Source organism: Levilactobacillus parabrevis (assembly GCF_044051715.1).
Classification (GTDB): domain Bacteria; phylum Bacillota; class Bacilli; order Lactobacillales; family Lactobacillaceae; genus Levilactobacillus; species Levilactobacillus parabrevis.
This window is the reverse complement of sequence record NZ_CP168688.1, coordinates 922,062-1,037,404: the sequence shown is the minus strand read 5'-3', so window position 1 is coordinate 1,037,404 and position 115,343 is coordinate 922,062. Positions and strand designations below refer to the sequence as shown.

The 115,343-nt window shown below is 48.0% G+C and carries 111 protein-coding genes, 8 tRNA genes and 1 riboswitch (2 of these 120 cut by a window edge); of the genes, 18 read left to right on the top strand and 101 right to left on the bottom strand.

Going from position 1 to position 115,343, the window contains the following annotated elements:
• The 3 genes from gntK to ACEPSU_RS04955 form a co-directional block, all read left to right on the top strand.
• Positions 1-189, top strand: the 3' end of a protein-coding gene (gene gntK / locus ACEPSU_RS04965) for a gluconokinase (protein ID WP_020090367.1). Its footprint begins 1,362 nt before the window's first position; only the last 189 of its 1,551 coding nucleotides appear in the window; its start codon lies beyond the left edge, outside the window; the stop codon is at positions 187-189.
• Between the two features lie 166 nt (positions 190-355).
• On the top strand, positions 356-1,714 hold the full coding sequence (locus ACEPSU_RS04960; RefSeq protein ID WP_260340258.1) for a gluconate:H+ symporter: 1,359 nt from the start codon (positions 356-358) through the stop codon (positions 1,712-1,714).
• Positions 1,715-2,161: 447 nt separating this feature from the next.
• The gene (locus ACEPSU_RS04955) at positions 2,162-3,532 is read left to right on the top strand and encodes an APC family permease (RefSeq protein ID WP_395322983.1); all 1,371 of its coding nucleotides are present in this window, start codon (positions 2,162-2,164) and stop codon (positions 3,530-3,532) included.
• A 428-nt stretch (positions 3,533-3,960) separates the two neighbouring features.
• Here ACEPSU_RS04955 and fucP read toward each other — a convergent pair whose 3' ends face one another.
• The 19 genes from fucP to ACEPSU_RS04860 all read right to left on the bottom strand — a co-directional run bounded on the left by fucP (position 3,961) and on the right by ACEPSU_RS04860 (position 28,657).
• Positions 3,961-5,322, bottom strand: coding sequence for an L-fucose:H+ symporter permease (gene fucP, locus ACEPSU_RS04950; protein WP_020089556.1), 1,362 nt, complete (start codon positions 5,320-5,322; stop codon positions 3,961-3,963).
• A gap of 65 nt (positions 5,323-5,387) precedes the next feature.
• On the bottom strand, positions 5,388-5,783 hold the full coding sequence (rbsD, locus tag ACEPSU_RS04945; protein ID WP_020089555.1) for a D-ribose pyranase: 396 nt from the start codon (positions 5,781-5,783) through the stop codon (positions 5,388-5,390).
• A gap of 363 nt (positions 5,784-6,146) precedes the next feature.
• A complete protein-coding gene (locus ACEPSU_RS04940; protein ID WP_395322982.1) occupies positions 6,147-7,679 on the bottom strand; it encodes a gamma-glutamylcysteine synthetase in 1,533 nt (510 codons plus the stop codon).
• A 683-nt stretch (positions 7,680-8,362) separates the two neighbouring features.
• Positions 8,363-9,661 (bottom strand): pyrimidine-nucleoside phosphorylase, encoded by a 1,299-nt coding sequence (locus tag ACEPSU_RS04935; RefSeq protein WP_020089553.1) that lies wholly within the window; start codon positions 9,659-9,661, stop codon positions 8,363-8,365.
• Positions 9,662-9,702: 41 nt separating this feature from the next.
• Positions 9,703-10,659, bottom strand: a complete 957-nt coding sequence (locus tag ACEPSU_RS04930; RefSeq protein WP_395322981.1) for a sugar-binding transcriptional regulator — start codon at positions 10,657-10,659, stop codon at positions 9,703-9,705.
• Positions 10,660-10,754: 95 nt separating this feature from the next.
• On the bottom strand, positions 10,755-11,462 hold the full coding sequence (gene deoD / locus ACEPSU_RS04925) for a purine-nucleoside phosphorylase (RefSeq protein ID WP_020089551.1): 708 nt from the start codon (positions 11,460-11,462) through the stop codon (positions 10,755-10,757).
• 23 nt (positions 11,463-11,485) lie between these two features.
• A complete protein-coding gene (locus tag ACEPSU_RS04920; RefSeq protein WP_395322980.1) occupies positions 11,486-12,673 on the bottom strand; it encodes a phosphopentomutase in 1,188 nt (395 codons plus the stop codon).
• Between the two features lie 29 nt (positions 12,674-12,702).
• On the bottom strand, positions 12,703-13,392 hold the full coding sequence (gene deoC / locus ACEPSU_RS04915) for a deoxyribose-phosphate aldolase (RefSeq protein ID WP_020089549.1): 690 nt from the start codon (positions 13,390-13,392) through the stop codon (positions 12,703-12,705).
• A gap of 349 nt (positions 13,393-13,741) precedes the next feature.
• Positions 13,742-15,109 carry a 23S rRNA (uracil(1939)-C(5))-methyltransferase RlmD gene (gene rlmD, locus ACEPSU_RS04910; protein ID WP_395361615.1) on the bottom strand — a complete coding sequence of 456 codons (1,368 nt, stop codon included), beginning with the start codon at positions 15,107-15,109 and terminating at the stop codon, positions 13,742-13,744.
• A 63-nt stretch (positions 15,110-15,172) separates the two neighbouring features.
• A complete protein-coding gene (locus ACEPSU_RS04905; protein WP_395322979.1) occupies positions 15,173-16,186 on the bottom strand; it encodes a diacylglycerol kinase in 1,014 nt (337 codons plus the stop codon).
• 17 nt (positions 16,187-16,203) lie between these two features.
• A complete protein-coding gene (gatB, locus tag ACEPSU_RS04900) occupies positions 16,204-17,625 on the bottom strand; it encodes an Asp-tRNA(Asn)/Glu-tRNA(Gln) amidotransferase subunit GatB (RefSeq protein WP_020089546.1) in 1,422 nt (473 codons plus the stop codon).
• Positions 17,625-19,094, bottom strand: coding sequence for an Asp-tRNA(Asn)/Glu-tRNA(Gln) amidotransferase subunit GatA (gene gatA / locus ACEPSU_RS04895; RefSeq protein WP_020089545.1), 1,470 nt, complete (start codon positions 19,092-19,094; stop codon positions 17,625-17,627). The genes gatB and gatA overlap by 1 nt, the downstream gene beginning before the upstream one ends.
• 3 nt (positions 19,095-19,097) lie before the next feature.
• On the bottom strand, positions 19,098-19,406 hold the full coding sequence (gene gatC / locus ACEPSU_RS04890) for an Asp-tRNA(Asn)/Glu-tRNA(Gln) amidotransferase subunit GatC (RefSeq protein ID WP_020089544.1): 309 nt from the start codon (positions 19,404-19,406) through the stop codon (positions 19,098-19,100).
• Positions 19,407-19,842: 436 nt separating this feature from the next.
• Positions 19,843-21,015: a CamS family sex pheromone protein gene (locus ACEPSU_RS04885; protein WP_260340224.1), complete on the bottom strand. Its 1,173-nt coding sequence runs from the start codon at positions 21,013-21,015 to the stop codon at positions 19,843-19,845.
• Positions 21,015-23,048, bottom strand: a complete 2,034-nt coding sequence (gene ligA, locus ACEPSU_RS04880; protein ID WP_395322978.1) for an NAD-dependent DNA ligase LigA — start codon at positions 23,046-23,048, stop codon at positions 21,015-21,017. The genes ACEPSU_RS04885 and ligA overlap by 1 nt, the downstream gene beginning before the upstream one ends.
• A gap of 23 nt (positions 23,049-23,071) precedes the next feature.
• The gene (gene pcrA / locus ACEPSU_RS04875; protein WP_395323142.1) at positions 23,072-25,297 is read right to left on the bottom strand and encodes a DNA helicase PcrA; all 2,226 of its coding nucleotides are present in this window, start codon (positions 25,295-25,297) and stop codon (positions 23,072-23,074) included.
• Positions 25,298-25,744: 447 nt separating this feature from the next.
• On the bottom strand, positions 25,745-26,917 hold the full coding sequence (locus ACEPSU_RS04870) for an ATP-grasp domain-containing protein (protein WP_395322977.1): 1,173 nt from the start codon (positions 26,915-26,917) through the stop codon (positions 25,745-25,747).
• A 108-nt stretch (positions 26,918-27,025) separates the two neighbouring features.
• On the bottom strand, positions 27,026-27,601 hold the full coding sequence (locus ACEPSU_RS04865; protein ID WP_395322976.1) for a xanthine phosphoribosyltransferase: 576 nt from the start codon (positions 27,599-27,601) through the stop codon (positions 27,026-27,028).
• A 147-nt stretch (positions 27,602-27,748) separates the two neighbouring features.
• Positions 27,749-28,657 (bottom strand): 1,4-dihydroxy-2-naphthoate polyprenyltransferase, encoded by a 909-nt coding sequence (locus ACEPSU_RS04860; protein WP_395322975.1) that lies wholly within the window; start codon positions 28,655-28,657, stop codon positions 27,749-27,751.
• Between the two features lie 105 nt (positions 28,658-28,762).
• Here ACEPSU_RS04860 and ACEPSU_RS04855 point away from each other — a divergent pair, with 105 nt between their 5' ends.
• Positions 28,763-29,740 (top strand): polyprenyl synthetase family protein, encoded by a 978-nt coding sequence (locus ACEPSU_RS04855; protein WP_395322974.1) that lies wholly within the window; start codon positions 28,763-28,765, stop codon positions 29,738-29,740.
• A 629-nt stretch (positions 29,741-30,369) separates the two neighbouring features.
• Here the strand turns inward: ACEPSU_RS04855 and cydC are convergent.
• The 4 genes from cydC to ACEPSU_RS04835 all read right to left on the bottom strand — a co-directional run bounded on the left by cydC (position 30,370) and on the right by ACEPSU_RS04835 (position 36,471).
• The gene (gene cydC / locus ACEPSU_RS04850; protein WP_020089535.1) at positions 30,370-32,106 is read right to left on the bottom strand and encodes a thiol reductant ABC exporter subunit CydC; all 1,737 of its coding nucleotides are present in this window, start codon (positions 32,104-32,106) and stop codon (positions 30,370-30,372) included.
• Entirely contained in the window at positions 32,103-33,839 is a 1,737-nt protein-coding gene (cydD, locus tag ACEPSU_RS04845; RefSeq protein ID WP_395322973.1) for a thiol reductant ABC exporter subunit CydD, read from the bottom strand. Before cydD ends, cydC begins: the two co-directional genes overlap by 4 nt.
• A 174-nt stretch (positions 33,840-34,013) precedes the next feature.
• Positions 34,014-35,024, bottom strand: a complete 1,011-nt coding sequence (gene cydB / locus ACEPSU_RS04840; protein WP_125701367.1) for a cytochrome d ubiquinol oxidase subunit II — start codon at positions 35,022-35,024, stop codon at positions 34,014-34,016.
• A complete protein-coding gene (locus ACEPSU_RS04835; protein ID WP_395322972.1) occupies positions 35,017-36,471 on the bottom strand; it encodes a cytochrome ubiquinol oxidase subunit I in 1,455 nt (484 codons plus the stop codon). The genes cydB and ACEPSU_RS04835 overlap by 8 nt, the downstream gene beginning before the upstream one ends.
• Positions 36,472-36,758: 287 nt before the next feature.
• On the opposite strand from ACEPSU_RS04835, the gene ACEPSU_RS04830 reads away from it, so the two are divergent.
• On the top strand, positions 36,759-37,706 hold the full coding sequence (locus ACEPSU_RS04830) for an NAD(P)-dependent oxidoreductase (RefSeq protein ID WP_395323577.1): 948 nt from the start codon (positions 36,759-36,761) through the stop codon (positions 37,704-37,706).
• Positions 37,707-37,833: 127 nt separating this feature from the next.
• Here the strand turns inward: ACEPSU_RS04830 and ACEPSU_RS04825 are convergent, their stop codons facing one another.
• Complete coding sequence (locus ACEPSU_RS04825; protein ID WP_395322970.1) at positions 37,834-39,081, bottom strand: FRG domain-containing protein; 1,248 nt, start codon at positions 39,079-39,081, stop codon at positions 37,834-37,836.
• A gap of 348 nt (positions 39,082-39,429) precedes the next feature.
• Between ACEPSU_RS04825 and ACEPSU_RS04820 the strand changes: the two genes are divergently transcribed.
• The 3 genes from ACEPSU_RS04820 to ACEPSU_RS04810 are packed head-to-tail and all read left to right on the top strand — an operon-like array spanning position 39,430 to position 41,870.
• Positions 39,430-40,341 carry a tyrosine-type recombinase/integrase gene (locus ACEPSU_RS04820; RefSeq protein WP_395322969.1) on the top strand — a complete coding sequence of 304 codons (912 nt, stop codon included), beginning with the start codon at positions 39,430-39,432 and terminating at the stop codon, positions 40,339-40,341.
• Positions 40,342-40,380: 39 nt separating this feature from the next.
• A complete protein-coding gene (locus ACEPSU_RS04815; RefSeq protein ID WP_395322968.1) occupies positions 40,381-40,836 on the top strand; it encodes a hypothetical protein in 456 nt (151 codons plus the stop codon).
• Positions 40,785-41,870, top strand: a complete 1,086-nt coding sequence (locus ACEPSU_RS04810; RefSeq protein WP_395323141.1) for an SIR2 family protein — start codon at positions 40,785-40,787, stop codon at positions 41,868-41,870. The genes ACEPSU_RS04815 and ACEPSU_RS04810 overlap by 52 nt, the downstream gene beginning before the upstream one ends.
• On the opposite strand, the gene ACEPSU_RS04805 is transcribed toward ACEPSU_RS04810, so the two are convergent.
• The gene (locus tag ACEPSU_RS04805; RefSeq protein ID WP_395322967.1) at positions 41,850-42,593 is read right to left on the bottom strand and encodes a toll/interleukin-1 receptor domain-containing protein; all 744 of its coding nucleotides are present in this window, start codon (positions 42,591-42,593) and stop codon (positions 41,850-41,852) included. The two genes, ACEPSU_RS04810 and ACEPSU_RS04805, sit on opposite strands and share 21 nt — an antisense overlap.
• A 312-nt stretch (positions 42,594-42,905) precedes the next feature.
• Between ACEPSU_RS04805 and ACEPSU_RS04800 the strand changes: the two genes are divergently transcribed.
• Positions 42,906-43,436 carry a helix-turn-helix domain-containing protein gene (locus ACEPSU_RS04800; protein WP_260338565.1) on the top strand — a complete coding sequence of 177 codons (531 nt, stop codon included), beginning with the start codon at positions 42,906-42,908 and terminating at the stop codon, positions 43,434-43,436.
• A complete protein-coding gene (locus ACEPSU_RS04795; RefSeq protein WP_260338566.1) occupies positions 43,436-44,317 on the top strand; it encodes an IS3 family transposase in 882 nt (293 codons plus the stop codon). The genes ACEPSU_RS04800 and ACEPSU_RS04795 overlap by 1 nt, the downstream gene beginning before the upstream one ends.
• Positions 44,318-44,384: 67 nt before the next feature.
• Here ACEPSU_RS04795 and ACEPSU_RS04790 read toward each other — a convergent pair whose 3' ends face one another.
• Both ACEPSU_RS04790 and ACEPSU_RS04785 read right to left on the bottom strand, forming a co-directional pair.
• Positions 44,385-45,449 (bottom strand): LCP family protein, encoded by a 1,065-nt coding sequence (locus tag ACEPSU_RS04790; protein WP_395323140.1) that lies wholly within the window; start codon positions 45,447-45,449, stop codon positions 44,385-44,387.
• Positions 45,450-45,651: 202 nt separating this feature from the next.
• A complete protein-coding gene (locus ACEPSU_RS04785) occupies positions 45,652-47,070 on the bottom strand; it encodes an amino acid permease (RefSeq protein WP_395323575.1) in 1,419 nt (472 codons plus the stop codon).
• 965 nt (positions 47,071-48,035) lie between these two features.
• Between ACEPSU_RS04785 and asnA the strand changes: the two genes are divergently transcribed.
• Positions 48,036-49,043, top strand: a complete 1,008-nt coding sequence (gene asnA, locus ACEPSU_RS04780) for an aspartate--ammonia ligase (protein ID WP_020089528.1) — start codon at positions 48,036-48,038, stop codon at positions 49,041-49,043.
• A gap of 87 nt (positions 49,044-49,130) precedes the next feature.
• On the opposite strand, the gene ACEPSU_RS04775 is transcribed toward asnA, so the two are convergent.
• The 44 genes from ACEPSU_RS04775 to rpsL all read right to left on the bottom strand — a co-directional run bounded on the left by ACEPSU_RS04775 (position 49,131) and on the right by rpsL (position 77,358).
• Positions 49,131-49,610: a type II toxin-antitoxin system antitoxin SocA domain-containing protein gene (locus ACEPSU_RS04775; protein ID WP_395322966.1), complete on the bottom strand. Its 480-nt coding sequence runs from the start codon at positions 49,608-49,610 to the stop codon at positions 49,131-49,133.
• Positions 49,611-49,782: 172 nt separating this feature from the next.
• Complete coding sequence (locus ACEPSU_RS04770; RefSeq protein WP_395322965.1) at positions 49,783-50,241, bottom strand: Panacea domain-containing protein; 459 nt, start codon at positions 50,239-50,241, stop codon at positions 49,783-49,785.
• Positions 50,242-50,387: 146 nt separating this feature from the next.
• Positions 50,388-50,903, bottom strand: coding sequence for a Panacea domain-containing protein (locus tag ACEPSU_RS04765; RefSeq protein WP_020089525.1), 516 nt, complete (start codon positions 50,901-50,903; stop codon positions 50,388-50,390).
• 253 nt (positions 50,904-51,156) lie between these two features.
• Positions 51,157-51,819 (bottom strand): TrkA family potassium uptake protein, encoded by a 663-nt coding sequence (locus ACEPSU_RS04760; protein WP_020090115.1) that lies wholly within the window; start codon positions 51,817-51,819, stop codon positions 51,157-51,159.
• Positions 51,820-51,831: 12 nt separating this feature from the next.
• Positions 51,832-53,193, bottom strand: coding sequence for a TrkH family potassium uptake protein (locus ACEPSU_RS04755; RefSeq protein WP_027826029.1), 1,362 nt, complete (start codon positions 53,191-53,193; stop codon positions 51,832-51,834).
• Positions 53,194-53,447: 254 nt separating this feature from the next.
• Positions 53,448-53,840, bottom strand: a complete 393-nt coding sequence (gene rpsI / locus ACEPSU_RS04750) for a 30S ribosomal protein S9 (RefSeq protein WP_020090117.1) — start codon at positions 53,838-53,840, stop codon at positions 53,448-53,450.
• 13 nt (positions 53,841-53,853) lie between these two features.
• Complete coding sequence (gene rplM, locus ACEPSU_RS04745; RefSeq protein WP_020090118.1) at positions 53,854-54,297, bottom strand: 50S ribosomal protein L13; 444 nt, start codon at positions 54,295-54,297, stop codon at positions 53,854-53,856.
• Between the two features lie 140 nt (positions 54,298-54,437).
• Entirely contained in the window at positions 54,438-55,235 is a 798-nt protein-coding gene (gene truA, locus ACEPSU_RS04740; RefSeq protein WP_395323573.1) for a tRNA pseudouridine(38-40) synthase TruA, read from the bottom strand.
• Between the two features lie 8 nt (positions 55,236-55,243).
• Entirely contained in the window at positions 55,244-56,044 is an 801-nt protein-coding gene (locus tag ACEPSU_RS04735; protein WP_395322963.1) for an energy-coupling factor transporter transmembrane component T family protein, read from the bottom strand.
• The gene (locus ACEPSU_RS04730; RefSeq protein ID WP_395322962.1) at positions 56,037-56,909 is read right to left on the bottom strand and encodes an energy-coupling factor ABC transporter ATP-binding protein; all 873 of its coding nucleotides are present in this window, start codon (positions 56,907-56,909) and stop codon (positions 56,037-56,039) included. The genes ACEPSU_RS04735 and ACEPSU_RS04730 overlap by 8 nt, the downstream gene beginning before the upstream one ends.
• On the bottom strand, positions 56,885-57,724 hold the full coding sequence (locus ACEPSU_RS04725; protein WP_395322961.1) for an energy-coupling factor ABC transporter ATP-binding protein: 840 nt from the start codon (positions 57,722-57,724) through the stop codon (positions 56,885-56,887). Before ACEPSU_RS04725 ends, ACEPSU_RS04730 begins: the two co-directional genes overlap by 25 nt.
• A gap of 356 nt (positions 57,725-58,080) precedes the next feature.
• Positions 58,081-58,464, bottom strand: coding sequence for a 50S ribosomal protein L17 (gene rplQ, locus ACEPSU_RS04720; protein WP_020090123.1), 384 nt, complete (start codon positions 58,462-58,464; stop codon positions 58,081-58,083).
• A 30-nt stretch (positions 58,465-58,494) separates the two neighbouring features.
• Positions 58,495-59,445: a DNA-directed RNA polymerase subunit alpha gene (locus ACEPSU_RS04715; protein WP_395322960.1), complete on the bottom strand. Its 951-nt coding sequence runs from the start codon at positions 59,443-59,445 to the stop codon at positions 58,495-58,497.
• Positions 59,446-59,532: 87 nt separating this feature from the next.
• Positions 59,533-59,922, bottom strand: coding sequence for a 30S ribosomal protein S11 (rpsK, locus tag ACEPSU_RS04710; protein ID WP_020090125.1), 390 nt, complete (start codon positions 59,920-59,922; stop codon positions 59,533-59,535).
• A gap of 17 nt (positions 59,923-59,939) precedes the next feature.
• Positions 59,940-60,305, bottom strand: a complete 366-nt coding sequence (rpsM, locus tag ACEPSU_RS04705) for a 30S ribosomal protein S13 (protein WP_020090126.1) — start codon at positions 60,303-60,305, stop codon at positions 59,940-59,942.
• 26 nt (positions 60,306-60,331) lie between these two features.
• Positions 60,332-60,451 (bottom strand): 50S ribosomal protein L36, encoded by a 120-nt coding sequence (rpmJ, locus tag ACEPSU_RS04700; protein WP_011668476.1) that lies wholly within the window; start codon positions 60,449-60,451, stop codon positions 60,332-60,334.
• 29 nt (positions 60,452-60,480) lie between these two features.
• Positions 60,481-60,699 (bottom strand): translation initiation factor IF-1, encoded by a 219-nt coding sequence (gene infA, locus ACEPSU_RS04695; protein ID WP_011668477.1) that lies wholly within the window; start codon positions 60,697-60,699, stop codon positions 60,481-60,483.
• Positions 60,700-60,862: 163 nt separating this feature from the next.
• Positions 60,863-61,513 carry an adenylate kinase gene (locus tag ACEPSU_RS04690; RefSeq protein ID WP_027826030.1) on the bottom strand — a complete coding sequence of 217 codons (651 nt, stop codon included), beginning with the start codon at positions 61,511-61,513 and terminating at the stop codon, positions 60,863-60,865.
• 93 nt (positions 61,514-61,606) lie between these two features.
• Positions 61,607-62,938: a preprotein translocase subunit SecY gene (gene secY / locus ACEPSU_RS04685; RefSeq protein ID WP_020090128.1), complete on the bottom strand. Its 1,332-nt coding sequence runs from the start codon at positions 62,936-62,938 to the stop codon at positions 61,607-61,609.
• On the bottom strand, positions 62,938-63,372 hold the full coding sequence (gene rplO, locus ACEPSU_RS04680) for a 50S ribosomal protein L15 (protein WP_020090129.1): 435 nt from the start codon (positions 63,370-63,372) through the stop codon (positions 62,938-62,940). Before rplO ends, secY begins: the two co-directional genes overlap by 1 nt.
• A 35-nt stretch (positions 63,373-63,407) precedes the next feature.
• Entirely contained in the window at positions 63,408-63,590 is a 183-nt protein-coding gene (gene rpmD / locus ACEPSU_RS04675; RefSeq protein ID WP_020090130.1) for a 50S ribosomal protein L30, read from the bottom strand.
• A 14-nt stretch (positions 63,591-63,604) separates the two neighbouring features.
• Entirely contained in the window at positions 63,605-64,108 is a 504-nt protein-coding gene (rpsE, locus tag ACEPSU_RS04670; RefSeq protein WP_020090131.1) for a 30S ribosomal protein S5, read from the bottom strand.
• Between the two features lie 22 nt (positions 64,109-64,130).
• A complete protein-coding gene (gene rplR, locus ACEPSU_RS04665) occupies positions 64,131-64,496 on the bottom strand; it encodes a 50S ribosomal protein L18 (RefSeq protein WP_027826031.1) in 366 nt (121 codons plus the stop codon).
• 38 nt (positions 64,497-64,534) lie between these two features.
• Positions 64,535-65,071, bottom strand: coding sequence for a 50S ribosomal protein L6 (gene rplF, locus ACEPSU_RS04660; protein WP_020090133.1), 537 nt, complete (start codon positions 65,069-65,071; stop codon positions 64,535-64,537).
• Positions 65,072-65,101: 30 nt separating this feature from the next.
• Positions 65,102-65,500 (bottom strand): 30S ribosomal protein S8, encoded by a 399-nt coding sequence (rpsH, locus tag ACEPSU_RS04655; protein ID WP_020090134.1) that lies wholly within the window; start codon positions 65,498-65,500, stop codon positions 65,102-65,104.
• Between the two features lie 33 nt (positions 65,501-65,533).
• Complete coding sequence (locus tag ACEPSU_RS04650) at positions 65,534-65,719, bottom strand: type Z 30S ribosomal protein S14 (RefSeq protein ID WP_081624603.1); 186 nt, start codon at positions 65,717-65,719, stop codon at positions 65,534-65,536.
• A gap of 19 nt (positions 65,720-65,738) precedes the next feature.
• Positions 65,739-66,281 (bottom strand): 50S ribosomal protein L5, encoded by a 543-nt coding sequence (gene rplE, locus ACEPSU_RS04645; RefSeq protein WP_020090135.1) that lies wholly within the window; start codon positions 66,279-66,281, stop codon positions 65,739-65,741.
• Between the two features lie 25 nt (positions 66,282-66,306).
• A complete protein-coding gene (rplX, locus tag ACEPSU_RS04640) occupies positions 66,307-66,618 on the bottom strand; it encodes a 50S ribosomal protein L24 (RefSeq protein ID WP_020090136.1) in 312 nt (103 codons plus the stop codon).
• Positions 66,619-66,654: 36 nt separating this feature from the next.
• Positions 66,655-67,023: a 50S ribosomal protein L14 gene (gene rplN, locus ACEPSU_RS04635; protein WP_020090137.1), complete on the bottom strand. Its 369-nt coding sequence runs from the start codon at positions 67,021-67,023 to the stop codon at positions 66,655-66,657.
• 50 nt (positions 67,024-67,073) lie between these two features.
• Entirely contained in the window at positions 67,074-67,340 is a 267-nt protein-coding gene (gene rpsQ / locus ACEPSU_RS04630) for a 30S ribosomal protein S17 (RefSeq protein WP_020090138.1), read from the bottom strand.
• A gap of 28 nt (positions 67,341-67,368) precedes the next feature.
• The gene (rpmC, locus tag ACEPSU_RS04625; RefSeq protein WP_020090139.1) at positions 67,369-67,563 is read right to left on the bottom strand and encodes a 50S ribosomal protein L29; all 195 of its coding nucleotides are present in this window, start codon (positions 67,561-67,563) and stop codon (positions 67,369-67,371) included.
• The gene (rplP, locus tag ACEPSU_RS04620) at positions 67,553-67,987 is read right to left on the bottom strand and encodes a 50S ribosomal protein L16 (protein ID WP_020090140.1); all 435 of its coding nucleotides are present in this window, start codon (positions 67,985-67,987) and stop codon (positions 67,553-67,555) included. Before rplP ends, rpmC begins: the two co-directional genes overlap by 11 nt.
• A 1-nt stretch (position 67,988) precedes the next feature.
• Complete coding sequence (rpsC, locus tag ACEPSU_RS04615; protein WP_020090141.1) at positions 67,989-68,648, bottom strand: 30S ribosomal protein S3; 660 nt, start codon at positions 68,646-68,648, stop codon at positions 67,989-67,991.
• A gap of 3 nt (positions 68,649-68,651) precedes the next feature.
• Positions 68,652-69,008, bottom strand: coding sequence for a 50S ribosomal protein L22 (rplV, locus tag ACEPSU_RS04610; protein ID WP_020090142.1), 357 nt, complete (start codon positions 69,006-69,008; stop codon positions 68,652-68,654).
• A gap of 16 nt (positions 69,009-69,024) precedes the next feature.
• Positions 69,025-69,300: a 30S ribosomal protein S19 gene (gene rpsS / locus ACEPSU_RS04605; protein WP_020090143.1), complete on the bottom strand. Its 276-nt coding sequence runs from the start codon at positions 69,298-69,300 to the stop codon at positions 69,025-69,027.
• A gap of 78 nt (positions 69,301-69,378) precedes the next feature.
• Positions 69,379-70,227 (bottom strand): 50S ribosomal protein L2, encoded by an 849-nt coding sequence (gene rplB, locus ACEPSU_RS04600; protein ID WP_020090144.1) that lies wholly within the window; start codon positions 70,225-70,227, stop codon positions 69,379-69,381.
• 26 nt (positions 70,228-70,253) lie between these two features.
• Positions 70,254-70,541 carry a 50S ribosomal protein L23 gene (rplW, locus tag ACEPSU_RS04595; protein ID WP_020090145.1) on the bottom strand — a complete coding sequence of 96 codons (288 nt, stop codon included), beginning with the start codon at positions 70,539-70,541 and terminating at the stop codon, positions 70,254-70,256.
• Positions 70,541-71,164, bottom strand: a complete 624-nt coding sequence (rplD, locus tag ACEPSU_RS04590) for a 50S ribosomal protein L4 (RefSeq protein ID WP_020090146.1) — start codon at positions 71,162-71,164, stop codon at positions 70,541-70,543. The genes rplW and rplD overlap by 1 nt, the downstream gene beginning before the upstream one ends.
• 21 nt (positions 71,165-71,185) lie before the next feature.
• A complete protein-coding gene (rplC, locus tag ACEPSU_RS04585) occupies positions 71,186-71,836 on the bottom strand; it encodes a 50S ribosomal protein L3 (protein WP_020090147.1) in 651 nt (216 codons plus the stop codon).
• A gap of 38 nt (positions 71,837-71,874) precedes the next feature.
• Positions 71,875-72,183, bottom strand: a complete 309-nt coding sequence (gene rpsJ / locus ACEPSU_RS04580) for a 30S ribosomal protein S10 (RefSeq protein ID WP_003638059.1) — start codon at positions 72,181-72,183, stop codon at positions 71,875-71,877.
• Between the two features lie 397 nt (positions 72,184-72,580).
• On the bottom strand, positions 72,581-73,909 hold the full coding sequence (locus ACEPSU_RS04575) for an MATE family efflux transporter (RefSeq protein ID WP_395322958.1): 1,329 nt from the start codon (positions 73,907-73,909) through the stop codon (positions 72,581-72,583).
• Between the two features lie 202 nt (positions 73,910-74,111).
• Complete coding sequence (gene fusA, locus ACEPSU_RS04570; protein WP_020090149.1) at positions 74,112-76,211, bottom strand: elongation factor G; 2,100 nt, start codon at positions 76,209-76,211, stop codon at positions 74,112-74,114.
• Positions 76,212-76,401: 190 nt separating this feature from the next.
• Positions 76,402-76,872, bottom strand: a complete 471-nt coding sequence (gene rpsG / locus ACEPSU_RS04565; RefSeq protein ID WP_020090150.1) for a 30S ribosomal protein S7 — start codon at positions 76,870-76,872, stop codon at positions 76,402-76,404.
• 72 nt (positions 76,873-76,944) lie between these two features.
• Positions 76,945-77,358, bottom strand: coding sequence for a 30S ribosomal protein S12 (gene rpsL / locus ACEPSU_RS04560; RefSeq protein ID WP_020090151.1), 414 nt, complete (start codon positions 77,356-77,358; stop codon positions 76,945-76,947).
• 264 nt (positions 77,359-77,622) lie between these two features.
• On the opposite strand from rpsL, the gene ACEPSU_RS04555 reads away from it, so the two are divergent.
• A complete protein-coding gene (locus ACEPSU_RS04555) occupies positions 77,623-78,282 on the top strand; it encodes a prepilin peptidase (protein ID WP_395322957.1) in 660 nt (219 codons plus the stop codon).
• A 177-nt stretch (positions 78,283-78,459) separates the two neighbouring features.
• Positions 78,460-78,684 (top strand): hypothetical protein, encoded by a 225-nt coding sequence (locus tag ACEPSU_RS04550; RefSeq protein ID WP_395322956.1) that lies wholly within the window; start codon positions 78,460-78,462, stop codon positions 78,682-78,684.
• A 407-nt stretch (positions 78,685-79,091) separates the two neighbouring features.
• Here the strand turns inward: ACEPSU_RS04550 and rpoC are convergent, their stop codons facing one another.
• The 17 genes from rpoC to ACEPSU_RS04465 all read right to left on the bottom strand — a co-directional run bounded on the left by rpoC (position 79,092) and on the right by ACEPSU_RS04465 (position 98,422).
• The gene (gene rpoC, locus ACEPSU_RS04545; protein WP_020089832.1) at positions 79,092-82,739 is read right to left on the bottom strand and encodes a DNA-directed RNA polymerase subunit beta'; all 3,648 of its coding nucleotides are present in this window, start codon (positions 82,737-82,739) and stop codon (positions 79,092-79,094) included.
• Positions 82,740-82,760: 21 nt separating this feature from the next.
• Entirely contained in the window at positions 82,761-86,375 is a 3,615-nt protein-coding gene (locus ACEPSU_RS04540; RefSeq protein WP_020089833.1) for a DNA-directed RNA polymerase subunit beta, read from the bottom strand.
• A gap of 240 nt (positions 86,376-86,615) precedes the next feature.
• Positions 86,616-87,215 carry a TetR/AcrR family transcriptional regulator gene (locus ACEPSU_RS04535; protein WP_020089834.1) on the bottom strand — a complete coding sequence of 200 codons (600 nt, stop codon included), beginning with the start codon at positions 87,213-87,215 and terminating at the stop codon, positions 86,616-86,618.
• Positions 87,216-87,659: 444 nt separating this feature from the next.
• A complete protein-coding gene (locus tag ACEPSU_RS04530; RefSeq protein ID WP_395322954.1) occupies positions 87,660-90,149 on the bottom strand; it encodes an ATP-dependent Clp protease ATP-binding subunit in 2,490 nt (829 codons plus the stop codon).
• A 17-nt stretch (positions 90,150-90,166) separates the two neighbouring features.
• Complete coding sequence (locus ACEPSU_RS04525) at positions 90,167-90,634, bottom strand: CtsR family transcriptional regulator (protein WP_260339411.1); 468 nt, start codon at positions 90,632-90,634, stop codon at positions 90,167-90,169.
• Positions 90,635-90,967: 333 nt separating this feature from the next.
• A tRNA-Pro gene (locus tag ACEPSU_RS04520) sits at positions 90,968-91,041 on the bottom strand.
• 38 nt (positions 91,042-91,079) lie between these two features.
• Positions 91,080-91,153 (bottom strand) — tRNA-Pro (locus tag ACEPSU_RS04515).
• Between the two features lie 34 nt (positions 91,154-91,187).
• Positions 91,188-91,261, bottom strand: a tRNA-Arg gene (locus ACEPSU_RS04510).
• Between the two features lie 20 nt (positions 91,262-91,281).
• Positions 91,282-91,367, bottom strand: a tRNA-Leu gene (locus ACEPSU_RS04505).
• An 11-nt stretch (positions 91,368-91,378) separates the two neighbouring features.
• Positions 91,379-91,450, bottom strand: a tRNA-Gly gene (locus ACEPSU_RS04500).
• A 27-nt stretch (positions 91,451-91,477) separates the two neighbouring features.
• Positions 91,478-91,550: transfer RNA gene (locus ACEPSU_RS04495), tRNA-Thr, on the bottom strand.
• 37 nt (positions 91,551-91,587) lie between these two features.
• Positions 91,588-91,669 (bottom strand) — tRNA-Leu (locus ACEPSU_RS04490).
• Between the two features lie 39 nt (positions 91,670-91,708).
• A tRNA-Val gene (locus ACEPSU_RS04485) sits at positions 91,709-91,781 on the bottom strand.
• Positions 91,782-92,339: 558 nt separating this feature from the next.
• On the bottom strand, positions 92,340-93,611 hold the full coding sequence (gene serS, locus ACEPSU_RS04480; RefSeq protein WP_020089837.1) for a serine--tRNA ligase: 1,272 nt from the start codon (positions 93,609-93,611) through the stop codon (positions 92,340-92,342).
• Between the two features lie 1,517 nt (positions 93,612-95,128).
• The gene (locus ACEPSU_RS04475) at positions 95,129-95,761 is read right to left on the bottom strand and encodes a deoxynucleoside kinase (RefSeq protein WP_020089840.1); all 633 of its coding nucleotides are present in this window, start codon (positions 95,759-95,761) and stop codon (positions 95,129-95,131) included.
• A gap of 240 nt (positions 95,762-96,001) precedes the next feature.
• Complete coding sequence (locus tag ACEPSU_RS04470; RefSeq protein WP_020089841.1) at positions 96,002-97,516, bottom strand: amino acid permease; 1,515 nt, start codon at positions 97,514-97,516, stop codon at positions 96,002-96,004.
• Between the two features lie 118 nt (positions 97,517-97,634).
• Positions 97,635-97,817: riboswitch (Lysine riboswitch) on the bottom strand.
• 56 nt (positions 97,818-97,873) lie between these two features.
• Entirely contained in the window at positions 97,874-98,422 is a 549-nt protein-coding gene (locus tag ACEPSU_RS04465; RefSeq protein ID WP_395322953.1) for a GNAT family N-acetyltransferase, read from the bottom strand.
• Positions 98,423-98,536: 114 nt separating this feature from the next.
• Here ACEPSU_RS04465 and ACEPSU_RS04460 point away from each other — a divergent pair, with 114 nt between their 5' ends.
• Positions 98,537-99,325, top strand: a complete 789-nt coding sequence (locus ACEPSU_RS04460) for an alpha/beta hydrolase (protein ID WP_395322952.1) — start codon at positions 98,537-98,539, stop codon at positions 99,323-99,325.
• 119 nt (positions 99,326-99,444) lie between these two features.
• On the opposite strand, the gene ACEPSU_RS04455 is transcribed toward ACEPSU_RS04460, so the two are convergent.
• The 7 genes from ACEPSU_RS04455 to ACEPSU_RS04425 all read right to left on the bottom strand — a co-directional run bounded on the left by ACEPSU_RS04455 (position 99,445) and on the right by ACEPSU_RS04425 (position 106,189).
• Complete coding sequence (locus ACEPSU_RS04455; protein ID WP_395322951.1) at positions 99,445-100,113, bottom strand: phosphatase PAP2 family protein; 669 nt, start codon at positions 100,111-100,113, stop codon at positions 99,445-99,447.
• A gap of 110 nt (positions 100,114-100,223) precedes the next feature.
• Positions 100,224-100,673 carry a threonine/serine exporter family protein gene (locus ACEPSU_RS04450; RefSeq protein WP_020089845.1) on the bottom strand — a complete coding sequence of 150 codons (450 nt, stop codon included), beginning with the start codon at positions 100,671-100,673 and terminating at the stop codon, positions 100,224-100,226.
• Positions 100,674-100,685: 12 nt separating this feature from the next.
• Positions 100,686-101,441, bottom strand: coding sequence for a threonine/serine exporter family protein (locus ACEPSU_RS04445; RefSeq protein ID WP_020089846.1), 756 nt, complete (start codon positions 101,439-101,441; stop codon positions 100,686-100,688).
• Between the two features lie 952 nt (positions 101,442-102,393).
• Complete coding sequence (locus ACEPSU_RS04440) at positions 102,394-103,041, bottom strand: metal-dependent transcriptional regulator (RefSeq protein ID WP_020089849.1); 648 nt, start codon at positions 103,039-103,041, stop codon at positions 102,394-102,396.
• A gap of 54 nt (positions 103,042-103,095) precedes the next feature.
• Positions 103,096-103,995, bottom strand: a complete 900-nt coding sequence (locus ACEPSU_RS04435; protein ID WP_020089850.1) for a cation diffusion facilitator family transporter — start codon at positions 103,993-103,995, stop codon at positions 103,096-103,098.
• A gap of 175 nt (positions 103,996-104,170) precedes the next feature.
• Entirely contained in the window at positions 104,171-104,734 is a 564-nt protein-coding gene (locus tag ACEPSU_RS04430; protein ID WP_020089851.1) for a GNAT family N-acetyltransferase, read from the bottom strand.
• Between the two features lie 1,011 nt (positions 104,735-105,745).
• Entirely contained in the window at positions 105,746-106,189 is a 444-nt protein-coding gene (locus ACEPSU_RS04425) for a MerR family transcriptional regulator (RefSeq protein WP_395322950.1), read from the bottom strand.
• Positions 106,190-106,407: 218 nt separating this feature from the next.
• On the opposite strand from ACEPSU_RS04425, the gene ACEPSU_RS04420 reads away from it, so the two are divergent.
• Together ACEPSU_RS04420 and ACEPSU_RS04415 are read left to right on the top strand one after the other, a co-directional pair.
• Entirely contained in the window at positions 106,408-107,898 is a 1,491-nt protein-coding gene (locus ACEPSU_RS04420; RefSeq protein ID WP_020089854.1) for an MDR family MFS transporter, read from the top strand.
• Entirely contained in the window at positions 107,895-108,620 is a 726-nt protein-coding gene (locus tag ACEPSU_RS04415; RefSeq protein WP_395322949.1) for a DUF4811 domain-containing protein, read from the top strand. The genes ACEPSU_RS04420 and ACEPSU_RS04415 overlap by 4 nt, the downstream gene beginning before the upstream one ends.
• Positions 108,621-108,766: 146 nt before the next feature.
• On the opposite strand, the gene ACEPSU_RS04410 is transcribed toward ACEPSU_RS04415, so the two are convergent.
• The gene (locus ACEPSU_RS04410) at positions 108,767-109,003 is read right to left on the bottom strand and encodes a MerR family transcriptional regulator (RefSeq protein WP_033388892.1); all 237 of its coding nucleotides are present in this window, start codon (positions 109,001-109,003) and stop codon (positions 108,767-108,769) included.
• Between the two features lie 394 nt (positions 109,004-109,397).
• Between ACEPSU_RS04410 and ACEPSU_RS04405 the strand changes: the two genes are divergently transcribed.
• Together ACEPSU_RS04405 and ACEPSU_RS04400 are read left to right on the top strand one after the other, a co-directional pair.
• Positions 109,398-110,102, top strand: coding sequence for an AzlC family ABC transporter permease (locus ACEPSU_RS04405; protein WP_260339528.1), 705 nt, complete (start codon positions 109,398-109,400; stop codon positions 110,100-110,102).
• A complete protein-coding gene (locus ACEPSU_RS04400) occupies positions 110,093-110,428 on the top strand; it encodes an AzlD domain-containing protein (protein ID WP_395322948.1) in 336 nt (111 codons plus the stop codon). The genes ACEPSU_RS04405 and ACEPSU_RS04400 overlap by 10 nt, the downstream gene beginning before the upstream one ends.
• 82 nt (positions 110,429-110,510) lie before the next feature.
• Here ACEPSU_RS04400 and ACEPSU_RS04395 read toward each other — a convergent pair whose 3' ends face one another.
• From ACEPSU_RS04395 to ACEPSU_RS04375, 5 genes are all read right to left on the bottom strand, one after another.
• The gene (locus tag ACEPSU_RS04395; protein WP_395322947.1) at positions 110,511-111,782 is read right to left on the bottom strand and encodes a uracil-xanthine permease family protein; all 1,272 of its coding nucleotides are present in this window, start codon (positions 111,780-111,782) and stop codon (positions 110,511-110,513) included.
• A 221-nt stretch (positions 111,783-112,003) separates the two neighbouring features.
• On the bottom strand, positions 112,004-112,414 hold the full coding sequence (locus ACEPSU_RS04390) for a hypothetical protein (protein WP_020089860.1): 411 nt from the start codon (positions 112,412-112,414) through the stop codon (positions 112,004-112,006).
• Between the two features lie 528 nt (positions 112,415-112,942).
• Positions 112,943-113,530, bottom strand: coding sequence for a GNAT family N-acetyltransferase (locus ACEPSU_RS04385; RefSeq protein ID WP_020089598.1), 588 nt, complete (start codon positions 113,528-113,530; stop codon positions 112,943-112,945).
• 274 nt (positions 113,531-113,804) lie between these two features.
• Positions 113,805-114,581: a DUF1003 domain-containing protein gene (locus tag ACEPSU_RS04380; protein WP_020089599.1), complete on the bottom strand. Its 777-nt coding sequence runs from the start codon at positions 114,579-114,581 to the stop codon at positions 113,805-113,807.
• A protein-coding gene (locus tag ACEPSU_RS04375; protein WP_395322946.1) for an RluA family pseudouridine synthase crosses the window boundary here: on the bottom strand, positions 114,571-115,343 show its 3' portion. 127 nt of this gene lie beyond the right edge of the window; only the last 773 of its 900 coding nucleotides appear in the window; its start codon lies beyond the right edge, outside the window; it ends in the stop codon at positions 114,571-114,573. Before ACEPSU_RS04375 ends, ACEPSU_RS04380 begins: the two co-directional genes overlap by 11 nt.

The window sequence follows — 115,343 nt, the reverse complement described above, 5'->3', positions numbered from 1 at the left end:
ATCGACGACCTCTCCGTTGTGAAGAACTTCATCGGCGTGGCTAACGTTCATCATCCCAACCCAGACACTTACAGTGCCTACCGCGCTCTAGTGCCAATCTACATTCGCCTGAGTCGGCAATTACAATCGGAATACAAGAACATTGCCGAATACCAACGGACACATGTTAATGTTTCCAAAGAGAAATAAGTAAGTCCCTTAAGTTTTCAGAAAGTAAGCTAACTTACAAACAAATTTATGAAACGTTATGGTGGCGATTTCAAGGTAAATCGGTTACAATGATGTTTGCTTACAGTGAAGAGCCGGTGCTGATGCATCGGCTTTTCAAAATTCTAAAAATGAAAGGGCTTACCTTATGGAACTTATAGCTTTAGTCATCGGGGTCATTTTTTTATTGGTTTTAATCATCAAGTTTAAAATCAATACTTTCGTCTCCCTGATTTTGACCTCCGTTCTGACAGCGATTCTGCTGGGGATGGACTTAACCAAAATTGCCACGACCGTGGAGGCTGGGATTGGGAGCCAACTGGGCGAACTTTCCTTAGTCTTCGGATTTGGTGCCATGCTGGGTCGGTTAGTCGCCGATGCCGGTGGGGCCTACGTTATTGCCACGACGTTAATTGACAAATTCGGGAAGAAACGCCTGCAAATGGCCATCATGCTCGCTTCATTTATTCTGGGTATCGCGCTCTTCTTCGAAGTTGGGATGGTTCTGTTGATCCCAATCGTCTTTGCCATCGCCATTGAAGCCGACGTACCAATCCTCTACTTAGGGATTTCCATGGCGGCCGCACTGTCCGTGACCCACGGATTTCTGCCCCCTCACCCAGCACCTGTGGCCATCGCGGCGATCTTGAACGCCAACGATGGGAAGGTCCTGCTGTTCGGGTTAGTTGTTGCTATTCCGTGTGCCATCGTTGCCGGGCCACTATTTACCAAACTGGCCCAGCGTTACGCGCCCGCTGCCTTCGAACGCAAAGGAAACCTGTCATCACTGGGTGAAATCAAGACGTTCAAGCCATCTGAATCTCCTAGCTTTGGACTCTCCGTTCTGACGTCTCTGTTCCCCGTTATCCTGATGGCCATCACGACCATCTACAAGATGACGGTCGACGGTGGGGCAACCCCTACCAAGAACGCGTCTCTGCTCGACCAAATCGTCGCGCTGATTGGGGATCCTGCGATTGCCATGCTGATTTCACTGATGGTGGCAATGTTTACCATGGGCTGGGGACGGAAACGCAAGACCTCAGAAATCATGGAATCCATTGAAAACGCTGTGAAGTCGATTGCTATGCTGCTCCTGGTTATCGGGGGTGGTGGCGCCTTCAAGCAAGTCCTGATTGATGGTGGTGTTGGTAAGGAAGTCGCTAAGATTTTCATCGACTCCAACATGTCCCCACTGATTCTGGGCTGGCTGGTCGCCGTCGTTCTCCGGGTGGCCTTAGGTTCCGCAACCGTGGCTGCACTGACTGCCGCCGGAATTGTTGCGCCACTGATGGCTCAGGCCGGCGTCGATCCCGCGCTGATGGTATTGGCCATTGGTGCCGGATCACTGGCTGCTTCTCACGTGAACGATGCTGGGTTCTGGATGTTCAGAGAATACTTTGATTTGACCGTGAAGCAGACGCTGAGTATCTGGACCGTCTTGGAAACCGTGATTTCCGTTGTCGGTATTCTGATCGTTCTGGTGTTAAACATGGCCTTCCACTGATCCCCTACACATTGAAAAATTATCATTACCGGGTAACATCTATTTCCGCAAATGGTTGGCAGTCCAAACTATTGGATTGCCAACCATTTTCTTTTACCCGATGCGCCTAGCTCCAATAATTAAATAAATATTGACGCTCCGTTTCCCCCAAGCCAGCGCCCAGACTACCCTTATAATAATGTTAATACCCTAACTGATATTGCTTCCGGCCTGACGCTATGCCATACTGGCAAAAAGCCTAAAAATTGCCGCCTGAGAGCCGGGTTACCTGCAAGCCTTAATTTTAGCGTGCTCTAATCCTGGTTGGTCACGTTCTAGCCGACTTATAAGTTGCTACCAACACTCATAAACCAGCCTTACTAGCATCCACAAGCGGCGGCAGCGCCTAGTTATTTCTCCTGAAAAATCTCTCGCAATCCCACACGAATCCCAGGTTTCCGTGCTATAATGGTTGAATCTAAGCATTTGAGAGGAAAAGGAGTCTTTATTTTGGCAAAGGAGTTACGCCGCGAAATCGGCACGTTTACCGCCCTCGCCACCGTCATGGGAACCGTCATCGGTGGTGGGGTCTTCTTCAAGACCGCTAGCGTGGTGGCCGCCAACCATTCCGCTAACATGACCCTGGTCGCCTGGATCCTAGGAGGCCTGTTGACCATCTGCGCCGGTCTAACCAGTGCAGAGCTAGCAGCCGCTATTCCCCGAACTGGTGGCGCCATGCGCTATCTAGAGTACACCTACGGCAAACCGGTGGGCTTCCTGATGGGTTGGGCCCAGATGCTGGTCTACTATCCAGCTAATATTGCCGCACTGTCGATTATCTTCGGCGTTCAGTTCGTGAACCTCTTTCACCTAGACAACGCCTGGAAGCTTCCCATCGCGATTATCTGTGGCCTGAGCATCACCGGGCTTAACTTTCTTGGCGCCAGAGTTGGTGGCCGCGTTCAATCGATTTCATTAATTTTTAAATTAATCCCCATCGTGGTCATTGTTATTTTTGGGCTCTTTGCCCCGGCACACACTGCTATTCAATTCTGGCCAATTACGACCGGTGACCACATTGGCTTCGGCGGTGCCTTTGCGTCTAGTCTGCTCGCCACCATGTTTGCCTACGACGGATGGATCAACATCGGTAATATCGCCGGTGAGATGAAGCATCCCGAACGTGACTTACCTCGAGCAATCGTGCTAGGCCTGGCCCTGATCACCGTGGTCTACACGCTGATTAACCTGGTTTTCCTACGAACACTTCCGGTCGACATGATTGCCGGCAATCAGAATGCCGCGGCCGACGCAGCCATGAAGCTCTTCGGTCAATTTGGCGGCAAGCTTGTCACTATTGGCATTCTGATCTCAGTCTACGGCGCCATCAACGGCTATACTATGACTGGGATGCGGGTCCCCTATGCGTTAGCGACCGAGGATAGCCTACCACTGTCGAAATACTTCGGTCGTCTGTCTCGACGGACGTACGTTCCTTACTTTGCTGGCATCGTTCAATTCGGAATCGCCCTACTGATGATGTTAATGGGCAGCTTTGACATTCTGACCGACATGTTAGTCTTCGTAATGTGGTTATTTAACTGCCTGATCTTCGTGGCCATCTTCATCTTGCGTAAACGGGAACCAGAGCTTGTGCGACCGTACAAGGTCCCTGGATTCCCCATTGTTCCGCTGATAGCGCTGGTTGGTGGTATCTTCATTATCATCACCACCCTCGTCACGGAAATCGGCTTAGCCGTCACCGGACTGGCCCTAACCTTGATAGGTTTACCGGTTTACTTTATCCATCAGCGTCGGCGTCAGAACCACGCTAAATAACGCTAAGACAATTCAAACCGCTAGTCATCCTCATTTGAGACGACTAGCGGTTTTTGATTGCTCTGAAAGGCTTATACCATAGCTCTGACGAAACATGAGAATGGCTGATGTATATTTCGCTTGTGCTAGAAGAACAACGCGGCAAGCTTATGCTGCAACGCTATCCAAGCCATGAGGGTGGTGAAAATCGACTCAGCCGTGGGAATTCATCAAGCGGCTTGTTGCTTGATGAATTGGTGACTTTGAAACTCGCTCTTTGAGGTTCAAAGTCAAGTTCAGAGACCGCCCTTTGGCTCTGGACGCCCGCCCACCGCGAACCGGTCGATTTTCACCACCCGGTAAGGCGTTAGACAAAGACCTGTTGGCGCATAAAAAAAAGCCAGTCGGTAGAGGGCCCGACTGGCTAACGTTAACTGATAAATTTAAAATTAGTGTTCTTGCATTTCTTCTGGGTGCTTCTTTTCGAAACGGTGTTCCAGGAAGAAGTACGTCGTGATCAATGCGTAGCAAAGCGTTGGGACAACGAATGAGAACTGCATTGAACCGGAGAAGTCAGAAACCAAACCTTGGATGGCTGGGATAATGGCCCCACCGATCAAAGCCATAACGATGATGGCCCCACCAGTTTCCGTGTAACGCTTTTCATCGATAGCATCCAACGTGTGGGTGTAAATCGTTGGCCATTCTGGACCAAAGAAGAAACTGGTCAAGATAGCCGTGTAAACGGCAACCATGCTAGGAATCGTAAAGGTAACGACCAATGACAACGTCCCTAACAGAGAGAACCAAGTCAAGACACCAGTGATGGAGAACTTGCTCATGAAGACGTTAGCGACCAACTTACCCACGAACCAAGCAATGTAGCTGTAGATCATGAAAGTTGAAGCGGCACTATCCGTAATGTGGTGATCCAAGTTCAAAGCCAAACGAATGGTGAAAGACCAAACCGTCGTCTGTAAACCAGCGTAGAAGAATTGCGTTAAAACACCCTTCATGTAACGCTTGTTGTGGGACAGGTACTTGATCGTTTCACCCAAGCTAGGACGGTCTTCAACGGCTTCATCAGAACCCTCAACCGTCTTGGTAGCCTTAGCGCGAGGCATTGGTGATAAAGCAAAGATGATGAACATCACAACCAGCACAATCAGGATGTACTTGTAAGGACGCAACGTCAATTGCAACATCTTTTCACCGTAAGCTAACCGTGCGGCACCGTGCATCGTGCTCATCTTGTTAGCCAAGTTATCAACGGAACCGAAGATCAGGTACTTCCCTAAAACGATCCCCATAATGTCACCAAGTGGCACTAAGGTTTGAGAGAAGTTCAACCGCATCGTTGCGTTGGCTTTCGGTCCAAGCATTGAGCTGTAAGTATCACAGGATGTTTCCAAGAAGCTCAACCCGATAGCAATCGCGAAGATAGCGACTAAGAACATACTGTAAGTTGCCAGGTGAGAAGCTGGGAAGAACAACCCACAACCCACGATGTAGAAGATCAGCCCGGTCATAATAGCAAATTTATAACTGTTCTTTTTAATGATTAATGAGGCTGGAATAGCAATTAAGAAGTAACCACCGTAGAAGGCACTTTGAACGAAGGCCGTAGCGGCATCGTTCAACATGAAGACCGTCTTGAACTGAGTGATTAAGATATCGTTCAAACTAGCAGCAGTCCCCCACAATGGGAAGATCAGCGACACTAAGATAAATTGGAACAGCGGGGTTTTGCTCAGATAGCCATCAGCTAACTGGGTCCAACCGTGCTTTGATTCAACTGCGTTTGCTTGCATGGTAAAGACTCCTTTGTAATGAATTTAAAGTTAAGTAAAACGTTTTATTAAGTCTAAAAGACAACTTAGAAAGTTACGCCAGATTCAAGAATGATGTTAGAGAATGGCGTCATTTCACCGGTCCGAACGAAGGCGTGCGTTTGCGCTAAGTCCTTCTTCAACTGACTGTGAGGCATGTATTCAATCTCAACGTTAGGCAACAATTCCTTGATGGCAGCCAATTGTTCTGGGTTTTCCGTCTTGATTTCATCGGCTAAGTAAATCTTTTGAACTTCAAGTTCAGCCAGGATATTCTTCAATACGTCTTGGAAGCTTGGGAGTTGCTTGGTCAAAGCCAAATCAATCTTCTTAGTCCCCATCGGAACAGGCATCCCTGCATCACCGATACTCAACCAGTCCATGTGGCCCATGCCAGCAATTACCGTAGATAATTCGGAATTAATAACGGTCGTCTTTTTCATCAGATATTTCTCCTTTTTAACTAAATTGATCACTGGTACACGTGCAACCCTTTTCCAACTGATTCCCAAATCAACCGGTTGCCCGGTTGGATTTGACGAATTAATTGACTAAAAATCGTATGTAAACCGTTTTACGTTTAGCGACATCGTTTACATTATCATAAAGTTAAAAGGCTTTCAAGACCCATTCTCCAACTTGTGAAGCAATTCATTTTCAGAAAGCGGTCAAAAAAAGCCAACCCGGTCGCCCGTGGTTGACTCATTTGGGTGCAACTAATACCGCAATAACTGGCATCTCAAAATGAAAACATTTTTCATAAATCTCAAAATATCTGCTATTTTATTTCCAAAACTTTTTTAAATTTATTTTGATTGGCCATAATTTAATGGTGCAGGTCGTTCCGGCAAATCTGGGAACAGACGCCGTAGTAACTTCTCCGGCTCCTTGCCTACCGTATCCCGCTCTTGCAGGACTTGGGTGATCCCATCGAAGGTAAACATAAACATGTCTTCGCCGTCCTCGTCACGGACCTGATAAAACCTCACTCCCAATTGGAGGGCGACCATAATCAAGCGCTGGGTGTCTTCACCCAAGCGCGGCATCTGCGGCAACAGTTTATCAGCGGTAATTCGCTTGTGATACCACTCCCTGGCAACCCGCTGACCGTACGTCATCAGACTCCCCTGCTTCACGTGCGTCAACAGCTTGGCGGCTGGCGTCAGTTCGGGATGCATCAGGACCTCTTCCAAATCGTCGATGGCCCCCCACTGCTCATTGTGGGCCTGCAATTGGTCAGCCATCGCGCGCATCTCACGGAAGATCCGCTGACCGTTGGCCTGGAATTGCGTCGTTTCGAGGGGATGCTCCAACGCGACGGCTTGATTGCGTTGCCGGCCCGTTGCCAGCAACTCCTGGACCTTAGTTGCAGGTAACGGCTGCGTCATCAAGTAGATCATGAACATCTTCAGAAAGTACAACGCATGACGACTGACACCGTTGGGCGTGAGTGGCGTATTATCAAAATCCCGGAGCTCCAGGTACTGAATCCCCCCGGTTAGGAAGTCCTGCGCATTAGCCTGCCCCTTCAGACGGACTGGCCCGTAGAACTCGTGGGCAGAGAAGTACGTCCCGGCATCGATCATCCGCTGGAGCTGTGCCAAGTGATCCGACAACGATGCATAGGTCACCTGCTCTTCAGGCCGATTAACGAAGCCATACCGACTGTTGCGAATGCTCCGAACGGGATCAGCCAACTCCGGCGGTGTCGTTTCAAAGAACCCCCGTTCAGCAATTGGACTGGCGCCAAAGAGGTAGGTCAACAACCACTGATACCGCACAAAGTTCTGCGCAATGCGGAAATACAAGGCATTCTTAAAGGCCACTAGCGATTCAAACTCAGCGGTGTAGTGACTGAAGAGCCGATGAATCACGGGATCGGGGATACTGTAGTTCACATGAACCCCGGTCACACAACCATGTTGGAGACCATACTTCTTGACCAAGTATTCCCGGTACGGCTTCATCGCCGGTCGATCAAAGTGATCAGCAATGAACTGCAAGTCACTCTCATCCATGACGGGTGGCATACTCAGCGGCCAGATGCGATCATTCCCCTCAAGGGTCCGGTAAGCCACCGTTTGCAGGGTATCTAGCTGATCCAGCGTTCCCCCAATATTCGGGTTAGGGTCCGTGATGACCTCTAACTGACTTTCGGTAAAGTCCGTTTGGAAGTACGGGTGAAAGGTTCGCGAGCCAAATTTGCTGGGATGCGGACGACGACTCAACCGGCCATGCTGGTCAATTCGCTGTTCCTCAACCTCTAATCCCACAAGGCTGTGATAAAGCTGTTCTGATAAGTGTTCTTCATGAATAACCGCTAATAAATTGTCCAGCATGGCGGTAACATCCCCTGACGTTCAAATGGTTTTACTGATACCTAAAGTTTACCCAAAAAAGACCGCACTGTCACTGATATTGTCCGTTTTCAGCAAATTAAAATTTGTTGGTTTTATTGACTATCCACTTTCCCAAGTTTTCGTTAAATTATCCCGACTGAAACGGCCAGAATTTGCCAACTCTTAGTCTAATTTGATTTCTGCATTCGATATTGAAGGGACCTGCACTCATCCCGACGAAGAAGTATTCGCCGTATTACCCTTTCTTCCTATTAATAACTCATGAATCAAAACGATTCTTTCAGTTATTTTGCTAATTTGTGAGACGGATTCCTAAAAAATACATTAGTACTAAGTAACGGGTAAAAAAAGAAGCCAGCTCGCAGGAGTTGGCTTCTCAATTACGTGTGTGGTTGTTAAATTATGCATAACTGGAAAATCTGAGATTTGAAAACTTGTGGCCATTCGGGACATGGTATCAGGCTGGCTATCACGCTGATTCGGGAAAGGTGCTCAGCCCTTGTTTGCTTCCCGAAGTTGGGTGAGCTCACTCGTACCACGTTGCCGAAACGTGCTCCAGCAGGCAGTCAGCTCCGCTTAACCCCGCTAGACCAAAAATCCAAAACCGGGATTTTCACCCTAGCGACGTTAATGCTCACTAACTACCGCCTGCTTCCCCACTCTTATCTCACAGTCTCATGAATCAATGTCAATGGCTCAGCCGAGTCACTGATTTCAATATTGGCATACAGTAGCTCCTTGATGTCATCGACATTTTCGCGGTCACTGTAGATAGTCAATAATGAGTCACCAGCGGCTACCTTGTCGCCAACCTTCTTGCTCATCATGATTCCAACGGCATAGTCCAGCTTGTCGTCAGCCTTTTGCCGGCCACCGCCAAGTAACATGCTGGCCACACCCATTTCGTCAGCTTCGACCCGGCTAACCACACCGGACGTCTTAGCTGGCAGTGGAATCTTGTATTTAGCTTGTGGCATGATTTCTGGATGGTCAACAACACTCCGGTCTCCGCCCTGTGCGGCAACCATGTCACCGAACTTCTTCAGTGCAGAACCATCCGTGATCGTGCCTTCACACATCTTACGGGCTTCAGCCATACTGTCGGTCTTACCGGACATGACGACCATGTATGAGCCGAGGGTCAGTACCAAGTCGGTGATGTCAGCAGGCGCTTCACCCTTCAAGAGGTCGATGGATTCCTTGATTTCCAAGGCGTTCCCAATGGCGTTCCCCAAAGGTTGATTCATATCGGAAATGATGGCCATGCAATTCATGCCGACCCCTTTACCGATACCAACCAAGGCTTTGGCGAGCTCCCGAGAATCATCCAGCGTCTTCATGAAGGCTCCGGAACCAGTCTTCACATCGATGACCAGGGCATCCGTACCAGAAGCAATCTTCTTACTCATAATGGAACTGGCGATCAATGGAATGGAGTCCACCGTGTCGGTCACATCCCGCAAAGCGTAGATCTTCTTATCAGCAGGCGCAATGTTCCCGGTTGCCCCAACAATGGCTAAACCTTCGTTTTGAACTTGTTTGATAAAGTCCGCTTCGCTGATTTCCACTTGGTATCCTGGAATCGCTTCCAATTTATCCAACGTGCCACCCGTGTGCCCGAGGCCCCGACCAGAAATCATGGGTACGGGAATACCCAGAGCAGCAACGATTGGTGCCAATGGGATACTGGTCTTATCGCCGACCCCACCGGTTGAATGCTTGTCGACCTTGACGCCGTCGATGCTGGACAAGTCCAAATGGTCCCCGGACTTCATCATGGCCATCGTCAGCTCAGAACGTTCTGCATCGGTCATATCCTTGAAGTAAGTCGCCATCAAAAAGGCACTGGTTTGGTAATCAGGAATTTCACCGGAAACAACCCCGTCCACGAAAGTTTGAATCTCTTCCTTGGTCAATTCGCCACCGTTACGTTTCTTATCAATAATGTCAACCATTCTCATATTTCAGCCACTCCATTTCTAATTGGATGCGGTCACCGCGGCTAGGCCGTCGGGGTAACCTTAAGTAGTTGTGCTGCTGCGTGTTGATCAATAATCAAGCAATTCGGATAACCACCCCTGAGGGCCGCCTGGACCGCTGGTACCTTGGCATCGCCGGCCGCCACCAGAATCGAATGTTCCTTCTGACGGAGGTTGTCGAGGTCGATACCGATTGTGCGCTGATTCAACTGTGGATCAACGACTTCACCATTTTCGTCGATGTAGCGGGAGAAAATGTCCCCCACTGCATGGGCCTGCAAGAAACTCTTTTCCCGTTCCTGCAGGTACTCCAGTTGAAAGACCAGCGCTGAGTTACGGACGGTCCCCACGGAATAAATCGCAATGTTAGCCTTTCTTCCCAACTCGAGAAGGTACTGAATGTGTCGCTCAGCTTCCACCAATTCCTTAGTTTGTTGGTGGTCAAAGATAACCGGCAGCGGTAAGTATTGGGGCACGGCGTGAAAGGCGTTGGCAAAGGCGTCAATGCTTTCGTACGCGTAGGTGTGCTCCGTAGCATAACTCACGCTTCCCTTGAGTTGAATCACCTCGACACCCGTTAAGGTATCGGGTTGAAGATTCGAGCCAATTGCATAAATGGTCTTCCCCCAGCCGATCCCGATAATATCGTGTTCAGCCACGATTTTCTCGAGATAGTGGGCCGCGTACTGACCGACCGTGTTGAGTAGCTCACTGGCTACCGTTAACTGGGTCGGCACCACGTGAACTTCCACGTGGTAGGCCTGGGTCAGTGCCCGCTCCAGCGTTTGAACGTCCTGAACCGGATCCACAATCTGAATCCGTACCAAGCCCTGCTCTCTGGCAAACTGTAGCAAGCGCGACACCGTTGGCCGGGAAATACCAAGCTGGTGGGCAATCTGGCTTTGACTCTGGTCCGATTGATAGTACATCTTAGCCACGGCTAAGCTCTGTGCCAGTCGTTGTGCCGTCGTCTCCGCCATGTGTTTGCCCTCCTTGTGATTTTTAAACGTGTTACCAAACTTAAAATTGGTGACCGCTAGCTACTCTTAAAGCGCTACGGCCACCAACTTCAGGGTTACTCTGCAATGGCAGCTTCCAAAGCAACCTTGATCATATCGTTGAAGGACGTTTCACGCTCTTCGGGACTCGTAGATTCACCGGTAACCAAGTGATTACTGATGGTCAAAACGGATAAGGCCTTGACGTGGTACTTCGCTGCGATCAGGAACAGCGCTGCTGATTCCATTTCCGTGGCGATTACCCCGTAGTCGACCAACTTTTGCCGGTCCATTTCATCGTTGTAGAAGCGGTCTTCGGCCAGAATGTTCCCAACCTTAACCGGAATCTGCATATCCTTGGCTGCATGGTACGCTGCGTCCAGTAACCCGAAGTCACTCAACGTTGCGTAGTAAATGCCACCGCCAAAGACGTTGTGAATAATCGCGGAATCCGTCGTTGACCCCTGTGCCAGAACCACGTCGCGAACGTGAACGTCTGGACTCATCCCGCCGGCCGTACCGACCCGGAAGAGCTTCTTGGCACCGTAATCGTTGATCAGTTCGTGAGCGTAAATGGAAATGGACGGAATCCCCATCCCAGTTCCTTGAACGGAAATCCGGTGGCCCTTGTAAGTTCCGGTATACCCAAAGGCATTCCGAACCTTGTTATAGCAGACTGGATTTTCTAAGAACGTTTCGGCAATGTACTTTGCCCGTAATGGATCACCAGGCATTAAGACAGTATCGGCGATATCGCCCATTTTTGCTTCCAAATGGTTACTCATGATGGTTTTCCTCCTCGGTTGCGCTACTTCAAGTCAGCTAAGAAACTGTGGCCTTCATTGTTACCAGCCACGCCAAAGTTATCCAACACAGTTGCACCAAAGTCTGAGAATGGTGACCGGATGCCTAAGCTTCCACCCTGCTTAAAACTTGGGGAGTAAGCCAGTAATGGCACAAATTCACGCGTGTGGTCCGTTCCCGTGTAGGTTGGATCGTTCCCGTGGTCAGCGGTGATCATCAACAGGTCATCGTCATGCATGTTTGCCATAACCGTGCCGAGTCGTTGATCAAAGTCCATCAAGGCTTGACCAAAGCCCTTAGGGTTCCGGCGGTGACCATACATCGCATCGAAGTCCACCAGGTTCGTGAAGCAGAAACCGGTAAAGTCTTCTTGCATGACGTGATCCACGTGGTCCATCCCGTCCATGTTACTTTCGTTATGGTAGCCTTCGTCGATTCCGTGACCGGAGAAGATGTCGTTGATCTTCCCAACACCGACGACGTGAACGCCAGCGGCTTGCAGACGATCCATGTCGGTCTCGCCGGTTGGTTCCAGCGTGAAGTCACGCCGGTTAGCCGTCCGCGTAAAGTGATCGGCATCGGGTCCAACGTAAGGCCGTGCAATGATCCGGCCAATCAGATATTCTGGGCCGTTGACCAATGAACGAGCGTATTCACAGATCTTGTAGAGTTCATCCAATGGAATGATTTCTTCGTGCGCCGCAATCTGCAAGACGGAATCACCAGACGTGTAGACGATCAAGTCGCCCTTAGCCATCTGTTGTTCCCCTAATTCGGCAATGATTTTAGTACCAGATTCGGGACGATTACCGATGACTTTGCGACCAGAAAACGTTTCCAATTTCTTGATGATGTCAGCGGGAAAGCCGTTAGGGAACGTATCGAGTGCCTTACGAACAGGTAGGCCCATCATTTCCCAGTGACCATCCATGGAATCCTTGCCGGCAGAGATTTCTTGCATTTTACCGTAATAAGCGTGTGGCGCATCGACTGCGGGAACGCCCTCAATTGGCGTATCCCGGAGATTGGATATCCCCAATTTAGCCAGGTTCGGTAAGGCTAGCTTGCCCGCGTAGTAGTGACCCACGTGCCCCAGGGTATCGGCCCCGGCGTCACCGTACTTCGCAGAGTCCGGTGCGGCCCCCGTTCCAACAGAATCCATAACTAAACCGAAAATGCGTTTAAACTTCATATCCGTATCCCCACTTTCACAAACTTATTTTAGTAACCTGACTTCGTCCCAGTAGCTTCACCGGTCAAAATAGCAACCGTTGCACTGACACCTAAACGACTAGCACCAGCATCGATCATGGCTAAGGCTTCGTCCTTGCTGTGAATCCCACCGGAAGCCTTAACACCTAAACGGTCGCCAACGGTCTCACGCATTAATTTAACGTCTTCGATCTTGGCACCTGCAGTTGAGAACCCAGTAGAGGTCTTCACGAAGTCGGCACCAGCTTGTTCACTCAACTTGCAAGCACGGATGATTTCTTCGTTGTTCAACAGGCAAGTTTCCAAGATAACCTTGAGCAACTTACCCTTGGCGTGAACGGCTTCGGCTACGGCAAGAATGTCCTTACCAACCTTATCATTGTTACCAGACTTCAATTCACCAACGTTGATGACCATGTCGATTTCTTCGGCGCCGTCATCGATAGCCTTGTTTGCTTCGAAGACCTCGCTATCGGTTGCCATGGCACCTAGTGGGAAGCCAACAACGGCGATAGGGTTAACGTCGCTGTCCTTCAATTGCTCAGCAACGAACGGAATCCAGTAGGAGTTAACACAGACGGAAGCCGTGTCAAATTTCTTGGCTTCGTCACAGGTTTGCTTGATGCTAGCCTCGGTGGCATCGGCCTTTAAGTTAGTGTGATCCATGTATTTTGCTAATTGTGCAGTCGTTAATGTCATAATATGAAACCCCTTTCATTTATCACAATTAGCATAACGGATTCCTGCACGTTTGTAAAGTAAAATCTTGAAATTCTGTTCAGCAACCCCGTTAATTGTGTCGAGGTGCACAGATTGAAAATGCTTTCTGGTAAACCGCTTTACGTGTTGGAAGCAAGCTTTCATTATGGTGTCACGTGTGCAAGAAAATACCAATTAAGTGTTGACTGTGTACTTTTAGCAGGCTGGGACATATTCAAAAAAAGTATAATTTTTTGACTCATCTTGAGAAATTAGAAGTATTCCTCGAACTAATTTCCGCAAAAAAAGACCTCAGCAATTGCTCGCTGAGGTCCTCATCAGGTTAAATCTACTTCTTCACTAAAACCGTAACACTTTCCACGTGTGGTGTCTGTGGGAATTGGTCAACGGGTTGGATTGGCCCGTCAATGTCATAGCCGAGTTCTTGGAACCGGGCCACGTCACGCACCAACGTTGCTGGGTTACAGCTAACGTAAACGACCTTCTTAGGTCCCATCTTAGCGGTGGAATCAATCAGGCTTTCTGCCAAGCCCTTACGTGGTGGGTTGACCACAACGACGTCCGGCTTGATACCGTCTTCTTGCCACTTGGCCATTTGGAACTCGGCCTTGTTGGTTTCGAAGGACACGTTGCTCAAATGGTTCTTCTGAGCGTTGACCTTGGCATCTTCAATGGCTTCGGAAACCACATCGACCCCGTAAACGTGCTTGGCGTGCTTGGCCAAGGCCAGTGAAATCGTCCCGATCCCACAGTAGGCATCGATCACAGTCTCTTCACCGGTCAGACCGGCCTTATCGATGGCCATTTGGTACAGCTTTTCGGTCTGTTGTGGGTTCACTTGGTAGAATGACCGGGCCGAAATGGCGAAGGTCAACCCTAACAGGCTATCCTCGATAGTCGGCTTGCCGTACAGCGTCCGCGTCACGTTACCCATGATGACATTCGTCTTCTTGGCGTTAACGTTTAGGACGATACTAGTGACCTCTGGTAAGGCCTGGTGAATCTGGTTGACCAGTTGGGCCTGACTTGGGAGCTTTTGCGTCCGACTGATCAGCACAATCATCATCTCATGACTGTAGTAGCCACGCCGAACCATGATGTTACGGATAACACCCTTGTCACTGATTTCATTGTAAGCTGGAATCTCAAATTGACGGAGAATGTCGCGAACCTTGACAATAGCTGCGTCAATGGCTGGATCTTGGATGTAGAAGTCCGTCAATGGGATCAAGTCGTGACTGTGTTGCCGGTAGAAACCGGTTTCCAGTTGACCCTTGATCATCCGAACAGGGACTTGGGCCTTGTTCCGGTATTGGGTAGGATTTTCCATCCCCAAAGTTGGGGCAACATCAACGTCTTGGTGATCCTTACTGAAGAGTTCAGCAATCTGGTGTTGCTTGAATTTCAGTTGGGCTGGATAGGCCAGATGTTGTAACGGCGCAATCCCCGTTTGGCGGTACGTCTTGTCAACATCCTTAACCCGATCAGGTGATTCGGATTTCCAGGCAATTGCCCGGGCAAAACCGTAATGGCTCTGGACCTTAGTGACTTGAATCGTCAGTTCTTCGCCGGGTAAGGCGTTTTCGATGAACAGTGGGAAATCGTCCACCTTAGCCACACCCATCCCCTGATAAGTCAGGTCGGCGATGGTGACGTCGAGACGTTCGTTCTTTGCTACTGGTGCTTTAGTTTTCATGTGTACTCCTTAATGAGAAAGGGACTTTGCCACTAAACGTTCGAGCAAAATCCCTTCAGTATCTTAATCTTCCGTTTGCTGTTCGCCTTCCGGCAGGCTTTCAACCTGCTTGACGAAACGCTGTTCTGCTTCCAGAACTTCCGGCGATTCACTAGTAACCGCCGAATCCGGAATAGCGTCTAGGTTGGCATACATTTCAATGTGTTGTCCGAGGTTCCGGAACTTCATTGGGGCGTCACCACCGTACTCGCCATCCAGGTTGATCATCATTCGCTCCTCAACTGGCTTGGCAATCACCTTGCTAGTCTTCTTGTAAATGATGTGGGGATCGTTGATGTGCTTCCCCCCGTTCAAGACTAAGCCCATCAACCGGAGGATTTCCGGCATGCTGGCTGTCTTGACGATAATCATGGTGAACTTCCCGTCATCCAATGCAGCGTCGGGCACAATCTGCTCGAAGCCACCGATGGAATTGGTCAGTGCCAAGAGAAACATGGACGCTTTGCCGCGGAAATGACCACCGTCATAGGTCAAGTCCATATCAATGGGCTTGATCCGTGGCAAGAGCTCAGCACCCTTCAGCAGGTATGCTAGATAGCCGAAGATCGACTTCAAGTTAGATGGGACATCGTAAGTCAACTCCGTCAGTAGTCCCCCACCGGCAATGTTGATAAAGTAAGTCTCACCCGCCTGGCCGATATCCATCTTGATGGTCTGGTCCTTCAGGACAACCTTCGCTGCCGCCAACGGATCCTCGCGCGGGATGTGAAGCGCCCGGGCATAATCATTCGTGGTACCGGCAGGAATAATGGCCATTTTAGGACGATGCGACAATCCAGCAATCCCGTTGACCACTTGATTGATCGTCCCATCTCCCCCGGCAGCCACGATCAACTCAAAGCCGGCTTTCGCCACTCTGGTCGCTTCGTTTTGTGCCGAGTTAGGTTCGGCTGTGGTGGCAAAGGCACTCGTCTCGTACCCCGCCTGTTCAAACACCGCTAGAATATCAATCAGGTCTTTTTTCAGTGCCTCACGCCCTGAAGTTGGATTATAAATGACCCGTGCCCGTTTACGCATGATGTGCCTCCATTGCTCTATTGCTGTAATGCTGTCATTAACAGCTTGTTAACGACTTGCGGGTTAGCTTGCCCGTGCGTTTGCTTCATGATTTGACCCACTAAGAACCCAACGGCCCGTTTCTTACCGTTGTTGAAGTCTTCGATGGATTGTGGATTTGACTGTAAAACATCGTCGATGATCGGTTGTAGCTTAGCTGGATCTGATAATTGTACCAAGCCGTTCTTCTCAACGAACGCCTTAGGTTCCTCACCATTGGTAATCGCCTTGAAGACCTTCTTGGCCATCTTGCTAGAAATCGTCCCATCGGAAATCAAGTTGATCATACCGGCCAGGTTAGCTGGTGTCAGCTTAGTGGCTTGCAAATCAACGTGGTTGTCGTTCAGGTAGGCGTTAACGTCCCCTTGCAGGTAGTTAGCGGCCATCTTAGGGTCGGCCTTCAACGCTACCGTAGCATCGAAGAAGTCAGACATTTCCTTGGTCTGGGTAATAACCATGGCGTCATAATCCGTCAAGCCAAGCTCGTTAACGTAACGTTCACGCCGCTTAGTTGGCATTTCTGGCATAGCATCGCCGAGTTCCTTAATCCAGTCATCACTGATGTTCAGGGCTGGTAAGTCAGGTTCAGGGAAGTACCGGTAATCATCAGCGCCGGCCTTGACCCGCATCAAAATGGTTTCACCGGTCTTTTCGTCAAACCGCCGCGTTTCTTGTTGAACCGCGCCGCCAGACATCAAGACTTGTTGCTGCCGCTTTTCTTCGTACTCCAACCCACGTTGAACGTAGTTAAAGGAGTTCAAGTTCTTCAGTTCAGTCTTAGTCCCGAACTTTGCTTGACCAACAGGTCGAACGGAGATGTTGACATCGACCCGCATGGAACCTTCTTCCATCTTCACGTCGGAAATCCCAGTAAATTGAATCCGTTGACGAAGAGCTTCCAAGTAAGCATAGGCTTCAGCAGGTGAAGCGATATCTGGCTTAGAAACAATTTCAATCAGTGGTGTCCCCTGCCGGTTCAAATCGACGTAAGAATAGTCGCGTTCATGGGTGTTCTTACCGGCATCTTCTTCAATGTGCATTTCAGAAATACCGATTTTCTTCTTCACACCATCAACGTCAACCTCGACCCAACCGTCATGCCCGATTGGCTTGTCAGATTGCGTAATCTGGTAGGCCTTAGGGTTATCAGGATAGAAGTAATTCTTCCGGTCAAAGTGCGTGTGTTGTTCAACCGTCGCATGTAAGGCCAAAGCCGCGATGATCCCATCGGCGACAACGCCCTTGTTGGTCGTTGGCAGAACCCCAGGATACCCAAAGTCAATGACGTTGGTGTTGGCGTTAGGGTCAGCTCCGTAAGCAACGGGGGATGGGCTAAAGATCTTTGAATTTGTCTTTAACTCAATGTGGACTTCTAGTCCAATCGTAGTTTCAAAGTTCATTAGTTTTGACCTCCTAACGTTGGTACTTGCAAATGAAAGTCCGTGCTTTGTTCGAAGGCGTACCCTGCTTTGTACAGCGTGCTTTCGTCGAATGGCCGACCAATCAATTGCATCCCGACTGGCAAGTTGTTGCTAAAGCCAGCAGGCAATGAGAGTCCTGGTAACCCAGCCAAGTTGACCGGGATCGTCAGAATATCGTTCATGTACATCGTGATTGGATCCTTGATCTCAGCGCCCAAATCAAATGCAGGCGTTGGGGCAACGGGTCCCATGATGAAGTCGTGGTCTTTCAAGACCGCTTTAAAGTCATTAATGATGACCGTCCGAACCTTGGCGGCCTTTAAGAAGTAGGCGTCATAGAATCCAGCGGACAGGGAGAAGGTCCCCAACATGATCCGGCGCTTAACTTCGTCACCAAAGCCTTCGGAACGGGACTTCACGTAGACGTCTTCCAAGTTCTTAACGTCCTGTGCCCGGTAACCGTAACGAATCCCATCGAACCGTTGCAGGTTAGATGAGGCTTCAGATGAGGCGATGATGTAGTAAGCAGCGACCCCGTACTTGTTGTGTGGTAAGGAAACTTCGTCGACCGTGGCACCCAACTTGCGGTAGGTGTCAGCAGCGGCCAGAATGGCGTTCTTCACGTCTTCGTCGACCCCGTCGGCTAAGAATTCCTTAGGCAAACCAATACGCAGACCCTTAACGCTAGTGGCGTCGTTTAAGTCCTTGGCAAAATCAGGAACGGCTTGCGTTGAACTGGTCAAGTCATGTTCGTCGTGCCCAGCAATCGTGCTCAGAATCGTGGCGTTATCCTTAACTCCACGCGTCAGTGGTCCAATCTGATCCAGACTAGAACCAAAGGCAATCAAACCCCAACGAGAAACACGACCGTACGTTGGCTTCATCCCAACAACACCGTTAAATGCGGCTGGTTGACGAATAGAGCCACCGGTATCGGTCCCCAAGGCAGCAACGATTTGACCAGAGGCCACAGCAGCTGCGGAACCACCAGAGGATCCACCGGGAACCTTGGTCTGATCCCAAGCGTTCTTCGTTTGCTTGAAGGCAGACGTTTCGGTTGACCCACCCATGGCAAATTCATCCATGTTGGTCTTCCCAACCGTGATCATTTGCGCATCGGCTAACTTAGTCGTTACTGTTGCGTCGTAGATTGGATTGAAGTTGGTTAAAATCTTAGAAGCAGCCGTCGTCGTTAAGTCCTTGGTGACGATGTTGTCCTTAATTGCAACGGGAATCCCAGCTAGGGGTTGGTCTTCCTTAATCCCAGCTGCATCAACCTTAGCAGCCTGATCCAATGCAGCATCTTCGTTTAAAGCCAAGAAGGCATCGATCTTAGGATCGGTGGCCTTGATGTTGTCGAAGGTGGCCTGAGTCAGTTCCTTAGCACTAAGCTTCTTAGCGACCAAGTCGGCGTGGAGACTGGCGAGATCTTGTTTAAAGTAATTCATCTGTTAGTTATCCTCGCTTTCGTCAATGATGGCCGGTACCTTGATGAAGCCGCGAGCGGCATCCGGTGCATTCTTAAGCAGTGCTTGGCTCTGTCCCCAGTTATCGGCGACATCTTCACGCATAACGTTTAATTGATCAGATACATTACTCGTTGCTTCAACGCCGTCAGTATCAACTTCGCTGAGCGTTTCAAAAAGGCCAATAATGTCATCAAGTTGGGGCGTGAAAGCATCCAACTGGGCATCCGTAAATTCAAGCTTTGCCAAACCGGCAACGTGTTGAACTTGGTCTCGATTAATTCGATTAGCCATCAATATCCCTCTTTCTAATTTATCCGCATTCACCGTTTATCCCCAACTTACCTGAAGATAAACATACATTAATATTCTACCATATATCAGCAGTACACCAAAGATTCTGACAAGAAAATGGTCGTTTTTCTGGGACCTCGTTTAGATTCCAAAGTGACCGGGCCGAGAATGCGGGGCTCTCAACTCGAAAAAAATCCGAACTGGGCATCTTTCTGGGACGTGACTACCGCCGAATGCCCATGATAACAGTTAGTTTGCACGATAACAACTCATTTACGCCTAACTTATCATTTCCTTGTACAAATAGGTCAGCCCATTATCCGGCCGTTAAATCATCATTACTTAAAACAATCTGGGGTGAATATGGCAAAAGTTGCGGACCCCCCTCGTCAAAACGACGAAAGGACTCCGCAACTTTGCATAAATCTCATTTATTTTAATAACTATTGAAGATGTGACTGGTAAATTTCTTCGCGCCACTCGCCCGTGCTAGGAAGCTCTGCGTTCCATCGGTCGATGAGACGGTAATATCAATTGGCACTCCGGACGGCAGGTACTTCTGTGCTGCCGTTTGGAGATACTGCGTAAAGCTAATGATTTCCGTTTGACTGTAGAACTGGACGGTGATGTTGACGTGCATCCCCTGCAGGTTCTTACCGTCATAACGGGCTTGTGCAGTCACCCCACTCAGGTTCGGGAAGAAGTTCTCAACCTGTGTCTTGAAGTTCGTAAAGGAGCTCTCGTCGTTACTGTTAGGACTGCTTGAACCACTCTCAACTGGGAAGACATAGTTCTTTTCACCAAGCGGTGTCCAGCTCTTCACACTAGTTGCACCAGCCTTGTTATTCGAGTATGCCATGAAGGTCCCACCGACCAGACTATCGTTAGACGCCTGCCGGTAAACGGCAATCACGATCGGCACATTCTTCAACGCTGACTTCTTCCGAAGACGTTGAAGCACCGTGTTGGCTGCTTTCTTGGCATACGCCTCACCAGCCGCCTTGCTGATTTTCGTCTCGAAGGTTGCGCCATACTGCGTCTTCTTGTAATAATCGACCGAGTTCACGGCGATCCCAACCGTCACCCCACTCAGCGAAAGCTTATTGTCCTTTTGCGTCATGTAGTCCTGTTCTTCCAGGGCTTGGATATAGATGGGGTTCCGCTTGTTTGGTGAAGTTGACCCGTTGCTAGCAGGATTCAATCCATCTGGATTAGACTTGGACTTTCGATCCAGCCAATTCTGTACGGTTGAAGAACTCAAGTACTGACCTTCCTGGAAGACATATTTCTTGGTTGAAAAGACCTTCTTTGAGACGCTCAGCATCCCATTTTCAAAGCTCTTCAAGTTGTACGTATTGCCAGAGTCTTGGCTGTTCGTGACTCCACGTGACTTACTCGTCTGGTAGTGGCCACTCTTGATGACGCCTTCGTAATCCCCGTCCGTAGTCTGGCCGGTCAACTGGGTGCTCCCAGATTTACCACTACCACCAGAACTTGAAGACATGCTGGAACTACCCAAATTACCACACGCAGCCAAAAATAACGGAACTGCAGCTAACGCGATAAAAGTTCGTAACCGTTTCACGACTTGTTTCCTCCTAAAGGTCATCATTTATTCTCATTCATTGCCGCCTGCAATTGTGCTTCATTCCAAACGGGAACGTTTAGGCTCTGAGCCTTAGTGAGCTTGCTACCAGCCGCTTCGCCAGCAATCAACAAGTCTGTCTTCTTCGAGACGGACCCGGTAACTGTGGCACCGTGCTGCTCTAGCCATGCGGTAGCTTCCGGGCGGGTCAACTCTTGAAGTTTCCCCGTCAGAACCACCCGTTGCCCAGCGAATTGTCCCTCAGCATCAACGGGTGTTGCCGCCCCACTGGTGTATGTCAGGTTGACGCCAAGGTCCGCAAGTTCATGAATCAGATTCTGAACTTGATCACTGCTAAAGTATGTCACCACACTGTCGGCAATGATACCACCAATGGTATCGATGGCGGCAATCGTCTCGCTATCGGCAGCCATCAAGCTGTCGAGATCGCCAAATTCTGCCGCAATGGAACGAGCAGCTTTGGCGCCAACGTGACGAATACCCAAACCGAATAGCAAACGTTCTAATGAATTATTGCGACTATTATCGATTGCTGTCAAGAGGTTTTGGGCCGACTTCTCCCCAAATTTATCTAAAGTTAATAATTGATCAGCCGTCAGCCGATATAAACTAGCCACGTTGTTGACCAGTTTCCGATCAAAGAGCTGCGCCACAATCTGTGGACCCAAGCCGGCAATGTTCATCGCATTCCGGGAGGCAAAGTGATTCATCCCCTCGGCTAGCTGGGCTGGACAGTTAGGATTGATGCAACGCAAGGCAACTTCCTCATCCAAATGAACTAGCTCTGCTCCACAGGAGGGACAGTGCGTTGGAATCGGATAAGGTTCAGCATCTGCTGGACGCTTAGCCGCAACGAACTGCGAGATCTCAGGGATAATATCCCCTGCCTTGTGCAATAATACCGTATCACCAATCCGAATATCCTTAGCTTCCAGATAATCTGGATTGTGCAGGGAGGCCCGAGCAACCGTGCTCCCGGCCAACGCAACTGGTGTCATTACAGCAGTTGGTGTGACGATTCCCGTCCGTCCCACAGTCCATTCGATATCCAGAATCTTCGTCTGAACTTCTTCAGGTGGAAACTTATAAGCAATCGCCCACCGTGGCACTTTGACCGTAGCACCCAGTGACCGTTGCAGTGGCAACGAATTAGCCTTGATGACGATGCCATCAATCCCATATGGGAGATTACTACGTTGCTCTTGGTAACGGTCAATGTACGCGCCGACTTCAGTCATGTTATGTGCGACCTGATAACTAGGGTTCGTTGTAAAGCCCAATTCAGCTAGTTCATCCAGCAAGCCACTCTGTGTCCGCGTGTTCAGCGGCTCGTAATCTGCAATATTGTACATGAACGTTGCGAGTTGGCGATCTGCCGTAACTTGAACATCCAGTTGCCGCAACGAACCAGCTGCCGCATTCCGCGGATTGGCAAACGGAGCCTTGCCGGCCGCTTCTCGCCGTTCGTTTAGCGCCAGAAAGGCCGCCTTAGGCATGTAACACTCGCCCCGTACATCGATGGTCAACGGCCGACTCAGGGTCTGCGGAATCGACTTGACTGTCTTCAAGTTGGCGGTAATATCTTCCCCAATCTGACCGTTACCGCGCGTAGAGCCCTGAACAAACTCCCCATTTTCATAGCGTAATGAAATAGCCAGACCATCGATCTTTAATTCACAGTTATAGTCAAAATCTTCTTCAACGTTCGCTCGGAGTCGATCATCAAATTCGCTCAATTCTTCCAGCGAAAAAACGTCGCCCAAAGAAAGCATCGGAATCTCGTGAGTGACCTTGGGTAGATCCCCCCGCGTTGTCCCACCGACCCGCTGTGTAGGTGATTCTGGGGTCACAATATTGGGAAAAGCCGTTTCCAAAGCAACTAATCGCGCGTAGACCCGGTCATAGACGTCATCTTCCACCGCTGGTGCATCCGCATCGTAATATTGCTTGCCCCACGCTATAAGTTGAGGACGCAACTCAGCTGCTTCGTTGGCAGCCTGATCTTCAGTTAAAGTATTGATGGGTTTATCAGTCATGTTAGCCTCCCACGTTAACCTTTTTAATCAACCCGTTTAATTGGTGCAAAGGCAGCTAACAGCCGCTTAACACCCTGTTCTGGAAACGCAATATCCAGTTCGGCGTCTTCACCGGTACCACTAACCTTGACCACGGTACCGACACCCCACTTCTTATGACTGGCTTTATCGCCAATACTCCAGGCAACCTTACCAGCACCCGTGCCAGTTGGTTCACTGACCCGACCAGTCTTACCATGATATGGCGTGGCAACGGCACTGGCTGTTCGCCGCGCAAATGGCACGTCCTTACGACTTGGCGTCAAACCAGACTTGCTTTCACTGTAATCCAAGTGCAGTAATTCTGGTGCAATTTCGGTAATAAATCGTGATTCAGGGTTGTTTTGACGCCGCCCATAGAGCATCCGTGAGTACGCATTGGTGAGATACAGCTTTTGCTGTGCCCGCGTAATCCCAACATAGGCCAGACGCCGTTCTTCTTCCAACTGATCATCTTCGAGCATTGCCCGTGACAGTGGGAAGATCCCCTCTTCAAGCCCCATAAGGAAAATCACTGGAAATTCCAGTCCCTTAGCAGCATGTAGCGTCATCAACGTTACCTCTGCCGGTTCTTCCTCAACATCGTCTTGCGCGGATACTAAAGCCAAGTCGGCTAAGAATTCAACCAGCCGATCATCATTCTCATCGTGATCTTCGTTGTCCCAGCTATCATCAAACTTTTGCGTAACGGATAAGAATTCTTCGATGTTTTCGATTCGTGTCTCAGCTTCCAAGGACTTGGAGGCCTTCAGAGCGGCCATATAGCCGGTCTGATCCAACAATTGACTGGTAATATCGGACACGGTCGCCGTGGCAGCAACATCCTGTACGGCCTTGATCGTCAGCCCAAACTTCTCCATGGCATTCCGAATCCGAGCCCCCAAATTCGTTGCGAGACTGACGTTTTGCGTCGCTTCCAGCTCGGACCAGCCATTAAAGTCAGCAAAGTCCCGTAGCTTCGTCAAACTAGTCGCGCCAATTCCCCGCTTAGGCTCGTTGATAATCCGTTCCAGACTCATCGAATCGGCTGGATTAGCAATCAACGTTAAATAAGCCAAGACATCCCGAATTTCCTTACGGTCATAGAACTTGTGACCGCCGACCATGGTATAAGGAATGTTAGCCTTAACCAGCGTTTCTTCGATCACCCGAGATTGCGCGTTGGTCCGGTACAGGATGGCAAAGTCACCGTAATCGTGATGATTCTGCTCGCGTTCTTCTTGAATTTTTGCCACCACATAATGGGCTTCATCGTTTTCATTTTGCCCGCGGTAGTAAGAAATCGCATCCCCTTCAGGATTCTCCGTCCAGAGATCCTTCTTCTTCCGGTTCACGTTACGCTGGATAACATCGTTGGCCGCCTTCAAGATCGTCTTGGTTGACCGATAGTTCTGTTCCAACAGGGTAACGTGGGCATCGGGATAATCGTGTTCAAAGTTCAGAATGTTTTCCATGTTGGCACCCCGCCAACCGTAGATACTCTGGTCGCCATCCCCAACAACGCAGAGGTTGTTATACTTCTTAGCCAGCATATTGACCAACATGTATTGTGCATCGTTGGTATCCTGGTATTCGTCCACGTGAATGTATTGGAACTTATCTTGATAGTGTGCCAAGACATCTTTTTCGTCATTGAATAATTTAATCGTCAGCATGATCAGGTCGTCAAAATCCATGGCCTGGTTAACCTTCAATTGCCGTTGATAGCTCTCGTAAACATCTGCAACCGTCGTTTCAAACGGATTACCTGCAGCTTCACGCATCATCGCTGGCGTCTGTAAAGCGTTCTTAGCATTCGAAATGGCGCCCAGAACCGAACGGGGATCAAACTTCTTAACATCTAGGTTCTGGTCATGCAAAACCCGCTTGATCAGCGTCCGTTGTTCCCCGGTATCGGCAATCGTAAAAGCCCGATTATACCCTAATTTATCGGCATCACGCCGCAAGATTCGCACACACAGAGCATGGAACGTGGAAACCCAAACGTCATTACCGTCGGGACCCAACAGTTTAGCCACTCGTTCCCGCATTTCCTTAGCGGCCTTGTTTGTAAAGGTAATCGCTAGAATGCGCCACGGCATGACGTTATTATGCTCGATCAAGTAGGCTACTCGGTGGGTTAAGACCCGCGTCTTACCACTCCCGGCACCTGCCAGTACCAGGAGGGGCCCTTCAGTCTGAAGGACGGCCTCCGTTTGCTTATCATTCATGCCAGTTAACAATTCTTCTCCTGCCACCGTGAACACAATCCTCTCTGTAGTTAGTCCTGACTATTATAGCAAAATTCTAGGGCTTTCGACACCGCCAGGCCCTAAATAACTCGATCCAGACACGCGCAGTTATCACTAGACGTCGCGGCCAAATACACCCCATAACTCATCAAGCCCACTATTTAAATAATTCTCAAATTTCTGAATTCTCGTTGGAAGCGTCACACCACATTGCGCACATACGTTCCCCTATCATTATCTATCATTGTAGCAAATATCTCGGGCCACGCCTACTACTCTCGGCCATCTTTTCAAATCTCTTATTACTAAACTAATATCCAGCCAGTTAGGTCACCTATACGGCCCTTAAAGACAAGAAAACTGCATCTTCCCGGCGCCGTTAACGTCCAGGTCGATGCAGTCTCGCGTTAAATTTTATTTATCAAGTTAAGCTTGTTCGTCTGGTGCCGCGCTTGTAGGTGTAACCGTGGCTTCATCCGACCAGATTCCGGTATCATCCAATTGATCCAGGATTGGCTTGATGCTGTCTCCTTGAACGGCAATATGCCCCATGACATCGTCATCTTCTTGATGCTTCAAGTGATAGAACGTAAAGTGCCAGTTGGCCTTCAATTGCCACTGGGTCCGCATTGCGGGTAACTGAGCCGTAGTAAAGGCCGCGGTCACGGCTGGCGTCAAAATGTGGGCAGACGCCAACGGTAACCCAGCAATTGCTCGGAGATGCTGATCGAATTCCGTCAAGTTGGCAGCGGCTTCGAAGACGTATCCCGTCTCACTCGGTGCTGGCACAATCTTCTTAACATAGATGGCACCACTACTCGTGAGGTAGAAGGAGACTTCAAAGACACCCACATAGCTAACGTGCTTCGTTACTTCCGTCGCAATCCGTTGAATCTCACTAGCAACAGCATCATCGACCTGTGCTGGCACCCACGTCCGCACGGGGCGGTCGTCAACGGACTGCGTTTCCGTAATTGGAAAGGCTTGACCATTGCCATCCTGGTCACGAGCCACAATAATAGAATACTCACGGTCATAAGCAATCTGTGACTCCAAAATATACGTCCCCCAGTCAAGGAGACCGGCCGCTTTAGCAATATCCGTCTGGGTCTTAATGACTAATTCACGGCCCCGCGACCATTCCTTTTGAATAGGCTTCAGAACACACGGATAACCAATTGAATTGATGGATTGGTAGACGTCATCCAAATTGATGATCGTCGCATACGGAGCAATATTGACGTTCAGTTGTTCAAAGAATGCCCGTTCCAACAGCCGATCCTGCATCATTTCGAGCATGTCCGATCCCTGAGGTATCCGCGTATACTGAGCCAAGAACTTCACAACATTCGTGCTGACCCGATCAGAATCGTAAACGATTGCCGCACAGCTCTCTGCAAAGTGCTGCAGCTTCTCACTATCTTTATTACTGCCGACTGCTTTAAAGTCAGCCAATTGTAATGCTTCACTCGTTTCATCAGCGCCATATGCACCGACACGTAGGCCCATCTTACGGGCGGTAGTCACTAACATCGCAGCATTTGCACTGTTACCGATCACCCCAATAGTATCTCCAGGATATAAGACCGTGTTCGCCAATTTGCTCCCTACTTTCTAACTCGAATTTGGATAGTTTCTAAAATCAATGTGGTGGTTTCAATATTTATTTTAAAGTTTGCGTGGTGAATAAACAAGCAAGGTGTTTAGTTAATCTTCCGCAAAAGTAACCGTGTTATCCTCGAAGGCAGCGATGCTGGCTAAGGCTTCTAACTGAATGCCCGCATCCATGACCATCTTATGTCCCTTCTGGAACCGTTTCTCGATCACGACACCAACACCGGCAACCTCGATCTGCGCCGTCTTGGCAATATCGAGTAGCCCTTGGACGGCTTGCCCATTGGCTAAAAAGTCGTCAATGATGAGCACCCGATCCTCGGGGCTGAGGAAGCGGCGATCAATCGAAATATCGTTGTTCACTTGCTTGGTATAGGAGTATACCTTCGCCGTGTAAAGGTGGTCCGTCAACGTGAGACTCTTGTGCTTGCGGGCAAAAATAACGGGGACGTTCAGGTGCAGCCCCGTCATAACTGCGGGCGCAATTCCGGAAGACTCCACCGTCAGGATCTTAGTGATGCCGGCATCGGCAAATCGCCGAGCAAATTCGGCGCCCAACTGATCCATTAATTGCGGATCAATTTGATGATTCAAAAAATTATCGACCTTGAGGACGTTTCCCGGTAATACGGTTCCGTCTTGACGAATGCGATCTTCTAAAAGTTTCATGACAGTGCGACCTCCATTTAGCTCTTCTTGGTGATCCATCCGCGGTGTCGATTAAGGTGTAAACAATCACGAATGAATCACGTTTAAGTCTATTTTACCCGATTGCGCTGTAAAATCACAACGGCTATGATTGAAATTTACGAAGGCTTAACTAATCCATAAGCCAAGCAACTCCGCTAAGACTGTCGTCAGCGCTAGAATCGCCAAGTTACGAACCGCCAAAATAAATGTTTGTTTTTTGACTTGAATCTGGAAAAAAGCCACCACATTCCGGTAAATTAGTGGGATACTGATTAAGGACAACAGGGACCAGACCGGCAAATCCCCAATCAGAACACTCGCAATCAATGATAGATAGCCGACGATGTAGAACCCCGCAAAGAGCCACAAGGAACGCCGCTTGCCCAAGTAATACACAATTGTCTTGCGTTCTAAGTCGAGATCTTCCTTGGCGTCACAAATGTTGTTAGCCAACAACAACGCCGCGATAGCCATAACCGCTACCCCTGAGGCCAACAGGACTCGGGCCATGAGCCCCCCATTAAATGCCGTTGTCTGGTAAAGATTCAGATAAACGGTGATCAACATAATCAGATAGCCCATGGTAAAACCGGCAAAGAATTCACCCGTTGGCGTCCCCGAAAGTGGCCGGGGACCACCGGCATAGAGGTACCCCACCAGAAAACACAGCACCCCCATGACCAATAGCGGCCACCCAGTGACCCAGACTAGGTAGAGGCCGATAATCCCAGCAATGACGGCAAAACTAGCCATCAGAGTAAACACCCGGCGAATGTGAAGGTGCTGAACTCCAATAATGTTGGTCTTCTTTTTCCATTCAGCGGCCTGATTACCGGCCTTCGTGTAGTCTTGATAGTTATCGTTGATATCAACAGCCATGTTGAACAGTAGCATGGCGATAAAGAACAGCGCCATGATTCCCCAGTTCAACTGATGGAAGTTGGCTTGAACAAAGATTAGTCCCAGTAAAAACGGCCAAACTGATGCGATTTTTGCCTTAATTTCAACTAACTCGAAAAAAATACTAAGTGTCAACGTAATCCCCCCGCAAATAAATTCTAATTAGATGATAACCTTTATTTGACAACGTTTCCACTTGCCAGTAAGATAAATTTTAACGTACATATAGTGAGGTGCAGTATGGATCGACAACTTTGGCGGCAATTTCCCCAGGTGGAACCGCAACTCGTCGCGCTACAAGATTACTTGTTAGCCGCGGTCCAGTTAGATAACCAACCCATCCACAGCAAAATATTAGCGCTACTCAACGCCGGCGGTAAACTCTTACGTCCCGGCTACTTTTACTTATTCGCCGCATTTGGCGACGAAGCATCCCCCACACAGCTTCAGGCCGGTGCAGCAGCCTTAGAGATTCTCCACGTGGGTACACTGATTCACGATGACGTGATCGATGAATCCCCGACTCGTCGTGGCGTTCGCACGATTCAGATGAAATATGGACAACGCAACGCCATCTACGCCGGTGACTTTATGTTCACCGCCTACTTTAATCAAGTGCTAAAGTCCACGGATGACCGTGACCTGATTCAGAACCATATCAATGCCATGCACCGGATTCTCCAGGGTGAGCTCAGCCAAATGGCGCTGAACTACCGTGAAAACGTGAACGTGGACGCCTACCTCAAAGAAATTGCTGGCAAGACGGCTGAGCTCTTTGCCCTAAGTTGCTATCAGGGAGCTAAATTGGCGGGGGCACCTGCCGCCGTCAGTGACAGCGCCCGTGAAATCGGGCTGACGATTGGGAGTGCCTATCAGATTCTAGACGATATTCTAGACTATGCTGGTGATCCCAAGAAGACGCGCAAACCCGTGTTGGAAGACCTGCGTTCAGGGGTCTACTCATTGCCACTAATTTTGGCGATTCCCCAGGCACCACGCGATTTTCACCGACTGCTAAAAAAGAAACAGGACATGACCACCGCAGATATCGAACAGGTTCAGAATTTAGTGACGCAATACAATGGTGTTGGCGCTGCCCACGAGTTAGCCACGGACCTGACTGACCAAGCCTTGGCCCTAATCGACCAGCTGCCCGCAAGTCAGGCTACGACTGATCTGACTCACTTGACGCGGATGCTCCTCCGCCGCGATCACTAGTTGGTATAGCCCACTATACAGGAGTCAGCTAGAGAAGCTAGGACAATCGTACGTAGCCCCTTAGTTACCCGCAACGCTAACTGTTTCTCCGTTAAATGAGACAATGGCTTTCAGGATCACTGGCATATTATGCTGGTGATCTTTTAGTTTGTCCGCCCAACGATACTGTCGAACGATCATTACCGAGATTACGCGGTTTGCAAGCCGGATTATCAGACGTTTTAACTACTTAAAGGGTGACTACGATTACTGAGCCGTTCGCTTGCGAATAAACTGACCATTCCGTATCATGACAGTTGAGCCCAGCAAGTACCACACAATGTTCGCTCTCAGTATTTCAATATCAAGACTCGCCAACCAAGTTATCGCAAATTTCCACACAACCAACAAGCAGTGGCGCAATTCACTTTCTAGCATAGAAAAACGTTTCCTTTGCTCCGTCAGATACAAGCACACACACCCAAACACATCCCATAGACAACGATCCCTATGGGGCCATACAAAGCGCTGGACTCGCTCCACGTTTCACAGGCAACATTAAATCCTCTGGACAACCCACCAGAGGATTTTTTTTGAAAAATAAAAGGAATCGTCTTCACAACGATTCCTCATCAAACACAGTTAATAACTCACCGGCCACGATCCAAGTTATACAGCGACTGGAACCGCGGATTGTCCCGGTACAGTTCCGCCGGAGTTCCTTGCATGTCAAAGTGCCCGTCCTCAATGAAACGAACCTGATCAACGTGGTTGATACCCGCCAGATGGTGGGTCACCCAAATGATTGTCTTGTCGTGAAGCACGTCAAACACTGTATCCAGCAAATGCTGTTCGGTGATGGGATCCAGGCTAACTGTGGGTTCGTCCAAGATAATAATCGGCGCATCCTGCAGCAGAATCCGTGCCAGTGACAACCGTTGCCGTTCCCCACCAGAGAACCGACTACCGGCCTCCTGAACCTGCGTCTGATACCCCGCTGGTAACCGCGTGATCAGATCATCGAGCTCAACGGCCTTAACTGCCGCCATAACCTCTTCATCGGAAGCATTAAGATTCCCTAACCGCACGTTGTTCATGACCGTCGTATTGAACAGATAAGGTTGTTGGTCCAGCACCCCGAATAGTTGGGCTCGCTGGTCCTGCAACCGAGAAATAGGTTCGCCATTCAGCGTGATTTGACCACTTGTCGGCGTCTCATCGCCCAGCACCAGCTTCAACAGCGTACTCTTCCCGGTGCCACTTGGTCCCAGCAACGCCAACTTTTCTCCGGGGTGTAACGTCAACGACAGGTCGTCAATGACTTCACGAGCCGCGCCTGGATAGGTAAATTTCACGTGATCTAACTTCAATTCGGTCAAATTGCCAATCGTCGTCTGCGCAACCTGTTCCGGTTCATTTTCATCCAATGCGTTAACCCGCTTGATGGAGTCCTGATAGACCGGCCACTCGCTGACCCCCTGACTCATGTCGGCAAAGGGTTCTACGGTCGGAAATAGTGCTAGTCCAAAGGCAGCAACCCAGTTAGCTTCCGCCTGATTGTGGGTGAACATGACACCGGCCCACCATACCAGCAGAATGACCGCAGCACCGAAGATAAATTGAATGGCAAAGTTGCGCCACCACTGAAAATGGTGATCGGCGCGCCGCAGCTTAGCAATCTCATCGATTGGTGCATCCTGCTGCGCGAGAAAGTCGTGACGCCGACCAGAAATCAGCCAATCGCCCAACCCCAACACCGCATCGGTCAATTGCGTGTAGAAGGTCCGTTGCACCTGGCGCGCCTGAAATTCTCGCCGACCGTTGACAGCCACCGAAAGAAGCGGCATCACAAGGACAATGGCGCCCAATAAAACGAGCATCAACAGCCCAAAGGCCCAGTTAAAGTAGCCGATACCAATGACGACGAAGGCATAGAGTAACCAGCCAATCACTAATGGAAAGACTGTCCGGAGGTATAAATTCTCAATGTGATCAATGTCCTCAGCCAAGATACTCAAGACGTCCCCGGTCTGGTGCGTCTGGCGAATCGCCACAGCCTGTTTCTCCACGGCCTCATAGAGTCGCTTCCGAAAGTCCGAGACAATCCGTAGCACCCAGTTGTGGCTGGTCAAGCGTTCCGCATAGCGAAAGGCTGGCCGACCGATCCCGAAGGCCCGTGCCAAGACGATGGGCACGTAGATCATCAAGATGTTGTAGGGATGCGTGGCTGCCCGACTAATCAGATAGCCGGAGTTAAACATCAGCGCGCCTCCGCAGAAGAAGGTCATAAACCCTAGGAACAGGACCAATGCCAGAAGCTTCTTATAGCGACGGAGATATGGCATGACCCAGTGATCATTTTTAAATGTCGCAAAGAATCCCTTCATTTGACCGTCGCCCCTTCCATTTCGGACCGCAACCGTACATAGGCACCGCCCTGTTGCTGAAGTTCAGCAGGTGTCCCTTGTTGGACGATCTCACCATGGTCCATAACTAAAATATAATCCATCTCATTCATCCAATGTAACCGATGAGTCGCGAAGAAGACCAAGTGGTTGTCAAAGACTGGCAACATGGTCTGCTTCAACTCGACTTCCGTTTCAATATCCAGATGCGCTGTGGGTTCGTCAAACAGTAAGATTCGCCGTGAATCGTCCAGGAAGGCTCGCGCCAACGCAATTCGTTGGGCCTGTCCCCCACTGACGCCCCGCGCACCTTCACCGATTGGCGTATCCAAGCCAGCCGGCAACGTGGCAATCCAGTCGGTCAGTCCAGCCTTCGCTGCCGCTGCAGCAATCGCATCATCAGACGCATTGGGCGCGTAGAAGGCCAAGTTATCGCGCAAACTGGCGTGGAAAAGATACGGTGCCTGTGGAATGTAAACGAAGCTGTGCTGCCAAGCTTGCTGGTCAAGATGGGGAACGGCCGTGCCTCGCACGTTGATTTGACCGTCATCCGGACTCAAAAAGCCCCCTAACGTGTTGATTAAGGTGGATTTCCCGGAACCAGAAGCGCCGATGATGCCCACCTTCTGAAAGCCACGAACGTCAAAGTTTATGTTCTTCAGTGTCGGCTTATCCGTGTCCTCATAGCTGACGTTGACGTGGTTGAACTTGATGGCATCATTTGCCTGCCAGACAGGATCACGTACTGGCAATAGGTCCCGGTCAGCTGGCGTCTTGCGTTGCAAAACGTCTAGAACCGCCGTCAGCGCATTCTTCCCGTTCAACGTCGCATGATAGTCGTTAGCAAAGTTACGAATTGGTGCAAAGTAGTCCGGCGCTAGGGTCAAAATAATTAAGGCGGGCAACAAATGAATCGTCCCGTTCATCAGGCCAAAACCCAAGAAGACGGCGATGATGGCGATGGACAAGGTCGTGAAGAAATCCAACGCAAACGTTGAGGTCATCGCAATCGTCAGGGTCGACATGGTCTTCTTTCGATAATCCTCGCTGACCTGGTAGACGTTGTTGGCATAGGTCTTGTTCAACCCCAACTGCTTCAACGTTGGCAACCCCCGCAAGGTATCGACAAAGTGATTGGATAACCGCTGGTAGCCCGCATACTGCCGGTCGGCTTTGGCCTGCGCCGCGAGTCCCAGAATAATCATAAAGAAGATAATTAACGGGTAGATAGCGAGCAGGAATAACGCTTCTTTCCACTGGATCAAGGCTATGTAAATCAAGACAATCCACGGTGTCAGGGATAGATCCAACACCTTGCCGATAATCAGCATCAAATACGTCTGAATCTTATCGATCCCCTCAAGGCCCATGGTGACCACGTTCCCGGTTCCCTTCTGCGCAACAACACTGGGCCCTAGGTCAAATAACTTGGCCATGAACTGCTTCCGTAAAGTCTTCGTCGTTTTCTCCACGAACGGATACAGGAGCCAATTCTGTGCCAACGTAAGGAGATGGCGTGCTAGAAAGGCCACGGCAAACAGGGCCAGTGGCGCCACAATGGTCCGCACGGATTTCATGTGCCACAGGTTCACGATGGCAATTGACAGGTAACGAGCCTGAAAGATAATCATGAACGCCTGAATGAACGTTAGGACGGCCATTACGGCTGCGGCCGGCTTGACGCCTGGAAATTTAAAAACACGCTGATCAATCAAAATAACGCCCCCTCTAAACAAGTAAGTCTTACTGCTATGATACAGCTTTCATCGCCACATTTCGAGCGCTTACATCGCTGATATACGCTCAATTTTGACTCTTCATTTCATGGGTGCAGCCAATCAAAAAGGACGCCGCCCGAAGACGACATCCCCGATTGCATTTATTTCAAGCTAAGCGCTCTGCTTTGGTGAAGCCAGACGCTTGTAGAAGACCCAGTAACTCCAGATGAAGTAGATCAGCACGATCGGCAGAATACTGAACGTGAGAATCGTCATCAGATGAAGCGTGTAAGGTGAGTTTGAAGAGTTCTTGATTAACAGCGAGTTGGCCGGATTGTTGGCGATCATGACCCGTGGGAATAACCCATTGAAGATCAAGACAACCACACTAATCAGTGATAACCCACTGCCAACAAAGGACAGCCACTCGTGGTTCCCCAGAACACCCCAGTAAGCCAAGGCGGTGAAGATGACCAGTGCGACCACGATAGCCGTGGTGGTCATTGGCTTCTTGGCGAAGAAGTCGGTGGAGAAGAATAACAGAACGGCGAAGAGCACTTCCCCGGCAAAGAGTACCGGGTAAAGAATCTTGTTCCAGGCTAAGGCCCGGTCTCGCAAACCGCCGGAAGTCTTCAAACGGATGAAGTTCAAGCCGTGGACCAGACTCAAGACGGTCACAGCAACCCCACCAACGAGGGAGAACAAATTAACGTAATCGCCAAAGTGAGCGGTCATGTCACCATTCTTATCAATTGGCATCCCGGCAATCATTGCGGTGAACAGCATCCCAAAGAGGAAGGCTGCACAGAAACTCCCGATGGTCGAAGCCCATTCCCAGAAGCTCCGCCAAGTATCCGTTTTCATATTTGCTCGGAACTCGAAGGAAACACCCCGGAAAATCAAAGCTGCTAGAATCAGGAATAAAATCAGATAGAAGCCAGAGAATAAGGTGGCATACCACATTGGGAAGGACGCGAACATCGCCCCACCGGCAGTGATCAGCCAAACTTCGTTACCGTCCCAGTGTGGGCCAATGGTCTTGATGACCACGTCCCGTTCGTCACTGTTCTTGGCGAAACTCTTCACCAACATCCCGACACCGAAGTCGAACCCTTCAAGGAAGAAGAAACCACTAAACAACACGCCAATGAGAATGAACCATACAAGCTGCAGGCTAGTCATGGTTGAACGCCCCCTTCGAGTAAGGATCTAACTCTTTCGTATCACCAGCTGAATAGCCGTCGGTGTTCTCGGCATCCGGACCAGCCTTTAACGTCCGGTGGCAGAGGATAATCATGATGAGCCCCATGATGGCAAACATGGCAAAGTAAACGATGTTCGTTGTCAGCAATGAGGCCACAGATACATTCGGCGAAACCGCGTCGGCAATGGTCAACAGGCCATAGACGATCCAAGGGTAACGACCGAATTCAGTGATAAACCAACCAGCGGTGTTTACAACGAATGGTAACCACAGGCACAGTCCCATAATGTAGAGGAACCAGCGCTGCTTCATAATCAATTGTGATCTCTTACGGTTAAAGATCAAGCCCACGATGGCGAGTAAGGCGAACAGGGCCCCAGCACCTGACATGATTCGGAAACTCCAGAACAGCGTCTTCGTTGGGACGTAGTAGTTCATGTCGCTCCCAAACTTCCTATCGTACTTCGCGTGCATATCTTTATTGATTTGATTCATGCCTTTAACGGTCCCAGTCGTCTTGTGATAACTTAATAGGTTCAGGACGTAAGGCACGTCGACGGACCAGGTCGTCTTGTGTTGCTTCGTATTGAAGCCAGAGACAGCGGCCCATTCACCCTTGTTGGTCGAGTTCTTGTAGAGCCCTTCCATAGCGGCAAACTTCATGGGCTGGTTGTTGATCAGGTAACGACTCTGCAGGTCACCAGTAGCGATGGACCCCAGAGAGAAAATCAAACCGATAACTAAGGCAACGTTCAATGACTTCCGGTAGAAGTCCACGTGGTCTTTCTTAAGTAAGCGCCAAGCACAGCACCCAGCGATAACGAAGGCAGCGGTTACAAAAGCCCCGAAAATAACATGCGGGAACTCATTCCATAACTGCGGATTCCCAATCACTTTACCAAAGCTGACCATTTGAACGTGACCAGTCTGTTGGTTGATGATGTAGCCTAAAGGATTTTGCATGAAACTGTTGGCCGCCAAAATCCATAATGCGGATAGTGAAGACCCGAACATAACTAACCAAATAAAGAGCGTGTGGACCCACTTATTGAAGCGACCCCAAGTAAACATCCACATCCCGATGAACGTGGATTCCAAGAAGAATGCAGCCAGGGCTTCAATGGCCAATGGTGCACCGAAGATGTCCCCCATGAACCGAGAGTATTCGGACCAGTTCATCCCGAATTGGAACTCTTGGATGATACCGGTAACCACACCAACGGCGAAGCTGTAGAGGAACATTTTACCCCAGAACTGCGCCATCTTCTTGTAGTCCTCATCACCCTTGATGGCGTACATGGTTTCCATGACTGCCACCACGAAGGCTAACCCGATTGAAAATGGAACGAAGAAGAAGTGAAAGACAGTGGTCATTCCAAATTGGAACCGTGCTAGGCCTAGGATATCCAGACCAAGATTTAGCATTTTTCTAACCTCCCCAAACGTTATTAGTGTAAATAAATAATTGCTGTCTTGTGTTCATTATATCTAGTGATAAGTGAATTTTCAATGGTTGGGCCTTAATATCCCCAAAGATGATGGTATATATTCGAAATTCGTGTGTTAATTGTTCGGTGACTTTCGTAACACTTCTGAAAATGTGTGTTATCTTTGCTAGGAAATTATGCATGCGCTTTCAAATTTAACGGATAAAATACACAAAGTCGTGCTAAAATAATAGATAAGTAATAGGTATGAGGAGGTTTTTCATCATGACAGAACGCGTACTTACCTTACAACCCTTAACAGCTGAACAACGGGTGCAATTGGAAAAGACCGGTGTCGAAGTCGTCGACGCTGAAAACTGGGAAGCAGCAGCCCCCATCACCATCATCTTTGGTTGGGATAAAAAGGTTGGCCCAGCAGCGCTGATGGCGCCAAACAACCAGGTCAAATGGATTCAAACGGTCAGCGCCGGGATCGACTACCTGCCGCTGGACTGGATCAAGGCCCATAATGTCCAGGTGACCAACGCTAGTGGCGTCTACTCACCGGCAATTGCGGAATCGACGTTAGGCTACCTGCTGTACTTTGTGCGCGGCTTTAACGAAGCCGTGAAGAATCAGGCGGGTCACTTCTGGCAGGTGCCTGCACGGGATGATTTGAGCATGCTGGCGAGCCAGAAGGTCGTTATTTATGGTACCGGGAGTATTGGCCAGGCGATTGCGAAGTTACTGAATGGCTTTGGCAATCGCCCATCGGGGGTCAATCGCTCGGGTCATCCGGTAGAGGGCTTTGTGGAAACGGCTAGCTTGGCTAACGATAGCACCCTGCTGAAGGATGCGGACGTGGTCATCAACGCCATGCCTGCGACCAGCACGACCGTCCACTACTTCGACGAGAGCTTCTTCAAGCAATTGGACGAGCTCAACATTTTCATCAACGTGGGCCGTGGCAAATCAGTCGACCAGCAGGCGCTGATGAACGCCCTCCTCTATCAAAACGTGTTGCATGCGGCACTGGACGTGTTCGAAGAGGAACCACTGGCTAAGGATTCCCGGCTGTGGGATTACCCGAACGTATTGGTTACCCCACACCAAACTGGGTTTGCTAAGGAAAATACGAAGCCAATTCTGGATATTTTCGGGAAGAACCTGACGAGTTGGTTGGCTGATGGCAGTTTGTCGGTTAATTTGACGGATGTGAGTTTGGGGTACTAAAACAATTTAACTAGCAAAAAACGATTGAAGGCCCTCACCTTCAATCGTTTTTAATTTGACTAAGCCAAAATTTCTATTGGTAATCAAGCACAACAAAAACCTGATCCCTTCGTCAATAAGACACTTTTTAAACATCACAGTCATCTATTTGCTGCGACTTCTCACAGAACCTTTCCTTGTGCTGTTCAACAATTTCTTCTGCAATATGTTTTGGATCTGGATAAATAAATCCTCCGGTAATACCTAAATCTTTCAATTGTTTACGGATGTACGGTTTATCTTCTCCAGGTATAACAATTCTTAGCAAACCATCACCATCTGAAATCTTCAGAATGTTGATGCGGCGCTGCATTCTACGCCCATATTCCGAATTATTTTGATTCTCCATATCAATAAAAGGAACAAACATAAAGCACCCTCTTTGATTTTTGATACGATCATCAATTAGTCGTGGTGTAACAATCTTTGGCGCATACATTTCCATTGGATTTATTATTGCTGCAAAGTCATTAATATCTTCTCTTACTTGGTGATAAAGCCGACCCGTTGAGACTGCATCGTTCAGTTCATTATATGCCTCAGAAACGTCTTGATTTTTCCACGTTCTGTATTCTTTTATAAGCGATCCTGGGAGATTCTGATGCATGATATTAAACTGTCTAATTTCTATAATTTTTTCATATAGTTCAGACCAAAGCTTTAAATTCCTGTCACTTAAATCGTAGCTCTTCTTAAGCTTGCTAAAGAACTTACGCAATTTTTTCAAAAAGCAGGCTCTGTCATCATCATTTAATCTAGCCAGTGACGATTCTAATACGATTTCATCACTATAAGGAGATTTTAGAATGGCTCGCTCTTTACTAAGGGTTCTTTTAAAAAGATCTATTAAGTCATCTAAATTATCCGCTTCTAAGGATTTTTTTAACTCTCTCTGATTATATTGATCCGAAAAAGGATACACAAAGCCATCATCTTCTACGTCCTGAGACGAAAAGGAATTACCCTCAACCGCAAAATAAAGTGCCACTAAAGGATCTGTTGTCAAATCTAAAAGTCGAGTCGGTAACTGATGATGTTGCGCTAAAGCTAAACGATCAAAGTTATTTTCACATTCATTAAATAGCCCTGGTATCTTTGCCATGTAGTCCTCTATTATCTGATTCTCAGTATCCCTGAATTTCTTGGAGTTAGCGTTAGTTGTTTGTAAAAAGCGCGCAATACTTGGTCGTGTATTACCATAGTTTTCTCTCTGACCACGAAAATACAAAGTTGGTTCTACACTAGTTTTAGCGTTATTCCTCTTTGCTCGCTCCTTAGCATCAGTTATAGCTTCTAAATACTCTGAGACGCTCTTAACCTTTCGTTGCTCACTCAAATCAATCACTCCCGCTCGTTCTGTAGTAATTTAGCAATTCACTGATTAACCAGTAATTGTGAACACATCAATGCAATCTCAGTTTAGTACTTATCACAAAGTATTACTATCACCGAGTATCTATTCTTATTTAACATCGGCTACTTTACCTACAAAACTCTGATAATCTTCAATGATGACACGACAAAAATGAGTGGATACCTACAGAAAAATTGTCTCAAATCATTGAAACTACCGATATTAATATCTTTGTGGAACGTCTTATTGGACTAGTCCATTTATGCAACGTATAATATAGGCTCTCGAACTCACTATACACAAAATATTGATGACCTGAGGTGTGCCAAGATGTCAGAATCAATTTATGAGCAATTTTTACGACCTTACGCTGATTCACGAAATTTCTCGAACAACACTCTCAAAGCCTACCGAAGCGATCTCAGACAGTTTGAACGTTTCACCACATCGCATGCTGGATTGACTGGCATGGTTATTCAAAATTACATAGATTCACTACTTGCTTCATCACTCAGTACCAGTACTATTCACCGACGATTAATCCTCATCCGGATTTTCCAAGACTATCTTGTCAGTAAGAACATCATTCCGCATCCCCTACCTGGCTCCACTCACAGACTCTTGCTAAAACGAAAAAAGAAGCTTCCGCGTGTATTGACTGCCCTTGAAATTAAGTTACTTCTTCGCGTGCTATATCGGGAAAAGCAGGAAAATACTGGTTTCATCCGTCTCATTGCCACTAGAAACATTACGATAATCGAACTTCTAATCGCCACAGGGCTAAGAATTGGAGAGCTAAATCACTTAGACCTTAACGATATTGATTTTGTAGATTGGACCTTCATTGCCCACGGTAAAGGAAATAAAGAACGACTCCTTTATATATCCAGTGAGGCAACGCGAAAAGCTATCCAAACCTATCTACATTGCAGAGGTCAATTTGAACCTAAATCTAACGCCTTATTTCTAAACAAATATGGTCAACGTCTATCAATATGGGGAATTGAAAATGTCTTCTACAAATATCGTGAGTTGAGTAACATCAATCCACAAGCTACGCCCCATTACATTCGGCACACCTTTGCTACAGAATTACTTAATAACGGTGCAGATTTGCGTGTTGTCCAAGAATTATTGGGTCATGCTAGCATCTCAACCACTCAGATTTATACTGAAATCACTGCTACAAATAAAATAACTGCGTTAGAACGGTTCAATTTTCGAAATCAGCTTAATTTATAAAACCTCCAAATAACTACTAATTATTTGGAGGTTTAAGCCATGGAGAATACAGTAAGTGATCCAATTCGAAAAGAAGGAAATGATAATTTCTTTGAGAGTTTTAGGACTGTCTCTGAACAACGTCCCTTGTCATTATTTCTTGGAGCAGGACTAGATGCTGACGCAGGGTTTCCAGGACTTTTAGAACTTTTAAAACCAGTTGCAAAAGATCTGAAAGTTAGTATAGACGATAAAACAGATCTTTTTGAGTTGGCACAATTTTATGAGGATAAATACAATCGCAATGAATTACTTGAGAAAATAAAGAAACGCTTACAAAGCTCGAATCGAGATTCCCATTTATTAAGTACTGTGATGCAACTAAATTTTCGAACTATATGGACAACCAACTATGATTCAATGATTGAAGACTATTTGAAAAAACAGGATACCCCTTTTCTAAAATCTATAAACCACAACAGCTCAATGAAATTAGGGAAAATGCAATTAACCTAATTAAAATAAACGGTGATTTGGACAGTTATGAAAGTATTATTATTACAAAGAAAGAGTTACAAACTCATAAAATCAAGCACCACTTATTTTTTGATTTTTTGACTAAGGAGTTAACAACAGATACATTTCTTTTTGTAGGGTACAGTTTTAAAGATGACTTAGTTCTTAAAAATATTGCGGAGTTGCGAGAAGTTCTTGGCGAGTACGCACCAATACATTATAGTATTCAAAAACAAGTGGATCCTAAAAAAACTTTTGAGTTCAAAATGCAACAATATGAGCTTAAATCACTTAAAAAAAATTATGGGATTGAAACATACTTAGTAGAAAACTATGAAGAAATTCCTAAAGTGATTAATAGAATTCGAGACGTTCAAATTAAGCATAACGTTTTTATTTCAGCTAGTCTTTGGGCACCGTCTAATGATGAAGATAATTTTAGTTATAGATTAACACAAGCCCTAGCAGACAAATTAATTGATAATAAATTTAATATTTATAACGGTCTAGGAAAGAGAATTGGTGGTTACCTCACTGGAGCAGCGTTTCAGTATCTTCAGCAAAGCCACACGCCGATGATTACATCGCGTTTACGAATTGAACCATTTAAGGTTAAAGATACCGAATCAGAAAAGAATGAGTTTCGTGATTCTATAATTTCTGATTTTAAGATATTTATCTTTATGTTTGGTGATGCTAAGAGTGACCAACCTGTTACGAAATCCGGTGTTTATAATGAATATCTTAGAGCTTACAAATATTATGGAACAAGAGCAATTTATGTCCCAATTCCGTGGACCGGATATGCAGCAAAAGCAGTCTTTGATAACATGTGTAAAAGTATTGATCAATTCCCATATTTGAGGAATATGCAAAAAAAGTTCAATGACTTTCCTTCAGCAAGTATGATGACATCGATCGTTTCCGGAAAAGACAAAACAATTGATACTTGGATAGACGAAGTAGTTGACTCTACCATTAATGCCCTGAATAGTGGCGTAGAGTATATTGACTCATTTCCCCTGAATCAATAGTAAAGTTAACATTTCGAAAATATCAACTTCATACGTGTTTATTGGAATATTGAGTTGAGTTTTTTGAAAAAGATGCTGGCTCAAATCAGAGATTCTTATGAGTCCCAGCGGGGATCGACTTCCCGAAGATGTTAAACAACACAAAGTATAGAGAACGGCAACACGAGCATTAACATTATTCTTAGAAATAGCCTGATATGATTGCAATACTGTAACCAACTTTTGACCATGTTTAGTGATCATTTGTTTTGAATCTAATGCCTGGATCAAGCCACCAATTGTCTCTTGATCGACACAATTAACTTCGAGATGCAAAAGTGTTGCTAATATCTTCTTAGCTAATTCAAGTACGTCCTCAGTTGAAGATGCAACTTCATGGTAAATTAGATTTTTAACCCAAGCATCTTTTTTAGCTAATTTTCTGGGATTGAATGAATAAAAGATGGGAATTACAGTTAAATTGCCTTGAAAATATGTTTCCTTAATTTTTTGAAATTCCTCAATTGCACAGGCACTTCTGAAGAGATTGTGTGATATGACAATAATGGCAACTTGTATATTTTGGAACGGAAGTACTAAGTTCTTTTCGCATCGATTGTCACCCAATCGCAAATTGTCATAGTCATACCAAACATTTATCCCTAACGTTTTTAACTGGTAGAACAATGCATGTACGTACGGTTCACGATCGGCGCTGGAAAAGCACATAAAGACTTTTTTCAATATAAAACCTCCAAATAATTAGTAGTTATTTGGAGGTTTTTCTAATGCAACCACATCACACCCACACTCCAGCTAATCACTATCTTTTATCAAATAATTTATATAACTTATATTTTAGCACAACCGAGTTAGCACCGATAATGTTAATGGCATCCGCTCGATCTTTTCTGTCATGTTTTCACATTATGCCAGATATAGTCCATCTAAAAAATACTGTTTTTCCTAGTCGCTCAAAAAAAACACTCTCCACAACCTTTTGTCTGAAGTGAACCCCCAAGGTTGGACAGAAAGTCCAACCTTGGGGGTTTTACTATGGTTAAGTTTGATTTAGATTTTAGAATTAAGGTCGTCACTGAATATTTGAGTGGAGTTGGATCAACCTCATTGGCCAGAAAACATGGTATCAGCAAGGAAGAAACTATCCTTCTTTGGGTTAGTCGCTTCCGGAAATACGGTATAGCTGGATTGAAGCTGAAGGATCAGAAGCCAGAATATTCTAGTCAGTTCAAGGTTGATGTATTAAACTGGAGAAAACAACATCAGGCCTCGCTTCCGGTAACGGCTCTGCACTTCAATCTATCTTCGCCAAGCACCATCTGGCAATGGGAGAAGCGCTTTGAGGAGCAAGGAATCGCTGGCCTTGAACGGAAGCGAGGAAAGCCTAAAATCATGGCTAAACATAAGCAAACGAAGCCTTCAAAGAGTCGCAATAACTCCAGTACCGCCGATGAATTGAAGCAATTAAAACAAGAAAACTTGATGTTAAAGATTGAGAATGAATACCTAAAAAAACTCGATGCCTTAGCTCAGAAGAAGTCAGCAGACAAGAAATCTCGCAAATAGTGACCGAGTTAAGGCAGGTCTTTCAAGTGCCCATCAAGCTCCTACTCAAGGTCGTCAAAGTACCAAGAAGTACGTATTATTACGCACGCTCACATCGTCAGCGTGAAAAGCTGGATGATTCTCCAATCATTCAGGCAATCGATGAGATCCGGCAGGAAGATTCTAAGTACACCAAGAAGTATGGTTACCGGCGACTAACTAAAGCTTTACAGGAGCATGGATTCACGGTGAATCATAAACGAGTCTTGCGTCTAATGCATGAGCATGATTGGCTTTGTTTAGCGTACAATCGGCAAAAACGTAAATATAATTCATACAAAGGATCCGTTGGTAAAATTGCGCCTAATCGGTTGAACCGACGATTCAAAACGGACCGACCCTATCAAAAACTCGTTACAGATGTCAGTGAATTTCGATACGGTGGTATGAGCCAAAGTGAACGTGTCTATTTAGAACCAGTGATTGACCTCTTCTCAGGCGAAGTCTTAGCCTTCAACATCAGTGACCATCCAACAGTAGAATTTGCCCTAAAGCCGCTTAGAGAAGCATTGGAAGGACTGCCAAAATTAGGTTATCGAACAACAGTCCACACGGATCAGGGATTCCAGTATCAACATAAATTCTGGCGAGAAACACTCAAAGAACATCGCGTATTTCAAAGCATGTCACGCAAAGCAACTTGTCTAGATAATGCGGTAGTTGAATCATTCTTCCACATCATGAAGGTCGAAGTTATGGATGAGCATTTTGAGAACAAGGAAGACTTGACTCAAGCTATGACTGACTGGATTAGCTTTTACAATAAACGTCGGATCAAAACAAAACTGGATGGCAAGTCCCCGGAAAAATACCGGGAACTCGCCATCCAGAAGGCAGCGTAAATTCTGTGTCCAACTTTAAGGGTTCACTTCAGTCATAGAAAGTGTCTCGCTTTTGCTTTATTTTGATTTAATACCCGCCACCGGGTCCGCCATTAGAACCGCTAGCATCCCCATTACTCCCAGTCGTATCCGTACTGGTCGTTGAAGTGGTCGCCGTGTCCATATTAGCAATGGTCCCAGTTGCTTTGTATTCAAGACTCAGGCCATTCCGAATGTAATTCGTCACCCGTTGCAGTTCAGTCTTTGAGGCCACTTCCATACTCTGGCTGTTAATGGTCTCGCTGGTTCCTTGCAGGTGGGTCGTCTTGATGTGCTTCGTGGCTGACAGATAGTTCGTAGCCAAGGCCGTCAGATCGTTAAACGTCAGATCCGTCTGCGTTTGCTTTGTCAGTGAACTAATAAACTCTTCGTTAAGCAACGTGCTAACGGAGCCGGATTTCTTCAGCAAGGCCATAATGACCTTCCGTTGCCGCGTTTGCCGTCCGTAGTCCCCCTTTGGATCGTCATCACGCATCCGAGAGTAAGCCAAAGCTTTCTTCCCGTTCATGTGTGTCTTAACGCCCTTCTTGAAGGTGTACCCACCATAACTAAAACTCAACGTTGGCGTCAATGTCACTCCACCGACCTCGTTGATGATTTTTTCCATCCCACCCATGTTAATGATGGCATAGAAGTCAATCGGCACGTTTAACATCTGTTGCACAGTCGTGATGGCCGTCTTGGACTTTCCATACGCATACGCCGCGTTAATTTTAGAAACGCCGTAGTCCTCGTAACCCGGAATATTCACGGCCGTGTCCCGCGGGATACTGGTAATCGTCGTCTTATCCGTCTTGGGATTGATGGTCACAACCATCATGCTATCCGTCCGCCCAGCAAACGTCCGCCCCAGAGCCCCCGTATCGGTGCCCATCAAGAGAATCGAAATTGGCTTCTTCGCGGATAGTTGCGCATCGACATTCCGTAGTTTCTTCGCTCCAGACGCCTTGTAGGAGCTCTTCACGGTGTTCTTTAAACTTTCATACTTATGCATCCCATAGGCTGTTCCGCCTGCTAGTAAGGCTAGAATCAGGATAATAATGATGTTTCGAATGGGATGACGCTTTCTTCTCGGTCTCAGTCGCGGTTCCATGGTTGTGTTGACCACCCTTCCATCCACCCGTCAGCTTACCGAATGGTTTAAATTACTCTCGTCTTAACTGACTTGTCCATTATAGGGGCCTTTCCTTAACACTTTCTAAGTCCATAACATTCTTAATAAAAAACAAAGCCTTGCCGTCTCTGCAGCAAAGCTTCGATGTTTGTCTCAGTCCTGTTTGACTGCCCGTTCACCGTCAGTCCGTAGCCGTCTCACGTCGAACGCGGCTGTGGTGGTAACCGTAGCTCACGTACACGATGAGTCCAAGAACGACCCAGACACCAAAGGCTTCCCAGGTAAATGGTTGTAACTGCGTCATCAGATAGACGCAGGCCAGGAAGGACGCAATTGGCAAGACGGGATACCACGGCACCTTAAACGACGTGTCCATGTCCTTGAACCGTTCGTCATGGCGCAAGAAGACAATGCCAAGTGAAACCATCGCAAACGCCGACAGCGTTCCAATGTTAACCAATTCAGCAATCTTATCAATGGGAATAAACGCCGCAAAAATACTAGCGACGATCCCAAAAATCCAAGTGTTGGCCACGGGAACGTGCGTCCTAGGGTGCAATTTCTTCAGCGATGCTGGCAATAGGCCGTCACGGCTGATGGCAAACAACAGTCGCGTGCCCCCGTAAGACATGACGATTAACACGGTCGTCATCCCCACGATGGCCCCAAAGGAAATCACGCCGGCCGCCCAGTCCTGATGAATCAGGTTGAGGGCAAAGGCCACTGGATCGGCCACACCAAGCTTCGTATAGTGCACAACCCCGACTAAGACAGCCGACAGGCCAATGTAGAGCACCGCCGCTACCAACAGCGATGAGATGATCCCAATAGGCATGTTGCGTTTAGGATTCTTAACTTCCTCACTGGCGGTTGATACAGCATCGAAACCAATGTATGCATAGAAGGCTACCGCGGCACCTTTGAAGACCCCGTGTGTTCCGAATGGCAAAAATGGGCGGTAATTTGAAGGCTTGACGTAAAAAATAGCAATTGCAATAAATAAGAGAATAACTAAAATCTTGACGATCACCATAATGTTATTGATTCGCGCTGATTCCCGAATCCCCTTCGAGAGTAACGCCGCCACTAACATGGTGATCAGTAAGGCAACAATATCGATGCCACCACCCTTGACACCAGCGGTACCCGCTGCGGCTTGGAGGAACGCCGGGAGTTTAATCCCGAATCCCCCCATCAAGTTCTGGAAATACGATGACCAACTAACGGCCACCGACGACACGGCGAAGAGATACTCAGAAATCAACGCCCAGCCTAGAATCCACGCCACAAATTCACCAAACACGGCGTAAACGTAGGTATAGGCACTTCCTGCTAAGGGAATCGTCGAAGAGAATTCGGAATAGCACAGCGCAGCCATCGCACAGACGACCACGGCGATCACGTACGATAACATGACACTCGGCCCCGTGTAGTTGGCCGCAATCAGGCCGGGCGTGATGAAGATACCGGAACCTACAATCGCACCGATTCCCATCGTCGTTAGGCTGAATGCCGTTAAAGTCTTCTCCAACCCCGTTTTCTTGTATAGATCAGTCTGCACCTGTTTCTTGATGAAAAGTTGTAGTGGCTGCTTTGCCATTGCGACTCCTCCTTTCACCCATATAATGAGAATTTGATAAGACTAATTATTATATTTTAATTTTCATTGGGTGAAATGTCAAGATAAAACTGCCGTGAAAACGCATACTGACGGGATTTGTTTGCTTCCAAGATGGGTCATCTGAATGATGGTGACCTACTGTGGGTAACCATGAGATTCAGAACGTCCTGCATGGAACAGTATCGTTCGGGATTGGTTAGCTCTAAACTGTTTATTTACGAAGTTAAGATTGGCAAAAAATCCGAGACTATCGTGCTCTCGCTGAACAGAGATTATTAATTAGAAGTCGAGCGCGACACTAGAGAGAAACTCGCCCCTTCTCACAGATTGGCAATGATTGATTGCTGGATGTCAGTGTACATGCTTTATACCACCAACTCGTGTAGGAAACGATGTCCACTTGAGCAGACTACACCTATATTTTGAGACCACGTCAACAACTCCCAGCGTCCTTGCAGTCTCCCCTTGCGTAAATCATAGCCAACTCACAAATTTTTTAAATTTTTCAATAGCTCGAAATACCGATTCTACCGCGGTTTTATCGACCTCTTTCTGGCAAAAGTTCTCGTCAGATTTTAATTTTCTTGTTTACAAATCAAAAAAAGGTGCTAGGATTAATCCCATAAGATAAAAAGACGGAGGAAAGACGAGTACGTTTAGTCAGCCTGTCAGTGAGTTGGGACTTAGTGAAAACCCAATCAGTGTCTGATTACTCGGAATAACACTTTCTTAGTTGCTACCTGAATGACACAGTCACAGTAGGGTTAGCCGTAAACCGGTACGTTACCATCGGTAGAGTATGTTTGTACTCTAATTGAGCTGGCCCATTTCTAGAGTGGGCAACTTGGGTGGTACCGCGAAAGGTTTTTTCGTCCCTTGATTACACAAGGGATGGAAAAACTTTTTTTATTTTATCTCACCACAAACCCAAAGGAGAATCGCTTATGCATTTAATCATTCCAAAATCATACGATCCAAAATTGTCTATCAAAGAAACCCAAGAAGCTATTCGTTACATCCGTGAAACCTTCCAAGATGAATTCGGGAAGCAACTCAACTTATCACGGTTGACGGCACCCATGTTTGTCGAGAAGTCCACTGGGTTGAACGATAACTTAAACGGTGTGGAAAAGCCCGTTTCATTCACGATGGCTGACATGGGCGATTCTCAGATTGAAATCGTCCACTCTCTCGCCAAGTGGAAGCGGGTCGCTTTAAAGAAGAACGGCTTCCAAATGCATGAAGGCCTCTACACCAACATGAACGCCATTCGGAAAGACGAAGACTTGGACAACTTCCACTCCGCCTACGTTGACCAATGGGACTGGGAAAAGATTATCGCCAAGGATGAACGGACGATCGATACTTTGAAGTCTACGGTTCGGACCATCTTCAAAGTGATCAAGCACATGGAACACGAAGTCTGGTACAAGTTCCCCCAAGCCGTTCACCACTTACCAGACGAAATCCACTTCATTACGACACAAGAATTGGAAGATATGTACCCTGAAATGACGCCACGGGAACGTGAGAACGCCATCAGCAAGAAGTTGGGCTGTGTCTTCTTAATGAAGATCGGTGGCGCCTTAAAGAGTGGCAAACGTCACGATGGCCGGGCCCCTGACTACGACGACTGGGAACTAAACGGCGACATCATGTTCTGGTACGAACCCCTGCAACAAGCTATTGAAATCTCCAGTATGGGTGTCCGGGTTGACGCTGCCTCCATGCAAAAGCAATTAAAGATTGCCCACGCAGAAGACCGCTTGAGCCTGCCTTATCACAAGATGATCATGAACGGAGAACTCCCTTACACTATTGGTGGTGGGATCGGTCAATCCCGGCTATGCATGTTGTTGCTGGGTAAAGCGCACGTTGGTGAAGTTCAAACGTCTATCTGGCCACAAGCCATGATCGACCAGTGTGAAGCTGCCAACATTCACTTGTTGTAAAACTAAATTAATATAGTAGGAAAGCGTCATTCGTTAGCCTGGGGAAATCCTCGGTGCTGACGAATGGCGCTTTTTGTAACTGACTCTTTAATTGTCTGTTTTAATTTTAGCAATAACCTTATCTTTAAAGTAATCTTCCATCAGTTCCGTGGAAATGGGCTCTCCGGGAAGCGTCTCAGCCCACGGTTGTTCGTATTGCACCATCTCCATCAGGTCGATAGCTGACAGGTGTCCAAAGGTCTGCCAGACACACTCTAAGATGGCTTGAAACTGTTGAATGGACGCTAAGTAGTCATAGTCAGCCTGATCTTCAGCCGAAATGTAGCCAACAATGCCAGTCTCACCAGCATATTGACGTTCCACCGCGGGGATCATGACCCCACGTTCACCCGCAACCAGATCATCGGTAAACGCATTGATGCCATAGACAACCACGCAGATGCCCTGTACGTAATACAACAGTTGCGAAACCTTCGCGCGACTCAGCTCATCGGCATCCAGCTCCTGTATCTGTTGGCTGCTCTTGACCCGAAACCAATTGACCATTTGATCGATATCGTTGTTCACTTCGGACCCTCCTTGGAAAGCCTTCCTGTCAACTCCGTCTACTCAATTCTGCCTTAGCCTCATGATAACAAGGTCGGGTGCCAGACACAACCCAAATCGTATGCACCCTATGAGCTATCTCACGGCTGGACAAACGACTGGGCAACTATTTATCGTAATTCACTTGCTCACCTTAGCTGACAACCTCTGCTTTAAAGAAGGCACGCATCTTTTCATTTGAGATTGTTTGACCTATCGCAGTTTCTCGCCAAGGATTTTCCGACTTGCTTTGGGCAACTAACTCTAGTGCAGACAACGTCCCATATGCGTCCCAGACGGCGTGTAAAATATCAGCCAGGCTGTGATGATTCATCTCAATTTCCTCAAAATCGGCTGCAGCTTGTTTAGATATCTGACCAACAATACTAATCTTCCCGGCGTACTTACCTTCAACTGACGCAATTGCTGGCCCCGATTTCCAAGCTAAAATCTGGTCATCAAAAGCGCATTCCCCATACACCGCTAAATTCGTTCCCTGCACGTAATAGAGTAGCTTCATCACTCGCATCAAACTCAGTTCATCGGCGTCGTATAAACGCATCTGCGCATGACTCTCCACTCGAAACCAATTTACAATCTTTAAAACATCCATGAATTATCGCCTCTTTTCGTCTTGTAATTGCTGTGTTCTAACTATAGCAAGCCGTCCATTCAAACGCAATCGTATTGACTAGCTAAAAAAAGAGAGCCTGACCCTACGATCAAGCCCCGCTATCAAGTTATTTACTGGTAGTATCTTTACACCGTCTCCATATGTACCGCATCCACCGCGGGATCATCCTGAATCTCCTCAGGAAGGGCCACAATATCTGTCTGAAAGTAAGCTGTCAGGGCGTCTAAGTCAACCACCTGTCCAACCTGTGTCTCCTGACAGGGCCGTTCCTGTAGCATCTGCTGACGGAGCTCAATAGTCGACATATCGCCATAAGCCATCCAGACGGCATGCAACACATCTAAAAGTTGAGGATGATGATCTTCAATGTGATAATCATCTGCCCATGTTTTCTTCCCCAGCTTGCCAACAATCCGAATCCGGTCCCCGTACTTGTGACGTACAGCCGCAATGACTGGGCCGTTTTTCTCAATCACAATGTCATCTTTAAACGCTGGCACACCATAGAGCGCCAAATACGTCCCTTGAATATAATACAGCAGTGCCATCGCCTTCCACTGCGTCAGCTCTTCGGCACCATACATCCCCATTTGCGTCTCGCTCTGTACCCGCAACCAATTGACCATCCGTCTAACTTTCATGAGCTACCCCGTCCCCTTTTGTCAGTTAACTTCTAGTGGTCTAACCATACCAAGTGCTCTGCAGAAATTCAATCACAATCGTATCCACCCATTTAGTGGTCCAGCCACTGCACAAATAAGGCACCCATCAGTCCGATAGGTGCCCACTCTTAGGTTATTTTCATTTACCAATCCCGCCACAACGGGATTTCAAAAACAATTTGACTTAGTCCTTGTGCATCTCGAAAACTTTGCTATAGTCAGGAGCTAAGCCCTACTTCTTCAGCGCCTCGTCCAACGCCTCAACGTGTTCAATCGGACCAACCACCGTCAACACGTCATGCAGCATCACCATATCGGTCGGTTGCGGAGAGATGTTAATCTTCTGATCGTGTTGAATCGCAATGATTGTCAGGTCAAATCGTTTCCTCAGATTCAATTGAATCAAGTTCTGATTCACAAACGTTGGGTCGGTAATGACCACCTCCGCCAACGTGTATTTATCACTCAGATCAATGAAATTCAGGATATGGTTGGACAACAACTTGCGAACAATACTGTGCCCCATATCACGCTCAGGAAAAATCACCTGGTCGGCCCCAACTCGCTTCAACACCCGGCCGTGGTCGCTAGTTTCAGCCTTCGCAATCACCTTCTCGGCTCCCAGTTCCTTGGCTAACATGGTCGTTAGAATACTAGCTTCCATGTTGTTCCCGATACCCACGATCACGTAATCGAAGGTGTCAATGTTGAGCTCGCGCAAAACCTCTTCATCCCGAGTATCGGCGACCAACGTCTGCGTGGCAATTTCCGTCATCTCATTAACGGGCTGCTCCTGAACATCGACTGCCAAGACATCTTGGTGGGTCTCCGCCAGCGTTTCCACAACACTTTGTCCAAATCGGCCGAGGCCTAACACTGCAAAACTTTTTTTCATCGTTCAGACTCCTTAACCAATTAAAATATTTTCTTCAGGGTAACGAATCAGGTTCTTCTTAACCTGGCGCCGTGACAACGTATAGAGCGTCGTGAAGATACCGACCCGCCCGATGAACATCAACAGCATGATCACGCATTTACCAATCACCGTTAGATGCGGTGTCAGGCCCAAACTCAGCCCAACGGTCCCGAACGCTGACAAAACTTCAAACACAATGTATTCCAAGCCAAAGTTTTGTGGAATCTTTTCCGTTTGAGTCAGCACCAACGTTGCTAGCGCAATAACCACGCTGGCCATAAAAATCAGGAGCAAAGCCCGACTCACATTAGCTTGACTGAACCGCCGATGTGCGAACTCCGCATCGCGCTTGCCACGCAGCTGCGAAATACTTTGAATCATCAGCACGCCAAACGTCGTCGTTTTGATCCCCCCAGCAGTTGAACCAGGCGTCCCACCGATAAACATCAGAATCATAATCAGAAAAACACTACCGGGATGTAAGCCATCCGTCGGTAAGGACACCAGACCGGCCGTCCGCGGTGTCACACTCAGAAACAGCGTGTTCACGGTACGATTGATCCATGACGTCCCCTTGGGTAACCAACTTAAATCACGTTCAGTGACCAGTAAAATCAAGAACCCCACCACAAACAGTGACACGGTCGTGACCAACGTCAACTTCGAATTTAGCGTCAGACGCTTCCGCTCGTGGTAGAGCAAAAGATCGCGCCAGACCAGAAAACCGAGGCCCCCAGCAACAATCAAGATTGTCGTCACCAACAACATGTAGGAATCGTTACGAAAGCCCATCAGACTGTTTCCAAAGACATCGAAGCCGGCATTGCAAAATGACATAACCGAATGAAACAGAGATATGTAAATACCCTGCGACCACCCAAAGCGTGGCACAAAGTCGAAAGCGAAGAGAATCATCCCCACAATCTGGAACAACGCGGACAGACCAATGACGTAACGAGTCACGCTCTTGGTATCGTGCAAGTGCTCCAGGTTCAACGACTCCTTTACCATCAGTTGGGTCGATAAGTTCAAGTGACGCCGCATGATGTTAAACAACAGAACGGTGAACGTCATATAACCTAATGCACCAATCTCGGTCATCACCATGATGGCAACCTGGCCAAACGGTGTCCACGTCTCTGCCGTATTGACCACCGTCAGTCCGGTGATACAAGTTGCCGAAGTTGCCGTAAACAACGCATTAATAAATGACACGGTATGCCCATAGGTTGCGACCGGCAAGCTCAAAAAGATGGTTCCCAACGCGATGATCAAAATAAACCCCATTACCATTTTCTTAGATAATGTATTTAGAAATAAATCATAAAATTTAGAATGTCGAATTTTTTCCATGTTTGCCCTGCCTCGTATCAGTATCCATTCCCTCAGTCTAAGACAACCACTGCGGGAAAACAACACCTAAATTGCTGGTTATTGAATCCTTTTTTCGTGCACGACAATCCCGTTCGCCCAGCGTGATTCAAGAAGGATTGCGACGGAACTCGGTCTGTACGTTGTCGTTTCAAACCCCAGCTCATGGCATTACATCCCAAACAAAAAATCCCCACCATAATGGTGAGGATTTCCCAATTGATAATATCGAAATATTAACGCTTGGAGAATTGTGAAGCCTTACGTGCCTTCTTGAGACCTGGCTTCTTCCGTTCCTTCATACGAGCGTCACGAGTCAAAAGACCTGCACGCTTCAATGGACCACGGAAATCTGGATCTACATCGAGCAATGCCCGAGCGATCCCGTGACGAGTTGCGCCGGCTTGACCGGAGAACCCACCACCGCGAACAGTAACTAATGCATCATAGTTACCGAGAGTTTCCGTAACGTTGAATGGTTGTAAAACAACTTCACGAATACTTGCGAATGGAATGTAATCTTCGATTGCCTTGTTGTTCATAACAATCTTACCTGAGCCGGGTACTAAGCGTACACGTGCAGAGGAGTTTTTACGACGGCCAGTGCCGCGATATTGAACTTGTGCCAATTTGGTTTCCTCCTTAGATTAGGTTAGTAATGTCTAATACTTCTGGCTTTTGTGCTTCGTGCTTGTGGTCTTCACCAGCGTACACGTGAAGCTTCAATGCCATGTGGTGACCTAAGGAGTTCTTAGGGAGCATACCTTGAACAGAAGTTTCGATCAGTTTTTCTGGGTTTTGATCCCGGAAGTTACCAGCAGTCCGTGACTTCAAGCCACCAGCGAAACCAGTATGGTGGTAGTAAATCTTGTCGGTAGCCTTACGGCCAGTTAAAGCGACTTTTTCAGCGTTGATGACGATTACGTTATCACCAGTGTCCACGTTAGGGGTGAACGTTGGCTTGTTCTTACCACGTAATACAGAAGCAACGACTGAAGCAAGACGACCTAAGCTAACATCAGTTGCGTCAACAATGTACCATTTACGGTCAACATCGTTGGGTTTTGCCATATAAGTTGTACGCACGTTAAATTCCTCCATAAATCTGTGTTTGTCTGACACCAAGTAAACTTTCCGGGGCTTATCGTGGGGCAAACAATACCAACAACCATAATACAAAGTTTTCACCATAAAGTCAATGATTGTTTAGCCCCTTAGCCGAAATTTCACCGCTGATGTTGCGGTAATTTCGTTGGATGCGCCGGATCCTCTCCCTGATAGTAGACATGCTTCAAGTATAAACCCGCGGCTGGCACCGTTCTACGAGCCTGTCGACGGTCTTTAACTTCATAAAGTCGCAAAATATCATGAACCGGTCGGGTGCCGGCACCAATTTCAATCAGCACGCCAACCATAATTCGAACTTGATTATACATGAAGCCATTACCATAGAATTCGAAGACCAATTCATCATTGGCTTCATCAATATGGCACGTTGCCTCATAAATGGTCCGTACAAACGTCCGGGTCTGGGCTCCAGACGCCACAAAACTGGTAAAATCGTGTTCTCCGACCAAGTCGCCTAGGGCCTGGTTAATCTTACCCAAATCCACTGGAAACTTCCAGTGACCCGTATAGTTGCGTTTAAACGGATTCCGGAATTCACCTAGATCCATCCGATACAAATAGCGTTTTCCAGAGACATCATACCGCGCATGGAAGGTTTCCGCCACCTCTTCGACCTTTAAGACCTCCATATCCATCGGTAACATGCTGTTTAAGCCCTTGCGCATGTTCTCCGCGGGAATGATGAAGGGGAAGTCGAAATGGGCCACCTGAGCCAATGCGTGGACCCCTGCATCGGTCCGCCCAGAACCATAGATCACGATGGCCGGTGTCGGGTTCTTAGCCATCTTATTGACGACCTTAGTCAAGACGCTTTCAACCGTCCGTTTGTGCGGCTGCCGCTGAAAACCAGCGAAGTCAGTTCCATCATACATAAAAGTTACCTTGTAACGTTGCATGTTTCCTCCTACCAACGACGAGTAGCTAAAATGGCGGCAAACGCCACCACAAAAATAATCCACGTAATCGTATCTCGTCGTTGCCAAGTTAAAATACGATACTGACTGCGATGCTCACTGTCCTGATACCCACGGGCCTCCATGGCCGTCGACAAGTCTTCCGCCCGATTAAAGGCACTCATGAATAACGGCACCATCAAAGGAATGAGCGATTTGGCCTGCTTCAACAAGCCCCCCTCGCCAAAGTCCACGCCACGGGCACGCTGCGCATTCATGATCTTATTGGCCTCGTCCATCAGTGTGGGCACGAAGCGCAAGGCAATCGACAACATCATCGCTAACGTGTCGACCGGAACGCGAACCCACCGTAAAGGTTTCATTAATGAAGCTAGGCCAGTTGCAATGTCTAGTGGCTGTGTCGACAGCGTCAATAGCGTCGACATCATGATGATCAGCAGGAAGCGAATAAAAATATACCCGGAATTAACGAGGCCAAACTGCGTAATATTCACAAATGCCCAGTGAAAATACACGTGACCGCCAACGGGGCTGAACAGCAGCTGTAAGACCACGGTGAAGACGATCAACCAGATCAACGGGCGAATACCTTTCAAAAAGAAACCTAAACTAATCTTTGAAGCCAGGATTGAGCCCAAGGTAAACGCAATAATGATCAGATAGCTCACAGGATTGTTAGCCATGAAAACCAGCCCAATGTAACAGAAACTCAGCAATAATTTTGCTCGGGGATCCAAGCGATGGACCACCGAATTGAGTGGTAGATAGCGGCCAAAGATAAAGTTAGACATGTGCGCCCCCCTCTCGTGGCCACCGCGCGGCGAGTTGATCCGCCAGTTGGTCGGCCGTTAAGGGTAATGCGTCCCACGTCAAGCCTCGATCGGCCAGTCGCTGAGCAACCTGAGCTGCTTGGGGCATATCCAATTGGTTCTCCCGCAACCATTTCTCGCTGCTGAAGACCTCTGCTGGCGTACCAAACTTGACCAACCGACCGTCGCGCATCACAGCAACTTGCTCGGCGTATTGCACCACGTCTTCCATCTGATGGGTCACGAGGACAATCGCCAAGCCCTGTTCACGGTGAAGCCGCTCAAACAAGGTCATCATTTCCTGACGACCTTGGGGGTCTAACCCGGCCGTCGGTTCATCGAGGATTAAGATCTTGGGACGCATTGCCAGAACGCCGGCAATCGCAACCCGCCGCATCTGGCCACCAGAGAGCTCAAATGGTGACCGCTCGGCGTAACTACTATCTAGTCCGACCGTCTGCAGCATGGCATCGGCCAACTTGTTAGCGTCGGCCTCACCCATCCCAAAGTTTTTAGGGCCAAACGCGATATCTTGCCGCACGGTTTCCTCAAACAATTGATTCTCAGGAAATTGAAAAACCATGCCGACGTGTTGCCGCAACGGTTTCAGATCAGCGTTAGTGGTCTTGGGCGTAATCGTAAAATTATCCACGGTAATTTCACCAGCCGTGGGTTTAAGTAAGGCATTGAGCTGTTGGATCAGCGTAGATTTCCCACTCCCAGTGTGCCCAATGATGGCTAAATAGCCATGGTCGGGCACCGCAAAAGAAACATCACTGACCGCGGAGGTAGCCATGGGGGTTCCCGCTTGATACGTATAACTTACGTGTTCGAAAGAGATTGCCACAGCCATTCCTCCATTTCTGCGGCACTCTGATAGTCGGCTGGGGGGTCGATGCCCCGTTGCCGCAACGCCGCCTTTAATTTTTCCGTAAAGGGCAGGTCCAGACCGAGTTCAACGAGGCGCTCGCCCTGTGCAAAAATAGTAGCTGGAGCGGCCTCATCAACCAGTTGACCATCATCGATCACCAATACCCGGTCGGCAATGGCGGCCTCATCGATGTCATGTGTGATTGAGATAACGGTTAAATGCTGCGTCTGCCGCAACTCGCGGACCAGCGCCAACATCTCACGCCGCCCCTGAGGATCCAACATGCTGGTTGCTTCATCAAGAATCAACACATCTGGCGCAATGGCAACGATACCAGCCAACGCCACCCGCTGCTTCTGCCCCCCAGACAAAGAGCTCGGTTCGCGCTGAGCAAATTCACTCATCCCGACACGCGCAATGGCCGCCTTAACGCGTGGCAACATTTCCGTGCGAGGCATCTGCCGATTCTCCAGGCCAAAGGCAACATCGTCTTCAACGGTCGCCCCAACAAATTGATTATCAGGATTTTGGAAAATCATGCCAATCTTTTCACGGACTTGCCACACCGTCTCCGGGGTCAATTGGATTCCCCCCACCGTAATCTCACCAGTCGTGAACGGTAACAGGCCATCTAACGACTTGGCTAGCGTGGATTTCCCACTCCCGTTATGCCCAACAATTGCGAGCCACTCACCGGCATGGACGGTAAAACTAACGTCATTTAGTGCAGGTCGCGGATCATCCGCTTGGTAACGGTAGGTCAGATGTTTAACTTCAATTATATTTTCCATCTGCGCTATTGATTCTCCTTACGAAAAAAGTCACCGCTAATTATACCAAATATTCCGATGATACCGAAGAGTTGTGCCTAAGCTTTCAAAATTTTATTTGCCTTGGCCTGAGCTATATTGGCAACGCTGATTTCCATCTCTCAGTAAACCGTTTCCGGCGCCCAAATAAAAAAGTGTATAAAAAAATCACTAACAAACCAGCGGCGCTGAGGCGTTTGCCCCCATTCAAGCTAGACTCGGAAAGATTTCCCCATCATCGTAGCGCTCTATACCACATGGTTCTAGTGATTAATTTAAAACATATCGGTATCACGTTTATGGACGTGATCACTCCATGAATCGCAGTCTAGTAAAGACTAGTCAACGAATTCCAAGATAGCCATAGCGGCACCATCACCGCGACGAGGCATCGTCTTTAAGATACGCGTGTAACCACCGTTACGGTCGGCGTACTTAGGTGCTAATTCGCTGAATACCTTTTGCAATGCGCTGGTAACGACAACATCATCGCCGTCTTCCTTAACATCTGCAACCACGTTACGGATGAACGCAGCAGCTTGACGACGTGCGTGCAAGTCGCCTTGCTTACCTAAGGTAATCATTTGGTCAGCCGTTTTCCGAACTTCTTTAGCGCGTGCTTCAGTCGTTTCGATGCGGCCGTTTAAAATTAAACTGGTAGTCAAATCGCGTAATAAGGCACGACGTTGAGAACTAGTCCGTTGTAATTTACGGTAACTCATAACCAGAAACCCTCCTTTGAGTGTCTAAAATTAGTCTTCCTTCCGAAGTGACAAACCTAAGTCAGCTAACTTAGCCTTAACTTCTTCAAGGGACTTGCGACCCAAGTTACGAACCTTCATCATGTCTGCTTCAGTCTTGTTAGTCAATTCTTGGACCGTGTTGATACCAGCACGCTTCAAGCAGTTGTATGAACGAACGGATAAGTCAAGCTCTTCGATGGTCATCTCAAGCATCTTTTCCTTATGCGTTTCTTCTTTTTCAACCATGATTTCCGCATTCCTAGCTTCGTCGGTCAAGTCGACAAACATAGCCAGATGTTCGGTTAAGATCTTAGCAGCCAATGCAATGGCTTCGCTTGGATTAATTGAACCGTTTGTCCAAACATCCAGGGTCAATTTATCGTAGTCAGCCCGTTGGCCAACCCGTGCATTCTCTACTTGGTAGTTAACCCGTTCGATTGGGGTGTAAATGGAATCAACAGCTAAGACACCAATTGGCATTTCCGTGTTCTGAGCTTTGTGCTCGTCAGCAGAAACATAGCCACGGCCCTTATCCGCAGTCATCCGCATATGGAACGTTGCCCCATCGGCAACCGTAGCAATGTACAGATCTGGGTTTAAGACATCAACGTCGGCACCCGCAACAATATCACCGGCAGTGATTTGTGCTGGACCTTTAACGTTAATTTCCATGGTTTCCTCTTGATCGTCAGAACCGTTGAGCTTCAACGCAATCTTCTTAACATTTAAGATGATCTGCGTGACATCTTCAACCACACCTTCAACCGTCGAAAATTCATGTAAAACCCCGTCGATTTGAATGCTGGTAACAGCTGCACCAGGTAATGATGAAAGCAAGATCCGCCGTAATGAGTTGCCAAGCGTTGTCCCGTAACCACGTTCTAACGGTTCAACAACAAACTTACCGTAGTTGCTACTTTCGTCAATTTTATGAATGTTAGGCTTTTCAAATTCAATCATTCTTATCGTTTACCCCTTTCAAACCGCGTTGAGCTCCTATAAGTCAATCCCATCATGAAGGTTGCCCTCATTAATGAAACGCTCACGTTAAACCCGACGGCGCTTTGGAGGACGAGTCCCATTATGAGGCACTGGCGTAACATCGCGAATAGCGGTGACTTCGATACCAGCAGCTTGGATGGCCCGGATAGCAGCTTCACGTCCTGAACCAGGACCCTTAACAGCAACTTCAACGGACTTAATACCATGTTCTTGTGATGCTTTAGCAGCGGCTTCAGCAGCCATTTGAGCAGCAAATGGTGTTGATTTCCGACTACCCTTGAAACCTAAGGCACCAGCTGATGACCAGGCAATGGCGTTACCTTGAACATCAGTGATCATAACTAATGTGTTGTTAAACGTAGCATGAATGTGTGCAACACCGGCTTCAATATTCTTCTTGACCCGACGCTTGCGACTAGTTTTTCTAGTAGCCATAAAGTGTTAACCCTCCTTTACTTCTTCTTACCGGCAACGGAAACGGCTTTACCCTTCCGAGTGCGGGCGTTGTTCTTGGTGTGTTGGCCGCGAACAGGTAAACCGCGACGGTGACGCATACCACGGTAAGAACCGATTTCTTGCAAGTTCTTGATGTTCAGGCTAACTTCACGACGTAAGTCACCTTCGACCTTGTACTTGTCGACTTCGGCACGAACCTTGTCTTCTTGATCAGGTGTCAAATCGCGAACCCGAACGTCTTCTGCGACACCAGCATCCGCAACAATCTTGTGTGCGGTGTTGATACCAATACCAAAAATGTAAGTCAAACCATAAGCGATTTTCTTATCACGTGGTAAATCCACTCCAGCAATACGTGGCATTAAATGTGCACCTCCTATAAATTGAATTACTTACCCTGGCGTTGTTTATGCTTAGGGTTGGCTGAGCAAATAACCATTACTCGACCCTTACGCTTGATAACCTTGCAGTGTTCGCACATTGGCTTAACTGATGGTCTTACTTTCATGAATATCCCTCCTACATCTGTCCAGGCGGTTACTTGAAACGATAAGTAATCCGGCCTTTAGACAAGTCATACGGTGACATTTCAACAGTTACTCGGTCACCGGGCAGAATACGGATGTAATGCATCCGAATCTTACCGGAGACATGAGCGAGAATCTCATGACCGTTTTCTAATTCGACCCGAAACATTGCGTTAGGCAATGTTTCGGTAACTTTACCTTCGACTTCGATGACATCGCTTTTCGCCACGAAAGTACCTCCCTTATAATTGCGTGTAAAATACACGTAAAAGCAGCAGGAGCAAGGATGTTGCTCCCGCCTAGCACCTGTGAATTGCGACAGCGCGCCATTTACAGGCTAAACCTGAATAAGTCTACCATAATTCTTGCCACTTAGCAAGAACTTAGTAAATCTAGAGGTTCTTCAAGATCTTTTCAATGTCGACGTAGACATCATCGATAGCCCGGTCACCATCAACCGTAAAGAGCAGACCCTTCTTGGTGTAATAATCAACTAATGGCGTGTTAGCCTTAAGGTTAACTGCCAAGCGATTCTTCACCGTTTCAGGTTTGTCATCTTCCCGTTGGTAGAAATCATGGCCACCACAAACATCACAAGTGCCTTCAACCTTAGGGTTGTTGTACAGTTTATGATAAGTAGCGCCACAAGTCCGGCAGATGTACCGGCCAGAAAGGCGTTCTACCAAGACATCAGGTTCAACGTGAATATTGATCACGGCATTGATGGCCCGATCAAGTTCAGGACCAAAGCTATCTAAAGCTTCAGCTTGAACAATGGAACGGGGGAACCCATCCAACATGAATCCTGCCTTGGTATCGTCTTGAGCTAAGCGATCCCGAACGATGCCATTCGTGACTTCATCCGGTACCAATTCACCTTTGTCGATGAACTTCTTAGCTGCCAAGCCCATTTCGGTTTCGTTCTTCATCGCTTCACGGAAGATGTCTCCCGTAGAAATGTGCGGTAAGTGGAACTCATCGATAATCTTTTGAGCTTGGGTCCCTTTACCGGCACCCGGTAAGCCCATGAGGATTAAATTCATTGCTGTCATGTTCGTTCTCCTTATTTCAAAATTATTAGCCTGAAATACACAAGCAGGTGTGCCAATTAGATCAACACACCCGCTGGAAACTCATTAAGCTGGTTCTGGACCTTGAGGGCCATTTGACGACCCTTGAATAAAGCCGACGTATTCGCGCTTCATCATCAATCCGTCTACCTGACGCATGGTTTCGATAGCCACACCAACGACGATTAAGAGGCTGGTACCACCTAAACCAATTGACTCATCTAAGTCCCAAAGATTTTGGGCTAACAACGGAATTAAGGAAATGAATCCAAGGAAGAGTGACCCAACAGTGCTGAGTCGCATCAACAAACTGGAAACGTATGACTGCGTTTCGTGACCAGGCCAAACACCAGGAATGTAGCTCCCCTGCTTTTGCAGGTTCTCAGACAACTTTTCTGGGTTAACTTGAACGAACGCATAGAAGAACGTGAACACAATGATCAGAACGGTGTACAGAATGGCACCATCAAAGGTTTGCATGTTGAAAAGATTCGTCATGGTTTGGTACCAAGCATCTTGCGAATGCGTGTTTTGGAATGCCATCAAAATAGTTTGAGGCGTTGCAATAAACGAACTTGCGAAGATAACTGGGATAACCCCAGCCACGTTAACCTTTAATGGAAGGTAACTGGAATCTGGCGAACCAGAAACCCGACGCGTGTACTGCATTGGAACTCGCCGTTCGGCCTGTTGAACCCACGTCGTAAACGTGATGATCAACAATACCAAAACAACTAATCCTAATACGAAGAGCACGCTCTTCCACATGTCACCAGTTGCGATGTCAACGAAGTAATCTTTGTAGAGTTTGTAGACGGCAGTTGGGGTCCGAGCAATGATACCTGCGAAGATAATCATTGAAATCCCGTTACCTAACCCACGATCGGTAATCATATCACCCATCCAAGTGGTCAACATGGTCCCACCAGTCAGGATTAACCCGATTGAGAGGTATGTTGCGACACTAGGATTTTGCACCAATTTCATTGAGCTAAGCGCACTGAAACCGGCAGTGATCCCGATCGACTGAACGAAAGCCAAGGCAATCGCTAAGTAGCGAGTGGCTTGGTTTAACTTCCGCCGTCCAACGTCCCCTTGCTTACTCCATTCAACGAAGCGCGGAACGATGTCCATCTGTAGCAATTGAATAACGATTTGTGCAGTGATGTAAGGTGAAACCCCCATCGCGAAGATGGAATAGTTGGTTAACCCACCACCACTGAAGGTATCTAAAATACTAACTAACCCAGAAGACGCAACGCTTTGAAGTGCCTTCGCGTTAATGCCGGGGACAGTAATATAGGTACCCAACCGAAAGACAATCAAAACCAGAAGAGTAAAGAGAATCTTTTTACGAATATCTTTAATCTTAAAAGCGTTTTTTAAGCTTGTGAGCATTAAATCACCTCAGTCTTACCACCAGCAGCTTCGATAGCTTCGGCAGCTGACTTGGAGAACTTAGCGGCCTTGACCGTCAACTTCTTCGTTACTTCACCGTTACCTAAGATCTTAATACCGGCCTTTTCGTTCTTCACGATGCCAGCTTCAACCAAGGCAGCTGGAGTAACTTCAGCACCATCATCAAAGACGTTCAAAGCGGATAAGTTTACGACAGCAAATTCCTTACGGTTAATGTTGGTAAACCCACGCTTTGGAATACGACGGTACAGTGGCATTTGGCCACCTTCAAAACCCAAACGGGTCTTGCTACGAGCCTTTTGACCTTTTTGGCCACGACCAGCAGTCTTACCGTTACCAGATGAATCACCACGACCAACCCGGTTACGAACCTTCCGTGAGCCTTCAGCAGGTTTTAATTCGTTCAACTTCATGCTATTGCGCACCTCCTTATAAAATGAAATGAGTACTACTTAACTTCTTCAACTTTAATCAAATGTGCGATTTGGAAAAGCGCACCGCGAGTTGCTTCGTTGTCTGGTTGAACAACCGTGCTGTTCACACGGTTCAAACCAAGAGCAGCCACGATCTTCCGCTGTTTAGGGAGGCGGTGTGCAACACTATGAATTAAAGTAACTTTTAATTGAGCCATTTTAATACCCCTCCTTATTCAGCTAAGTGTTGAAGAGAGACACCACGGAGAGCGGCAACTTCTTCAGCACGCTTCAACTCAGCAAGGCCAGCAAAAGTGGCACGAACTGCGTTAACTGGCGTGTTAGAGCCAAGACGCTTTGAAGTAACATCAGCAACACCGGCTAATTCCATGACGGAACGAACGGCACCACCGGCAGTAACTCCAGAACCTTCAGCAGCAGGCTTGAGTAAGATCTTGCCCCCACCATAAAGACCGAGTGCTTCGTGAGGAATGGTAGTTCCCACGATTGGAACTTCGATCAAGTTCTTACGAGCGGCTTCAACAGCCTTACGGATAGCTTCTGGGACTTCTTGTGCTTTACCAGTACCAAAGCCAACGTGACCGTTCTTATCGCCGACAATTACAAGTGCTGAGAACCGAAGACGACGGCCACCTTTAACAACTTTGGTGATCCGGTTGATAGCAACAACGTTGTCTTCAAGTTCTAACTTGTCGGGATCAATAAATTTTGCCATGTGTGGTTATTCCTCCTTACTGTTAAAATTCCAGCCCGTTTTCACGAGCAGCTTCTGCCAATGCTTGAACACGGCCATGGTACAAGTACCCACCACGATCAAACACGACGTTGCCAATCTTCTTTTCGACAGCGCGCTTAGCAACTAAAACACCAACAGCCTTAGCTTGGTCAGTCTTGTTGTCGCCAGACACTTCGCTATCTAACGTTGAGGCACTAACAAGCGTGACACCCGCTACGTCATCAATGACTTGAGCGTAGATGTTTTTGTTAGAGCGGAAAACGTTTAAGCGTGGGCGTTCTGCAGTTCCAGAAATTTTGTTCCGGACACGCGTATGACGCTTTTGACGTGTCTTGTTCTTATCTGGTTTTGTAATCAAAATAGTCACCTCTTTGTAGAATTATCAGCAATTAAGCTGCGTTACTGTTACTTACCAGTCTTACCTTCACGAATCCGAACGTATTCGTTTTCGTAACGGATACCCTTACCCTTGTAAGGTTCTGGTGAACGAACGGCACGGATTTCGGCGGCAAAGTCACCGACTTCTTGCTTGCTGATACCAGAAATGTTGATGGTCGTGTTATCAGGAACCTTAACTTCCAAGGTTTCTGGAATTGCCATTTCAACAGGGTTGGAGTAACCAACGCTCAATACCAAAGTCTTACCCTTAGCTTGAACACGGTAACCAACACCGACCAGCTTCAAAGTCTTAGCGAAACCATTAACAACACCTTGAACCATGTTGTTTAAGTTAGCACGCTGAGTACCGTGAAGTGCACGGGTCTTGTTGTTGTTGTCTGGACGGTCAAAATCAACCGCACCGTCACTAATTTTCATGGTGATGATGTCAGAGAAAGTCCGGGTTAAAGAACCTTTAGGACCTTTGACAGTAACTTGATCACCATCGCGTTTTACGTCAACGCCGGCTGGGACATCGACAGTTTTATAACCAATACGACTCACTGTAAGGCACCTCCTATCTTCTTAAAAGTATTACCAAATGTAGGCGAGAACTTCGCCACCGATTTTCTTGGCACGCGCTTCTTTATCAGTAACGACCCCTTCTGAGGTTGAGATGATAGCGATACCTAAACCGTTTAATACCTTTGGTACATCGTCGGCCTTAACGTATGAACGTAAGCCGGGCTTGGAAATACGCTTCAAACCACTGATAACACGTTGGTTATCCTTACCGTACTTGAGGAATACGCGGATGATACCTTGTTTGTCATCATCGATGTATTCAACATTACGGATGAAACCTTCGCGCTTCAGGATTTCAGCGATGTCGCGTTTAATTTTAGATGCAGGTACTTCGAGTGATTCGTGACGCACCATGTTGGCGTTACGGATCCGCGTCAAGAAGTCTGCAATAGGATCAGTCATGGACATTAACGTTTACCCTCCCTTTGTTTAAAATTCGTTTTACCAACTAGCCTTCTTCATACCAGGAATTTGACCCTTGTGGGCAAGTTCGCGCAGGCAGATACGGCAAAGGTGGAACTTTTGATAAACAGAGTGTGGACGTCCACAACGTTCGCAACGAGTATATTCTTGTGTAGAGAACTTCGCAGGACGCTTGTTCTTAGCAATTTGTGATTTCTTAGCCAATTTGTGTGAACCTCCTTAATTAGTGTGAGAACGGCATACCGAATTGAGTCAGCAATTCGCGTGACTCTTCATCAGTGTTAGCCGTTGTAACGATAACAATGTCCAAACCACGAACACGGTTAACGTTATCAAAGTTGATTTCTGGGAAGATCAATTGTTCCTTGATCCCCAAAGTGTAGTTACCACGGCCATCAAAGGCACGAGAACTAACACCATGGAAGTCACGAACACGTGGCAATGACACGTTGATCAACTTATCCAGGAATTCGTACATCCGGTCCCCACGAAGGGTAACCTTTGCACCGATTGACATACCTTCACGAAGACGGAAGGTTGCGATTGACTTCTTGGCCTTAGTAACCAATGGCTTTTGACCAGAAATCAAACCAAGTTCTTCAACGGCTTCGTCGAGGTTCTTAGCGTTGGTAACAGCATCACCAACACCCATGTTCAAAACGATCTTTTCGATCTTCGGCGTTTGCATAACAGAGCTGTAGCTGAATTTTTCCACCAATGATGGGGTAATTTCATTAACGAACTTTTCTTTTAAACGAGCTGACATGAAATTATGTTCCTCCTTTCAGTGATTATTTGTCGATGGTTTCGCCGGACTTCTTAGAGAACCGGACTTTGTGACCATCTTCAACACGAACGCCAAGCCGGGTTGGTTCGTTGTTCGAAGGATCAATAAGCATAACGTTGGATGCGTGAATTGGTGCTTCAATATCAATAATTCCGCCTTGGGGATTAGTTTGAGAAGCTTTTTGGTGCTTCTTAATCATATTGACGCCTTTAACGATCACGCGGTTCTTAGCATTAAGGACTTTGGAAACAGTACCTTCCTTGCCTTTATCCTTGCCAGCGATCACGCGGACCTTGTCACCAGTTTTAATAAGCATTCCTGTGGGCACCTCCTTGTTTAACATGATTCTTGATTACAGTACTTCGGGTGCTAATGAGATAATCTTCATGAAGTCGTTGTCACGTAATTCACGTGCAACTGGTCCAAAGATCCGAGTCCCTTGTGGGCTCTTGTCGTCTTTAATCAGCACAGCAGCATTTTCATCAAAACCGATGTAAGAACCATCATTACGACGTACACGAGACTTCGTACGAACAACAACAGCCTTGACTACATCACCTTTTTTGACAACGCCACCTGGTGTTGCTTGTTTGACAGTAGCAACGATGACATCACCGATTCCGGCATAGCGACGTTTTGAGCCACCCAGAACCTTGATAGTCAGGATTTCCCGGGCGCCGGAATTGTCGGCGACCTTTAAGCGACTTTCTTGTTGGATCACAGCTAGTGTCCTCCCTTCAGATCTAGTTCAGAATACGATAAAAACGACACCTAAATGATTACTGCTTTTTCAACAATGTCGACTAAGCGGAACCGCTTGGTAGCAGATAATGGACGAGTTTCCATGATTTCAACAATATCGCCGGTTTGGGCTTCGTTATTTTCGTCATGTGCCTTGTACTTCTTGGAGTACTTGACACGCTTGCCATATCTTGCATCCGTCTTCGTCGTTTCTACAACGACAGTGATCGTCTTGTCCATTTTGTCAGACACGACACGACCACGGTAAACCTTGCGGTTATTACGTGCATCACTCATGTATTAGTGACCTCCTTCTTATCGTATTCTACTTGTTCAGTTCTTGTTGGCGAAGAGCGGTCTTAATCCGCGCAATGTTCTTGCGAACCTGCTTCAACCGTGCGGTGTTTTCCAATTGACCAGTAGCTAATTGGAAACGCAGGTTGAATAATTCGTCCTTGTAGCTCTTTTCTTTATCGAGCATTTCAGCAGTGGTTAATTCGTTGATTTCTTTAGTCTTCATTAGATTCGCCACCTACTTCCTCTCGAGATAAAACTTTAGTGCGAACGGGAAGCTTCATGGCTGCAAGACGTAATGCTTCGCGGGCAGTTTCTTCTGAAACGCCACCCACTTCAAACATAACCTTGCCACGCTTAACTGGGGCTACCCAGCCATCAGGCGTACCTTTACCATTACCCATCCGGACCCCAACACCTTTAGCAGTGTAGGATTTGTGAGGGAAAATCTTAATCCAAACTTTCCCACCACGCTTCATGTAACGTGTAATTGCAACACGGGCAGCTTCGATTTGACGGTTGGTAATCCACTTGGAATCCAACGCTTGCAAACCGTAGTCACCGAAAGCAACGCTCTTGCCACCCTTGGCTTCGCCACGTAGCTTACCACGGTGGACACGACGGAACTTTACTCGCTTAGGTACCAGCATGCTATTTCCCTCCTTGTCCGTTAGATTGTTTCTTTTCAGGCAGAATTTCGCCACGGTAGATCCAGGTCTTAACACCCAGAGAACCATAAGTGGTGTGAGCTTCTACCCAAGCGTAATCGATATCAGCACGTAACGTGTGCAGAGGAACCGTACCTTCAGCATAGCTTTCGACACGGGACATGTCAGCACCGTTTAAACGGCCTGATACTTGCGTCTTGATACCCTTGGCACCAGAACGCATGGTTCGTTGCATCGTTCCACGCATAGCGCGACGGAATGCAACACGGCCTTCCAATTGACGGGCGATGTTTTCGCCGACCAATTTGGCATCCAGATCTGGCTTCTTGATTTCCACGATGTTGATGTGGACACGTTTGCCAGTTAAGTCGTTCAATTCCTTACGGAGATTTTCGACTTCTGAACCACCCTTACCAATAACCATACCTGGCTTGGCAGTGTGAATTGAGATATTGACGCGGTTTGCAGCCCGTTCAATCTCAACAGTTGAAACAGATGCGTCAACAAGACGCTTTTCAATAAACTTACGGATTTGAAGGTCTTCCTTCAGGTAAGCAGCGAAATCCTTTTCAGCATACCACTTTGCTTCCCAGTCGCGAATGATACCGACCCGTAATCCAGTTGGATTTACTTTTTGACCCACGCGTTATCCCTCCTTTTTTTCAGATACAACAACCGTAATGTGACTCGTACGCTTGTTGATTGGTGAAGCAGAGCCCTTGGCACGAGGACGGAACCGCTTAAGGGTTGCGCCTTCGTTCACGTAGGCTTCGCTAACAACTAAATCTTGACGATCTAAGTCAAAATTATTTTCTGCATTAGCAATTGCTGAGTTCAAAACCTTTGCCACAACCGGTGATGCTCCACGCGGTGTGAACTTTAAAATAGCGATCGCTTCAGCGACGCTCTTGCCGCGGATAAGATCGATGACAAGGCGGACTTTGCGAGCAGCAATCCGAACCGTCTTAGCAGTCGCTTGCGCTGATGTAACTTGTTCAGCCATTAGTTAATCCTCCTTATCAACGAGTTGTTTTGTCGTCGCTACCATGACCACGGAATGTCCGGGTTGGTACGAATTCGCCAAGCTTGTGGCCAACCATATCTTCTTGAATGTAAACTGGGACATGCTTCCGTCCATCATATACAGCAATGGTTAAACCAATAAAGCTAGGGAAAATAGTAGACCGGCGGGACCAGGTCTTAATGACGGCCTTCTTGTCTTGATCCTTCTGCGCATCAACTTTCTTTAATAAGTGCGCATCGGCGAAAGGTCCTTTTTTCAAACTACGACCCATTATGAAACCTCCTCTACTTGTGGCGCATCGCTACACGCGATGATCACCAGGTCTCTCGACATCCGAATAATCGGATGATTACATCTTAGAACCTTTACGACGACGTACGATGAACTTGTTGCTCTTGTTCTTCTTAGAACGCGTCTTCTTACCAACAGTCTTCTTACCCCATGGAGAAAGAGGAGATGGTAAACCAACAGGTGCTTTACCTTCACCACCACCATGTGGGTGATCGTTAGGGTTCATAACTGAACCACGAACGTGAGGACGTTGACCAGCCCAACGAGTACGGCCGGCTTTACCAACGTTAACCAGTTCATGTTCTTCGTTACCTACGGCACCGATAGTTGCACGGTTAACCTTCAGAACCATCCGAACTTCACCAGATGATAAACGAACTAACACGTACTTGTCATCGTTAGCTTTACCTAACAATTGTGCTGAAGTCCCAGCAGAACGGACCAATTGGCCACCCTTACCTGGCTTCAATTCGATGTTGTGAATAACAGTACCGAATGGAATGTTAGCTAATGGCAAAGCGTTACCAGTCTTGATATCAGCTTCTGGACCAGATTGAACCTTGTCGCCAACCTTTAAGCCCTTAGGAGCAATGATGTATGACTTGATACCGTCAGCGTAAACTAATAAGGCAATGTTAGCAGTCCGGTTAGGATCGTATTCGATAGCCTTAACAGTTGCAGGAACATCATCCTTAATACGCTTAAAGTCGATGATCCGGTATTGACGCTTGTTACCACCGCCACGATGACGGACAGTCATCTTACCAGCGTTGTTACGGCCGGCAGTATGGCTTTGTGAATCAAGCAATGACTTTTCAGGAGTCGTCTTAGTGATGACGTCTTTGTAAACCAAGCTCGTCATGTTACGACGACCATTGCTTGTTGGTTTGTATTTCTTAATCGCCACGTTATTTCCCTCCTATATCTGAGATTTTATTCTTCGTTGAATAACTTGATTTCTTTTGAGTCGGCAGATAAGCTGACAATGGCCTTACGACGCTTCTTAGTGTAGCCTTCGTAACGTCCTTGACGCTTCTTCTTACCTTTCAAGTTCATGATGTTGACTTTAACAACTTTAACGTCAAAGATGTCTTCAATAGCATGCTTGACTTGGGTCTTAGTTGCTCGTACATCAACGTCGAACGTGTAACGCTTGTCATCCATAGTTGCCATTGAGGCTTCAGTAACAACTGGACGTAAAATAATGTCACGTGCTTCCATTATGCGAGCACCTCCTCTACTTGAGAAAGAGCTGGTTGCGTGATCACTAACTTATCAGCATCAGCAATGTCGAGGACATTCAAGCTCTTGGCAGGAATAACCTTAACGTTGGCTAAGTTGCGGGCTGCTAAAGCAGCAGTAACGTTGTCGTCTTCAAGAACAACTAACGTCTTAGTCGTGACATTCAAACCAGCAAGCACTGAAGCAAATTCTTTCGTCTTAGGAGCATCAAATGCTAACCCGTCAACTACGACGAAGCTATCATCGAGAACCTTTTGTGAAAGAACAGACTTCAATGCTAAACGGCCGACCTTCTTAGGAAGGTGGTAACTGTAAGAACGAGGGGTAGGGCCAAAGACCACACCACCGCCAACCCATTGTGGTGAACGGATTGAACCTTGACGTGCCCGACCAGTACCCTTTTGACGCCATGGCTTCTTCCCACCACCACGAACGGCACTCCGGTTTTTAACGGCGTGAGTTCCTTGGCGAAGAGATGCCCGTTGCATCAAAATTGTGTCGAATACGACGCTTTCGTTAGGTTCAACACCGAAGATATCGGCATTCAAAGTAACGTCGCCGTTTTGGCTACCATCTTGTTTGTATAATGCTACGCTTGTCATTTAATTATCCTCCCTTCCTAATTAGTTTTCAGAATGCTTTGGGCGTGGTGGGCGAACAGCACTCTTAACAGTAACGAGTGACTTGTTGGCACCAGGCACATTGCCCTTAATCAACAGAACGTTGTTATCAACGTCAGCCTTAACGATCACAAGGTTTTGGATAGTAACTTGCTTGTTACCCATCCGACCTGGAAGCTTCATGCCAGGGAATACCCGGTTAATGATAGCACCCAGAGAACCTGGACGACGGTGGTAACGAGAACCATGGGCCATAGGGCCACGGCTTTGACCATCTTTATGAATGTTACCTTGGTATCCATGACCTTTAGTGACACCAGTGACATCAACGATGTCTCCTGCTTGGAAGGTATCAACTTTAACTTCGTCTGCTACCTTGTAATCTCCCAGCTCAACATCTCTGAATTCACGAATGAAGCGCTTAGGAGTCGTGTTTGCTTTTGCTACATGACCTTGTTCGGGCTTGTTGCTGAGTACTTCACGCTTGTCTTGGTAACCAAGTTGAATGGCATCGTAACCGTCGTTTTCCATCGTCTTAACTTGCAACACTACGTTTGGGGTTGCTTCGACAACAGTAACGGGGATTAATTCGCCAGCATCAGTGAAGACTTGCGTCATCCCGACCTTTTTCCCTAAGATTCCTTTTGTGGTCATGAGTACACCTCCGATTATATTGTATTTATTTTGAAAAATTATAACTTGATTTCGATGTCAACACCGCTAGGCAAGTCGAGCTTCATTAATGAGTCAACTGTCTTTGGCGTTGGGTTAACGATATCAATCAAACGCTTGTGCGTCCGCATTTCGAATTGTTCACGTGAGTCCTTAAACTTATGTGGTGAACGTAATACGGTGTAGATCGTCCGTTCAGTTGGTAATGGAATTGGACCAGAGATAGTGGCACCAGTTCTCTTAGCTGTTTCAACGATCTTGTCCGCTGATTGGTCGAGGATACGATGTTCGTAAGCCTTCAACCGAATCCGAATTTTTTGTTTTGCCATTGTGTTCCCTCCTTCGTCTATTTTAAAAATAAGACTAACTCCGTGGAAATTCCCGCCACACCCTCATGGCAAAGCGGCCGGGTGTGTCGCAATCTCCCACATCATCGCTTAAGCTTTGAGCTCTCCCCCGGGGATATTAAAATACCCTCGGATTTACAGCACTTGACTATCATACTAAATAAAACGCCGTCTGACAAGGGTTTTCGTAGAATTAGTCAATCTTTTTTGTGAAATCGCTGACCAATTTGACACAGATCAATTCAACATAAATTTATTTGTGCCAAACCAGGCTTAAATTTACCAGCAACTTCTTCGAATAACTAGTTCAACCTGAACATGGCCTCATTACCCGCTATTGTGATAGCCACGGCCTCTCGCAACCATTTCGGCTACGTAATTAACGCAACTTCTTCCTATTAAATAGCACTCTTGCCAACAACCACCCGATTAGACAAGTGAGGACATCAGCAGCTGGTTGCGCCCAGATGATGCCGTGGTACCCCAGGAAATGTGCACCTAACACGATCATCAGGTAGAACACTACCCCCTGCCGCGCAATCGACATGATAAAGGCCCCACTGGCCTTCCCCGTACTCTGAAAGACCGTTGTATAGACGAGAACGGCTCCCACAAACGGCGTCGTCACCAGGAAGACCCGCAGCATATACGTTCCAGCACTGATAACTGCCTGATTATGTAGGAACAGACCAATGATCTGCGGCGCAAATATCATGAGAATCACCGCAAAGACCAGCGCATAGACAACTTCCACCATCAAATCGAAATGGAGAATCTTCTTAAAACGCTTCTGGTTATTCGCACCAAAGGTATACCCAATTAGCGGCTGCGCACCAAAGGCAAAGCCCACCATCACTAGCATGATAATCATATAGACCTTTAAGACGATCCCCATTGCAGCCACCCGGGTTGCCCCGTAGTCGACCAGGTAGCGATTCAAGACTGCCGTTCCAAATGCCTGCATCAGATTCGTGATTGAACCAGGAATCCCAATGAACAGAACCTGACGAATCAGCTGGATATCAATCCGACTAAGCTTGATATCAATCGAAATGACCCGGCAGTAACGCTTTGTTAGGTACACTAGGAGTCCAGCCGAGACCGTGTAGCCAATCACTGTGGCTAGCGCCGCACCGGCAGCGCCTAACCCCATTGGGAAAATCAGTAACGGATCCAAGATGATCGTAATCACGGTTCCCACCATAGTGCCGACCATCGACTGTGTGGCGAAGCCCTCCGTCCGAATCAGATTACCCGGAACAATCGAGACAATGATCGGCATCGCACCAATCGCCATGATCCGGTAGAACTGCTCAGCATAGGGATAAGTTGCCGTTGTGGCTCCCAGTGAATGTAAAATTGGCCGACTAAATCCCAAGAGAATGACCGTCGTCACCAGTCCGAGAACGACTGCCCCATACAGGCAAAAACTGCTGACCCGGCTCCCAGTGGCGTAGGCCTTTTCACCCAAAAGCCGTGAAATCAGCGAACTACCACCGAGACCAAAGATATCGCCAATCGCAATCAAGAAGGAAAACAACGGCGTACACAGCGCGACCCCGGCAACTAGATTCGTATTCTGCGTTTGGGAAACGAAGAAGGTATCAGCCAGATTATAAATCATGCTGGCTACCATACTCAACACAACGGGCAATGCGAGCTTAAAGTACGCTCGCGGAATCGGCGCCCGCTCAAATAACTCTTCCATAACTCACTCTCCTACTTAGCTTCAAACGCACGAGGATTATTATAACGCAAAGCACCACGTTCTGTCAGACCATGTTTTCTCGGCCTCTCTCCAGTTAAATCTGCTTGTCCCGCCACCCCCAGCGGTCACCATCAAAAATACTGGATAAAAAAAGCGCCTCACCATAACGGTGAGACGCTTTATTTTAGAGAATAACTAGACTCTAGTCTTCGACTGGAGTACCGCCATTCTTTTTGATAATATCAGCTTGAACACTCTTTGGCGTTGGTTCGTAGTGATCAAACGTCATGGTAAAGGTACCACGACCTTGTGATGCAGAACGTAACGTCGTAGCGTAACCGAACATTTCGGATAACGGTACGTAAGAGTGAATCATTTGTGCGTTCCCACGAGCTTCCATACCATCAACCTTACCACGACGAGCGGTAACTTGGCCCATGATATCACCCATGTATTCTTCAGGAACCAAGATATCAACCTTCATGATTGGTTCAAGAATAACGGGACCAGCACTTTGGACGGCCTTACGTAAAGCCAAGGAAGCGGCAACCTTGAAGGCTGCTTCACTAGAATCGACTTCGTGGTAACTACCATCGTATAACTTGGCCTTAACATCAACCAATGGGTAACCGGCTAAGACACCGTTTGCCATGGCTTCTTGCAGACCTTGGTCAACTGAAGGGATAAATTCACGAGGAACAACCCCACCAACGATAGCGTCTTCGAATTCGTAACCCTTACCACGTTCGTTAGGGGTGAATTCGATCCAAACGTCACCATATTGACCTTTACCACCAGATTGACGAACGAACTTACCTTGGACCTTAGTTGACTTCGTGAAGGCTTCACGGTAGGCAACTTGAGGGGCACCAATGTTAGCTTCAACCTTGAATTCACGCTTCATCCGGTCGATGATGATATCCAAGTGAAGTTCACCCATCCCAGCGATCAGAGTTTCACCAGTTTCAGGGTTAGTTTCAGCCTTGAAAGTTGGGTCTTCTTCAGAAAGCTTTTGTAAGGCGTTGTTCATCTTATCTTGGTCAGCCTTCGTCTTTGGTTCAACGGCAACCTGGATCACAGGATCTGGGAAGTTCATTGATTCCAAATGTAATGGGTGATCAGGGTCAGTCAAAGAGTCACCAGTAGTGGTGTTCTTCAAACCAATGGCCCCGGCAATATCACCGGAGAAGACTTCTGGAATTTCTTGACGGTGATTTGAATGCATTTGCAGCAAACGACCAACACGTTCACGCTTGTCCTTCGTAGCGTTAAGTACGTAAGAACCAGATTCCAGAGTACCGGAGTAAACCCGGATGTAAGTCAAACGACCAACGAATGGGTCGGTAGCAACCTTGAATGCCAAGGCAGCAAATGGATCGTCATCGTTAGCACGTAAAGTAACGGCTTCGTCAGTGTCAGGAACAGTGGCGTTGTATGGCTTAACATCCAATGGAGATGGTAAGTAGTCCACAACGGCATCCATCAACATCTGAACACCCTTATCTTTGAAGGCAGAACCAGCAAAGACAGGGAACATGTCCAAACGTAAAGTGGCACGACGGATAGCAGCCTTTAATTCCTCTTTGGTGATTTCTTCACCTTCGAGGTACTTTTCCATGATTTCATCATCAACGTCAGCGACGCTTTCGATGATGCCTTCATGACGCTTCTTTGCTTCTTCAAGCATGTCGGCAGGAATTTCAACAGTGTCCCATGAGGAACCCAATTCATCCTTGTCGTAAACGTAGGCTTTCATTTCGATTAAGTCAACAACCCCACTGAATTCATCTTCAGCACCGATAGCCATTTGCAAAGCAACGGCATTGGCTTGAAGACGTTCGTGGATAGAGTTTACTGAGAAGTCGAAGTCGGCACCCAGCTTATCCATCTTGTTAACGAAAACGATACGAGGAACATCGAAGTCTGAGGCTTGACGCCAAACAGTTTCAGTTTGAGGTTCAACCCCGGCTTGACCATCTAAGACGGTAACGGCACCATCAAGCACACGCAGGGAACGTTCAACTTCAACAGTGAAGTCCACGTGTCCTGGCGTATCGATGATGTTGATCCGGTGTTCTTTCCATTCCGCAGTAGTAGCGGCGGAAGTAATCGTAATACCCCGTTCTTGTTCTTGTTCCATCCAGTCCATTTGTGAAGCCCCATCATGGGTTTCACCAATCTTGTGGATCTTACCAGTATAATACAGGATACGCTCAGTAGTCGTCGTCTTACCGGCATCAATATGAGCCATGATACCAATGTTACGAGTCTTCTCAAGCGGAAATTCACGAGTATTAGCCATGATTAATGTGTAACTCCTCTCAATTTGATCATAGGTTGATTGTGCCAAAAGGTGGCTACTATCATCACACTGATTAAGTAGCCACCTCTCGATTAAGGGAAAATCCCTTAAGCTAGAGACGAAGGTGTTATGCAACACTCCGCTCTAACATTTTATCACACTGCTGGCAATGCAGCGCAATAGCTGCTTTTTACCAACGGTAGTGTGCGAAGGCACGGTTGGCATCAGCCATACGGTGCGTATCTTCACGCTTCTTAACAGCTGCACCCGTGTTGTTAGCAGCGTCCATGATTTCACGCGCTAAGCGTTCAACCATGGTGTGTTCGCCACGTAAACGGGAGTATTGAACCATCCAACGCAGACCTAAAGTGGTCCGACGATCTGGACGAACTTCGATTGGAACTTGGTAGTTTGACCCACCAACACGCCGAGCCTTAACTTCCAAGACTGGCATTACGTTCTTCATTGCTTCTTCGAAGACTTCAACTGGATCGTTACCAGTTTCGTTCTTAATGATGTCGAAGGCACCATAAATGATTTTAGTAGAAGTACCACGTTTCCCATCCATCATCGTGTGGTTAATCAAACGAGTAACCAACTTTGAGTTGTAAATTGGATCAGGAAGGACTTCACGCTTTTGTACGTTTCCTTTTCTAGGCATTGTTAATATCCTCCTCGAATGTTGTTTCAGACTGCTTGACGGCAACCGTGCAAGTCAGTCCAATCAGTCATCTTAGTCCTTAGGCTTCTTAGTACCGTACTTGGACCGACTTTGACGACGGTCAGTAACACCGGCAGTATCGAGCGCACCACGGATGATGTGGTAACGAACCCCAGGTAAATCCTTTACCCGGCCACCACGGATCAAAACAACACTATGTTCTTGAAGGTTATGACCGATACCAGGAATGTAAGCAGTCACTTCAATTAAGTTTGATAACCGTACACGTGCATATTTCCGCAAAGCTGAGTTAGGCTTCTTTGGTGTCATGGTACCGACACGAGTAGCAACCCCACGCTTTTGTGGAGCTGGATTCTTAACTTGAGCTTTTTTGAAACTGTTATACCCGAAGTTTAAAGCTGGGGCATCTGATTTAGAACTTTTAGATTTACGACCTTTACGCACCAATTGGTTAATAGTAGGCATCTAAATAGTCCTCCTTTCCTATTCTTGAGTTTAGTCCACACATCCAGGTGGTTCATTTTCCTTTAAAGAAAAAAGCCACTCGGACGCGGGTTCAATTGAAGTGTCTCTCCCGCCGTCAGTCAGCATGTCTGGTAATGATTACCCGAGACCTGTCTGCGAAAAGCACCTTTAATAGAATACCACGCCAGAAAACTCATGTCAATGAAGGTTTTTGGCTTTCCCCACAAATATTTCGCCTTCTTTTACGTAGTTAAGAGTATAGGGGTGAAAAAATTGGTGATAATTATTCTATTTATATATGGCAGTTGTCTAGGATCTCTACTGGTCGCCATGGCTAGTCGCTACGTCACTGGTGACTCCTACCTGTTCCCTGCCTCCCACTGCGACACTTGCCAGACGCCCCTCGCTTATTGGCAACTAGTCCCAGTCTTGAGCTACGCTTTACTGCGGGGAAAATGTCAGATCTGTGGGGTAACGATTCCAGCGGTTACTATCATCGTGGAAGTCGCTACTGGCCTATTAGCCACCACCGTGACCGACTGGGCCAGCCTTCTAATGGTCCTGTGGCTCGGACTCTGGGGATTCGCCGCCCTGTGCGATTGGCAAACACAAACCTTTCCCGGCTGGGTGAGCTGGCTGGCAACTGCGCTCTCACTTTGGCACCACTCTCCCATTGTCTGGCTACTCGTCTGTACCTGCTTACTAAGCATTCACCTACTCTGGCCACGGTGGCACCATCCCGCCATTGGTGACGGCGACCTAGAAATGATGGTCAGCTATGGCTTACTCTGGGGTATGACTGCAACTGCACATTGGCTGATGGTCGCTTGTTTGCTGGGACTTTGGCGAGCACGTGCCGGTGGCAGAATCGCTTTTCTTCCTGACTTGGTGATTAGCGCGGTTGGGTGGTGGCTGGTGGCGTGAAGGAAGATGCTTATGAGGTCGATGAACCATCAGTCACATGTAGTATTGTCATCGGTCACGATGCTTCTGTCCAAGTAATTTCAATCCCCGTTGGAGGGCCCAAAGTAGATAGTATATTCCACTTTTGGTATACTGCCGGTAAAGCCGCTGGTTGGCCGAGTCAAGAAGCCAAGTTACGTGCCACCGATTACGTTTACGCCAAAGGAGCCGTACACTATAAAAAATACTGAAGATGACCAAAAACTCGTCCTAGTTATTGATGAGCCGGAGACACGTGCCTTAACAACGGTTGAAAAAGAACAAATGGCCCGAAGAGATCAGGACCCTGCCTTTCAAAAATGGCTAGCTGCTAAGGAACGCGAAGCAGATTCTCTATTTAATTTACCCATTACGAAAGCGTAATATTGTCTCAGAATTTTCAGCTTCATTAAGAAACCAGTAGTTATCCTTTGTTGGATGACTACTGGTTTTTAAGACGTATTTTAATAGCAGACTGATGTTGCTGGTTTCTTGTTCAGAGCGTTTACTTGCTCTCGCCATACTATCCTGGTCCTGGCAACCTCCAAAACGTGTTCCCTCGGGCAGTCCCCTCCGCTTAACCCCAATAAGCACCGGCTCGGCTCCGCCGAACTGGCACTTATTGACGTTAATGCTCAAGGACTAACCGCCCTCACTCACACTCTGGTCGAAACGCGTTCCGCTAGCCAGATTCTTCCGCTTAACAAAAATAAGGCTCCTAGCCGGCAGTTGCCGACTAGGAGCCTTATTCTCGTTAATGCTCAGAATCTAAACAGGCTAGCTACACGCTCTTACGCCTGTGAATCCTCTTGCATTTGCTTTTCCAAATCGCTGATTGAGTAGACGCCTTCGGTTGACGAACCGCCAACTTCCTTGGGCTTGATCTGACGGTAATCTGGCATCCCAGTCCCGGCAGGAATAATCTTCCCAATAATAACGTTTTCCTTCAAACCAACCAATGGATCGTTCTTGCCACGAATAGCAGCGTCGGTCAAGACACGCGTCGTTTCCTGGAAGGATGCGGCTGACAAGAAACTGTTCGTTTCCAAGGCAGCCTTGGTGATCCCCAAGATAACTGGACGAGCCGTAGCGGCGATACCACCAGAAATTAACGTCTGGTAGTTGGCGCGACGGAAGTCTTGAATATCCATCAAAGTACCAGGCAAGACATCGGTATCACCCGGATCCATGATCCGAACTTTACGTAACATCTGCCGAACCATGATTTCAACGTGCTTATCACTGATAGCAACACCTTGCATCCGGTAAACACGTTGAACTTCACCTAAGATGTAAGTTTCAGTAGACAAGACATCGCGAACCCGCAGCATTTCCTTAGGATCAACAGACCCATAATTCAATGCTGACCCACGGTGAATGAAGTCGCCTTCGCTGACCCGCATACGAGCAGTGATTGGTAACGTGTAACTCCGCGTATCGGCTTCACCCTTAATGGTGATTTCCTTGGTCCGCTCTGCTGGGTTTTCTTCGATTGATTCAACCGTCCCAGTAACTTCAGTAATTTCAGCTTTACCTTTAGGGTTCCGAGATTCAAATAATTCTTGAACACGAGGAAGCCCTTGGGTGATATCTTCGTTCCCGGCAACACCACCGGTATGGAAGTTACGCATGGTCAGCTGAGTACCTGGTTCACCGATAGATTGCGCGGCAACAGTACCAACAGCTTCACCAACTTCAACTTCGTCACCAGTAGCCATGTTACGGCCATAACAATGTTCACAAACACCATGTTCAGTGTTGCAAGTAAAGGCGGAACGAATGGTAACTTCTTCAACACCAGCATCAACAATCTTTTGTGCTGTGTCTTCGACGATCATTTGGTTCTTAGGAACAATAACGTCCCCAGTCTTTGGATCGTAGACGGTCTTTTGGGTGTAACGCCCTAAAATCCGGTCGTACAATGGTTCGATCATTTCGTTACCATCAGTGATAGCACGAATCTTCAAACCACGGTCAGTCCCACAATCCTTTTCCCGAATGATAACGTCTTGCGCAACATCGACCAGCCGCCGAGTCAGGTAACCTGAGTTGGCAGTCTTGAGGGCCGTATCGGTCATCCCTTTACGAGCCCCATGGGTCGAAATGAACATTTCCATAACCGTTAGGCCTTCACGGAAGTTAGACGTGATAGGCAGTTCCATGATGTCACCACTAGGAGCGGCCATCAAACCACGCATACCAGCCAACTGCGTAAAGTTAGAAATGTTACCACGAGCACCAGAATCACTCATCATAAAGATAGGGTTCTGTTGGTCGAAACTGTGGATCAGAGCGTTTTGAATGTCATCCTTGGCATCGTTCCAGATCCCAATGACCCGTTCGTAACGTTCGTGGTCGGTAATCAACCCACGACGGAATTGCTTCGTTACCGTAGAAACCTGTTTGTGGGCTGCATCGATAATTTCTGGCTTTTCCTTCAAGTCGGTAACGTCGACCATCCCAACCGTTAACCCAGACTTCGTAGATTCGTCGTAACCCAAATCTTTGATCCGGTCCAACAACTTAGAGGTTTCAGTAACCTTGTATTGTTGGTAAACGGCAGCGATAATGTCGGACAAGAAGCCCTTCTTGAATGGGCCAACTAATTCAGCATTTTGCAGGTAATCGTGAATGTCTTCGCCCGGTGCCAAGAAGTACTTGTCAGGGACGTAGCCGTTCAGGTTCGTGCTGGTTGGTTCGTTCAAGTATGGGAATGACTTAGGCAGGATGTTGTTAAAGATCAACTTCCCAACGGTCGTTACCATAATCTTACCGCGCTGTTCATCGGTAAATGGCTTATCAGTCATGCCAGAGACTTGAACCCCGACGCGACTGTGCCAGTGAACCAAACCGTTACGGTAAGCCAAGACGGCTTCGTTGAGGTCGGTAAAGATCATACCTTCCCCTTCACGGTTATCTTCTTCCATGGTCAGGTAGTAGTTCCCGATAACCATATCTTGAGAAGGCGCAACAACTGGCTTACCACTGGCAGGTGCCAGGATATGGTGAGCAGCTAACATCAGCAAACGTGCTTCAGCTTGTGCTTCGTCAGATAATGGCACGTGAATGGCCATTTGGTCCCCATCGAAATCGGCGTTGTAAGCTTCACAAGCCAATGGGTGAAGACGCATAGCTTTACCACTAACTAAGACTGGTTCGAACGCTTGAATCCCCAAACGGTGAAGCGTAGGTGCCCGGTTCAACAGAACAGGGTGTTCCTTGATAACATCTTCAAGAACATTGAAGACATCGTCATCTTCACGGTCGATCTGGCGCTTGGCATTCTTAATGTTAGAAGCCAATCCACGCGCAACCAATTCCTTCATGATAAATGGCCGGAATAATTCCAAAGCCATTGGAACTGGCAGACCCATTTGGTTGAACTTGAGGGAAGGACCAACGTCAATAACGGAACGACCAGAGTAGTCAACCCGCTTCCCTAACAAGTTCTGACGGAAACGTCCTTGCTTCCCTTTCAACATGTGTGAAAGAGACTTCAGTGGACGGTTACCAGGACCAGCAACTGGACGGCCACGACGACCGTTATCGATCAAAGCATCAACGGCTTCTTGGAGCATCCGCTTTTCGTTTTGAACGATGATTCCAGGTGCATTTAAGTCCAGCAAACGCTTCAACCGGCTGTTCCGGTTGATAACCCGCCGGTACAAGTCGTTCAGGTCGGACGTTGCGAAACGGCCACCTTCGAGTTGTACCATTGGACGAAGATCAGGTGGGATTACCGGAATGGCATCCATTACCATCCATTCAGGACGGTTACCTGACGTCACGAAGGCTTCCAAGATGTCCAAACGACGAACGGCACGCGTCCGCTTTTGACCAGTGGCTTCCTTCAATTCTTCTTTTAATTCTTTAACTTCTTTATCCAGGTCTACGGCCATCAATAACTTCTTGATGGCTTCGGCACCCATTTCAGCCTTGAAGGCCTTGCTACCGTATTCTACGAGCTTGTCACGGTAATCCCGTTCGGAAAGGAGTTGCTTCTTTTCCAATGGGGTGTTACCTGGATCCAAGACAACGTAGGATGCAAAGTAGATGATTTCTTCCAGGGCACGAGGACTCATGTCGAGGACCAAGCCCATCCGACTTGGGATCCCCTTGAAGTACCAGATGTGGGTTACAGGAGCAGCCAATTCGATATGGCCCATCCGTTCACGACGAACCTTAGAACGGGTAACTTCAACACCACAACGGTCACAAACGACACCCTTGTAACGGATCCGCTTGTATTTCCCACAGGCACATTCCCAGTCCTTAGTAGGACCGAAAATCCGCTCGTCGAACAGCCCATCTTTTTCAGGCTTTAACGTCCGGTAGTTGATGGTTTCAGGCTTCTTAACTTCCCCGTAAGACCAGCTACGGATCTTATCAGGTGAAGCCAGCCCGATCTGCATGCTTTCGAACTTATTGACATCGACCAAAGAAGCGACCTCCCTTATTAATTAGTCTTGTGTGTTCGGTTGACTTTCATTTTTCGTAGTTTCTGGTGTGGTCTTGGCACTGTCGGCCTGAGCTTGCGCTTTGCGTTGCTCTTCTTGCTGTTGCGCGTACTTGCTCAAAGCATCAACGTTCACAACATCATCGTCATCGTCGTCCATATCGCGGAGTTCGATTTCTTCGTTGTTCCCGTTTAAGACCTTCATGTCCAACCCTAAGGATTGTAATTCCTTGACCAGAACACGGAATGATTCAGGGACACCAGGCTTTGGAATTGGATCGCCCTTAACGATGGCTTCGTAGGTCTTAACTCGACCAACCACGTCATCAGACTTGTACGTCAAGATTTCTTGCAACGTATAAGCGGCACCGTAAGCTTCCAAGGCCCAAACTTCCATTTCACCAAACCGCTGGCCACCAAATTGTGCTTTCCCACCAAGGGGTTGTTGGGTAACTAATGAGTAAGGTCCAATGGAACGGGCGTGCATCTTGTCGTCGACCATGTGGGCCAACTTCAGGTAGTTCATGACACCAACGGCAACCCGCTTATCGAACGGTTCACCAGTCCGACCATCGTATAAGACGGTCTTGGCATCAGCAGCCATCCCAGCTTCCTTCAAAGCGTCCGCAATATCAGTATCTTGGGCACCATCGAAGACTGGCGTAGCCACGTGAATCCCTAACTTACGAGCAGCCATCCCTAAATGCAATTCGAGCACTTGCCCGATGTTCATCCGGGAAGGCACACCCATTGGACTCAGCATGATGTCGATTGGCGTACCATCTGGCATGTATGGCATATCTTCTTGAGGGATAACAACGGAAACCGTCCCCTTGTTACCATGACGACCAGACATCTTGTCACCAACTTGGATCTTACGCTTTTGTGCGATGTAGACCCGAACCATCATGTTGACACCAGGTGATAATTCATCCCCGTTTTCACGAGTGAAGATCTTAACATCCTGGATGATCCCGCCACCACCATGTGGAACCTTCAGAGAAGTATCCCGTACTTCACGGGCCTTTTCACCAAAGATAGCATGGAGTAAACGTTCTTCGGCTGATAATTCAGTCACACCCTTAGGCGTTACCTTACCAACTAAGATGTCACCATCTTGAACTTCGGCACCGACACGGATAATCCCGTCTTCGTCCAAGTTCTTCAAGGCATCTTCACCGACGTTAGGAATTTCACGCGTCATTTCTTCAGGTCCAAGCTTCGTGTCACGTGCTTCTGATTCGTATTCTTCAATATGAATCGACGTGTAAACGTCATCGCGAACCAACCGTTCGTTGATCCCGATGGCATCTTCGAAGTTGTACCCTTGCCAAGTCATGAAGGCAACCAATGGGTTTTGCCCTAAAGCAAGTTCCCCATTTTCCATGGAAGGACCATCAGCCAAGATTTCGTCGTTGTCGACGTGATCGCCAACCTTAACGATTGGACGTTGGTTGTAGTTCTTACCACCGTTTGACCGGCGGAACTTCATGAGCTTGTAAGTGTCAAGCGCATCGTCGGCACGACGAACACGGATTTCACGTGCATCGACGTATTCAACAGTTCCTTCGTGTTGGCTAATTAAAGCAACCCCGGAGTCATGCGCAGCTTTATATTCAATACCAGTCCCAACCAATGGTGCGTGAGGGTCAAGCAATGGCACAGCTTGCCGTTGCATGTTGGCACCCATCAAGGCACGGTTGGAGTCATCGTTTTCCAAGAAAGGAATACATGCAGTGGCCACGGCAACAACTTGCTTAGGCGAAACGTCCATGTAGTCAATCTTGTCAGCACTGGTTTCGATGTTGTTATCTTCGTCACGGGCCATGATGGTATCCGTAGCAAATGAACCGTCATCGTTTAAAGGCGTGTTGGCTTGGGCAACGACGTAGTTATCTTCTTCATCAGCAGTCAGGTAATCGATCTTGTCGGTAACCATGTGCGTGTCCCATGACACACGACGGTATGGCGTTTCGATGAACCCATACTTGTTAACCCGTGCGTAACTGGACAGACTGTTGATCAACCCAATGTTAGGCCCTTCAGGCGTTTCAATTGGGCACATCCGACCATAGTGGGTGTAGTGCACATCCCGGACTTCATATCCGGCACGGTCACGCGTCAAACCACCAGGTCCAAGGGCAGACAGACGACGCTTATGGGTTAATTCACCCAATGGGTTGGTCTGGTCCATGAATTGTGACAATTGAGATGACCCGAAGAATTCCTTAATGGAAGCAACCACTGGCCGAATGTTGATCAATTGTTGTGGCGTTACGGTTGCGGCGTCTTGAATAGACATCCGTTCACGAACGACCCGTTCCATCCGGGATAACCCGATCCGGAATTGGTTTTGCAACAATTCACCAACGGAACGAATCCGCCGGTTACCCAAGTGGTCAATATCATCAGTGTTCCCAATTCCAATTTGCAGATCGAAGAAGTAGTTCATGGAAGCGATGATGTCGGCTGGGCGAATGTGCTTCAGCTTGATATCAATGTTCCCATTCCCAATAACGGGAACTTCTTGCTCTGGGTCATCTGGTGATTGCACCTTGATAATTTGTAACTTCAGAGGTTCCGTAACGACCGCTTCGTCTGAAGGTTGGAAGGTAACCATCTTGAAATCATCTTGATCCAAGAATGGTGCCAACGTCTTCATAACGTCCTTGTCAACGACCGTTCCCTTTTGCGCGATAACTTCACCAGTATCTGGGTCAGCTAACGTTTCAGCTAAGGTCAAGCCGAGCAAACGGGTCTTGAGGCTGAGCTTCTTGTTGGTCTTGTAACGACCAACGGGAGCCATGTCGTAACGCTTAGGGTCAAAGAACCGTGCAGTCAGCAAGCTCCGTGAAGAGTCAGCCGTCTTAGGTTCACCTGGACGTAGGCGTTCGTAGATATCCTTCAAGGATTCTTCAACACGGGAGTCATCGGTATTCTTGTGAATATCCTTTTCCAACGTGTTGGACAAGCTGTCGTTGTCACCCAAGATATCTAAGATTTCATCATCAGAACCGAAACCTAATGCCCGAACCAATTCGGTCATTGGAATCTTCCGTGTCCGGTCGATCCGAACGTAAGAAATGTTCTTAGCGTCAGTTTCGAATTCGAGCCAAGCACCACGGTTAGGAATAACCGTTGCGCCAAACACAGTCCGACCGTTCTTATCAGTATCTTCATTGAAGTAAACGCCTGGTGAGCGGACTAATTGAGAAACAATAACCCGTTCTGCCCCGTTAATAATGAAGGTCCCTTGGGCCGTCATTAATGGGAAGTCACCGAAGAAGACGTCTTGCGATTTAATTTCGCCCGTTTCATGGTTGGTTAAGCGTAAGGTCACGTGCAGTGGTGCTGAGAAATTGGCATCGTGTTCCCGTGCTTCATCGACCGTATATTTGGGTTCCAGTAATTGATAATCAACAAACTCTAACGAAAGGTTTCCTTGAAAATCTTCGATTGGCATGATGTCGTCGAACATATCCCGTAAACCTTCATCGAGGAACCAGTTGTAAGAATTAGTCTGAATCTCGATTAAGTTAGGGAGATCAAGGACTTCCTTGATCCGCGAATAGCTACGGCGAGTACGGTGTTTCCCGTATTTCACTAAGTGTCCTGCCAAGTTGTTCACCTCTCCTATTTATTCTGTAAATTGGTCAAAGCCCGTAATGTTACATTTTGATTACAATTGCGTAATCAGCCGGATTTTTGGCAAAAAAAATCCAAAAACAAACCCACAGTTTGCTTTTGGCTTCTTATAATGGACGCTACCGGACAATATATCGGTGCATCCAATTTCAATTCACAGTTGCATACAAATGATATAGTACTAGCTTTCAGGGTAAATGTCAATAGAGAAGCTCTACTTCTTAACGGCAACCCCAAATAAAATCAACCGTACCAGCGCCAGTGTCTGGTCGTGTTGTGAGGCATCCTTAGGCCCCACGTGATGGAACGTGTTGAACAGTGGGCTCAGACTCGTCAAGTAGAAGGAAGCGGCGTCTTGTGCCTTAACGCCATCCTGCAGGCTAACCACACCGGTCTCAAAGAAACTGGTCAGTGGCATCAGGTAGTCCTGCATGAAGACCATCCCCAGCTGCCGCTTATTCTCCGGTTTGAGGAACTTGAAGCTCCCATGAATCACGGTAAAGACATCTCGTGGATGTGCTTTGGTAAGCACCTCGGTGACTGCCGTCAGGGCCTCTACTGGGTCCGCGTCGGCCGGTATCTGTGACACCACATCGGTGATACCAGTCTTGATCTCACCACCAACGGTCTTGATGACCTCAAGGAAGATGACCTCCTTATCGCTAAAATGGTGATACAGAGCAGGCTGGGTAATTCCCACTTGTTTGGCAATGTCGCGGGTCGACGTCGCTTGGTAACCCTGAGCCAGAAACTGTTCCCGCGCTGCAGCTAAGATAGCGGCGTGGGTGTGGGTCAATTGTTCTTCTCTCTTCATGAGCAGGCCGGCTTCCTTTCTGAATGTGATTTATTTTTTCATATTATATATTGAAGACGGAAAGTGCCGTCTACGGCTAGGCTGATCTTCATTGACAGTCATACTGATTCAAAACCAGTACACATCTCAACATCTTCAATTACTGATTAACCACGCTCCCATGACAATCAGATACTATGCACTACTTTATAACTGCTGACCTAAAAAACGTTTCCGATCAGCCGGTGAAATTGTGACCAATCAACCTTCCTAATATACCATATTATCCATTTAAGTGTACCACATTCATTTATCACCAGCTAGGTCAACGCCTGTGATTTATCGCTCATCAATAGGCTGTCCCCAGCCCACTTCGCCACGACGCTACCTCTGGTCATCGCGCAGAAAAATAGTGGCATCTCCCCCACCTGGAGGAAACACCACTATCGTTAAGACATTTTAAATTTAGTGACTGGCCACTGCGGTTGGCTTAGCCTTGTTTGGTGCCTTCACGTTAACCGTGATTTCACCACGCGTCGCCCCGACTGTGACTTGATCATTCGCCTTGACTTCACCGTTCAGCAAAGCTTCACTCAGCTTATCTTCGACCTGTGTCTGCAGTGCCCGGCGAATTGGCCGTGCCCCGTACTCAGGATCAAAGCCCGCCTTCGCAACCACGTCAATGGCAGCTGGGGTAATCTTCAGCTTAATGTTCTGCTCAGCAACCCGGTCAACGATGTGCTTGGCCATCAACTTCACGATTTCGTGGAGCTCGTCCTTCTTCAAGGAGTGGAAGATGACCGTTTCATCGATCCGGTTCAGGAATTCTGGCCGGAATGACTGCTTCAACGTTTCCCGAATCGTCTGCGACATTGCTCGGTAACTATTAGCCAAGTCTTCGGCACCAAACCCAACGGTCTTTTCATCCCGCAGCTTCGTTGCCCCTAAGTTAGACGTCATAATTAGGATGGTATTCCGGAAGTTGACCTTACGTCCCTTAGAATCAGTCAAGTACCCGTCATCTAAGACTTGTAAGAGAATGTTGAAGACATCCGGGTGAGCCTTTTCAACTTCATCGAAGAGGACCACGGAGTACGGCTTCTGCCGAACCTTTTCCGTTAACTGGCCACCCTCGTCGTAGCCCACGTAACCTGGAGCCGAACCGATCAAACGACTGGTCGAGTACTTTTCCATGTATTCGCTCATGTCAACACGAATCATGTTGTCTTCGGAACCAAACATGGCTTCGGCTAACGCCTTGGCTAATTCGGTCTTCCCAACCCCGGTCGGTCCTAAGAACATGAATGACCCGATTGGCCGGTTAGGATCTTTCAACCCTGACCGTGCCCGCCGAATGGCCCGTGAAACGGCCGAAACGGCCTCTTCCTGGCCAATGACCCGCTTGTGCAGGATTGACTCCAGGTTAACCAAACGATCGGCGTCCGTCTGCTTCAGCTGCGTGACGGGAACCCCCGTCCACTCAGCCACGACATCGGCAACATCTTCGCCAGTGACATCGATCGCGTATTGCCGATCTGGCGTCACTGCGGCCGCTGCCTTCGCTGCACGGGCCTCAACCTTCTGCCGAAGCGCCATTTCTTCCGTCCGCAACTTAGCGGCCTGTTCGAAGTCTTGACGCTCGATGGCAGCTTCCTTAGCCGCAGCAAGGTCGGTCAATTCCTTGGCTTGCTTGCTAGCTGGCGTTGGCTTGTCCATCTGATCGATACGTACCTTCGCGGAAGCTTCATCCATCAGGTCGATAGCCTTGTCTGGTAAGAAACGATCGCTGATGTAACGCGTCGATAATTTAACGGCTTGGTCCAAAGCATCATCCGTAATGTTCACGTGGTGGTGATCTTCATAGCGTGACCGCAAGCCCTTCAAGATCTCTAAGGCTTCCGCACTCGTTGGTTCATTGACCTGTACCGTCGCAAATCGCCGTTCCAGAGCCGCATCAGATTCGATGTACTTCTGGTATTCATCCAGCGTCGTCGCCCCAATGGTTTGGAGTTCCCCTCTGGCCAGTGCTGGCTTTAGAATGTTGGAGGCGTCAATGGCCCCTTCAGCGCCACCCGCACCGATCAGTGTGTGCAGTTCGTCAATAAATAGGATAACTTGACCATCGTTGTAGATTTCTTCAATAACTTTCTTCAGCCGATCTTCAAATTCCCCACGGTACTTGGTCCCAGCTACCAATGATCCCATGTCGAGCATCATCAGTCGCTTGTTCTGCATATCTTCGGGAACATCGCCGGCCACGATCCGTTGGGCCAAGCCCTCAGCAATCGCCGTCTTCCCGACACCAGGTTCTCCAATTAAGACGGGGTTGTTCTTAGTCCGCCGACTCAAGATTTGGATCACCCGCTTGACTTCCTTTTCCCGACCAACAGTTGGGTCCATTCGGCCTTCCTTGGCGGATTCAGTTAGGTTCCGGGCTAAGGAGTCCAAGGTTGGGGTTCCACCCTGTGGTGCTCGGCGACTACGGTTATCGTTCCGCCGCTTAGGCGTATCCGTAATCCCCAGTTTGCGCAAGACAACCTTGTGAGCATCTGGTAAGGCCACGTTAAGGTTCTTCAGAATCCGAGAGGACAGAATCGTTTCGTCACTCAGTAAAGCCAGTAACAAGTGTTCCGTCCCAATCTTAGTTGCGCCTAACCGCTTAGCTTCGTCACCAGCCAAGGCCAACATTGATTTGGCCTTTGGTGAGTAGGGCAAGTAACTATCCTTGTCCGTGTTTGCTAGCGTACCGTAACCGGTAAAACGTTCAATCTCTTCGCGAACGTCATCGTCGGTCACAGAAAATTGTTGTAAGACTTTGTTGGCAATGCCATTTTTTTCAATGGTGAGGGCCAGCAGTAAGTATTCCGTCCCCACCGCTTGGTGCTTGAAGTATTTTGCTTGTTCCTGTGCCAAGACGAGGACACTCTTAGCGCTTGGTGTAAATAGATTATCCATTGCAGCTCCTCACTTTCTTAACTCTCATATCGTAGGTGATTCAAAATTGAAATTAAAATCTGAGCGCGAATTTGCTCATCAGCCTGTCGGTCACCCGTATTGATGGCGTCCTTGTTAATGGCAGCCAAGATGATATTGGCCTCGCTTCGGTTGATAGCTCCCGCCTCAAACAGGCTCCGCACGACAGACAAACTATCATGCCGGGAAATCTGATTGCCAACGGCACTGACCAACGAGTCGATAAAATCAAGGTTGTCGAGCAACTTGACCTTTTCGATCCGAATATAACCGCCACCGCCCCGTTTACTCTGAACCACGTACCCATCCTGAATCGTGAAACGCGTCTTGATGACGTAATTGATCTGGGACGGCACAACGTTAAACTGATTGGCAATTTCCGCTCTGCGGATCTCCACCTGCTGGGATTCAGCCAAAATCTGCTTCAGGTAAGATTCAATAATATCCGAAATATTTTGATTCTCCATTATCGTCCCCCCTTCAGTCCAGTGTTCTTGACTAATGTTGACTAATATTATACGAAATTCCAGTGAAATTGCAACGGATTAGACCGCTTATCGCTGAGAAGTTTTATTTTCTTACCAACAACCCACAATCAAGCTCTCAGCCACAGTCCCCAAAATCCGCTTTTCACCAGCCGGCAGATGGGCTTCACTTCTATAATATAATCGTAACCCAATCATGTCAGATTAGCAGCCGACAGCACTTAGTAATCTATGGTAACAAAAAAACGGCCAGCATCCAAACAATCTGTATGGAAACCGCCGTTACGCTTATTATATGTATTCGGGATAAAAAAATCGGGAAGACAAGATTTGAACTTGCGACCCCCACGTCCCGAACGTGGTGCTCTACCAAGCTGAGCTACTTCCCGAGAAAAAGCTCACTGACCCACTAATCTTGTCAGTCAAATCGGGAAGACAGGATTCGAACCTGCGACCCCCTGGTCCCAAACCAGGTGCTCTACCAAGCTGAGCTACTTCCCGAAAATTGCTTACAATTGCTTATAAGCAACAAAAATGCACCCAGTAGGAGTCGAACCTACAACCTTCTGATTCGTAGTCAGACACTCTATCCAATTGCGCTATGGGTGCATAATTATTATTCAATTAAATGCCGAGGACCGGGATCGAACCGGTACGGTCATCACTGACCGCAGGATTTTAAGTCCTGTGCGTCTGCCAATTCCGCCACCCCGGCAAAAGGGCAAAAGCGGAAGACGGGATTCGAACCCGCGACCCCCACCATGGCAAGGTGATGTTCTACCACTGAACTACTTCCGCAAATTGGCTATTATATTAATGGAGCCATGCCGACTAGAGGATTCGAACCTCCGACCTCCTCATTACTAGTGAGATGCTCTGCCAACTGAGCTAAGTCGGCAAAATATTTTTTAAGATATTTTGCAATATTCGGTTAATGCAGGTGAAGGGACTCGAACCCCCACGTCATAAGACACTAGAACCTAAATCTAGCGCGTCTGCCAGTTCCGCCACACCTGCAACGTTGGCGAACTAACGCCTAGGAACTTAAGTTCCCGATGGAGGATACAGGGCTCGAACCTGTGACCCTCTGCTTGTAAGGCAGACGCTCTCCCAACTGAGCTAATCCTCCATGAACTTCCGAAGCAAGAAGTGTATCTCGCTCGAAACAACTATTATAATTTACCATGTTCAGCGAAGCTTGTCAACAACCTTTTTGAAATATTTTGAATAAATATTCGTTAGCTGAATAACTACTCGCTTAACAACAAGTAATATTTTAGCGTACCTGAGAAGAAAAAGCTAGTCTTTTTTGCATTTTCTTGCAAAAACTTGAATCGCTTATTTCTTATAATTGCGGCCAACACACCATCCTGCGCCTTCAGCGAGGCGGGAGCTAATTAACCAACAGAAACTATTTTATACGAACTCCCTACCCTACGTCAATAAGAAATTGCAAAAATACCCAAAATAATTATTCATTTCATAATTAGACCGCCTCATACGCTCGTCAAAGCCCCACGCGACACCATTCATCTCATTTTAGCTCCCCATTCAAAAAGGGTCCTTAACGGTTGTATTCACCGTTAAGGACCCTCCGCAGTGCTGACGTGCACTGACTACTTATTCATATTGACGCATTCAAGTTACATTTAGCTAAACTATCACACGTCCCGCAAACGACGAGCGGTTACTTCGTGATCCGTGTCACGCCACCCATGTAAGGTACCAAGACATCGGGAACCGTGATGGAACCGTCAGCGTTTTGGTAGTTTTCCATGATTGCAGCGACTGCCCGACCAACGGCCAAGCCAGACCCATTCAAAGCGTGGACGTATTGGAGCTTACCATTATCGTCACGGTATTGAATGTGGGCTCGACGCGCTTGGAAGTCCGTCGTGTTAGAACAACTAGAAATTTCCCGGTACGTGTTTTGTTCTGGGAACCAGACTTCCAAATCATGAGTCATTGCGGCCGTGAAGCTCATGTCACTGGTCGTCAACGTAATCACATGGTAAGCCAAGCCAAGCTTCTGTAAGAGGCTTTCGGCGTGCTTCGTTAAGGCTTCCAATTCATCCCATGAGTTTTCTGGCTTACAGAACTTCACCATTTCAACCTTGTTAAATTGGTGAAGACGGATCAGCCCACGGGTGTCGCGGCCGGCGCTCCCAGCTTCGGAACGGAAGGCGGGAGTCAAAGCGGTGAACCAAACTGGCAGATCCTCTTCAGGGATCACTTCGTCACGGTAGTAGTTGACCAAAGGTACTTCGGCCGTAGGAATCAAGGTCATGTCTTCGTCCCGCAGTTGGTAAACGTCTTCCTTAAACTTAGGGAATTGGCCGGTTCCGTACATGGAATCATCATTCACGATGTATGGCGGTAGGACTTCCTTGAAGCCAGCCTTGGTATTTTCATCGAGGAAGAAATTGTAGACAGCTCGTTCCAAACGTGCACCTAAACCTAAGTAGTAGAGGTAACGACTCCCAGAAACCTTGGCCCCTGCTTCGAAGTCCAAGATGCCCAAGTCTTCACCCAATTCATAGTGGGCCTTTGGCTTGAAGTCCAAGTTAGGCTTTTCGCCCCACTTGCGAATTTCCACACTGCCATCTTCCGTCAAGCCAACAGGCACGTTGTCATTAGGAATGTTGGGGAGGTGAGCGGCGGCATCGTGAACTTGGGCCTTCAACGTATCAAGGTCGGCATCAATCTTCTTGATATCCGCACTGACCTGACGCATTTCGGTAATCTTGTCGTTAGCGTCTTCCTTATTACGCTTCAGTTGTGAAATCTCATCGGACACCGTGTTGCGTTGGGCCTTCATGGTTTCACTCTTGACAATCAGTTCTCGGCGTTGCGCATCTAAGCCTAACAGGCTATCGATATCAGCGGGATCAACACCCCGGGTTGCTAACTTTTCTTTAATGAAGTCGGGTTCTTGGCGAATCAATTTTAAATCTAACATCTACTTACTCCCTTCAATTTTCCGGATGATACAAAAAAAGCCTCCGTCACATGGGACGAAGACCTTCGCGGTACCACCCAAGTTCATGACTGCAATCTTCAGCCATACCCTTGAACATGATAACGGTCTGCACCGTGCGGCATTACCCGCCCACTTTAGTTAGTGCTGGAATGTTCGACGTTGCGGTTTGCAGCTTGCCCCGCTTCTCTGGCCGTCTACTGGATAGGCACCTCGTGTTTTTGATTATGCTAATCATACCGCATTTCGGCCGCGATGACAATCGGGAAAATTTCCCGTCTGCTGTATCAGTACAGCCATCGTCTACGGCTGCCAGAGATTCCGCCTGCTACTTGCTCACAGATTGCGCAAAATGCCGCCTGCGGCTGTCAGAATTCCGCCTGCTGTGGGGACCGGTCCAAGCCTGAGAAACGGTCTTGGACCTCGACTTGAAGCCGCAAAGACCAGCGTCTCCAAGCTCGTCCCATGACCTAAACTGACAAGAATCGTCAGTCAAGGTCATCGTCACGGCCGGCTCCATCCTGACCCCCTCCGGCTAAGCTTGTTACTCACCTGGATACTTGCCGATAACAATATCACAATAAATATAAAATCCCTGCCAAATCGTCATATTACGTGCGAAGTCCACTTGCCACGATCTACACCTCTTCTATAACAATTGACTAGGAGCAAAACAAGGTTAAGTGAAAATTTACTATCATCCTCAATCACTGGTGCATCTATGCTAAAACTTCCAGCCAGTCCAATACATACCTGTCAAACGTTGCCTTAGCTGAAGGCAGCCAGGGTGTAGCCAGCTGTGACAGCGGTGTTAGACCGGTGACTTTCCCGGCCGTACAGCGCGGGACGCGTTTGGAAAATCGCACGAACTTCGCGAGGTTTCAAACCGAGACGGAAGCCCGCACTCTGGCTGCAGGCGGTCCCCACAGCAGGCGGAATCTCTGGTCTCTTACGACGATGGCTTTACATAGCCGCTCAATTTTCACGACCTGTCATCACTGCGAGCATAAATACCGTCCAGATTAAGCATTGTTAATTATGAAAAAACAATCCGGCAAACGAATTCACCTACCACTTTCACCGAGTAATAAAAATCTCCAGTCATCATTTCAAACACAAATCAACTCCGGTTATTGCATACCATCAGCTGAAAAACTAAGTGTGTTTAGACCTTGAATTTTGAAATGGCCATAAACCATCTTTAGCCGAAGGCTGCCAGGGATGGAGCCGGCCGTGGAGGTGGTGTTAACTGGCGTTTTTTGGCCAGTTTACACCACGGGCGAGCTTGGAGACAGGTGGGTTTCGTGGCTCCAAGTCGAGTCGGAAGCCCGCTTCTCAGGCCGGAGCGTCCCCACAGCAGGTGGAATCCCTGGCAGCCGCAGTGCGGACAAAATACACTAGCTTAGTGGCAACCATTAATCTTCATTTTGCTGTAAAGAAAAGAGCACCAACCGTGGTCAGTGCTCTCAACCATTTATCATGGTTTACTCAAGTTAAGCTTAGAGTGAAGCAATCTTTTCGTCGATCAAGTGGAGAACTTCTTGACGCGCTGCTGGGTCTTCCACGAAGTCCAGCTTGTCGCCGTCGATTTGCATCTTAGGTGACTTGTCGTAGTTGTTGTACCAGTTCACGTAACGTTGATCGAGTTGCTTGTAGTATTCGAACAAGCTAGGATCGTGATCGATCTGTTCGTAAGAACGGCCACGCTTCTTGATCCGTTCCAACATCGTTTCAAAGGAAATGTTGATGTGGATCAATAGATCGGGGTTCTTCTTGTGAACGGCGTCTGGTAATTCTTGCATCATGTTAGCCAGTAAGGAATCGTAGATATCGACTTCCGTACTGGTTGCTCGACCGAGGTCGGCGTTTAAGTGAAAGAGTAAGGAGTCTTCAAAGATTGAACGATCCAAGACACTTTCATCGTCAGCGTTGGCAGCCTTGATGCTGTCCAACCGCTTGTTTAAAAAGTAAATTTGCAATAAGAAAGCATACTTTTGCGGGTTCTGGTAAAACAGTGGCAAAATCTTATTATCGTCCACCGATTCATAAAAAGCTGGTTTCTGTAAGTGTTCGGCTAATAAGTTCGTTAAACTCGTCTTGCCGGCCCCAATTGTTCCTGATAGTACAAGCATGCTATCTCTCCTTTGATTTACGCGCATACCGGAAATCGTTTTCATCCGGTCTAAATTTCAACACTACATATTGTACCAACCCTATCGGCAAAAGACAATATATCGTGGAAAATTCCTCTTCAGCGGTTCACGGGTTCTGTCCCCTTGTCAGACACAAAACGGCGACTGGTCGGGATTCACTCGAACCAATCGTCGTTAAAATTTTTTTATTTAAGTGAAAATTGCCCACACAATTCCAGATTAATCGTTTGATGCTTCACGTGCCGCAGCGTCTTCCTTTAACGTCCCATCACGATGGACTGGAGAAACGTCGACATCCTTCAATGGAATCAACTTCGTGTGCTTCTTGATCTTGTAGCCAATGTAGAGGACTAAGACCAGTGGCACACTCATGTAGGTAACCAGCACTTGTTCCCAGTTACCAGTGAAGAAGGATTGTGGATCTTGACCCACGATTACGGCGATACATAATACCAAGGCCAGAATTGGTCCTAATGGGAACCACTTTGCATGGTACTTCAGTTCAGACAGCTTGTGGCCTTGTAAGGTGAACGCCCGACGGAACCGTAAGTGAGATAAAGCAATCCCGAACCAAGCGATGAACCCAGTCAACCCACTAGCGGCAACTAACCACATGTAGATTTGAGGACCGGCAATACTACTGATAAAGGTCAATGCAGCGATGATGGTCGTGGCAAACAATGCAGGATAAGGAATCCCGTTCTTACCAGTCTTTTCGAACAACTTAGGTGCGTAGCCTTCCTTTGACAGGGAGAACAGCATCCGCGTTGACGCGTACATCCCAGAATTAGCAGCTGAGATAACGGCCGTCAAGATAACCGCGTTCATCACGCTGGCAGCAGCAGCCAAACCAGCACGACGGAAGACCAACGTAAATGGACTGATTGCAATGTCACTTGCAGAAGAACCTAACAGATCATGACTCGTGTATGGTAAGACGGCGGCAATGACAAAGATAGCTAAAATATAGAATAAAATAATCCGCCAGAACACTGAGTTAATCGCCTTAGGAACACTGTGTGAAGGGTCTTCAGATTCACCAGCCGTGATACCAACTAATTCAGTACCTTGGAAGGAGAACCCGGCAACAACGAACACACTCAGAATGGCTGGGAAACCGCCAACAAATGGTGCCTTCTTGTAAGTGAAGTTTTCCAAGCCAGTTGCGTGACCGCCCATGATACCAACGATCGTCATTAAACCAACAGCCAGGAAGATAAAGATCGTAACAACCTTGATCAAAGACATCCAGAATTCCGTTTCACCAAAGGCTTGAACGGAGAATGCGTTGATCGTGAAGACCAGAAGCAAGGCAACGGCACTCCAGATCCAACCGGGAACGCCAGGTAACCAGAACTTCATGACCAGAGCAGCAGTAGAAATATCAACGGCAACCGTAATGGCCCAGTTGAACCAGTAGTTCCAGCCCATCGCAAATCCTAAAGCTGGGTCAACATACTTGGCGGAATACGCGGCGAACGAACCAGAGATTGGCATGTTCGTGGCCATTTCACCCAAACTAGTCATCAGGAAGTAAACCATCAGACCCATGGCAACATAGGCAACTAGCGCACCACCAGGCCCGGCAGTTGAGATGGCCGATCCACTTGCGACGAATAATCCTGTCCCGATACAGCCACCTAACGCGATCATTGAGACGTGTCGCGTCTTGAGTCCCCGCTTAACTTGATCAGAAGCCTCGCTGGTTGTTGCGTTTGTCATGCTTTGTTCCATAATGTTTCCTCCTTCTTATTTTAGAAGGACTTCCTCGAAACGACCCAGTGAACGAAAAAATCTCCTTCGCAATAAAAGCCCGCGAAAGAGATTGGAAAGTTCATAATTCCAAGTCAATATCGTTGAAAGCGCCCCGCAGCCTAATATTTGACTGCGACAGTCCCTGATCTGTTAAACCAGGACCCAACCCTCACGCTAGGTAGTCACGTGGGAATTTCGGCAATCGCCCCTTTTGCTTCCCCTCATCGGTGATACCCACCTGAGGAAAGCGACTCATGTTGATTGCGCCTCTTCTATTCGATACATTGAAGTATACTCATGAATTTTGAAAATTGCAAGATTAAATTTAGATTAGTGTCAATTATTTTGAGAATCATTCAGGTTTAGGCGAAATAAAGCCTGTCGTTGCAACGTTTGTCCGCCACCGGTCACGCCCATCAATTGGTCACCGATTGTTTGGAAACATAATTTTTCTAATAATTGGCAGGACCGATCATTGCTGACCAGGCAGTTCGCCCAGACCGATTTAACCGGTGATTCCGCCCGTTTCAAGTCCTTAAAACACGCCATTAGGGCTTCGGGCATCAGCCCTTGCGCCCAGTATTCCGGGTCCAAGAAATAGCCTAATTCCAGACTCGTCTCGTCAGGCAGGCCATTGTCTGCGAACCAATCGTAAAAGATAACCGCGCCAATAAACTGATTGGTCTGATGAAGAATGATTGCATAGGACCGCGCGCTGTTTCGATCCGCACGGTACCACCGCCGAACTTGCCTGTCATCCGGTTGTGGTGAGAAGCCCACGGGCTGCGCGATCACTGGGTTGGTCACTAGCCGCTTATAGGCCGGATAGTCACTGTCCGTCAGCGGGCGTAAGTCTAGCCGCTGCGTCTTTAAAATTGCTGTCACTCGCACAACTCCCTCTCGTTACTTTTTGATAAAGTGCGTTACAATTAGATATAACGTCTGCATAACCTTTAGCATCTATACTAACATGATTCAATAACTCAAGGAGGATTTGCAATGAAGATTATTACCCAGTCGCTTGCCACTGACTCCGCGGCTTACTTACAGGGCTATCTGCGTGAGGATGGCGATACAGCCTATCCCGCTATGATTATCGTTCCCGGTGGCTCTTACACCCACATCCCCGAACAGCAGGCCGAGGACTTGACGCTAGCCTGGTCCGCCCGTGGTTTCCAAGCTTTCTTTCTCCGCTATAGCTTTACGGGAGAAAAACAACCCCTGCTACCAGCACCCGTCGTTGAATTGGCGCAAAGTGTGGTCACGATTCGTCAACACGCAGCGGATTGGCGCATTGATGCCAACCGCATCACTGTCGCTGGCTTCTCCGTGGGTGGTCACATCGTTGCCCTCTTCAATGACCTCTGGCACGATGCCCAGATCAATGGCCTCGCCGGAACACAGCCAGACCAGGTCAAACCCAACGCCGTAATCCTCGGCTACCCGGTCATCTCACCCAAGTTAGGGTTTCCAACTGACCAGCAAGTCCTAGCAAGCTGGTCCGCCGACGTCGATAGCATCGCCGCAGATGAGCTAGTCAACGACCAAAACGTGCCAACCTTCATCTGGGGCACGGCCGCCGACCCACTGGTTCCGGTTCAAAATGCCCTGAGTTACGCGCAGGCTTCCCTGGCCCATCACGTGGATACCGACCTCCACATCTTCCACCACGGTCCCCACGGCTTAGCACTTGCCAACCACGTGACGGCGTGGAAGCCAGGAACCGATTTACCCCACGTCGCCCACTGGATGGACTTAGCGAACGAGTGGCTGGATGAATTGAATTAACTTAAAGTCATTTGAAGAACCATTGACAAAAAGGTAGTTGCGTCAATTCCCAGTGGAATCGACGCAACTACCTTTTGATTTGTGCTAAGAATCTTATCCTCAGCTTCACTTTCATACCCTTAAATTTCAGATCTCTTGAGTAATGGCCAGTTCTGCATCATTGGTGCGAACCGAATGTAGAGTCCTTCTGCCACTTGTAACCACAGGTAGGCCAGTAAGATGGCCCCAATGGTATCCGTTGGGAAGTGGGCGTTTAAGTAGATCCGGGAGATCATGACCAACACCATCCAAACAATCAGGATGATCCGAAGCAACCACGCCTTCCAAGCGTGCGCAATCATCGGTAAGAGCACGACCCAGATCATCGCAATGATCAGAAATGTTCCGAAGACGTGCCCACTAGGAAAACTAAACCCGTCGTCGATAGCCAAATGGGTTGATGGCCGCGCACGCGCAACGAACTTCTTAACCAAAGCGGCGATGACATCCCCACCCGCTAAGGTCGCCAGACACCAGAGTGCTGGAATCTTGAATTTAAAGCCCCACAGTAGGAAGGCCAGAATTAAGGCCCAAATAATAGCTAATTTCGGTTCTGCCAGACTGGTTACGCCCCGGTACAGTAACGTCTTCCATTCCGGCTGATTTTTTTGAATCACATCAATGATCGATGAATCCAAGAAGTCCACGTAGGCGTTCTGGGCCTTCACAAAGTAAGCCACAACCAGGAAAAGCACCGTGGTCAGTGTAAACTTCCACGGCCGATCCCGATCTCGATTAAATAACATCATGATTAAAATTCCTTTCGTCATACCCGATTCTGGGAAACCCCTAGCAATGAGTATACCACCCCACCGCTAGATTTCTAGAGTTGCTGTAAGATTATCAGACTTCCTTAAGGTTATCGCCGATGCCGCCAGACCCGTTGCTGGACCCGGTTGACCAATTCCGACAATAGGAACCCAAAGGCAATCGCCCCGGAAATCATGACGACCTGAATCAGGAAGACAAACGCCGTGGAATTCTCGCCCAACGCAAAGTATTTGATCATCTGGTAGGCCTGCCCTCCCGGCACCAATGGTACCAGTGCGGGAATGTTAAAGAGAATCATTGGCATCTTCTTGATACGGGCGGCTTGCAGCGAAGCCACCCCAATGACGACCGCCCCCATCATATTACCGACGACGTAGCCGCCACCCCAGATGACGATAAATTTATACACAAAGTAGCCCAGTACCCCAATCCACCCGGCAAAGTTCAGCGCACGACGGGGAATATTCAGTAGGATACCAAAGCCGATGGTCGCAACGTAATTACCGGCAACCTCAATTAAAAATTCAGTCAAAGACATTTGGTACCCTCCCTAAAGAAATTGTAAGACCATGGCAATGCCAAAGCCGATAGCAGCCGCACTGACCAAAGCCTCCACACCCCGAGCCGGGCCACTGACCAGGTTACCAGCCAGAATGTCACGCACCGAGTTGGTAATGGGCACGCCGGGTACGAGGGGCATGACGCTCCCGATGATAATGTCATCGACGCTATTCCCCAACCCTAAGTGAACCGACCAGATTGCCAGCACACCGATCGTGGCCGCCGCCGCAAATTCTGACAGGAAGCGAATCTGGATGAACTTGTTGAGTAGGTAAAAGACCAACCAGCCTAAGGCGCCCACCACACAGGTAATCCAAAAATCGGGAAGGTTGTGCCGGAAGACGACTTCCAGTGGCCCACTGACCATAGCGGCCGACAGCAGCTGGAGCCAAAACGGAAAGTACTTCGTTGACTTGTCCAAGTGGTCCAAACGATTAGCAAACTCCTGTAAGGTGATCTTATGCGCCGCAAATTGCCGCGACAAGTCATTGACGACGGAGATCTTTTCCAAATCAAACGTCCGGCGCTTGACTGGCTCGATCTGAGCACCGACCTCCCCGTTGATGGCCATCAGGATTCCCGTGATCATCACGAAGAGCTGACTGGTCTTCGCCCCCGCATTGTGGGCGATGCGTTCCATAGTATCCTCGACCCGCTCGACTTCTGACCCATTTTCAATCATGATTCGACCAGCGGTTAATGCCGTATGTAAGATTAATTGATCCCGTTTCTTCTGGCTACTCATCTCTGTCCCTCCCGCCGGTTTTCATTTATTATACGACAGTCGCTATGGGTCTGACACCACTAACTTACCGGATAACGCAAATACTTTAGAATTTGGCTGGCTGGTCCACGAAGTGTCGCCTGCGGCTGGACTATCTTTGACCACAAATGTTGCTTTTGTTCCCGAAACACTTCTATTTACTTAACTAGCATCCCCAGATGCCACCAAATGCCGACGTTCACTAGCAATAGGCGGCGCTTCACCCCCAACCAGTTTTCATACTCAGCCGAAACCTCTACGTATTCTGAAAAAAGTGAGACAGATTCCCGGATTTTTACATTAGTAATAAGTATAAGTGCTTTTAAGGATAGTAACAGACCACCGACTCATAGCGATACAGCCTGAATCAGACAAAAATTTTACAGTCATAGAATCGTTAAAATAGCGGATACATCTCATTCGGATACTAAACTTATATCGGTATGTAACCTGTATCAATGGCCATGACGATCCTAGCCGGAGGAGGCCAGGAATGGAGCCAGCCGTGGCGGTGATGGCTGAACGGGCGCTCGGACCTCCCCGTTCAGTCATCACAGAATTTCCGACATCGGTAGGCGACCTGCCGTCAACCATAGAAAAAAGGAACAACCGACAGACGCCGATTGTTCCCTTCAATTAATTACATTTTAGTCGATACTCAAAGTTTAAAACGCTACGTCAGCGCTTCAAAGGCATTAAATGTTGCCAGCTAAATGTTTGTCTAGACGGAGGCAGCCAGGGGTGGCGCCAGCCGTGACGACGGTGTTAGTCCGGGCGGTTGCTTTTACCCGGGCTTACACCGTGGGACGCGTTTGGAAACTCGCACGGTTTTAGCGAGGTTTCAAACCGAGACGGAAGCCCGCCTTTTGGCTGCAGTCGTTCCCCACAGCGGCAGAACCCCTGGCAGCCGCAGGCGACAGTGCTCAGCTCAGATTTATTTAATGAAGATGTAGTGGGACGCCTTGTAGCTCACAATTAGTTCCGCATCGTCCGTTAAGTTCTGCACGGTCACGGGGCCCTCAAACGGATCGTGTTTGATGATCCGCAGCTGATCGCCAATATCCAGCTCCAAGTCACCTAAATACGTCAACAGGTCCCGATTATCGATAAACCGGTCCACAGTCACGACCGAGCCATCCTTGGCATCGTTTAAGACGGTATGGCTGTCTTCATGGTAGTGGCCAAACCGGTCCGGAATGACCCCACCATGGGGACAATGCGTGGGGTGACCCAGCATGTCATCCAGCGAATTAACTAATTTGGGACTCGTCACATGTTCCAGCACTTCAGCTTCCGCGTGAACGTCGGGCAAATCGTAGTCCAACTTTTCCACGAGAAAGACTTCCCAGATTCGGTGCTTACGAACCAAATCTTCAGCCAACCGGATTCCCCGGTTAGTCAGGGAAATGCCGGCGTAAGGCGTATGCTCGGCCAAGCCCTCTGCCGTCATCTTATTGACCATTTCAGTCACGGACCCGGCAGCAATATTCAAGCTGATAGCAATCTGTTTATTGGAAACTTTCTTTTGCTTACCACCCAGCTCAAAAATAATTTTTAAATAATCCTCCTTCATCGGAGTCATCACTGTTCACCTCATCTAGATTATGTTCCTAACCCAACAACCGCAACAGCACAATTACTCGTGCCGCCAATCATTTTGATCATAAAATAACGCTTCGTGCTCACCACGGTGGCACTCCGCCTGAATCGTCACGTGATTTACATTATACTTCCGACATAGCAAGGTTTCAATCTGCCGATAAATCGGTTCAATCTCCGCTAGTGGAAGATCATCCATGTTCACGTGTACCGAAAAGACAATGTTGTTCTCGTCAATTTGCCAAGCGTGCAAGTGATGGACCCCCTCAACTTCCGGCAACCGCTCAATATCCTGAGCTATCGCCTCATAGTCGAGGTCCGGCGAAGCTTCCATCAGGATGCCCAATGTCTGCTTCACGATTGGCCAAGACTCAATGGCAATGTAAATGCCCACCAGAATCGTAATTACGGGATCAACCCAGTTCACGTGCCATACGGTGATCATCACGGCCCCAACAATCACACCGACCGATGCCAACGCATCACTCAATAAGTGCAGGTAGGTCGCCCGAACGTTTAGATTGTGCTTAGCCCCGCGATTCAAAAGAACCGTTGATAGAAGATTCGCGCCAAAACTAACGACGGCGACTAGGAGCATCACCGTCCCCTGCACGTGTTCGGGATGGAAGAGTCGCCGGACAGCCTCGACCGCCAGAATGACGCAGACGACCACCAACACCAGGGCATTCAGCAGCGCCGCCAAGATTTCCGCACGCCGATAGCCGTATGTGTTGGTGCGGGTCTGCTGCCGGCCACCAATCTTATGGGCCGCGTAACTCAACACGATGGAGAGCGCGTCGCCAAAGTTGTGAAAGGCGTCTGAGAGCAGTGAAAGACTGCCCGACAATAGACCCCCGATGAATTCAAATATCGTAATCACAACATTTAACACGGTAACCAGAAAGAACCGGCCACCCGATAAGCTACTCTTTTCCAACGCGCATCACCCCTATGGTTGACTACTTCCTATTATCGCAGAGTTTAGGGTGAATGAAAAGGTGGTTTTCGGCAAACCTGACTTTGATACAAAAATAGGATCAATTCCCGATGAAAGCGGAACCAATCCTACTATTATATACATTCTTTATTTAACAGCGCCGGGCGTCCTAAAATTACTTAGTCGTCACTGAGTGCAGCACGTGTTCTGGTTTAACGTTAGCCGTGACCCGTTCGTAAGCAAAATCCTTCGTGCCGGGCATATCAACGGCTGCGAGATCAATCATTCCAGTTTCAGTGAAACCGTTCTTCTTGATAACGTGTTGCATTGCCATATTTTGAGGGTGCGTATCAATGCGGATACTTTCGATGTCCGCAGCGTGGTCAATCTGCTCAAAGAGCCGACTGAACAATTCACCAGCAAGTCCCCGACCATGATGGTGGCTGGATACTGCTACACGATGAATCGCCAAGTAAGGCGCCTGTTTGGTCAGCCACTGACCTTCAATCTGTTTGTACGTTGGGTCTTCTCCCGGAATAATTGCGGCAGTCCCCAAGATTTCGTTGTTTTCTTCCAACACGACCGTCCACCCTTGGTGAATGTCGTCAACTAAGACCGCAGTGTTGGGGTAGGCTCCCTGCCATTGATCAATTGCTTGGGCCGCCAATAATTCACGACCATCACGAATGATTGATTCAATTTGTGGTAAGTCCGCCATAGTAGCTTGTCGTAACAGCATGTATAACACCATCCTTCATGTTTTTGGTTTAAAGCGATTTTGTTATATTAACACGCTGACGACGAAATACAACCATCTTGACCAACTTTTTTCTTCTGTGCAAAATGGCACAAATGAAAACGCCCGTTTGATAGCTTTCATAGAAAAATTGCCGTTTCATTTTTCTTTCATTTTCTCACAGATTTCTCACGGATGAAACTAACTATTATAGCTTAAAACAATAGTGATTACGCAGAGCGTATGCCCATCTCTAAGTCTTAAAAATGTGATGACACGTTGTGACCACCGTTTAGGCCAGAACCGGAGTCGAATAGGAACGGAACCCCGTGACGGTGCAGTCAGACTGGATACCTCTCTTGATTCATAGTTACCTATATCCGCTTGCTAAGCGTGATACAAACCAACGCTGCTTATTGCATGCCATTACAGACTTGGCAACACGGTCAGTGTCAGCCGGAGGGCGGTCAACTATCGGCTCAGCCGGTGGAATTCTCTTAGTGGTGATTTTGACCGCTTAGAGAATTGGTGTCCTTGAGACGCGATTCATAGCGGCTTGAGGACAAGTTGGAAGACCGCTCCTTGGCTTCCGACGTCCGCCACCAGCGTTCCGGCCGATAGTTGACCGACCGGGAGGCGACGTTAACCGCCACGTCCAAGACAAAAATGGCAACAAAAAAAGCGGCTGGTCAAGAACTTTCTAAACTTGACCGACCGCCAACGGAAGCCGTTCCGGGCGAGCGAAAAATCAAAAGCAGTTTCAATTTTCCAAAAAACACGTCGTTTAGGTTTCACGATTGCTTACGTCAACTTAAGTTAACGTAGTCCATGCGCGAGATGAACGCGCTATTACTCATGGTTATTAGCCTGGTTTCACAACACGTCAACAACATGATTGACCACCAATCCAGCCAGAAGATCGATTGGTATCGAAAGTTTTTTCTGCCCGGGACCTGAAGAATCTCCCGTGTCTTCAGGTTACCATTGTTACAGGCGATTAACAATGAAATCGCCCTATTTAACTGCTGGAATCAGCTTAAAGTGCCACTGACCCGCAACACGCTCCGCAATCAACTCCTGAGTTGGGTCCGGATCGAACTGGCCGAGGTTGATCTGAATGTCCCCGTCGTCGGCCATATTGACATGTGAAAACCGCCCATCCACGAAGGATCTGAGTGCATCAAACAAGTCCTTACGGCGCTTTGCTTGCTCGACCGCAGCCACCAATGTGAGTCCCTGATCCAGAAGCGTCTTGATCTGTTGCACCTGTATCAACGTCTTATAGCTAAATTTACGGTTCTTGCCATCCCCAACCTCCTGGCTGTGAATATAGCCCTTGCGCTCCCAGTAACGGAGTTGGCTCTGCGAGACACCAGTTGCTTCGGCCACATCCCCGATTCCCAGTACGATATGGGCCATCGGAAATTTTTTAATTAAATTTGTTTCGTCTTCATTCATTAGAAGGTCACCCACTTCCACCAAAATTTCAATTTTTAAAAATGCCCGTCTAAACGTAATGAAAGCGGTCATCAATTTTGTTAGGTAATTTAAAAAGCTTGTTCACTTTTCTCTAACTAGTATATATATTCTAAAAAGGTTGTCAAGCTAGTTGACAAAATAGTTCATTCTGCGTATAGTGATTTCAGAATTAATTTTAGGGAAAAGAGGGAATTATTTTGGGAAATGCAGCATCGCTTGATACAAACGGCAAGCCCTACAACCGGAACCTCCTGGTTGTTCTCCTATTAATTGGGACGTTTTGTACCGTTTTAAACCAAACCATTTTAAGTACGGCCTTTCCAACCTTAATGAAGGCCTTTGATGTCTCAACGTCAACCGTACAATGGTTGACCACGGGATTTCTGTTAGTCAACGGGATCATGATTCCCATCAGTGCTTGGCTGCTGAACACCATCAGCTCCAAGGTTTTGTACATTAGTGCCATGACAACTTTCTTAGTCGGAACCATCACTTGTTGGGCCGCCGTTAGCTTCCCAATGCTATTGGCCGGCCGGCTGATTCAAGCCGTTGGTGTGGGAGTCTCCATGCCATTACTGCAGACCATGATGCTGACGATCTTCCCCGCTAACAAACGGGGAACCGCCATGGGTCTTGCTGGGATCGTCATTGGTCTGGCACCAGCCATTGGCCCGACCCTTTCTGGGTGGGTCATTGACAACTGGACCTGGCGAGACCTCTTCGGGATGATCATTCCAATCGTTGCCGTCGTGATCTTAGCCAGCTTCTGGCTCATGCGTAGCGTGCTGGAAACGCACAAGGAACCCTTAGATGTGCTATCCGCAATCCTGTCTACCATTGGATTCGGGAGCATGCTGTATGGTTTCTCCTCCGTTGGTGACGACGGTTGGGGTAGCGTCAAAGTTCTCTCGACCTTGATTATCGGGTTCATCTTCGTTGGTCTGTTCATCTGGCGTCAACTCGTCATGGACGATCCATTCTTGAACTTCCGCGTTTACAAGTCTAAGCAATTTACAATCGCAGCCATCTTAAGTTCCGTGGTCAACATGGCCATGGTCGGTGTGGAAATGGTCATTCCCCTCTACCTTCAAATGGTTAAAGGGATGTCCGCCTTTCATTCAGGGCTGACGCTGTTAGCCGGCGCCCTTATGATGGGGATTATGAGTCCTATCACCGGGCGGGCATTTGACCGCTTTGGGGCTAAGCGTTTAGCCACGATGGGGATGTTCCTCCTGACGGTCGGGACCTTGCCATTCGTCTGGATCACCAAGGATACCTCAACGCTGTACATCGTGATCCTCTATGCCATCCGGATGTTCGGGATCGCCATGGTTATGATGCCAGCAACCACTGCCGGAATGAACGCTTTACCAATGAACATGCTGTCTCACGGGACTGCCGTCAACAACACCCAACGGCAAGTCGCCAGCTCTGTCGGAACGGCTATCATGGTCAGTGTCTTGACCAACGTTACCAAGAACAGTATGCCTGCTAAGCACGTCTTGACGACGGACCCTCTGAGCTACGCCTCACGTGCCATTAATGCCACTTTGAACGGTTACCATGCCGCCTTCTGGATTGCCATTGGATTCAGTGTCATTGCCCTGTTTGTGGCCTTCCAATTGAAGGGTTCCCATTCCGTTCACATGGCGGATGAAGATTCTATTAAAGGAGGTGCCGCAAAGTGATTGTTATTACATTAGTTCTCTGTGCGGTTCTCGCTTTCGTCTTTTACGTTTACATGTCTAAGCGGACCCTCGCAAATACGTTGACTGTTCTCGCCATCGTCGGGATGCTAACTAGTATCTTCTTCATGGTCAAGAACGATCATGATCACTACGGCCTGCACAACGTCACTACGACGTCGACCCAAAAGATTTACTCGGCTTCACCTTCTAAGCAGCTTCCGATGATGATCTATCAATCTATCGGGACTGCGAACAAGCACCAGGTCTACGTTTACAAGACCAGCGCTAATGCCAAGAAGACCAGCCACACCAAGGCTAAAGTCACAACTAAGAATGTGGTTAAACGGACGACGGGAGCCAACCGCATCGTCACCAAGAAGGTTTACCGCGAGTACAAGAGTGATCCGTACAGCTTCTGGTTCGGTCTCTCCGGTAACGGTCACAAGTACGTGAAGGAAACCAACACCATTTACGTCAACAAAAACTGGACGGTTCTGAGTGCAACTCAAGCTAAAAAGTTACAAAAATTAACCAGTTCAAAAGCCTTTCAGGCCAAGCAAAAGACGGCGGCTACGGCCTACGTCAAACAACAGGTCATGGCAGCGATGACGAAGAACCCATCGTTGTCAGCAGCAGAACAGAAGAAAGTTACCAAGCAAGCTGCGGCCGCTTACCAAGCCCAAGCCATGCAACAGCTGATCAAGCAAGTTAAAGCTGAATAACCGGTAACGTCCAAGGACGGTCATCCCCCATTGTGGGCATGACCGTCTTTTTTCGTCTCGTGGAGATTGATGACTGTGCGCAAAAAAAATAACGCCTGCGGCTAACCCGCACGGCGTTATCTGGTACTACATTTACACTTTCGTTACTAAACTTGCATGAGTCGAGATTGACCCTTCCGGCATCGTGGTAACAATCCGGATAAGTCATCTAAAGACGTCCCGTTATCCTGAAAACACTGAATCATATCAATCCAGTAGAGATCCGAATCATCGAATTCCGTGGCGGAATGATCTGCTCCCAGCAAACCATGCTTAACGTATTCATCGATTCGACTAGCATCAACGTTAGCCGCCTTTGCCAGTTCAGTTAAGTTCATCTTCATCATCTTTACCCCGCTTTCTTCGTTTATCAATGAGAGTATCATACAACCGCTATCAGCAAAAAGCAACCCTTTTACGCGAAGTATTTTTCACAGAAATTTTACATTTTTGTTGCAGAATGGGCTAGGCCAAACCAGTAGTCTATAAACCGCGGCCCACCAATCTTCCATCCAAATTGATTGGGATGAATTTGAGTTAATTTTTAGGGCCTAACAACTTTTGGAGCATCCCTTTTTTCACTGCTTTAGTGTCACCACATCTATCTCGTCAATTCTCCCTATCTATCTTATCGCCAACAATTGAACTAAATAGTTCAAATTGCCAGTTTACCTTCACCAACGATAGCGATACACTGGTACTTAACTTGATTAATTTTCAATGAGAGGAAGTCTGTCTATGGGTCCTTCACTAACCTTCAGGACCGGCGTCCGCGATGTGTTACCGACTGTTTTTGGCTACATTGGCGTTGGATTAGCATTTGGTATCGTCGCGCACACTAGTCACCTAAGTCTACTGGTCGTGGCCGGTATGTCCTTTATCGTTTACGCCGGCTCCGCGCAATTCATCATCACCAGCATGCTCCTGCTGCATGATCCTCTGTCCGCCATCTTTATCTCGACCTTTCTGGTCAACTCACGGATGATCCTGATGAGTACCAGTCTGGCTCAGTATTTCCGACACGAGTCTCTGTTCAAGAATCTCCTGATTGGCACCCTCGTGACCGATGAGACGTTTGCGCTGGCAATGAACAAGCAGAACAAGACTAGCGGCAAGCTGAGCTTTGCTTGGCAATCTGCGGCTAACTTAGTGGCCTACCTCGTCTGGGGCGTGGCAACTATTGTTGGTGCCCTGCTGGGGGGCATGATTGCCGACCCGACCCGCTTTGGTTTCGACTTCGCTCTGACGGCCATGTTTATCGGGCTGGTCTACCTCCAACTCATTAGTGACCGGCGTTTGGGCTTGTCCTTACAACTCATGGTCATGATCTTTGTTGCCATTATCTATTACTTCATGATTGGCCTGATGAGCCAGAACTTTGCCCTGCTGGTCGCTACGGTGGCTGGCTGTCTCTTTGGAATGGAGATGAAGAAATGTCGATAAGTGCAACTGAACTGTGGGTAATTCTCGGCTGTGGAGCGATTACCGTGGCTTCACGGGTTCTCCCCTTCGCCTTCGTGAAGCAGGTCAGCATGCCGGCATGGCTGATTGACTTTCTGACGTTCGTACCCATTACGATTATGACGGCGCTGTGTTGTCAAAGCCTATTCGTCGCTAATCCCGGTCACCTCGCCACCCTCAACGTGGCTAACTGTCTAGCCGCCATCCCCGCCACGATTGCGGGCGTATTAACCAAAAGCTTGCTAATGGTGGTTGTGGTGGGAATTATGGCCATGGCCGTGCTACGCTACTTTTCAATCGGTGGCTAGTTCACCACAAACTCACTCAGAAACGATAAAGCATCGCTGACGCAAAGGTTGTCAGCGATGCTTTATTTTATCTCAAATTTTTTTAGACATCCTTTGGCAGAACCAGGTTCAGCGTGATGCCCAATACCGCCGCCACGGCCAACCCAGAAAATTCGTACTGGCCCAGCTTCAGGTAGGCATTTCCAATCCCGATAACCAGGATCGATGAAGCAATCATCAGGTTACGCCGCTTGTTAAAATCAACGTGCTTTTCAATTAGGATTCGCATCCCGCTGGAGGCAATCACCCCGAATAACAGGAAGCTGATTCCCCCAATAACCGGATTGGGAATACTTTCAATCAGTGCACTCAACTTGCCGACAAAACTGAAGATGACCGCGAACGCGGCTGCTCCAATCAGGACGTAGACACTGTGGACCCGCGTGATTGCCAGCACACCGACGTTTTCACCGTAAGAGGTCACGGGCGGTCCCCCAACCAGACTGGCCACGATCGACGCCAGGCCATCCCCAGCCAACGTGTGATGGAGACCCGGGTCCTCGAAGAAGTTACGATGTGTCAGTTCATTTAGCACCGTGATGTGGCCGATGTGTTCAGTCATCGTCACGAAGGCAATGGGCGCGAGGCTCAGCACGGCACCCCAATAGAAGTGTAGCGGATAGCTCACACCCGGAAATTCAAACTTGGGGAGCTGGAACCAGGCCGCTTCCAGCACCGGCTTAAAGTCGACCAATCCGGCAACCGCACCCACCATGTAGCCAAACACGATCCCCAGTAGGATGGGAATCAGCGCGAGGAACCCCTTTAAATAAAGATTGAAAGCCACCGTCAGGAGCAGGGTGATCATTGCCACCAGAAAGAATTGCCAGTGATAGTTGCCGCTGCTGTCAACGGTCGCCTTCTGTGCAGCACTGCCAGCTAACGACAACCCAATGACCATGATCATCGGCCCAACCACGATGGGTGGCAGGACCTTATTGATCCAGTCGGACCCGGCCAAGGCGACAATGATTGCCACAATCAGATAGACCAGTCCCACAGCCATCGTCCCCTGTGCGATTCCCGGATAGCCGGTCGTCTTCATCAGGGCCACCATGGGAACGATGAATGAGAAACTCGACCCCATATACGCTGGAATCTTTCCACGCGTAATCAGAATGTACATCAGGGTGCCCACCCCAGAACTAAAGAGGGCAATCCCCGGGTTCAACCCAACCAAGATTGGGACTAAGACGGTGGACCCAAACATGGAAAATAAATGCTGAAGCGATAACCCAAACCACTGTCCCAGACTCGGTCGTTCCCAAATATCAATCAACGCATCCGGATTACGATAACGCGATGGTTCGTTCATGCCACATGACCTCCAGTTCAAAATTGGTTTAAAAAAAGGCGTGCCCGTCCCGTAAGGAAGCGTGCTCGCCCAGTTTACCCAGCTATCGCCGGAAGTCGAACCCTTCACCGCCTCACGGGACGATGTTAAAGGAACTAAATTTTTACCAGTATACGGTCCGTGACAGACCCTTGTCAAGAACAATCGTAACCAGGGGGTCAGGGACTAAACAATCAAATTATTTAGTCGTTAACCATCCGCCAGTCACCCTGATCAGCTTTGGAAATGTCGTTTAAAAATTTCAAAACACGCTTAGCCCGGTTGGGTTGTTGGTCATTTAGCAGGTTTAAGCCGGCGCCAGTCACCATTGGTTGGCTCAAGCGGAAGTCCCCGTCAGCCGTTTCCCCGGTCGCAAACGCCATCACGGTCTCACCGGATTCAATCTGCGTGGTTAGGAAAAACATCGTAAAGTCATCGTCTTCCTGCATGTAAGCTGGCATCGCCCAGATGTCGGGCGCAATCTCCTGCATTTCACCAGTTTCGGTGCCATCAAGGAACTTAAACTCCTTGTGGTTGGCCTGCGTGACGGGTTCCTTGAGAACCAGCATCATTTGGGCAAATTCAGCATCACCCATTTGAATATTGTCTTTCATGTGATTATTCCTCCTAATTTTTCGTTTATTTTTAGCAAATTAGATGTCCTTGTCCCAGACGTGATATTTTGTGGCATAGATTTAAGACTGGCTCTCATACCAACCCAAATTTAGCCAAAATACAGACGCTCAGCTCACCGTCAAAGAAGAAAACAAACCATCGTTTTGTCAAAACTAGCCAAGCCGGAGGAGGCCAGGGATGTAGCCAGCCGTGACGACGGTGTTAGACCGGGTGATTGCCTTTTCCCGGTCTTACAGCGTGGGACGCGTTTGGAAACTCGCACGAATTTTGCGAGGTTTCAAACCGAGCCGGAAGCCCGCTCTTCGGCTGCAGGCGGTCCCCACAGCGGCGGAATCCCTGGCAGCCGCAGGCGACAGTTTTAACCATATACGTACTGAGCGGATACTGCTTACCAGCAATCAGTATTATACCAATATTTGTGGCCAAATAAAATTTCATTTACGCCGGCAATATTTCTTAAAAGAGAGGCCAGGACAATTATCCCGGCCTCTCACGTCAATATCTAGTTAGTTCGCAACCCGGGCACGCTGCCCAATCTCTAATTGCATGTGATAATAGTGATGGTCCCCAATCATCTGCTTACCGGAAACCTCATACCCCATCCGCTTATACAAGCGCATAGCGGCCGGGTTCTCCAGGTCCACATTCAGACCGATCACGGCTTGATTGTCCCGGCGCGCGTAGTGTGGCAGCGCCCGTAATAACTGGTGACCGATTCCCTTCCCTTGATGGTCGGGCGATACGGCCAGTGAATCCAGATACCACTCACCCTTGGCCGTTTCCGACTGGGTCTCAAATGGGACATCAAACGCAGCACTCTTGGCAGTGATTTGCGTAAAGACATCGTCTACAGCTTCTTCTCGTTCTCCGGGGTAGCCAAAGGCCATCCCCACGACTTGGCCATCGGCCTCGGCCACTACTGTGGTTGCCGGTCCAGACAAGTATGTCCGGGTCCGGTACGCCGCCGTAATGGCCTTCAATAAGTCGGGTTCGGGAACGTCTTCCAAATCTGTCAGTTCCATCTCATCGTAGATCAAGTTCATCAACGGCGCTATCTGAGGAGCGTCCGCCGGTTGAGCCTCGCGAATTATCACAAAAAATCCTCCATTTCTAGTTCTTTCACTAGCCTAACGGAGGATGCTGCGTTTGTCAAAGGATTTGCCAAACTGAGCGGAAAGCTTTCCGCCCACTTATGTAACTGTCATGACGCTTAGATGGTCGCGGAACTTCAGCCGTAGCGGCAGCGAAGCCACCGACATCAAGCCTAATTCGCCGTGTAATTAGTTCTCGCTAACTAACGGCCGAACACTACTGGCCCTGCGATCTGCGGCCCGTTTACCAAATATCAGCCCAACGGCAAATAAAGCGCTAGCTGTTATCCATGTTCTCATGGGGAGACTCCCTTCGTTTTGCCGAATCTGAACTTCCGGCGTCGTGCGCCCGTAATTCGGCTAGTTCTTGGCGAATTTCGCCTAAAATTTCAAGTTGAAAACGTGCGATCTCCATCGTGTGGGGGACCTGATTCTGTGCGAGGTGATCGACCTTGGCGTGGAGCAGACGTAACTCGTGCTCCGACTTCAGGTTAACGTGGTAGTCGTTTTCGGCCATCATGCGATCACGATCGGCGGAACGGTTCTGACTCATCATAATGATGGGTGCCTGAATCGCCGCCACGCAACTTAATACTAAATTTAACAGAATGAAGGGGTAGTTGTCAAAGTTGACCCCAAATAAATGTAAGCCATTGACGATCATCCACCCGATCAACACGAACATGAAAACAAAGATAAAGCCCCAGGAACCGCCAAAGCGGGCCACATCATCGGACACCTTCTGCCCAAATGTCAGACTCTCCGACAAGCTATCATTCACGTCAATAATATCGTAGTCATCGCTCTGCAAGGCCTTAGTCAGCTTCTGATTGATCTTCTTGGTCTGCTTCATATCGGCATTGATCAGGGCATCTACGTGCTCCAGACGGTACTTTAACAGGTGATGGCCACAGATATAGTCAGTGGGCTTACTCTGCGGATAATCCCGCTTAATTCGATTTCTCAGGCCGGCGTCTAATTCGGCCAGCTGTAGACTGCCTTCCAAGGCCACAGGTTCACCGTCGACTAAACAGTGAAGTTGTTCAGTTGCCATTTCTGTCACTCCTTAGTTGCTTGACGAGCTGCTGCCAATCGGCCGGCACCTCGCTCATAAACGATCGGTTTTCTTGGGTAAAGGGATCGGTAAAACTCAGGGTATGCGCATGCAAGGCCTGCCGCGCCATCCCACCCATTTCAGGGCCGTCGTAGAGATGATCACCGATCAAGGGATGATCCAAATAGGCAAAGTGGGCCCGAATTTGATGCGTCCGTCCCGTATGTAGCTTAACTTCCACGAGGGTTGCCTGGTCAAAACGTTCTTTGACCCAGTACTCGGTCTGTGCTGGCTTACCGGCGGGAGAGACCATCTGGTTATAGCCGGTCGGGTCACTCGCCAGCGGTTCATCAATCATGCCGTGGTCCTGTGACAGCCGACCACTGACAATGGCCAGGTAACGCTTATCCACCTGATGTTGGGCCTGCAACTGACTTGCTAGGCTATTGGCCAAACGGTGTCGGGCAACCCAGACCACCCCACTGGTGAACCGGTCCAGCCGCGTTAAGATATGGGGCACCCGGTTTTCCGCCTGCGTTTGTGCCCAGTGACCCTTGATGCGATTAACCAGGGTATCCGTTCGGTTGGCGGGGCCAGGTACCACGTTAAGTCCGGCTGGCTTGTCGATCACCAGCCAGTCTCGATTTTCAAATAAAACGGTAATTGGGACCGTGCTCGTCGCTACATCGGGATCATCCGCTTCGGCGGGTAGCGTAACCGCCACCACATCCCCCACCTTCAAGGTTACTGCGGGAGTGACGA

Coding starts and splice junctions, on each gene's coding strand:
- rpsJ (WP_003638059.1), bottom strand. CDS start 72,183: ATGGCAAAACAAAAAATTCGGATTCGGTTGAAGGCTTACGAACATCGT.
- ACEPSU_RS04395 (WP_395322947.1), bottom strand. CDS start 111,782: ATGAACGAACCATCGCGTTATCGTAATCCGGATGCGTTGATTGATATT.
- rpsH (WP_020090134.1), bottom strand. CDS start 65,500: ATGTCCATGACTGATCCTATTGCAGACTTCTTGACGCGGATCCGTAAC.
- ACEPSU_RS04460 (WP_395322952.1), top strand. CDS start 98,537: ATGAAGATTATTACCCAGTCGCTTGCCACTGACTCCGCGGCTTACTTA.
- ACEPSU_RS04380 (WP_020089599.1), bottom strand. CDS start 114,581: ATGGCAACTGAACAACTTCACTGTTTAGTCGACGGTGAACCTGTGGCC.
- truA (WP_395323573.1), bottom strand. CDS start 55,235: ATGCAACGTTACAAGGTAACTTTTATGTATGATGGAACTGACTTCGCT.
- fucP (WP_020089556.1), bottom strand. CDS start 5,322: ATGCAAGCAAACGCAGTTGAATCAAAGCACGGTTGGACCCAGTTAGCT.
- ACEPSU_RS04475 (WP_020089840.1), bottom strand. CDS start 95,761: ATGCTTGTACTATCAGGAACAATTGGGGCCGGCAAGACGAGTTTAACG.
- ACEPSU_RS04765 (WP_020089525.1), bottom strand. CDS start 50,903: ATGAAAGTTAGACGGATGGTCAATTGGTTGCGGGTACAGAGCGAGACG.
- rplV (WP_020090142.1), bottom strand. CDS start 69,008: ATGGCTGAACAAGTTACATCAGCGCAAGCGACTGCTAAGACGGTTCGG.
- pcrA (WP_395323142.1), bottom strand. CDS start 25,297: ATGAATGATAAGCAAACGGAGGCCGTCCTTCAGACTGAAGGGCCCCTC.
- ACEPSU_RS04830 (WP_395323577.1), top strand. CDS start 36,759: ATGACAGAACGCGTACTTACCTTACAACCCTTAACAGCTGAACAACGG.
- ACEPSU_RS04960 (WP_260340258.1), top strand. CDS start 356: ATGGAACTTATAGCTTTAGTCATCGGGGTCATTTTTTTATTGGTTTTA.
- ACEPSU_RS04575 (WP_395322958.1), bottom strand. CDS start 73,909: ATGGAAGAGTTATTTGAGCGGGCGCCGATTCCGCGAGCGTACTTTAAG.
- rpsE (WP_020090131.1), bottom strand. CDS start 64,108: ATGGCAAAATTTATTGATCCCGACAAGTTAGAACTTGAAGACAACGTT.
- rpmC (WP_020090139.1), bottom strand. CDS start 67,563: ATGAAGACTAAAGAAATCAACGAATTAACCACTGCTGAAATGCTCGAT.
- ACEPSU_RS04820 (WP_395322969.1), top strand. CDS start 39,430: ATGTCAGAATCAATTTATGAGCAATTTTTACGACCTTACGCTGATTCA.
- rplC (WP_020090147.1), bottom strand. CDS start 71,836: ATGACCACAAAAGGAATCTTAGGGAAAAAGGTCGGGATGACGCAAGTC.
- rplP (WP_020090140.1), bottom strand. CDS start 67,987: ATGCTGGTACCTAAGCGAGTAAAGTTCCGTCGTGTCCACCGTGGTAAG.
- cydC (WP_020089535.1), bottom strand. CDS start 32,106: ATGAAGGGATTCTTTGCGACATTTAAAAATGATCACTGGGTCATGCCA.
- gatC (WP_020089544.1), bottom strand. CDS start 19,406: ATGGCTAATCGAATTAATCGAGACCAAGTTCAACACGTTGCCGGTTTG.
- ACEPSU_RS04455 (WP_395322951.1), bottom strand. CDS start 100,113: ATGATGTTATTTAATCGAGATCGGGATCGGCCGTGGAAGTTTACACTG.
- ligA (WP_395322978.1), bottom strand. CDS start 23,048: ATGACTGATAAACCCATCAATACTTTAACTGAAGATCAGGCTGCCAAC.
- rlmD (WP_395361615.1), bottom strand. CDS start 15,109: ATGAAAACTAAAGCACCAGTAGCAAAGAACGAACGTCTCGACGTCACC.
- rpsM (WP_020090126.1), bottom strand. CDS start 60,305: ATGCCACGTATTGCTGGAGTGGATTTACCACGTGATAAGAAAATCGCT.
- ACEPSU_RS04405 (WP_260339528.1), top strand. CDS start 109,398: ATGGGTCCTTCACTAACCTTCAGGACCGGCGTCCGCGATGTGTTACCG.
- ACEPSU_RS04755 (WP_027826029.1), bottom strand. CDS start 53,193: ATGGAAAAAATTCGACATTCTAAATTTTATGATTTATTTCTAAATACA.
- ACEPSU_RS04535 (WP_020089834.1), bottom strand. CDS start 87,215: ATGAAGAGAGAAGAACAATTGACCCACACCCACGCCGCTATCTTAGCT.
- rpsG (WP_020090150.1), bottom strand. CDS start 76,872: ATGCCTAGAAAAGGAAACGTACAAAAGCGTGAAGTCCTTCCTGATCCA.
- ACEPSU_RS04445 (WP_020089846.1), bottom strand. CDS start 101,441: ATGAGTAGCCAGAAGAAACGGGATCAATTAATCTTACATACGGCATTA.
- ACEPSU_RS04770 (WP_395322965.1), bottom strand. CDS start 50,241: ATGGATGTTTTAAAGATTGTAAATTGGTTTCGAGTGGAGAGTCATGCG.
- ACEPSU_RS04905 (WP_395322979.1), bottom strand. CDS start 16,186: ATGCGTAAACGGGCACGGGTCATTTATAATCCAACTTCAGGGCGTGAG.
- ACEPSU_RS04940 (WP_395322982.1), bottom strand. CDS start 7,679: ATGCTGGACAATTTATTAGCGGTTATTCATGAAGAACACTTATCAGAA.
- deoC (WP_020089549.1), bottom strand. CDS start 13,392: ATGACATTAACGACTGCACAATTAGCAAAATACATGGATCACACTAAC.
- rplD (WP_020090146.1), bottom strand. CDS start 71,164: ATGACAAGCGTAGCATTATACAAACAAGATGGTAGCCAAAACGGCGAC.
- ACEPSU_RS04935 (WP_020089553.1), bottom strand. CDS start 9,661: ATGAGAATGGTTGACATTATTGATAAGAAACGTAACGGTGGCGAATTG.
- rpsQ (WP_020090138.1), bottom strand. CDS start 67,340: ATGAGTGATGCACGTAATAACCGCAAGGTTTACCGTGGTCGTGTCGTG.
- gatB (WP_020089546.1), bottom strand. CDS start 17,625: ATGAACTTTGAAACTACGATTGGACTAGAAGTCCACATTGAGTTAAAG.
- ACEPSU_RS04735 (WP_395322963.1), bottom strand. CDS start 56,044: ATGTCTAACTTTATCTTTGGCCGCTATCTACCACTCAATTCGGTGGTC.
- gatA (WP_020089545.1), bottom strand. CDS start 19,094: ATGAATTACTTTAAACAAGATCTCGCCAGTCTCCACGCCGACTTGGTC.
- deoD (WP_020089551.1), bottom strand. CDS start 11,462: ATGAGTAACCATTTGGAAGCAAAAATGGGCGATATCGCCGATACTGTC.
- ACEPSU_RS04725 (WP_395322961.1), bottom strand. CDS start 57,724: ATGGAAAATATAATTGAAGTTAAACATCTGACCTACCGTTACCAAGCG.
- ACEPSU_RS04815 (WP_395322968.1), top strand. CDS start 40,381: ATGGAGAATACAGTAAGTGATCCAATTCGAAAAGAAGGAAATGATAAT.
- rplE (WP_020090135.1), bottom strand. CDS start 66,281: ATGTCAGCTCGTTTAAAAGAAAAGTTCGTTAATGAAATTACCCCATCA.
- ACEPSU_RS04450 (WP_020089845.1), bottom strand. CDS start 100,673: ATGTCTTTGACTGAATTTTTAATTGAGGTTGCCGGTAATTACGTTGCG.
- secY (WP_020090128.1), bottom strand. CDS start 62,938: ATGCTCACAAGCTTAAAAAACGCTTTTAAGATTAAAGATATTCGTAAA.
- rplQ (WP_020090123.1), bottom strand. CDS start 58,464: ATGAGTTACCGTAAATTACAACGGACTAGTTCTCAACGTCGTGCCTTA.
- ACEPSU_RS04410 (WP_033388892.1), bottom strand. CDS start 109,003: ATGAAGATGAACTTAACTGAACTGGCAAAGGCGGCTAACGTTGATGCT.
- ACEPSU_RS04760 (WP_020090115.1), bottom strand. CDS start 51,819: ATGAAAAAAAGTTTTGCAGTGTTAGGCCTCGGCCGATTTGGACAAAGT.
- cydB (WP_125701367.1), bottom strand. CDS start 35,024: ATGACTAGCCTGCAGCTTGTATGGTTCATTCTCATTGGCGTGTTGTTT.
- serS (WP_020089837.1), bottom strand. CDS start 93,611: ATGTTAGATTTAAAATTGATTCGCCAAGAACCCGACTTCATTAAAGAA.
- ACEPSU_RS04800 (WP_260338565.1), top strand. CDS start 42,906: ATGGTTAAGTTTGATTTAGATTTTAGAATTAAGGTCGTCACTGAATAT.
- ACEPSU_RS04530 (WP_395322954.1), bottom strand. CDS start 90,149: ATGGATAATCTATTTACACCAAGCGCTAAGAGTGTCCTCGTCTTGGCA.
- rpsK (WP_020090125.1), bottom strand. CDS start 59,922: ATGGCTACTAGAAAAACTAGTCGCAAGCGTCGGGTCAAGAAGAATATT.
- ACEPSU_RS04430 (WP_020089851.1), bottom strand. CDS start 104,734: ATGCTGTTACGACAAGCTACTATGGCGGACTTACCACAAATTGAATCA.
- rplX (WP_020090136.1), bottom strand. CDS start 66,618: ATGCTTATTAAAACTGGTGACAAGGTCCGCGTGATCGCTGGCAAGGAT.
- rbsD (WP_020089555.1), bottom strand. CDS start 5,783: ATGAAAAAGACGACCGTTATTAATTCCGAATTATCTACGGTAATTGCT.
- rpsL (WP_020090151.1), bottom strand. CDS start 77,358: ATGCCTACTATTAACCAATTGGTGCGTAAAGGTCGTAAATCTAAAAGT.
- ACEPSU_RS04885 (WP_260340224.1), bottom strand. CDS start 21,015: ATGACCTTTAGGAGGAAACAAGTCGTGAAACGGTTACGAACTTTTATC.
- ACEPSU_RS04955 (WP_395322983.1), top strand. CDS start 2,162: ATGGTTGAATCTAAGCATTTGAGAGGAAAAGGAGTCTTTATTTTGGCA.
- ACEPSU_RS04525 (WP_260339411.1), bottom strand. CDS start 90,634: ATGGAGAATCAAAATATTTCGGATATTATTGAATCTTACCTGAAGCAG.
- ACEPSU_RS04930 (WP_395322981.1), bottom strand. CDS start 10,659: ATGGCGGAGACGACGGCACAACGACTGGCACAGAGCTTAGCCGTGGCT.
- ACEPSU_RS04835 (WP_395322972.1), bottom strand. CDS start 36,471: ATGCTAAATCTTGGTCTGGATATCCTAGGCCTAGCACGGTTCCAATTT.
- asnA (WP_020089528.1), top strand. CDS start 48,036: ATGCATTTAATCATTCCAAAATCATACGATCCAAAATTGTCTATCAAA.
- ACEPSU_RS04425 (WP_395322950.1), bottom strand. CDS start 106,189: ATGAATGAAGACGAAACAAATTTAATTAAAAAATTTCCGATGGCCCAT.
- ACEPSU_RS04855 (WP_395322974.1), top strand. CDS start 28,763: ATGGATCGACAACTTTGGCGGCAATTTCCCCAGGTGGAACCGCAACTC.
- ACEPSU_RS04790 (WP_395323140.1), bottom strand. CDS start 45,449: ATGGAACCGCGACTGAGACCGAGAAGAAAGCGTCATCCCATTCGAAAC.
- fusA (WP_020090149.1), bottom strand. CDS start 76,211: ATGGCTAATACTCGTGAATTTCCGCTTGAGAAGACTCGTAACATTGGT.
- rpmD (WP_020090130.1), bottom strand. CDS start 63,590: ATGGCTCAATTAAAAGTTACTTTAATTCATAGTGTTGCACACCGCCTC.
- rpmJ (WP_011668476.1), bottom strand. CDS start 60,451: ATGAAAGTAAGACCATCAGTTAAGCCAATGTGCGAACACTGCAAGGTT.
- rplW (WP_020090145.1), bottom strand. CDS start 70,541: ATGGAAGCACGTGACATTATTTTACGTCCAGTTGTTACTGAAGCCTCA.
- ACEPSU_RS04390 (WP_020089860.1), bottom strand. CDS start 112,414: ATGAAAGACAATATTCAAATGGGTGATGCTGAATTTGCCCAAATGATG.
- ACEPSU_RS04690 (WP_027826030.1), bottom strand. CDS start 61,513: ATGAATTTAATCCTCATGGGCTTACCGGGTGCCGGTAAAGGGACCCAA.
- ACEPSU_RS04920 (WP_395322980.1), bottom strand. CDS start 12,673: ATGAAGTTTAAACGCATTTTCGGTTTAGTTATGGATTCTGTTGGAACG.
- ACEPSU_RS04785 (WP_395323575.1), bottom strand. CDS start 47,070: ATGGCAAAGCAGCCACTACAACTTTTCATCAAGAAACAGGTGCAGACT.
- ACEPSU_RS04400 (WP_395322948.1), top strand. CDS start 110,093: ATGTCGATAAGTGCAACTGAACTGTGGGTAATTCTCGGCTGTGGAGCG.
- ACEPSU_RS04440 (WP_020089849.1), bottom strand. CDS start 103,041: ATGACTCCGATGAAGGAGGATTATTTAAAAATTATTTTTGAGCTGGGT.
- ACEPSU_RS04715 (WP_395322960.1), bottom strand. CDS start 59,445: ATGATTGAATTTGAAAAGCCTAACATTCATAAAATTGACGAAAGTAGC.
- rpsS (WP_020090143.1), bottom strand. CDS start 69,300: ATGGGTCGTAGTTTGAAAAAAGGACCTTTCGCCGATGCGCACTTATTA.
- ACEPSU_RS04470 (WP_020089841.1), bottom strand. CDS start 97,516: ATGGAACAAAGCATGACAAACGCAACAACCAGCGAGGCTTCTGATCAA.
- rplO (WP_020090129.1), bottom strand. CDS start 63,372: ATGAAGTTGAACGAATTAAAACCTGCTGAAGGCTCACGGAAGGTTCGT.
- ACEPSU_RS04865 (WP_395322976.1), bottom strand. CDS start 27,601: ATGAAACTTTTAGAAGATCGCATTCGTCAAGACGGAACCGTATTACCG.